Source organism: Burkholderia semiarida (genome assembly GCF_029268935.1).
Taxonomy (GTDB): domain Bacteria; phylum Pseudomonadota; class Gammaproteobacteria; order Burkholderiales; family Burkholderiaceae; genus Burkholderia; species Burkholderia semiarida.
In genome coordinates this window covers 203501-310841 of sequence record NZ_JAHLCL010000010.1, presented here as the reverse complement: position 1 = coordinate 310841, position 107341 = coordinate 203501, and the positions used below count along the sequence as shown (strand labels likewise).

Genomic DNA, 107341 nt, shown 5'->3' with positions numbered 1-107341 from the left:
AGACTCTTGATACTTTCGCTATCTGATCCGAGGATCAGCTCGCTTTCATCAAGCGCCCACACTTATCGGCTGTTAATTTTTAAAGAGCATGCCTGCGAGAAACTTCATGTTTCCCAGCAGCGCTGCGTTTTCAGCAGCAGAGAAGCGAGATTATCAACCGTTTTTTGAGACTCGTCAACAACTTTTTTAACTACTTCGTTGCGACGACTGCGGTTTAATTTCGCGTGCACTGGAATCGATAAAACCGACTTCGACAGCACCGCTTCCCTCTTCTTCCCCGCGCCGTGTTTCCGTTAGCGCGAAAGAGGCGTGATTCTATGCATCTGCCCCAGTCTCCGCAACCCCTTTTGTGAAATATTTTTGACGTGCTATGGCGGGGGCCGCCGAGCACTTCCCAGTGCTCATATATAAGACGACACGGCAGGCGCGGCCTCGGTCGCCCCTGAACAGCCCCCGCCGTATCGAACGCAACCTTCCGTCGATTACCGCCCCACCATCGCCCTCACCACGCCGTCCCGCCGAATCAGCCCGTGATACAGCGCCGCGGCAAAGTGAGCGAGGAACGTCAGGAAGAAGAGATACGCCAGCACGCGATGCGCAACCCGGAGCCACGCGAACGTCACCGGATCAGCCGACACCAGCGCCGGCAACTGCACGCCGCCGCCCAGCGTCACCGGATACCCGCCTGCCGACAGCATCGCCCAGCCGATCAGCGGCATCGCCACCATCAGCGCATACAGCACGAGATGCGACCCGTGCGCGGCCACCTTCTGCCACCACGGCAGATCGTCGGGCAACGCCGGCGGCTTCGACAGCATCCGCACCACGATCCGCACGCACACCAGCACCAGCACGGCCACACCCAGCGGCTTGTGAATCGCCACCAGTATCTCGTGCCGCTCGGAAACCGACGCCACCATCCCCACTCCGATGAACAACATCGCGAGAATCATCGCGGCCATCACCCAGTGCAGCACCCGCGCCGGCAAACTAAACGTCGTCGAAGCCTTCATCACCGTCCCTCCCCACTCACTCGCGCCACGCCTGCCACGCCGGCCTCTTCACTCGTGCGCCGCAGATACGAATCCGCATACGCGGCCGAGCGCGCCGCCAGCAACGGATCGCCCGACACCTGGATCCCTTGCGGCAGCACCGTCGGGTCGTAATTCACGTCGCGGCACGGGCCGCTGTCCTGCGCCTCCACGCGGTCGAGCACGAGCGTGCCCGCATCGATCGTCGGGCGCTGCGCGGGCCAGACCTTCGTCGCGTCGTCCACCGGGTCGCCGGGCTCCGCCAGCGTGACCAGCAGCTTCCACTTCTGCGGGCCGGCCGCGATGCGCTGCGTCACGTCCTGTTGCAGCACGTTCGGATCCGCGGCCGTCGCGACGTCCCCGGCGCCGGCCGTCTGCTCTGGCACGACACGCCACCGCACGGCCTGGCGCTTGCCGGCCGCATCGACGAAGTAGAACGCGTTCAACCCGTAATAGCTTTCGGTGACGTAGCTCGCGCTCGGCTTCGCACCCTTCACCCATTGCAGGAACGCGGCCGCCTCCGGATGCGCGCCGAAGAACGCCTTCACCTTCGCCGGATCGGGCTTGCCCGTCTTCGGATCGGGCCGGGTCGCGAGTGTCTGCTCGTAGAACGCCTGCGGCGTCGCGACCGGAAACACCGGCATCGCGTTCATCCCGGTCCGCCATTGCTGGCCGTCCGGCGCGGTGAGCTTCAGTGCGAGGCTGCGGATCGGCACGCTGCTGTCGGGCGCGTACGGGTTCCCGCCCGGCAACGCGAAGCGCCCGACCACCGGCGTGCGCACCGGCTTGAAGAACGGCGCGATCGAATACGCGCTCGCGGCCCCGTTGCCTTCGAAATAGCCGGTCACGCACACGCCCTTCGCGTGATTGCGCCGGTAGCCGGGATGGATGCCGCTGTTGGTCTGCAGCGCGTCGACGAGCCGGTGCGGGGTCAGACGCGCCGGCGCGAGCCATCCGCCGGCATACCCGAACGCCGCCGCCACGCCGGCCACCGCGCCGCCGATCACGGCCCAGCGCCACCACCCGCGCCCGGGCTCGCGCTGCGGCGAAGAAGAAGATTGCTTCATGAATGCACTCCCGATCGTCAGATCATTGTCGAACGCGCGTAGGACGCCGCCCGCGCCGCTTTATTCCACGAAAAGTTTTTTCGTATGCTGGAGGGAATAACCGATGCCGGCCGGCGTCTTACGCGGCATCCACGACCCTTTCGGCAACCGGCCCCGCCATGCCCTCCACCGCCCTCGACGACGAAGCATTGCGCGAACTCATCCCCAGGCTGCGACGTTTCGCGCTCTGGCTGGCGCGCGACGTCCATGCGGCCGACGATCTCGTCCAGTCGACGCTCGAGCGCGCGCTGTCGCGCTGGACGAGCCGTCGCGACGACGCGTCGCTGCGCAGTTGGCTCTTCACGATCCTGTACCGACAATTTCTCGACGGCAAACGCAGCGCGAAGCGCTACGCGTGGCTGCTCGGCCGCATCCACGACGACGACGAAGCGCACTGGCCGTCCGCCGAACGCGAATTCGCGGCGCGCGCGACGCTCGAAGCATTCGGCCGGCTCTCGGACGAACAGCGCAGCCTGCTGCTGCTCGTCGCGGTCGAAGGCTTCACCTATCAGGAAGTGGCCGACCTGCTCGAGGTGCCGATCGGCACCGTGATGTCGCGGCTGTCCCGCGCGCGCCAGGCGCTGCGCCAACTGAGCGACGGCGAACTTCCTGCTCCTTCCTTGCGGTTGATGAAAAAATGAACACGCCTCCGAACGAACATGACCTTCAGGCCTATGTCGACGGCCAGCTCGATGACGATGCGCGCGCCGCGGTCGAGCGCTATCTCGCGCTGCATCCGGCCCGTGCGGAACAGGTGAAGCAATGGCAGCAGGACGCGCAGCGGCTGCGGGCCGCGCTGGAAAGCGTGCGGATGCCGGCGGACAACCCCGCGCTGGACCCGGCCGCGATTCGTGGCCGGCGGGCCGAGCGCGCGCGCATGCGGTTCGCGATGGCGGCTTCGTTCGTGTTCTGCGTCGGGCTCGGAACGTTCGGCGGATGGCAGGCGCGTGGGTGGAACGCGCCGCCGCCGATCGCGCCGATGAGCGATGCGGTCAAGGCTTATCAGATGATGGTGGTCGATCGAACGGCCAAGGTCGATTACCGGCCGACCGGTGCGGGCGATTTGCAGGGATGGCTCACCAAAGGCGTGGGCGCATCGGCGAAGCTGCCGGATTTGAGCGCGGCGGGGTTCAGGCCGGTCGGTGGGCGGTTGTTCACGACGGATAGCGGTGCCACGGCCGCGATGGTGCTCTATCAGGATGATGCGGGGCGGACGCTGAGCTTCTATCTCCGGCCGGCGGAATCGGGACATCGGCTGTTGCCGAACGGGCAACGCGCGGATGGCGCGCTGCTCGCGCGGTATGGGTCGGTGAACGGACTCAATTATGCGGTGGTCGGGCCGGCCGGGAGCGTCGGGGAGAAGGCGATCGCGCAGGCGCTTGATCAGCAGACTTGAAGTGGTACGATGCGCGCCCGGTTGGCGGTTGATGGTGGCCGCCAGCGGTTTTCGTGGCGCGGCTCGGCCAGCTTGAACGGGCACACGCTCACTATTCGAATGCACAGCGTTTCGACTGACTTTCCTTGGCTGTTATTCACATCGAGACCGCGCCGGCACCTTTAAAATCACAGTGTTTCGGCTTGTTTTGGGCGTCGATATCCACAACCCAGGTGATTGACCGGCCGCCTTCGCCGGATTCGACTGCGCTCACCCGTTGAATGCACAGGGTTTCGAGTGGCTTCGAGTCGACGATATCCACAAGGCATTCGACTTCCGGACATCGCTGGCGATTCGTTCGCTGCCCTCTTTCATTGTCGGCAAGTCTTGTTGGGCAACGCATTCAGACCGACGAGCCCATCGAAACCGGGACGCTCACTCACCGGTAGGGTGCACAGGGTTTGAACTGGATCGTGCGCAGGTTATCCACATGCGCTTATTTCTTGCGCTCCACGAACGCACGACCATCGTAGCGATACTCACGCGTTGCCGGACCGGCATCGTCGATGTTGGTCCACGAGACCTTGAAGCCCACGGGATCGTTGATCCATTCGATCGCGAGGTAAGGCGATCGATTATCCCCGCCGGTGTCGAGCGACACGCTATCCAGACAGCTCTGCACCGACATTGCATAGCTCGACGCCGCAGCGTTACCGCTGATCTGCAGCACGTAGAGCGTACTTTCCTCCCCCGCGCCGCAATACCCCATCGGATTACGACCCGACGACTGGTTCACGACGATCAGCACGAACTCCTTGCCGTCGATGGTTCTCGAACTCGCCGACGGGAAGCCGATGCTCGACGCAGACGCGACGGCCCGACGCAGTGCGGCCGGCAACCGTACCGTGCTCGTATGGTGATGCGCGATGTCGACCTCGACCAAGCGCTTTTCGTCATGCTGCATTTCACGTCCGTTCGAGAGCCGCACCGAGGCGGGTGCGTCGACTGCCGCGAATGCCGTTGCGGCGGTCGCAACGGCCGCGAGGCAGAGGGTCCACCTGATGATCGAAGACATGATCGACATGGAAAATCCGTGCGAAGTGCGGCGTTCTAGCATGGGGAAAGAAGACGTATCTTGCATGATTCGCATCACCGCGCACCGATCGAACGCACAGTGTTACGAGCTGTTTCGTGTGCCGGTTATCCACACACCGTCGCTGCGCTTCGGGTCACTTCGTCCCGAATATCCCACGAATCTCGCCGGTTTCCGGCGCGATGACGTAGTGGATCGACTTCCCGAGCCGGTTTGCGTTGCCCAGCCCGCGCATGCCCGGAATCAGCTTCGCTACGAGCGTGGTGGTTATGACGTCGTCGTCTGACCTGGGGTCCACCGTGGATGCCCTTTTATCCGTGATGTAGATCTCGAAGTTACGCAGGTCCTACCCGGTCTTCGCAAATTCCTCGTAGGCAGCCTTCGGGCCGAACAGCGTCGCGGTATTGAGCCGGACGGAGCATCGATCGACCGCGCCGAAATTCAGCTTGCTCATGGTGTTCTCCGGGTATCACGGGTTCGGGTTCGTCTGCGGCGTTGAAGCAGCCAGAAAGTCTTGCGCCGGGTGGCATCGTCCGTCATGCCGTACTGCCTGATCGTGGCCGTCACGATTGCTCCGTTGCACTCATGTCCGCGTGTCGTCGTGGCCCAGGCCGCTGCGTTTCAACACCTCCTGCAGACACACCGGACACACGAGCTCGCCGGCGTCCCACAGCTTCACGAACGTCGCCCGATCGTCGACGCGGAACGTCGATTCAACGATGTCGATATCTGGCCCGAGCACCTTGCGCAGAAACGCTTCGTCGAACCAGTGCTTCGGTTTGCGCGTCATGCTGCCATCCGTCACCTGAACGACATGGCAATCGTCGCGGATCACGTCGATCGACAGGATCGCCGTTTCGATATCCGGCGAGGTCCGCGTCGGCAGGATCAGTCCGTGAAGCTCGCATCGCGCATGATTCGAAGGCCATTTCGCATTCGCCGCGACGACGGACGTATCGAACGCCTGCTCCTTCGTCGTCGGTTTATGCGGCGTCTCGCCGGAGCGCACAAGCAGTTCATCCAGGCACGCCAAACACACATACGCGCGCAGGCGCTCCAGCGCCGCGATCTTCGGAAATGCCTTCACGTGTGCGACCCGATCGACCAAGGTCGCATCGACCTCGTGCTCGTCAAGCTCGGCGCGCAGCATCCACATTTCCCGGGTGTATCTCGGCCGGTCGAGCGAGACCTTCACGAGTTCGCCGGGCACGCACTGCCCGCGCAGCCTGATGTGTGCGGCAACGCCCGTCGACGTTGTCGCCGTGGAATCGTATCCGTGCCGATGACAAACGCTCGGTCCCATTACCTGCTCCCGTTGCAAGCGCCGCTCGCGTCGCCCTGCTCTTTCTTCGGTTTCATTGCATCGTGAAAACGTCGATGAGTCACACACCGCATTCGTGCCGTTCGATGACGTACTGCCCCGGCCCGCGCCATGCAATCGAACGGTACGCGCCGCGAACGGCCCCGATCTCCAAGTAATACCCGACGAGCGCCTGCGGGCTCCAGTCGCGGCCCGCGGAGAACAACGCATCGAGATCGACAAGCGCGGCAACGAGTGCCTGGCGCTCGGTATCGTCTGCGATCGCGCGTTCCCAGCGATCGGATTGTCGCGTGAAGCCCAACTGCGTCAGCACATCGGCGGCAGCCATCAGGTCGGTCACGACGACCGCAACGTGGCCGGCGATATCCATCACCAGCATCTCATTAACCGGTGCCTTCATCGATCGCTTCGTTCTTCGCCGGTCATCGCGCTCCAGTTGATCCACTCGACCGCGAGCGCCAGCAACTCGGGCAAATTGGCCGTGCCGCCGTAGCCGGCAAATTCGGCGCCAGTCGCACGAACGGACATCCAGTTCGACTCGTCGCGCTCGATCGCCAGGTCGATCACCTTGCCGAACGATCCGCCGTCGAGCTTCACCTTCCATCCCGGATTGTCGAGCGTGGCGATCTCGATGCCGTGCACGTGTTCCCACACGCCATCGCAACGCGATTCGTACCAGCGCTGCAACGCAGTCAATGAATCAATCAAGTGCCTGTGCCTCTCAGTTCGGTCGATTTACGTTGTCGTGAGCCATCTGACGATCGCTTCGATGTCTTGGGGAGACAGTACCCCGACGCGATCAACAGATACCCCGTAATCGAGATCGAACTTCACGTTGAATCGCTCGCCCTTGTAGCGGCAACACAGGACCTCCGCTTCCGGTATGGACACGCGTTGCTCGAACACGATGTCGCCTGGATGGTGCTGCATCCGGCGTACGGCGGTATCGATATCGAGTGCCTGGAGACGCGTCGATGAAGCATCGGTCATTTGCCGTGAGCCCGTTCGCCGGGCCTTTGCATTCTGGATGCCGGCGATTCTACAGACATGAAGGCCCGTGCATCGCGCGAGCGCTTCACAGCGTTCCGCTTCTTTCATCCAGCCGCTGCACGCAGTGCATATCCTGAGCGGATCACAGTCGAAGGACTGTGCTTATCCAAAGGTGTTAACAGGGTTCGTATATATACGTAGTGATAGTTAACAAACCCTGTGCCCCACAGTGGATAACGTCGGTAACGCACTGAATTTTCAACGCGAAGCGAAATGCATAACCCTGGGTGCGCGACGTGAACAGCGTCCGGCAGCACAGAACAACTTTTCGTCGATTCACAGCCGCGCCGACATATCCTCAATCGTTCCACTGTGAATCCAGAGGCTTGCCGGACGGTTATCCAGAGGGCGATGTGGATAACACCACAGCACATCGACGCGTTTTGCTGTGCTGCGAAGATGTGAAGCCGACGTTCCACGCATCGCTGCACGACATCGATCGTCAGCACGCGGCGCGGCGCGTTTCAAGAAATTTTCACGAAAGGGCTTGTGCTCCCCCAAAACCCTCTCTATAATTCGCGGCTTCTTAGGCTCGTAGCTCAGTTGGTTAGAGCACCACCTTGACATGGTGGGGGTCGTTGGTTCGAATCCAATCGAGCCTACCAACGAACAAAATGAAGGGGTCCGGCAGCACAACTTGCCTACAGGCAACGCGGCTCGCCAAACATACAAACGCCACGCGGCAACCTCGCGTGGCGTTTTTCTTTGCGCCGACGGGTAGCATCCGGCCGCGCGCCAGCCTTCACGTTTCTCTCCGTATCCCGCGCTACACGTATTGACTGTCGAAACGGTTCGACACAATTGCGGCCGTATGCACGGGGCGCGGCACAGCACCAGCCGACGTGCGTTTCGTCCGCGCGCCCGCATCCACGCTACTCCGGCTTCTCTTACTCCATCGCCGTACGCCGCATAGACTCAGCCGACCGTCGACGCGTCCCGATACCCGAAAAGACCCGCCGCGGCATTCCCGGGAAAGCGCACACATCTTGCCGACGCAGTGAGCGGACCCGATACCAATAACGCGCACGCTGCGCCACGAGGGCCAACACACACATGTCCGAGACCACGACACCCGTCAGCACTGACGAAATCGCCGCTTACGTTGGGAAAAAAGCCCGCTGGTATGAAACGAAATGGGCAATCGCCGCGACACGCAGGAGCAAGCATTCCTGGAACTGGGCAGCCTTTCTGGTGGGGCCGTTCTGGATGGCGTACCGCGGCATGTACTGGCATGCGCTGGCGCTATTCGGCATCGTATTCGGGCTCTCGCTGATCGAAATGCTGTTCTTCCCGAATTTCTTCGACTCGAGTCAGAGCAACGCAATCGGGATCGGGGTTTCGGTGATGCTTGGCTTGCATGGCAACAGTTTCTACCAGGCGCATGTCCGCCGGGCGATCACGAGGCTGCGTCCCCATTCCGCACCCGGCGACTCCTTTCTTGCACTCCTGAGCGTGCAAGGCGGCACGAACTGGCTCGCGGTAATCGGCTTTGCCGTCGCGTTCGTATTTTTCTGTTACGCGACGTCGCTCATTCACGCCTTGGTGGCCGCATTCCGATGACGTCATCGGCTCGCGCCGGATCGAACGAGAAAGCGGGCAGGGTGGCCGCTTGAACCCGCACGCCACCCGCGCACGCTCAATGCAGATGCCTCAATTTATCAGGATTCCGCACGACATAGATCGCGACGATCTTGCCGTCGTCGATCTCGAGCGCGGTCGTCTGCAGCTCGCCGTCGGCTTCCAGCGTGACGAACCCCGGCAGTCCATTGATGAACCCGGCCCGCACGAGCTTCGACGCATGCGTCTCGAACAACTCGGCCAGGTGCGCGTGCACCCGCATCACGAGCTCGAAGCCGAACACCGGCTTGCCGGCGGCCGCGCGCTTGCCGCCGCCGTCTGAATGCAGGCTCACGTCCTCCGCAAGCATCGCGCCGAGCGCGCGCATGTCGCCGCTGCGCGACGCCGCGAAGAACGCTTCGGCCAGTTCGATCCCGCGCTGCTTCTCGACATGAAAACGCGGCCGCGCGTCGCGCACGTGCGTGCGGGCCCGTGCGGCGAGCTGCCGGCATGCGGCCGGATCGCGCCGGATCGTCGTGGCCACTTCATCGAATTCGACGCCGAACACGTCGTGCAGCAGGAACGCCGCGCGTTCGAGCGGCGACAGCCGTTCGAGTGCAAGCAGCAGCGGCAGCGTGACGTCGTCCTGCCCGTCTTCCTCGGCGACCGGCTCCGGCAGCCACGGGCCGATATAGGTCTCGCGCTGATACCGCGCGGACTTCAACTGGTCGAGGCACATGCGCATCACCATGCGGCGCAGGAACGCCTCCGGCACGCGCACCTCGGTGCGGTCGACGTCCATCCAGCGGATGAACGCGTCCTGCACCATGTCCTCGGCATCCGCGACGGAACCGAGCATCCGGTACGCGACGCGGATCAGCGTGCGACGCAGCGGATCGAAGCTCGCCGCCGCGTCGGCCCGTTCGTCGGCGCCGCCGCTGGCCGGGTCGAGGTTCGGCATCAGGCCACCATCTTCGCGGCGGCGGCCTTCGCGTCGGCCGGGTCGACCCACAGCCCGAAGCCGACTGCGAGCCGGTTCCAGCCGTTGATCACGTTGATCATCACCGTCAGTTTCACCTGTTCCTCCTCGCTGAAATGGTCGTTCAGCGCCGCATGGGCCGCTTCGTGCGCGGCGTGGCCCTCCGACAGCCGCGTGAGCGCGTCGGTCCAGCCGAGCGCCGCGCGTTCGCGGTCGGTGTAGCAGGGCGCTTCGCGCCACGCGGACAGCAGGTAGATGCGCTGCTCGGTCTCGCCTTGTTCGCGCGCCTCGACGGTGTGCATGTTAAGGCAGTTCGCGCATGCATTGATCTGCGACGCGCGGATCTTGACCAGCTCGATCAGCGTCGGCTCGAGGCTCCCGGCAGCGGCGACCGACACGGTCATCCATTGCTTCATCAACGCGGGGGCGGCGGCAAACGGATTGAGTTTCGCAGTCATGGTTCCTTCTCCTTTCGTGTGGGTTCCGCCGATATGACGAGCGAGCCCCCCGCGTGTGTGACATCGGCGTAAAAAATTTTTTGCGGCCGGAGAAGAAAGCGGCGGCCAGCGAAGGGCAGAGGCGTTGAGCGGGGCACGGAGAACAACGCGATATCGACTGACGAATCGTCCGCGGGACGCCGCGCCTCCGACCCACGCGCGCCATCGACCTTTCACGCACGCCGTGCGGGTGTCACCGGGCGTCAGCAGCATGCAGCGGCGGGCACGCGTATTGCCCCCGTCGCCGAACCCCACCACGACGGGGCATCGACGGTCCGCTGCACGGGCGATGCCGACATCACGCATGCTTTCATTTTTCTTTCGCCTTTGTTTCATCCGAAATCCGATTCGCGACGTTCACATTTCTGGACCATACTGTTCTGCACGGGCAGATGAAGTGACGCCGCATCCGCGGCCCGGCGCGCGCGCCGGCTGCCCGACGACGCAGCAGCAAATCGCACGTCAGCCGCGCGCATCCGCGCAAGGCTTTCCCTTTTCCGGCAACGCAACGCAGCGAATCGCGACGTGAACGGTAAACCGATGAGCCTTCTTGCATCCCAGCTTCAGCGCCGTTACCAGGACGTGCGCGCCCATAGCGTCGCGTTGACCGCGACGCTGTCCGCCGAAGACCAGGCCGTGCAGTCGATGCCCGACGCGAGTCCGACGAAATGGCATCTCGCGCATACGACCTGGTTCTTCGAAACCGTCGTGCTGATGCGCCGCGTGCCCGGCTACGCGCCGTTCGACGCCGCCTTCCAGTTCCTGTTCAATTCCTATTACGAAGCGCTCGGCCCGCGCCATCCGCGGCCGCAGCGCGGGCTGCTCACGCGTCCGTCGCTCGACGAGGTGCACGCGTACCGGCAATACGTCGACGACGCGATGCTGCGCGCGCTGGCCGGCGCCGATGCGGGGTTGCTCGACGCGATGGAACCCGAGCTCGTGCTCGGCCTGCATCACGAGCAGCAACATCAGGAATTGATCGTCACCGACATGCTGCACGCGTTCTCGTGCAATCCACTGAAGCCGGCGTTCCGGCCGCGCAACGCGACGGACGGCGACGCGATGGCCGCGGGCGACGCCGGCGTGCTGCGCTGGCTGCCCCAGCCAGGCGGGCTCGTCGAGATCGGCCACGACGGCGACACGTTCTCGTTCGACAACGAACGGCCGCGTCACACGGCACTCGTACGGCCGTACGAGATCGCGAACCGCCTCGTGACGAACGCGGAATTCGCGGCGTTCGTCGCCGACGGCGGTTATACGCGCCCCGAGTTCTGGCTGTCCGACGGCTGGGCGACGGTGCAGCGGGAAGGGTGGCAGGGGCCCGCGTACTGGATGCCGGACGACGACGATGCGGCCGCCACGCGCGTGCGGCGCACGTTCGGCCTGCACGGCGTCGAGCCGCTCGCGCCCGACGCGCCGGTATGCCACGTGAGCTTCTACGAAGCGGCCGCGTACGCGGAATGGGCCGGCGCACGGCTGCCGACCGAATTCGAGTGGGAAACCGCGTTCGCGGCCGACGGCATCCGGCAGATGCTCGGGCACGTCTGGCAGTGGACGCGTTCGTCGTACGAGCCGTATCCGGGCTTTCGGCCGCTCGCCGGGGTAGCTGCCGAATACAACGGCAAGTTCATGGTCGGCCAGCAGGTCCTGCGCGGCAGCAGCATCGCGACGCCGCCCGGGCATGAACGGCCGACGTACCGCAATTTCTTTCCGCCGGCGGCACGCTGGCAATTCACGGGGGTGCGACTTGCGCGAGACGTCTGATCTGACGGCCACGAGCGGTGGCCTGCAACCCGCCCGCGATTCGCGGCCGAGCGCGTTCGAGCGCGACCTGATCGACGGACTGTCGCGCACGCCGCGCAGCATTCCGCCGAAATACTTCTACGATGCGGCCGGCTCCGCGCTGTTCGACCGCATCTGCGAGTTGCCCGAGTACTACCCGACGCGCACGGAGCTCGGCATCCTGCGCGATCGCGCGGCCGAGATCGTGCGGCGCGTCGGCCCGCATGCGGACATCGTCGAATTCGGCGCGGGTTCGCTCGAGAAGATCCGCGTGCTGCTCGACGCGTTCGCGGGCAACTACGCGAACGCGCCGGCGCGCTACGTGCCGGTCGACATCTCGGCCGACTACCTGCACGGCGCGGCCGCGCGGCTGCGGGCGGCGTATCCGTGGCTCGACGTCGCGCCGCTCGCGGCCGACTACACGAAGGCCGAGCAACTGGCCGCGCTGACGGACACGCCGCGGCGGCGCATCGGCTTCTTTCCCGGTTCGACGATCGGCAACTTCTCGCCGGAAGAGGCCGACACGTTCCTGCGCGACGCGGCGCGGCTGCTGCGGGGCGGCGGCCTGCTGGTCGGCGTCGATCTCGTGAAGGACGAGCGCACGCTGCACCGCGCGTACAACGACGCGCAGGGCGTGACCGCGCAGTTCAACCTGAACCTGCTCGCGCGTGCGAATGCCGAGCTCGGCGCGGATTTCGACGTCGATGCGTTCTCGCATTGCGCGTTCTACGACCGCGAGCGGCAGCGCATCGAGATGCATCTCGTCAGCGACGTCGCGCAGACCGTGCACGTGCGCGGCCACGCGTTCCGCTTCGAGGCCGGCGAGCGCATCCACACGGAAAACTCGCACAAGTTCACGATCGACGGCTTTCGTGCGATCGCGCGCCGCGCCGGGTTCGAACCCGATACCGTGTGGACCGACGCGGACAATCTGTTCAGCGTGCACTGGCTGCGCAGCGTCGACGATATCCGCGCGTAACGCGCGCCGCCACGAACCGCTCGCGCCGCAGGGCGAGGGCGGTTCGCTCCCCGTGCACGCCGGTGTGTGCGGTCCGATCGCCGGTTTCGTGCCGAAAATCCCCTTTTTACCGACCCGATGCATCGCTGCAACGGTGTCTGAATTGCCGCCTCTTCCTTGCTCCATAAGGGTTTCGGGACGCCCGTAAACGTCCGTTACCTGTCTCGCATACCCGTTTCACCTGTGTCAGCGTCCGGTGCCTAGACTCCGAACCGTAGTCACATGACGCACGACACGTGCAGGGAGTCGCGAAATGAGCAAGAAACTTATTCTCGGTGCAGTTCTCGGTGTAGCGGCGCTGGCAGCCTCGGGCGTCGCGTCGGCCCACGTCGACCTGTCGGTCGGCATCGGCGTGCCGGGCGTCTACACGGCGCCGGCGCCCGTCTATGTGGCGCCGCCTCCGCCGGTGATGTATGCGCCGGTCGGCTATCGCGACGACGGGTGGCGCGGCGACGGCTGGCGTCAGCGCGAATGGCGCCGTCATGAATGGCGCGAGCACGAGTGGCGCGATCGCGGCGGCTGGCGTGGCGGCCGCTGGGATTAAGCGGCCCGACTGATCGTCCAAGAGGAGAGTGAAAACATGATGCCCGTGCGATTCATCAGGCTGGGTGCCGCCGCCACTGTCGTTGCGCTCGCAACGATCGGCAGCGCGCACGCGGCGGGCTGCATGAAGGGTGCGGTGGTCGGCGGTGTGGCCGGCCACTATGCGGGGCACCACGCGGTGGTCGGCGCGGTCGGCGGCTGTATCGTCGGTCGTCACATGGCGAAGAAGCAGGCGCAAGAGCAGGCCGCGCAGCACAAGGCCGCCGCGCAGGGCGCGCAGCCGGCGCAGTAACCGACCTCGTCACCGGGGCGATGCCATGGCGTCGCTCCGGTGCTTCGTTTCCCGCATGCGTGCACACCCCGGATTGATCCGACGAATGCGTGCCGCACGCGTCGTTACGATCATTTACAACGTCGTGCGGCACGCATTTCGCGCGTTCATAAAATGCATTCACGCAAACGCGCTCCAGGGAGCACAAGATGAAACAGCAACGATATTTGTCCGTCCTGACGGCCGCGCTGCTCGCGCTCGGCTCGGTGTCCGCCTATGCTGCGGCCGGCGGCAATGGCGGGGGCAACGGTGGCGGTCATGGCGCAGGCGGCTCGGGCGGCAATGCAGGCGGCATGTCTGGCGGCCACATGAGCGGCCAGGCGCTGAGCAACTCGAACGGCATGCACGCGGGCGACCGCGACAAGGGCCTCGCGCGCGCGGCCGATCGCTCCGACACGATCGCCGACCGCGCCGGTGCGCAGCCGGGCCGTGGTCACGCGCACGCGCATGGCCATACCGCGCATGCGTCGACATCCACGCACCATTCGCATCGCAACGCATTCGGCCGTACGCTGTAAGCACCGCCTGCGAATGCAGGAGAAGGGCGCTGCGGCGCCCTTTTTTATGGCGAAAACGCAACGTGACGGGTAGGCGAAAACATCGTGCCGACCCGATTTGCAACCAGCCGTAACTGCGTCGCCCGCACGCGAGAGTCCGGATTCCTGCTTGCACCCGGATGACGGAACGGAAACCGGTGTGAGAAACGGTGACGCGCGGGTACCCGGCACGATCGATAAAGGCCGAGCCACGCCGAAAAAAGGGCGACTCGTCGCCGCCCTTTGTCTCACCGCCTCGCGCCTGCCAGCGGCGCCGCAGGTTCGAACAGCGCGTCGACGTGCCTGACGCGCACGAAGCGCGCCGCGCCGTCGCCATCGACCAGCGCACGGAAATGCGCTTCGCCGCACGCGAGCTTCGCGCGCTCGTGCTCGCTCGGCACGTGGCCGTCCGTATTCGGCGTATCGACGACGAAGTACAGCCGCTCGCCGCCATCCTGCTCCGCAAGTACGGCCCAGTCCGGGTGATAGCTGCCGAGCGGCGTCTGCACGCGGAACCACGCCGGCAGCTTCGCGTACAGCTTTACGCCGTCGTGCGCTTCGAGCGCATCGGCGAACGCGCGTTCGGCGTCCGTCTCGCACACAACCGCTTCGTGAATCGACTTGCGCGCGTCGAGCCGCAGATTGCGCAGATAGCCGGTCAGCGCCTCGCTCTCGAACGATTCGAGCGCATGCACGTGGCGCTCGCCGAGCTTGCGGTACGCGATGCCCGCGACGAGCGCGAGCCGCTTGCAGCGGTTGATCGCATCGGCCGCCACCGCGATGAACTGCTGCGGATTCACGCGGAAATCGTCGAGCCGGCCGCTGTCGGCGAGGATCGTCGCGAGCGAACGGCGCGTGAGCTGCGTACGGTCCTGCAACTCGGTGAGCAGGTCAGGCAGCGGCAATTCGCCTTCGTCGAGCAGCACCGTGCCGGCGCCGGCCACCTCGATCGCCTCGATGCCGGCCTTGCCGATGTCGATCTCGGCCTTGCGCCACTGCAGCCGCGCTCGCGCGATGTCCGGCGCGTCGCGCAACGCGGCCGTGCAATCACGCACCAGCTTCGCGTTGTCGAACTCGACGCGGTACACGGTGCGATGGCGGATGCGGTCCCACAGCGCGCGGAAATCCTCGCCGAACACGACGGCCTTGCCTGACGCGTCGCGCCGCAACGCGATCGCGCGGCGCTCGTCGGCGTTGCGCACCGCGAAGCGGCCCGACAGCTTGCGCAGCGTCGCGACGATCGGTGCGCGCAGCCGCTCGAACGCGTCCGGCAGCACGAGCGCGCTCTGGCGCAGCGCATCCTTCAGCCGATCGAGCACCTTGCCCTGCGCGTCGATGTAGCCCTGCTCGTGCAGATGGTTCCACAGCACGCGCGACAGCTCGATGCCGAGCGCATGCGCGGGGCCGTCGTCTTCCTGCACCGGCAGCGCCGCGAACTGGTGTTCCTCGACGATCCCGAAGCGGATGCCCGTATCGGCCTCGATTTCCTTCTGCAGGTTCTCGGCGAACGACTCGTAGCGCTCGGTCGCGATCACGGTGAGCGTGTTCACGCCCGGATCGCGCACGCGCTCGCCGTCCTGGTCGACGGCGAGACGCAGCCCGCGGCCGAGCGTCTGGCGGCGCTCGCGTTCGGTCTGGATGTCGCGCAGCGTGCAGATCTGGAACACGTTCGGGTTGTCCCAGCCTTCCTTCAGCGCCGAGTGCGAGAAGATGAACTTCAGCGGCGTGTCGAACGACAGCAGCGCCTCCTTCTCGCGCATGATCAGGCCGTACGCGCGCTCCGCGTTCTCGCGGGCCGCCGCGCTGCTTTCGCTCGTGTCGGTCCAGCCGCCCTTGCGGTCGATCGAGAAGTAGCCGTTGTGCGCACGCTCGACCTCGAGCGCGACGTCGACACCGTCGAACAGCGCACGGTAGGCCGGCACGCGCGCCGCGCGCGCATATTCCTCTTCGAAGATCAGCGCGTAGTCGCCCTTCACGGGCATCCCGTTCTCGTCGTAGCGGCGATAGCGCTCGACCGAATCGACGAAGAACAGCGACAGCACCTTCACGCCGCGTTCGGCCAGGCGCAGCTCCTTGTCGAGATGCTCGCGGATCGTGCGGCGGATCATCTCGCGCTGCACGGCGAGCGTGTCGATGTCGCCGAACGCCTCGCCGAGCGACAGGAATGCCTCGCCCTCCGGATGGCGCAGCTCGACGTACTCGGCGCCTTTCACCGCGTGCACTTCGCCGATCCTCAAGCCCGCGTACAGCGCGCGCCTGGTCAGGCGTTCGAGATCGTCGCCGTCGGTGGCCGACACGATCTGGCGCTTCACGCCGGCCGCCGTCGCAACGTCGAGCTCGACGCGCGCGCTGATCGCGCCGCGCCGGTTCGACACGCCGACGAGCCGCACGTACGGCTTGTTGTGCGCGTCCTCGACGATCGCCGACGCGATCTCGATCTGCTTGACGAGCTTGCGCTCGTACGCGTCGACGGCATCGAGCCGGTACACCATGTGATGCCGGTCGACGTGCGTGGCCGAATAGCGCAGCGTGCAGAGCGGCGCCATCGCGGCGAGCGCTTCGCGGCCGCGCCCCTCGAGGCCGCCGTCGACGCTCTGCGGCTCGTCGACGATCACGATCGGCCGCGTCGCGCGGATCAGGTCGATCGGCTTCTCGCCGCCGGTCTTCTCGCTGTCCTTGTAGAGATTGTTGATCTCCTTCTTGTTGATCGCGGCGACCGTCATCACCATGATCTGGATCGCCGCGCTCGCCGCGAAGTGGCGCACCTGGCCGAGCTTCGCGGAGTCGTACAGGAAGTAGTCGTACGGCACGCCCGCGTACAGCGCGCGGAAGTGATCCTCGGTGATCGACAGCGTCTTGTGCACGCCTTCCTTGATCGCGATCGACGGCACGACGATCACGAACTTCGTGAAGCCGTAGCGGCGGTTCAGCTCGAAGATCGTGCGCAGGTACACGTAGGTCTTGCCGGTACCCGTCTCCATCTCGACGGTGAAGTCGCGCGAGCCGGGCAGGCCGGACGGCGGCAGCCCGCCGCGCAACTGCACGTCGGCGAGATTGCGCGCGAGCGCGTCGTCGGTCAGCGACAGCCGGTTGCCGACGCCTTGCTCCGACACCGCGAAGCCGAGCGAGCCTTGCGCGGCGGCCGTCGTGCCGGGCGCGGCGTTCGCGAGCACGCTGAAATCGCCGCGATACGACTCCTGGCCGCGAAACAGGTCGCAGACGGCGTCGATCGCCTCGCGCTGGTAGTCGAGATCCGCTTCGAAATGCAGCCGCATCACAGGCTCCGCACGCGCTTCACGCCGTGCTGTTCGAGCAGCGCGGCGAGATTGAGCTTCGCGACGTCGTCGACGAAACCGTTGTCGCGGAACAGGCACGTGACGTCGCGCGACGCGCCGCTCGCATCGAGCAGGTCGACGATGCCGTCGGCGAGCGGGCCCGCATCGTCGCGCGACAGGCGCGCATCGAAGCACGCGACGATCTCGCGGCCGATCAGGTGCACCGTCTTGCCGGCCACCTGGTGGTGCTCGACCGGCGTGCACAGGTCGAGCCCAAGCTTGAGCGTCAGCTCGGCGAGCAGGTCGTCCTCGGTGCGGCCGGTCTTCACGTGTTCGACGGATGCGAACAACGCATGGTCGAAGTCGTCGCGGCGCGGGTCCCACTCGATCACGTTGGTCGTGTCGAGCCGGTACACGCGAAAGCCGAGGTCGCCATAGCTTTCCGGATAGTCGCGCGCGACCTGCTGCGCGGCGCGGCGCAGGCGCTCCTTCGTCACTTCGGCGAGCGTCAGCGGCTTCTTCAGCTTCGCGCAGAAATCGGCGGCCGCGGTTTGCGTCTTGTCGCGGCGGTCGAGCGCCTCGGGCAGCTGCACGAGGACGTAGCGGCGCGCGCCGCCGTCGGTCGCGTTCACCTGCATCACCGCGTGGCCCGTCGAGCCGGAGCCGGCGAAGCAGTCGAGCACGATGTCGTCGCCGCGCGTGCACCAGCCGATCACGGCGGCCGCGAAGTCGACCGGCTTCGGCAGGTCGAACGGGATGCCGAGCGCCTTCAGCAGCGCGTCGTCGGAGCCGGCGAACGGCAGTACCGACGGCACGTTCTCGTACATGTTCTCGTCGAGGTAGTAGATCCGCTGCGGCTGCGTGGTTTCATCCGGGCCGAATTCGATCTGGCCGCGCTCGATCAGCGCCTGCATCGTCGCGGGCGGGTTGCGCCAGCCGCGCGCCGGCATCGCGCACGGCTTGCCGGTGACCGGGTGGATCAGCGGCGTGAAGTATTCTTCCGGCGCCTTCTTCTTGTTCGGCCACGCCATCGACACGAGACGGTACACGCGGCCTTCCGCCGACAGCCGGTCGTACATCGCCTCGCCGCCGGACAGGTTGGTCTGCGCCTTCATCCACGCGCGGTACGCCTTCTGCGCGTCCTTCGGGTTGCCGCTGCGGTACACGGCGTCGTGCGCGGCGTCGAGCATGCGCTGCGCGTTGCGCTTCGGGCGCTTGAGCGGCGCGCGTTCGAGCAGCGTCTCGGCGTTGCGCGCGAACAGCACCAGCGATTCGTGCTGGTACGCGATGCCGCGCGCGTCGCCCTTCGGGTTGCGCTTGTCCCACACGGCCACGCCGAGCTCGTTTTCCTCGCCGAAGATCTCGCGCAGCATCAGCACCAGCGCATGCACTTCGTGCTCGTCGATGTGCACGGCGATCAGCCCTTCGTCGGACAGCAGCGCGTGCGCGAGCTTCAGGCGCGGATACATCATGTTCAGCCAGTCGGTGTGGAACCGGCCGTTCGCCTCGGTGTTGGTGCTGCGCTTCACGCCGGCTTCGGTCTGGCCGGTCATCGCCAGGTAGTGGCGGATGCTGTCGCTGAAGTCGTCCGGATAGACGAAATCGTTGCCGGTGTTGTACGGCGGATCGATGTAGACGAGCTTCACCTTGCCCGCGTAGCTCTTGTGCAGCAGCTTCATCACGTCGAGGTTGTCGCCCTCGATCACGAGGTGGCGCGTGTCGTCCCACGCGACGCTGTCGTCGGGGCACGGCCGCAGCGTGCCCGTCGACGGCGTGAGCGCGGCCTGGCGCGCGGCGCGCTTGCCGTGCCAGTGAAAACCGTAGCGCTCGTCGGCGTCGCCGACCGTGCGTTCGCCGACCAGCGCCTTCAGCACGTCGACGTCGACCGACGCGCCGTGCGGGCCTTCGGTCACGAGTTCGGGGAACAGCGCCTTCAGGCGCGCGACGTTGTCGGCGGTGAAATCCGTCGACATCGCCTGCGGGCTGGCCGCATCGAGTTTGTGCATCGTCTTTTCCATCGGAGCCCGGCCGTGCGCGCCAGGACGTCGGGCGCGCTCACGGCACCGGCGGCAAGGGCCGCCCGGGGCAAACCCGAAACGCTAGCGAGTCGGTCGGCCGAGGTCAAGCGCCGATGTGAGCCGAACGTGCGGGCATCGGCCGCGATTGCCCGCCGGACGGGGCGCAAGCGAGTTCGGACCGGTTGCGGCACGGGGCGCTCGGGCGGCGGGCATTCGACGGCGCCGCGGAAAGGACGAAAAAGGGGCACGGTCGACACCGAACGCGGGCGTGCCGCAGGGAGAGTCGCGGCGGGAGGGGACGAGTCCCGCCCGAGTGACGCGAACGAGCATCGACGTGGGTCGACAGGGCGCCTACCGCCACCCGATCAGCACCCGCCCCATCGCATCGACCCCCATGTCGAACAGGTGCGACACGAACGGCACGAGGTTCGGCACCATCAGTTGCACGAGCAGCAACCCGACGATCAGCGTGACGGGAAAGCCGATCTGGTACATGCCGATCTGCGGCGCCGCGCGGTTCAGGATGCCGAGCGCGAGGTTCGCGATCAGCAGCGCCACGACCACCGGCAGCGACAGCAGCAGCCCCATCTCGAACACGGTCGCGCCGAACGCGGCAAGCGTGCGCCAGCCCGGCGCGTGGAGCAGGTCGGCCGACACCGGCAGCGACTGGAACGACGCGGCGAGCGCGGCGAATACCTGCAGGTGGCCGTCCACGGCGAGGAACGCGAGCATCGCGACCGCGTTCAGGAACCGGCCCATCGCGGGCGTCGCGCCGTTCGAGTGCGGATCGAAGAAGGTCGCGAAGCCGAGCCCCATCGACAGCCCGATGAAGTCGCCGGCCGCTTCGACGGCCGCGAACACGAGCTGCATCGTGAAACCCATCGCGACGCCGATCAGGAACTGCGTGACGACGATCCAGATGCCCTGCGCGGAGAACACGGTGACGTCCGGCATCGCGCCGAGCGTCGGCGCGACGACGAGCGCCATGAACGCGGCGACGCCGATCTTCGCGCGCACCGGCACGGCCGCGTGGCCGACCATCGGCGCCGTCGCGACGAGCGCGAGCATCCGCACGAACGGCCACAGGAAAGCCGTCAGCCAGCCGTTGAGCTGCGCGTAGGTGACCGAGAACATCGCGGGAAAAGGAGGGCGGACGCGCGGCTCAGCCGGCGCCGAGCGTCGCGACGTGCAGCAGCGTCTGCCGCAGGTAGTCGAGCATCGTCGTCAGCATCCACGGGCCGGCGATCACGAGCGTCGCGGCCACCGCGAGCAGCTTCGGGATGAACGACAGCGTCGCCTCGTTGATCTGCGTCGCGGCCTGGAACAGGCTCACGACGAGGCCGACCGCGAGCGCGACCAGCAGCAGCGGGGCCGCGAGCAGCAGGCCGACCATCATCGCCTGGTGCGCCAGCGTCATCACTTGTTCGGGCGTCATCGCGCGTGTTCCTCCGCTTACGTGAAGCTCTGCGCGAGCGAGCCGATCAGCAACTGCCAGCCGTCGACCAGCACGAACAGCATCAGCTTGAACGGCAGCGATACGGTGGACGGCGACACCATCATCATCCCCATCGACATCAGCACGCTCGCGACGACCATGTCGATGATCAGGAACGGGATGAACACCGTGAAGCCGATCTGGAAGCCGGTTTTCAGCTCGCTCGTGACGAACGCGGGCACCAGCAGCGACAGCGGCACGTCCTCGGGGCCCTGCATCGGCGCGGCCTTCGAGATCTTCGCGAACAGCGCGAGATCGGTCTCGCGGGTCTGCTTCAGCATGAAGGTCTTGAACGGCGCGACGCCGCGCTGCACGGCCTGCTCCATCGGCATCGAGCCGTCGGAGAACGGCTTGTAGCCGTCGTTGTACGCGCGGTCGAGCACCGGCGACATCACGAAGAAGGTGAGGAACATCGCGAGGCCGACGAGCACCTGGTTCGGCGGCGTCGTCGCGGTGCCGAGCGCCTGGCGCAGCAGCGACAGCACGATGATGATCCGCGTGAAGCTCGTCATCATCAGCAGCATCGCCGGCAGGAACGACAGCATCGTGAGCAGCAGCATCGTCTGCACGCTCAGCGAATAGGTGGTGCCGCCGTGCGGGCCCGGGCTCGCGTTGAACGCGGGCAGGCCGTTCGCCTGCGCATACGCGAGCGCAGGGGCGAGACAGAGGATCAGCACGGGCGCGACGCGCGCGGCGCGCCGCAGGAAGGCGTGTTTCATCGGAATGCGAAGTCGGAAAGAGGGCGCGGCGCCATGTCAGCGGTCCTTGCCGCGCCCGAGGCGTTTCGCGGCTTCGCCCGCGAGCGCGTCGCGAAACCGTGAGCCGAACGTGCCGGGCAGGCCGGCGCTGGGCGAAGCGCCGCCGGCGGACGCGTCGGACGCGGCCGGGCCCGCGACTGCGGCCACCGAACCGGCCGGCAGCGTATGCAGCAGGCGCACGTTGCCCGGCGCGACGCCGAGCACGAGCCAGGTGTCGCCGATCTCGACGATCGTCGCGCTTTCCTTCGCGCCGAGCCCGACGCTCGATACGACCTTCAGCGGGCCGCCGCGCCGCGCGGGCTGGAAGCCGAAGCGGCGCGCGAGCCATGCGCACGCGAACACGAGGCCGATCACGACCGCGAGCCCGACGAGCGTCTGCAGCACCGCGCCGATGCCGAGCGACGGCACGGCCGAACCGACCGTCACGCTCGACGCGATCGAACCGGCGTGGTTCACCGCGTTCATGTCGGCGGCGCCGGCCGGCGCGCACGCGAGCGACGCGGCGACGGCAAGCACCGCCGCCATCGCGCGGCACCCGCGCCGGCCTGGCTTCACGACGTTCATCGATTCAGCTTCCGGATGCGTTCGGCCGGCGTGATGATGTCGGTCAGGCGAATACCGAACTTGTCGTTGACGACCACGACTTCGCCCTGCGCGATCAGGCAGCCGTTCACGAGCACGTCCATCGGCTCGCCGGCCATGCCGTCGAGCTCGACGACCGACCCCTGCGCAAGCTGCAGCAAGTTGCGGATCGCGATCTTCGTGCGGCCGAGTTCCACGGTCATCTTGACCGGGATGTCGAGGATCATCTCGATGTCGTTGTGCGTCGAGCTCGCCGCGGCCTTCGACAGCGGCTGGAACACGCCGGCGCCCGTCGCCCCGGCCGGCACCGGCTGCTGGTTCTGCTCGGCGAGCGCGGCCGCCCAGTCGTCGAGGCCCTGCTCTTCGTCGGCCGCGGCCGGCGCCTTCGCGTCGGCGGCCGATGCCGCGAGGGCCGCATCGGCCATCGCCTGCATGTCGTCGTCGGGCGTCTGGTTCAGCTCACTCATATCCACCTTCCTTCATCGAATCGCTCGCGCCGATCATCTTCTGCACGCGCAACGCATATTGACCATTGAAAATTCCGTAGCCGCATTCCATCACCGGCACGCCGTCGACCTTCGCGGTGATCGTGTCCTCGATCTCGAGCGGCAGCACGTCGCCCGCGCGCAGGTTCAGGATCTTCTCGAACGTCGCCGAGATCTCGGCGAGATTCGCGGTCAGCTCGACCTCGGCGGCCTGCACCTGCTGCGACAGCACGCGCACCCAGCGGCGGTCGACTTCGAGCGCCTCGCCCTGGATCGGCGAGCTGAGCACGTCGCGGATCGGCTCGACCATCGAGTACGGCATGCAGATGTGCAGCGTGCCGCCCGTCGGCCCGAACTCGATCGAGAACTGCGTGACGATCACGATCTCGTTCGGCGTCGCGACGTTCGCGAACTGCGTGTGCATCTCCGAGCGCACGAATTCGAACTGCAGCGGCCGCACGCTCTTCCACGCGGTCGTGTAGTGCTCGAACACGAGGTTCAGCAGCTTGCCGATGATCCGCTGCTCGGTGGCCGTGAAATCGCGGCCCTCGACACGCGTGTGAAAGCGCCCGTCGCCGCCGAACAGGTTGTCGACGACGAAGAACACGAGGTTCGGGTCGAACACGAACAGCGACGTGCCGCGCAGCGGCTTCACGTGCACCAGGTTCAGGTTCGTCGGGATCGGCAGGTTGCGGGTGAATTCGCTGTACTTCTGCACCTTCACCTGGCTGACGGAGATTTCCGCCGTGCGTCGCATGAAGTTGAAGATGCCGATCCGCAACAGGCGCGCGAAGCGGTCGTTGATGATCTCGAGGCCGGGCATCCGGCCGCGGACGATTCGCTCCTGCGTCGCGATGTTGTAGGGACGGACGCCCGACGTGTCGCGCTGCTCGTCGACCGCATCGGTTTCGCCCGTGACGCCCTTGAGGAGGGCATCGACCTCCTCCTGGGACATGAACTCCTGGTGACCCATACGCGCTCCTTTCGCGGCCGCGTTACTGGACGACGAATTCGGTGAACAGCACCTCGTCGACCTTCGCGCGCTGGTTGCCCGGCTGCGTCGGCTGCGCGATCAGCTCCCGCAGCTCGTTCGCGAGCGAACGTTTGCCGTCCGGCGTCGCGAGCTCCTCGGGATGCTTGTTCGACAGCGCGAGCAGGATCCGGCTGCGGATTTCCGGCATCCGCGCGGTCAGTTGCTCCTGCGCCTTCGGGTCGGTGAGCTTCAGCGACAGGCCCACGCGCAGGTAGTGCTGCACGCCGTCGTCGGACTGCAGGTTCACCGTCATCGGGTCGAGCGGGAAAAACACCGGCGCGGCAAGCGGCGCCGGCTCGGCGGGCGCGCTCGCATGGCCGACGCCTGCCTTGCCCAGGAACACGTACATGCCGCCGGCGGCGGCGGCGGCCGCGCCCAGCGCGATGACGGCGATGAGCGCGATGCGCTTGAACTTGCCGGAGGAAGCCGGCTTGTCGGCGGTCGGGGTTGCGGTCGTGGCCATGTGAATGCGTGCGTGATGTCTCGTAGCATGCATTGTTCGGCATCCGGGCCGAGGCCGATGGGCGGAAAAGAGGGGGGAATTGCGGCTATCTCAGCCGATTGTCGGCTCGGCGCCGGCTCGATGCAGGGGGGAACGGCGGCGCAGGCGGCCCAGCGGGGCGGAACCGGCCGCGCGGAGAAAAGGGCAGGCGGCGGCGCCTGCCCGTCGGGCGTCAGATCGGCAGCAGCGTGAGCAGCGGCGCGATCAGCACCATCGCGACGCCTGCGATCATCATCGTCAGGCTCGACACGACGCCTTCCTCGCTGCCGATCTCGCGTGCCTTCGCGGTGCCCACGCCATGGGCGGCCGCGCCGAACAGCGCACCGCGCGCGAGCCGCGTGCGCATCGGCACGAGCGCGAGCACGAGCTCGCCGAGCAGCATTCCGCAGATGCCGGTCGCGATCACGAAGAGGGCGGTGAGGTCCTTCGGCGCGTGAATCTTGTCCGACACGGCGAGCGCGAACGGCGTCGACACCGAGCGCGTCATCAGCGAGCGCTGCAGCTCGGGCGACAGATGCAGCAGCTTCGCGAGCAGCAGCGACCCGCACACGCCCGCGGCGATCCCGACCGCGACGCCGACCGACAACGACAGCCAGTGCCGGCGAATCAGGTCGCGGTATTCGTAGATCGGCACCGCGAACGCGATCGTCGCCGGGCCGAGCAGCCACATCAGCCAGCGCGTGTCGCGGAAGTAGACCGAATACGGGATGCCGGTCAGCAGCACGAGCAGCACCAGCACGCCCGGCACGAACACGAGCGGCGAGAACAGCAGCGTCTTTTTGTACGCGTAGAGCCGCTTCGACGCGAAATACAGCACGACCGTCAGCACGAAGCAGCCGACGGAGATCGCGGTATTCACGCGGTCGGCGGGCAGGTTCGATAGCGCGGCGAGCATGGAAGGCTCCGGCTCAGTGTGCGACGGCGCTCAGGCGCGCGCGGCGGCGCTCGGCGAACACGCGTTGTGCGGCGAGCCGGCGTTCGAGCTTCGCGGCGAGATCGACCGCGACGGCCACCGCGACCATCACGAACGCGGTGCCGGCGAGCATCACCAGCGCGATGCGCCAGCCGTCCTCGCGGAACAGCCCGCCGTACTGCACGGCCGCGACGGCGGCCGGCACGAAGAACAGCAGCATGTCGGACAGCAGCCAGTTCGCGCCGTCCTTTACCCACGCCGGTGCGACGCGGCCCGAGAACAGCAGCACGAGGAGCACCGCGAGGCCGATCACGCCGGACGGAATCGGCAGCCCGACCTTGCGCACGGCCCAGTCGACCGCCATCCACAGCACGCCGAGCGCGGCGGCCTGCAGCACGATCCGGCCCGTGTGCGCGAGGCTGCCCGAAGCGGCGGAGCGGGCGGCGGCAGTGGCGGTCGGCTGGTTCATGGCGGGCTCCATACGGATGTTTCTGTCGATGGCGTCAGTATAGGGTTTCCCCTAACCATAAATAAAATGACTTGTCTCTATCCTTATCATTCCAATCCGGAATTCGTTTTGACGTGGTTGCACCAATCTGGGGAGTGATCGATGGAATTGCGCGCGCTGCGGTACTTCGTCGAGGTGGTTCGCCAGCAGAGCTTCACCGCGGCGGCCGACAGGCTGTTCGTCACGCAGCCGACCATCAGCAAGATGGTGAAGGCGCTGGAGGACGAGATCGGTTCGCCGCTGCTGCTGCGCGACGGCCGGCAGATGGTGCTGACCGACGCCGGGCGGATCGTGTTCCAGCGCGGCCAGGACGTGCTCGCCGCGCAGGCGCAGTTGCAGTCGGAGCTGAACGATCTCGGCACGCTCGGGCGCGGCGAGCTGACGATCGGCATTCCGCCGCTCGGCGGCTCGCTGTTCACGCCGATCATCGCCGCGTACAAGCAGCGCTACCCGAACATCGAGCTGAAGCTGTTCGAGCAGGGCGCGCGGATGATCGAGGCCGCGCTGACGTCGGGCGAGCTGGAGCTCGGCGGGCTGCTGGAGCCGGTCGATCCCGGCACGTTCGAGCGGCTGCCGATGGTGCGCGCGCCGCTGTGGCTCGTCGCGCCGCGCGAGTCGCGCTGGGAGGATCACACGGCCGTGCCGCTCGCGGATCTCGCGCGCGAATCGTTCGTGTTCTATGCGGAAAGCCTCGCGCTGCACGACGCGGTGCTCGATGCGTGCCGGCAGGCCGGCTTCACGCCGTCGATCGTGAGCCGCAGCGGCCACTGGGATTTCATGGCCGCGCTCGTGCATGCGGGTGTCGGCATCGCGCTGCTGCCCGAGCCGTATTGCCGGCGGCTCGACGCGGGCCAGTTCACGTGCCGGCCGATCGTCGAGCCGGAAATCACGTGGGCGATCGCGCTCGGCTGGCTGAAGAAGGGCTACCTGTCGCACGCGGCGCGCGCGTGGCTCGACGTCGCGCGGGCGACGCTGCCGCTCGCGCCGGCCGACGATCTGGCGTTCGGGGGATTACGGGCGCGGGAGTGAGGGGGGGGCCGCCGGGCGATGAAGCGGACAGTGAAACAAAAAGGGCGGCCGTGACGGCCGCCCGTCGGGCCCTCAATGCCCCATCGCCGGCCCCGCGCCCTTCTTCGGCTTCGTGATCCACACGAGCGCCGCGAGCGCGATGAACACGCCCGCCGACAGGTGGAAGAAGTCGTTGGTCGCCATCATGAAGCCCTGCTGCGTGACGAGCTGGTTGAGCTGCGCGTTGGCCGTCTGCCCGACGATGCCGAGCTGCGCGAGCGCGCCCTGGTAATCGGTCGTGTTCTGCGCATAGACGCTCACCGATTCCGACAGCCGCGCATGGTGGTAGATCGCGTCGTTCTCCCAGAACGTCGAGCTGGCGGCCGTGCCGATCGCGCCGGACAGCGTACGCAGGAAGTTCGACAGCCCCGACGCGCTCGCGAGCCGCTCGTCGGAGATGCTCGACAGCGTGATCGTCGTCATCGGCACGAAGAAGCACGCGACGCCGATGCCCTGCACGAGTCGCGGCAGGATCACGTGGTTGAACGGCACGTCGAGCGTGAACGTCGCGTTCCACAGCGACACGCCCGCGAACACGATGAACGCGAAGCTCGCGACCATCCGCAGGTCGAGCCGGTGCATGTTGCGGCCGATCAGCGGCGACAGCACGAGCGCGAGCAGCCCGACCGGCGCGGTCGCGAGGCCCGCCTTGCCGGCCGTGTAGCCCATCACCGTCTGCAGCCACAGCGGGAAGATCACGACCGAGCCGAAGAACGCCATGAAGCCGAACGAGATGATCAGCGCGCCGAGCGCGAAGTTGCGGTCCTTGAAGAGCGTGAGGTCGACCACCGGCTCCTTCTCCGTCGCCTCCCACACGAGCATGAACGCGAGCGACACGACCGCGATCAGCGCGAGCGCGACGATGAACGACGAGTTGAACCAGTCGCGGTCCTTGCCGAGGTCGAGCATCATCTGCAGGCACGACACGCCGATCACGAGCAGCGCGAGGCCGATCGCGTCGATCCGCTGCTTCGTCGTCTTCGTCTCGCGGCCGCGCAGCAGAAAGTACGCGCAGGTCGCCGAGAACACGCCGATCGGCAGGTTGATGTAGAAGATCCACGGCCACGTGTAGTTGTCGCTGATCCAGCCGCCCAGGAGCGGGCCGAAGATCGGCGCGACGATCACCGTCATCGCCCATAGCCCGAGCGCGAGCCCCCGTTTCGCGGGCGGGTAGCTGCGCATCAGGATCGTCTGCGACAGCGGCACCATGGGCCCCGACACGAGGCCCTGCAGCAATCGGAACGCGATCAGCGTCTCGAAGTTCGACGCGAGGCCGCACAGCGCCGACGCGATCGTGAACGCGAGCACCGACAGCGTGAAGAGGCGCACTTCGCCGACCCGCCTTGCGAGCCAGCCGGTGAGCGGCACCGCGATCGCGGACGCGACCGAGTACGACGAGATCACCCACGTGCCTTCGCTCGTCGCGACGCCGAGGCTGCCCGAGATGGTCGGCACCGCGACGTTCGCGATCGACGTGTCGAGCACTTCCATGAAGGTGCCGAGCGCGAGCCCGACGGTGAGCAGCGCGAGCGCGCCGCCGGTCAGCGGCGCCGGTTCGGCGGCGGGGGAGGGGGCGGATGCCGTGGTGGCGGACATCGGAATCTCCTAGACGCGGCGCGCGCGACGCGCCGGCACAACGCACGGACGCGCGACGCAGCGCGGCCCGGCCGGGTGGAAGGAAAAAGGGGAAAAGCGGAGCGGGTGCCTTGTCATCTTCTGCCCAGACAGAGAAATAAGCGAATGTTTAACTGCGACATGGGGGCTCCGCGTGCATCAGCAGTCGGGTTCGTCGGGCTTCGGGCAGCCGGTCGAGCCGGGCCCGTTGGCGATGAAGCGTTGCAGCAGGCCGGTGAGCGTCGCGAGTTCGTCGGCCGAGAAGCCTTCGAGCTGCGCGTTGAGCACGGTCGCGACCAGCGACGGCAGCGCGCGGGCGGCTTCGATGCCGCGGTCGGTCAGCGTCAGCTCGATCATCCGGCGGTCCTGCTCGCTGCGCGCGCGAGCGATCAGCCCCTTGCGTTCGAGCCGGTCGAGCATGCGCGTCATCGAGCCGCTGTCGTACGACATCTTGCGCGACAGTTCGAACGGCGTGCGCGCGTAACCGCGCGACAGCAGCAGGATCACGCCGATCTGCTGCGCGGTGAGGTCGAGCGGCTCGAGCGCGCGATCCATCCGCTCGACGAGCGCCTGCTTCGCCTTCGACAGGTAATAGCCGAGGCTCGTTTCCAGCGCGATGTTCTCGGGATCGTAGAGGCCGCCGGTCATACGATTGCGCGCGCAGCAATAGTGCGTTTCGGGTTAAAACGCGCCCAGTATCTTGAAAAATGATTGCTTAGTCAATATTATTTAAGTCAACCAGTTACGACGTGCATGTTGCACCGCCGGAGACTATGTTCTGACCGATTGGCCCGCACTGCCGGGCACCCGAGGATGTTCGCGATGCTGTTCCTGAAAAATGCCGCCGGCGCGCTGCGCCGCAACCTGACCGATACCGCTCATCATGTGTTCTCCGGGCCGCACCGCGGCTGGAAGATCGCGCTGTACGTGACGATGCTGGTCGTGCCTGGCGGCTCGCTCGCGGCGCTCGGGTTCGCGTGGTTCGATCATCGCCGGCAGCGCAACGCGAAGGGCGGCGCCCGCCGCACGAGCCAGCCGGCCGCGACGGAGCCGTCGACATGGCCGGCCGCCGCCAAACCCGTCGCGGTGCCCGTGCGCTGCCACTGACACACTGACGCCGCCGCGCGCCCGCTTTCCACACTGTCCCGCCCGATCGCCGGCCGCGTCGCGCGCTACCGCTGCCGTCCGTCCGTCGGATGCCCATTGGCACGCCCGTTTTCCCGCAAGCCGGCCGTAATGGCCGGTAAACCGGCCGCCCGCGCCGGTAACACATCCGGGCCGCCGCCCACCGTACCCTTAGGGCTGCGCGGCTTTCCCGCCGTCAGTTACCATTTGTCCGCCAGCGGCCAACGACCGCACCGCATGACCGCATCGCGCGGCGCCGCTCGCCGGCCGTCGCGCCCAGACAGGAAAACCACCATGCCGTACGCTTCCCTCCCGCGCGCCGTTCGCCCGCTGAGCGCCGCCGTCGCCATTGCGACGGCCGTGCTGCTCGCCGGCTGCGCCGTCGGGCCCGACTATCACCGGCCCGACACGTCGATTCCCGCCGCCTTCAAGGAAGCGCCGGCCGGCTGGAAAGTCGCGCAGCCCGCCGATCGGGCCGATCGCGGCGCGTGGTGGACGGTCTACAACGATCCGCAGCTCGATGCGCTGATCGGCAAGCTCAACGCGTCGAACCAGACCATCGCGCAATCGGCCGCCGCCTACCGGCAGGCGCGCGCGCTCGTCACCGAGGCGCGCGCCGCGTATTTCCCGACTGTCGGGCTGAGCGCATCGGGCTCGCGCGCGCGGACGCCGCGCACGTCGCTGTCGTCGGGCTCGTCGTCGAATTTCGGCAGCGGGTCGACCGGATCGATCAACAACAGCTACAGCGTTGGCCTCGACGCCAGCTGGGAGCCCGATCTATGGGGCAAGGTGAGCCGCACCGTCAGCGCGCAGCGCGCCGGCGAAGCGGCCGCCGCGGCCGATCTCGCGAACGCGCGGCTGTCGCAGCAGGCGCTGCTCGCGCAGACCTATTTCCAGTTGCGCACGTCCGATGCGCTGCAAAAGCTGCTCGACGACACCGTGAAATCGTACGAACGGTCGCTGCAGCTCACGCAGAACCAGTACGCGCAGGGCGTCGCCGCGCGCGCGGACGTGATTCAGGCGCAGACGCAGCTGCAGAGCGCGCAGGCCGCGCAGATCGACAACGGCGTCGCCCGCGCGCAGTACGAGCATGCGATCGCGACGCTGATCGGCGAGCCCGCGTCGACCTTCTCGCTGCCGCCGAACCCGCTCGCGGCCGAGCCGCCGGTCACGCCGGTCGACGTGCCGTCCACGATCCTCGAGCGCCGGCCCGACGTCGCGGCGGCAGAGCGCCGCGCGGCGGCCGCGAACGAGCAGATCGGCGTCGCGATCTCGGCGTTCTTCCCCACGCTCACGCTGTCGGCCAGCGGCGGCTTCCAGAGTTCGGTGTGGTCGCAGCTGTTCACGCTGCCGGCACGCTTCTGGACGGTCGGCCCGCAGCTCGCGGCCACGCTGTTCGACGCGGGCTTGCGCGCCGCGCAGACCGACGCCGCGCGCGCGACCTACGACCAGGACGTCGCCGCCTATCGTCTCGCGGTGCTCACCGCGTTCCAGGACGTGGAGGACAACCTGGCGTCGCAGCGCATCCTCGCGCAGGAAATCGACGTGCAGCGGCAAGCCGTCGCCAGCGCCGAGCACGCGCTCGCGATCGTCACGAACCAGTACAAGGCCGGCACGGTCGCGTACCTGAACGTGCTGACCGCGCAGACCACCGCGTTCACCGCGCAGCAGAAGCTCGCGACGATCGCCGGCCAGCGGATGGTGTCGTCGGTCGGGCTCGTGAAGGCGCTCGGCGGCGGCTGGAACGTATCGGAAATGGCGCGCGAGAACGGCGACATGGCGGCGCCGGTGAGCGGCGCTCCGGTCGCCCAGAAATGAATATCACGCGCGGTTGAACGACAGCATGTCATATCGCTTGGGCGTGAATGGCGAAAATGACATCTTTCGTTCAAGTCCTAAAAATTGATAATCGAATTCGACAAATACTATATAAAGTTTGATTTTTGTCGATTTCCAATTATCTCAAAATAAAATCGTTGAACTTATTAATGGAAAGGCTTACGAATTCACTGCATCAACACCGTGATGCGAATTCACCGTTAACAAGGAAACGACGAAAATGATTGCACATATCGGAGCAAAATGTCCGCAGGGTGGAACGTGGCATCCCGTGGGAAATCCCAATGACACACGGTCCATCGGCATTGGCAACATCATGCCGCCCACACCGAACGGCGAAGCATACTGGGTTCTGAAAACGCCGACCGGCGACAAGTAAGTTGCATGGGCCGGCTTTGCCGGCCCTTCGTTTTATTGTCCGGCCTCTTGATATCGGAACCGACCGAACGGCCAGCGTATTGCAAACCTGCCGGCGGCGATTTCAGTAAAAATCATTCCGGGCGATCGCACATTGACGCGTGCTTGAGGCCAGCGCGCGTTCAGCGCTGCGCGTCGCCGAAGATCAGCGAAACCTGGTTGTTGCCGATCGGGTGGCCCAGCAGGTTCAGCAGCCCGGCGAGGTTCGCCTGCTGCTCGGGCGCCGCGTGCGCGGTCCCGCGGAACGATCCCTGGCCGGGGCCGAAGCTGCCGTGCCCGTCGAGGAACAGCGGGCCCTGCGTCGTCGACAGGTCGAGATCGGCGCCCGCGCCCTTCGCCTGCAATACCGCGCGGTACGAACCGAGCGGCTTCACGCGCGACACGCGCGAACTCATCGAATCGATCGTCACCGTCAGCTGGCCGAACGCGTTGCTGCCGATGAGCCGCCAGTCGCTCCAGGCGAGCCGCACGTCGCCCTGCAGATCGAGCGTATTGAACGGCGTGCCGAGCCCCGTGAGCAGCGACGCCGGCACCGCCATCGCGCCCGCCGACAGCACCGCGCCGCGCCACGTCGCATCGAGCGTGACCGCATCGGGCATCGCTTCGGTCTGCCGCATGCGCATCTGCACGCGCCCGGTCAGCAACGGCCAGAAGCGCGTGGTCCATTCGACCCGGCCCGGCAGCAGCGTCGCCGCGCTCTGGTCGGCGCCCGGCGCGAGCATCAGCGTGCCCGAGCCGTGCCACAGCGAGCCTTCCGGATCGACGAGATTCACGTGGCCGCCGGTCGCACGCGCGAACTGCGGCGCGATCCATGCGGCCGGCGCGAGCGCGACGAGCGTCACCGCCGTCGCCAGACCACCTGCCAGCACCCACGGCAATACGGTGACGAGCCGTCTCGCCCACGGCCGCATCGGCCGGCCTTCGTATGCGTCATCCACTGCCGTCATCTATTTCTGGACGGAAGGTTGCATCACGGCCGTCAGGTCGACCTGGCCGTCCTCCTTCAGCGCCGTCGCATGCGCCTCGCCGACCTGCACCTTGAATTGCCGGCGCGCATCGTCGAGCCACTGGGTCCACGCCGGGAACGACACGTTCTTCATCTGGATCTGCACGCCATTGCCGACGATCTGCACCTGCGCGCCCTGCAGCCCGTGGTCGGACAGCGACGCGGTCAGCGCATCCTTCAGCGCGAGGCCGGTCGGCGCGACACCCTGCGCGGCGGCGGCCAGCGACTTCGCCTCGTTCGCCTGCGCGGTCATCTGCGCGAGTTCGTGACGCATCGCCGGCAGCTCGCGCTGGATCCGCGCGCGGCCTTCCTGCGCGGGCGACCACAGCACCGAATACGCGATCGCGACCGCCAGCACGGCGCCGCCCCAGCCGAGCAGCGTCTTCTCGCGCGGCGTGCGTTCGCCCCAGAACTGGGCGAGCGTCTGGTTCAGTTGTTCGGTTTTCATGAGCGGCTCCGGATCGTCCATTTGCCCGTGTTGCTGTCGACTTCGCCGGACAGTCCGTTGCGCGCGAGGCGCTGCGTGAAATCGGGATCGACCTTGACCTCCGGCTTGAAGCCGACGTCGAGCCGCCGGTCGTGATAGTCGAGCGACGCGATGCCGTTCAGCGGCAACGCGCCCATCGAGCGCGACAAGCCGCTCGACAGCGCGAGGAAATCGTTCGGCGACAGCTCGCCGGCAGCGAGCCGAAGCTGGTCGAGCTGGCGCTGCATCTGCGCGGGCGGATCGAGCACGGTGGTCGTCTTCGGGAACGCGGACAACAGCGTCTCGGTGATCTGCGCGGACAGCGCATCGCGCTCGCGCGACAGCTTCCACCAGTGCAGGTTCATCCCGATCACCGCGACGCCGAGCGTCGCCGCGGCCAGCGCGATCGGCACGCGCAGGCGCTTGAGCGTCGCGCGATCGAAGCGCCACGGCTGCGATTCGAATTCGAACTGGCACAGATCGAATGGCTCGGCGAGCGCCCGGCGCGCGAACGTGTCGAACGACAGCGGCGCGGCGCCCGGCAGCAGCGGCGCGTCGGCGCGGCCGACCGACGCGAGCCGCGGCTCCGCGCCCGGTTCGCCGAGTTCGTACAGTTCGATGGCGCCGCCGCCCGCGAGCGCGGCCAGCGTGCCGGCCGCGCGCGACGCGGGCGCCGCGAAGCCTTCGCCGAGCGCGCCGCGCGCGACCGCCAGCTCGAGGCGCGGCGCACCGGCCGCCGCCGGCAGCGCGCCGGCTTCGACGAGCACCGGCTCGACCGCCGTCGCGAGCCCGAGCACCGCGGCGACCGTGGCCGGACGGGCGAGCGGCGCGGCGGCGTCCGCGGCGAGCGCGGCGGCGTCGATCGCCTCACCGTCGGCCAGCGCCGAGGCGGATGCCGCTTCGGCCGACGCGCGCGGCGCCGGCAGGCAGCGGGTCGCGGGCACCGCGCTCAGGTGCCGGTGGCCGGCCGCGGTGAACGCGTCGCAGATCGTGCGGAACCACGCGCGATCGACGACGGCCAGCACGCGGCGCCCGTCGGGCAGGGCGGCCGGATCGAGCGCGATGTGGCAGCCGAGCGGATCCTGGATCAACTGATCCTCGACGATGTTCGGCAGCGCCTGACGCAGCTTCGGCCCCTTCAGCGGCGGCACGGTCGCGGCCAGCAGCAGCACGTCGCGCGCGGCGACGATCAGCACCGTTGCGTTCGCGCGCGGCAACAGCGCGAGCGCGGCGCGGCCCGCGCGCTGCACCTGGCCGGCCTTGTCGACGAGCATGAACGGCAGCTCGGGCCACTGCCATTCCTGCAGCGGCACGGCCGGCTCGCGCGGCGGCAAAGAAACAATCAACGTGCTCACAAGCGCTCCTCTCCCGATTGGCGTCGTTATAGCTGATCGCGGATGCGCACGATCCGCGTCGAGTGCGTGGTCGGATCACGATACACGAGCGAGGTACGGTCGACCTCCGCGCGTTCGTGCTGGATCCGGCCATGCACGATGAAATAGCTCGAATTGACGTCGACGAGGCTCGAGTCGATCGTCACGTTCGGCGGCGCGCCGGCTCCGCGCAGCGCGAGCTGCACGTCCCCGACGTTTCGGAAAAACACGGTCTCGCGGCGCGCGACGAGCGCCTGCGCGGACGACACGCTCATCCCCGGTATCAGCGCGGCGATCACTTCGGCCGGCGCGGTGTTCATGTTCACGGGCGTCGTGGTCGGCAGCACGGTGACGAACGGGCGCAGCCGCGCGACCATTTCGGGTGTCACGCCGTCGACGTCGAGCAGGCTGTCGACGCGCGTCATCATCAGCGGCGCGGGCCCGCGCTCGCCGCCGGCCATCCCGGGATCGTCGGTGAAGCCGCTGCCCTGCATGTCGCCGCTCGTCACCGGTGCGGTCGCGGCATTCGCCGCGGTGCCGCCGCCGCCGGGCAGGTTCGGCATCTGGAATCGCGTGGCCGAATGCAGCAGCCCCGCGCGCACCTGCAGCGCGATGCGCTTCGCGAAGGCACTGTCGTAGCCGAGCGTCGTCAGCAGGCGCTGGAACGCCTGCATCTGCGTGACGTTCAACTGCAGCACGCCGGGCGCCGGCGACGACACGAGGTTGCGCAGGTTGAACTTCGCCTGCGCGTCCTCGATCGAGCCGGACAGGTAGGTGTCGTCGCCGCCCGTCTCGTTGGGCGCGCCGATCCGGCCGAGGAAATCCGACAGCTTCGTCTTCGCGATCGGTACGCCCCAGATCCCGCCGAGATACGTGATGCCGGGCGCCGTGTCGCCTTCGGAGCGCAGGATCATTCGCGTCCAGTCGAGCGCGCCGCGCGCGACCCACTGTGCCTGCGCGATCACGCGCTGGTTCTCGATGCGGCGGATCTGCACCTGCTGGCGCCACAGCATCCCCGACACGAGGATCGCCGACAGCGCGACCACGAGCAGCGCGGTGATGATCGCCGCGCCGCGCTGGCGGCGGGCAGGCATTCGACGGAAAGGGCGCGCACGCATCGTCATTCCCCGACGAGGAAGATGCGCGTGACCGGCACGCGCAGCGACGTCGCGCCGATGCTGACCTGCAGCCCGGTCACCGCGCGCGCGGGCGGCGCGTTGCCGAGCTGCGGCACCTTGAGCGCGTCGTTGTTCTGCGCGAGCGCTTCGTCGGCCGTCTGCAGGTTGGTGGTCCAGCCCACGCGCGGCACGTACAGCTTCGCGTCGATCGCGCCGACGCCGCCCATCAGCGCGACCCAGCTCCAGCCTTCGACGCTGCTGTCCTTCAGCATCGTGCGCAGCCGGTTCGTGTCGTCGACCGGCGGCGACGCATAGCGCACGACGCGCCCGCCGGCGATCCGGTAGCGGACCACCTGCAGCCGCGGCGCGACGCCCGGCACGTCGAGCTCGCGCACGATCTGCAGCGTATTGCCGGCGACGCCGATCGCCGGCTGGCCGGCCTCGTCGTCGGTCGCGGCGAGCCGCGCGTCGATGCGCATCTGGTCGAACATCTGCGCGAACACGCGCTCGTCCTCCATCGCGGCGGCCACCTTGTCGCGGCCGCGCATGATCTGGTCGAGCCCGCGCCAGGCGAGGATCGCCACCACCGCGAGGATCGCGATCGCGATCATCAGCTCGATCAGCGTGAAGCCGCGGGCGCGGCGGGCGGCACGGGCGGACGGGCGTCGCATCGGCGCGTCAGAGCGGACGGCTGGTTTCATTCGCGACCACCGTCACCATCTGCGCGAGCACGCCGGAACGGCCGGGCATGCTCACCGAAATCCGCACGCGCCGGAACACCGGGTTCGGCGTGGTGCTCACGCGCTGCGTGCAGACGAGCTGCACGTTGCCTTGCGAGCAGTCGAAACTCTGCTCGCCGACCTCCGGCCACGCATGCGTGAGCCGCAGTTGCGCGAGCGCGTTGTCGGCGCTCCAGCCGGCGAGCAGGCGGCGATGCAGGTCGGACGCATTGGTCGCCATCGTGCCGACCGCGCGGATCGACGCGGCGAGCGCGACCGCGATGATCGCGAGCGCGACCAGCACCTCGATCATCGTGAAGCCGCGGGCGGAAGAAGCGGGGAAGGGCAGGCGACGACGCATCGTCATTGCACCTCGTAGCGGCCGTTGCCGGTGCCGACGATCGTCGCGCTGCCGGCGGCCGAATGCAGCGTCACGCGCACCGGCGTGTCGATGCTCTCGGTGCCGAACACGACGCGGTTCGCGCGCGTGTCCGATCCCGGGTAATCGATGTCCGCGCCCGTGACGCCGCCGTCCCAGTCACGCGGGCGCAGCAAGTCGTCGCGCAGCGTGCGCCAGCCGTCGGGCGAGCTCACGTCGAACTGGAAACCGTGCGCGGTCGGCTGCCATGCGATCGGCCGCGCGCGCACCTGCGCTTCGTCGCCGGCCGTCTCGAACAGCAGCGCGATGCGCTGCGCTTCCTCGCGCAGGTCGGTGCGCGGATTGCGCGTCAGCGACAGCGACGCGAGCGACACGAGCAGCCCCGCGATCACGAGCACGACCAGCATTTCGAGCAGCGTGAAACCGCGCGCGCGACGCCGCGCCGCGCGGGGCGTCGTCAAGCCGCCATCGGCGCCCGCCGGGACGGACGGCACCGCACCGCGACGCACACGGCAATCGCGGCCGCAGCGGGAGGTCGTGCGAATGGCGAGCATGAAGAACGGGAAGGAAACGTCGGGGCGATCAGCGCCGGCTCATTGCCACGAGCCGATGTCGGAGTCGTTGCTTTCGCCGCCTTCCTTGCCGTCGGCGCCGTAGCTGAACACGTCGATCTCGCCGTGCACGCCCGGGTTCAGGTACTTGTACCCGTTGCCCCACGGATCGTTCGGCAGGCGCTCGAGATAGCCGCCGTCCTTCCAGTTGTTGGGGATCGGATCGGTGGTCGGCTTCTGGATCAGCGCGTTCAGGCCCTGTTCCTGCGTCGGATAGCGGCCGTTGTCCAGACGGTACAGCTTGAGCGCCTGCATGATCGTGCCGATGTCCTGCTTCGCGGCGATGCGGCGCGCCTCGTCCGGGCGGCTCATGATCTTCGGCACGATCAGCGCCGCCAGGATCCCGAGGATCGCGACCACCACCATGATCTCGATCAGCGTGAAACCGCGCTGACGACGCACGGCCGCGTTGCGGCGAGTGATCCACGTTTGCATGACTGACTACCTCTTTCCAAAAAATGTCGTCGATTGAGTGACGCACCCGACGGGCATTCCGGAATGCCGGCCTGACGACAGGCTTCCGATACCCCGGGCGCGGAGCCCGCATTGTAAGGCGCGCATCGCCGAGGGCTTTCACCCAACGCAAATTTCACATACATCCGTACAATAGCGCGCATGAACGCGCTCTCGATCCGGATCCTTTCCCTCGCCCTCTTCGCGGGTTTGTGCGCGACGGCCACCTACTGGGTCGTCACGCTGTCGGCCCGCGAAGCGCCGCTGCCCGCCGCCGCCGCGCGGCTGCCGATCCGCACCGAGGACGCCGCCGCGCTCTTCGGCGGCCAGCTCGACAAGAATCCCGTCCAGGACATTCACCTGTTCGGCATTCTCGCGCTCGATCATGGCGGCGCCGCGATCGTCGGCATCGGCGGCGAACCGCCGCGCGCCGTGTCGCTCGGCGCGGAGCTCACCCCCGGCGCGAAGCTCGCCGAAGTGCGCAGCCGCTCGATCATCGTCGACCGCAACGGCGCGCGCGCCGAAGTCCAGCTCCCGGCGAACACGCCGTCCCCCGCGATCTACATGCGCTGACGGCCGCGGCCCGGCACGCGCGATCGGGCCGCCACGTCACTGCACCATGTTGTTCAGCTCGATGATCGGCAGCATCACGGCCAGCACGATCACGAGCACGATGCCGCCCATCGCGAGGATCAGCAGCGGCTCCAGCAGGCTCGTCAGGAACATCGTGCGGCGCTCCAGCTCGCGCGCCTCGCCTTCGGCCGCGCGATCCAGCATCGTCGTCACGTCGCCCGTCGCTTCACCCGAACGAATCAGGTGCACGAGCACCGGCGGAAACGTCTTCACGTTGTTCAGCGCGCGCGACAGCGCGGAGCCTTCGCGCACGCGCACGATCGCGTCGTCGATGTTCGCGCGCATCGCGCGGTTCGACAGCGTCTCGCCGGCCGCCTGCAACGCACGCAGGATCGGCACGCCGGCCGCGGTCAGAATGCCGAGCGTGCTCGCGAAGCGCACCGTGTTGTAGCCGCGCACGAGCTTGCCCGCGAGCGGCGCGGTCAGCACCCAGCGATCGAACGCGAGCCTGGGCCCGGCGCGCGACAGCGTCGCCTTCACGAACCACACGACGAGCGCGACCGCGATCAGGATCGCCCACCACCAGTGCCGCACGAATTCCGACAGCGCCATCATCACGACCGTGAGGATCGGCAACTGCTGCTTCGTGCTCGCGAACACGTTGACGACCTGCGGCACGACGTAGCTCAGCAGGAACGTGACGATGCCGAACGCGATCAGCGTGACGATGCCCGGATACGTGAACGCCAGCAGGATCTTCTGCTTGAGCGCATTGCTCTGCTCGATGTAATCGGCGAGGCGCGACAGCACGATGCCGAGCTTGCCCGTATGCTCGCCGGCCGCGACCAGCGCGCGGTAGATTTCCGGAAAATCGCGCGGGTGCTGGCCCAGCGCATTCGCGAGCGAATGGCCGCCGAGCACTTCGGCGCGGATCGCGGCCATCAGTTCGCGGATGTAGTCGCGTTCGGCCTGCTCGGTCAGCACGCCGAGCGCCTCGTCGAGCGGCAGCCCCGCGATCAGCAGGCTCGCGAGCTGGCGCGTGAGGATCGCCTGTTCGCGCTGCGACAGCTTGCGGCCGAACGCGAGCCGCTGCGAACGCGCGCCGCGCGTGGCGCTCGCGGCCGGCTCGACGACGAGCGGCGTGAGCCCCTGCGTGCGCAACTGGCCGCGCGCGGCGCGCGCGCTGTCGGCATCGATCACGCCTTTCTGCGCGCGTCCCGCCGCATCGATTGCTTCGAAACGGAATGCCGGCATCGCGCTATGCGCCTCCCGTCACGCGCAGCACTTCCTCGAGCGACGTCGCGCCGGCCGCGAGCCAGCGCTCCGCGTCGTCGCGCAGCGTGCGCATGCCTTCCGCGCGGCCGGCGGCCAGGATCTCGGCATCGGCCGCGTTGCGGTGGATCAGCGCGCGGATCGACTCGTCGACCAGCAGCAGTTCGTAGACGCCGCGCCGGCCCGAATACCCCGAATGCCCGCACTTGTCGCAGCCGACCGGATGCCACACGGTACGGCCTTCCTCGTGCCGCTCTTCCTTGCAGACCGGGCAGAGCTGGCGCACGAGGCGCTGCGCGAGCACGCCGAGCAGCGACGACGCGAGCAGGTACGGCTCGACGCCCATGTCGGTCAGACGCGTGACGGCGGACGCCGCGTCGTTCGTGTGCAGCGTCGCGAGCACGAGGTGGCCCGTCAGCGACGCCTGCACCGCGATCTGCGCGGTTTCGAGGTCGCGGATTTCGCCGATCATGATCACGTCCGGGTCCTGTCGCAGGATCGAGCGCAGCGCACGGGCAAAAGTCATCCCGATCCGCTCGTTCACCTGCGTCTGGCCGATGCCGGCGAGATCGTATTCGATCGGGTCCTCGACGGTCATGATGTTGGTCGTCGCGGTTTCGAGCCGCGACATCGACGCGTACAGCGTGGTCGTCTTGCCCGATCCGGTCGGGCCGGTGACGAGCACGATGCCGTGCGGGCGGCCGATCAGCTTGTCGAACTGGACGAGCGTATCGCGGCCCATCCCGAGCGCTTCGAGGTTCAGGCGCTGCGCGTCCTTTTCCAGCAGACGCAGCACCGCGCGCTCGCCGTGCCCGGTCGGCAGCGTCGACACCCGCACGTCGACCGGCCGGCCGCCGACGCGCAGCGTGATGCGGCCGTCCTGCGGCAGGCGCTTCTCCGCGATGTCGAGCTGCGCCATGATCTTGATCCGCGAGATCAGCGCGCCGTGCAGCGCCTTCTTCGGGCGCACGACGTCGCGCAGCGTGCCGTCGACGCGAAAGCGCACGACCGACGCATTCTCGAACGGCTCGATGTGAATGTCGGATGCCTGTTCGCGGGCCGCTTGCGTGAGCAGCGCGTTGATCATCCGGATGATCGGCGCGTCGTCTTCCGATTCGAGCAGATCCTCGACTTCGGGGATGTCCTGCATCAGCCGCGACAGGTCGACTTCGCCTTCGACCTCGCCGACCACCTGCGCGGCGCTGCCGTCCTGGCGCGCGTAGGCCTGGTTGATCGCCTGCGCGAGCTCGTCGGCCGGCACGCGGTGCACGGCGATCGAGCCGAAGTTGCGCGCGATCTCCGCGAGCGCGGCGTCGCTCGTGCGTTCGCTGATCCACACCTCGAGCGTGTCGTCGAGCTGATGCGCGATCAGCACCTGGCCGCTCTTCGCGAAGCCGTACGGCAGCAGGCGCGCGGCCAGCGGCGACGGCGGCTGGCGCTCGCCCGGCGCGCCGTCGTGGGCGGAGGACGCGAGCACGTCGCTCACTGCGAGGCTCCCGGCGCGGTGGTCAGCGGCTGTTGCGGCACCGCCTGCTGCGGCACGCCCTGCGGCTGCGCGGGCGTCGCTTCGGGCAACGGCTGCGCCGGCACGGGCGCGACCTGGCGCTGCAACTGCTGGCGGCGCATCTTGTCGAGATCGAACAGGTTGCCGGCCGGCGTGCCGCCCTGGCTCGGGCCCAGCGGCATCGGCGGAACGACCGGGTCGTCCTTGTCGCGGATCACGTTGTTGTCCGACTTGTACGCGCCCGTCACGCCCTGGATGTAGTCGTAGCGGTTCGCGGTGACTTCCTGCGCGGTGCTGCGATCGGAGATGATCACAGGGCGCAGGAACACCATCAGGTTGGTTTTCGCGCGCTGCTTCGATTCCGAGCGGAACAACTGGCCGATCCACGGGATGTCGCCGAGCAGCGGCACCTTGCTGTTCGACACCTGGTAGTTGTCCTGCATCAGGCCGCCGAGCACGATGATCTCGCCGTTGTCGGCGAGGATCGTCGACTGGATCGAGCGTTTCGTGAAGGTCGGGCCGGTCTGTGCGTTGGTGGTGCCGCTGACGACCGCCGAATCCTCCGTGTAGAGCTGCAGCTTGAGAATCCCGCCGTCGGTGATCTGCGGCTTCACGTGCAGCGTCAGGCCGACGTCGCGACGGTCGTAGGTATTGAATGCGTTGCTCGTCGTGCCGCTCGTCAGGTTCGAATACGAGCCGGTCGCGATCGGCACGTTCTGGCCGACGACGATCTTCGCTTCCTCGTTGTCGAGCGTGATCAGGTTCGGCGTCGACAGCACGTTCGCGTCGCTCACGCCCGCGAAATACTGCAGCAGCGCGCCGAGCCCCTGCACGCCGAACATGTTGTGCAGCCAGCCGATGTTGAGCCCCTGGCTCAGCGAGCCGAGGTTGGAGGCCAGCCCGCCGCCGGTGATCCCGCCGGCGGCGTTCGTCACGCCGCCCGCCGTCAGGTTGATGATGCTGTTGCCCAGCCCGAGCCCGGGGTTCAGGTTCGTGCCGCCGAGAAACTGGCCGCTCGCGACCTGCCACTGGATGCCGAGGTTGCCCTGCGTCGTCGAGTTCAGCTCGACGATCAGCGCTTCGATATAGACCTGCGCGCGCCGCGCGTCGAGCTGGTCGATCACCGAGCGCAGATTCCGGTAAACCGGATCGGACGCGGTGATGATCAGCGAATTGGTGGCCGAGTCGGCCTGGATCATCCCGCCCGGCTGGTTGTCGTCGCCGCTCTTGTCCTTGTCGCCGCCGAGGAGGCCGCCGGTGCCAAGGCCGCCTCCGGACGAGCCGCCGCCATACGCGGACGAGGACGACGAACCGCCGAGGCCGCCGGACGGCAGCGGCGGCGTGCCCGACGTGCCGGTCGAGAAGTTGCCGCTCGACGACGAGCCGCCGTTCTGGTTGAAGCTGTTCGCATCGTTGGACGACGCCGACGAGCCGCTGTCGTTGCCGCCCTTGCCGAGCATCCCGCGCAGCGTCTTCGCGAGCTTCACCGCATCGGCGTTGCGCAGCGGCACGACGTGCATGTTGCCGGGCACCGCGCTCGGCGCATCGAGCTGCTGCACGAGGCGCTTCGCGGCTGCGAGGCGCGACGCGCTCGACGCACGCAGCAGCAGCGCGTTGGTGCGCGGGTCGGCCGTGACCGATACCTTCAGCGTCGCGTCGCTGTTGCCGATCGCGCCCGGGTCGAGCATTTTCTGCAGCTGCGCGGCGAGGTCGATCGCGTTTGCATTGCGCAGCGGCACGACCTGCACCTGCGCGCCCGCGGCGCTGTCGACGCCCGCGATGATCTGCGCGATGCGGCGCACGTTGTCCGCATAGTCGGTCACGACGATCGTGTTGTTCGCCGGGTAGGCCGTCACCGTGTTGTTCGGCGAGATCAGCGGCCGCAGCACGGGCAGCAGGTTGTTCGCCGATTCGTTGCGAAGCTCGAACACCTGCGTGATCACCTGGTCGCCGCGCGCCTGCGGCGCGTTGCCGATGTAGGTCGGCACGCCCTGCAGCTTCGCGTCGGCTTCCGGCACGACCTTCAGCACGCCGTGATCCTGCACGAGCGCGAAGCCCTGCATGCGCAGCGCGGACTGCAGCGTCTTCAGCGCCTGGTCTTCCGGCACCGGCCGTTCGGCCACGAGGTTGAGCTGACCCTTCACACGCGGGTCGACGATGATGGTCTTGCCGGTCGCGGCGCCGATCGCTTTCGCGACCTGGTCGATGTCCGCATTCACGAAGTTGAGCGTGACCTGAGCGTAGGCGGCCTGCGAGACGATGATGCCGGCCACGAGCAGGGTCGTGGCAACACGCCGCATAACGAAGCGATTTCTTGTCATGGATAAATGGGTCGATGCCGGCTCAGGCCACTTCCGGCGGTAGTGCTGAGATCCAAGTCCGAAAAGGGCGACATTAGCAGTTTTTCATGTCCGAAATATCACATTGATCCGAAGACTGTCTCACATACGACATGCGTGCGGTAAATCGTATGCAATATGTAAGGATCGGCGCAACCCTTCGCGCGGCGGCCCTCACGCTTTTTTGCGATGAGCCGACACGAAAATGCGGTATAACCGGGCTGCCGTATTCCTGCCTGTCGCAATTCGACGGTCTGCCGGTATGATACGGGCGGCACGTTTCTCGTCGCACTAATAACACGCACGGGTTTTCCCGAGCTTCGCGCCATTCCTTTTCGTTTTTCGCACGATGAACAGACGGTTCGCTTCGATCGCGTTGATCGCCGCTGGCACATGGTTCGCCAGCGGCAACGCGCGCGCGGATTGTTTCGACGAAGCGGCCAGGTATCAGCAGGTCAATCCGCTGATCCTGCGCGCGATCGCCTGGCAGGAGTCGCGCAACCGGCCCGATGCGCTGAACAAGAACACGAACGGCTCGGTCGACTATGGCCTGATGCAGATCAATTCGATCCACCTGCCGACGCTGTCGCGCTACGGAATCGGCCGCGACACGCTGATGGAGCCGTGCAAGAACGTGTACATCGCCGCGTGGCATCTCAAACAGAAGATGAACCGCTACGGCAACACGTGGCAGGCGGTCGGCGCCTATCATTCGGAAACGCCGTCGCTGCGTGACAAGTACGCGCGGCAGATCGCCGGCATCCTGGCGCAATGGAAGCTGCTGCCGCCCGTGCAGACGACTCAGACCACTCAGGCCGCTCAGTGATTCCGCGCCGCGTCGCCGGCTGATGCCGGCCGGCCGGCGCCGGGCCGGCCGCGCGCGTTTGATGCACAATGCGGGCTGACGCCGCCGTTTCGCCCGTGCGCGGGCCGATCGCGCCCCGCCAGGGCGCCGCGGCCGCTTTTTCATCTTTTCCGTTGGTGCAAATCATCATGAATCCGGCAATGAAACAGCCGTTGCCCGTCACCGTGCTGTCCGGCTTCCTCGGCGCCGGCAAGACCACGCTGCTCAACCACGTGCTCGCGAACCGCGCGGGCCTGAAAGTCGCGGTGATCGTCAACGATCTCGCGGCGGTCAACATCGACGCGTCGCTCGTACGCGATGCGCAGGCGCTGTCGCACGTCGAGGAGCGCCTCGTCGAAATGTCGAACGGCTGCATCTGCTGCACGCTGCGCGACGATCTGCTCGTCGAGATCCGCAACCTCGCATCCGAAGGCCGCTTCGACGCGATCATGATCGAATCGACCGGCATCGCGGAGCCGATGCCGATCGCCGAAACGTTCACGTTCGTCGACGACGACGGCGCGTCGCTGTCGGCCATCGCGCGGCTCGACACGCTCGTCACCGTGGTCGACGCGTACAACTTCCTGCGCGACTACGGCTCCGACGACGCGCTCGCGACGCGCGGCATCGCCGCGTCGGAAGACGACGACCGCACGCTCGTCGAACTGCTGATCGAGCAGATCGAATTCTGCGACGTCCTGGTGATCAACAAGGCCGACCTCGTCGGCGCGGACGATCTCGCGCGCCTGCAGCACATCCTCGCGCGCCTGAATCCGCGCGCGCATCAGGTCGTATCGACGTTCGGCAACGTGCCGCTCGACGAAGTGCTGAACACCGGCCGCTTCGATTTCGACGAAGCCGCGAATGCGCCGGGCTGGCTCGCGTCGCTCGATCACGATCACACGCATTGCGACGATCCCGACTGCCATGACGACCATCATGCGCACGTGCACGGCGAAGCCGACGAATTCGGGATCGGCAATTTTGTTTACCGCGCGCGCCGTCCGTTTCACCCGGCACGGCTGTGGGCGCTGCTGCACCAGGAGTGGCCGGGCGTGCTGCGCAGCAAGGGTTTCTTTTGGCTCGCGACGCGCAACGACATCGCCGGTTCGCTGTCGCAGGCGGGCGGCGTATGCCGGCATGGCCCGGCGGGTTTGTGGTGGGCGGCGCAGGATCGCGCGGAATGGCCGGACGACGACGAGCTGCTCGCCGAAATCCGCACCGAATGGCTCGGCGATCTCGACGATCGCACGGTCGGCGATCGCCGGCAGGAACTCGTGCTGATCGGCATCGCGCTCGACGCCGATGCATGGCGTGCGAAACTCGACGCGTGCCTGCTCACCGATGCGGAGTTCGCGCTCGGCGCGGCGGGATGGGCCGCGTTCGACGATCCGTTCCCGGCGTGGGACGTCGATTCCCACGACGACGACGATCACGGCGACACGCAGATCGTGCATGCGTGATCGCGTGGTAACGGCTTGTAAAAGTAACCGTTAACTTTTGCAAGAGCGGCGCGAACTGTGGCGAAAATGCCGCGCGCGCCCAACAAAAAACCCGCCGAGAGGCGGGTTTTTCCGGAACAGGCGCGGGTTTAACGCTTGTTGACGGCGTCCTTGAACGCCTTGCCGGCCGTGAACTTGACCGTCTTGGCTGCCGGGATCTTGATGGTTTCGCCCGTCTTCGGGTTGCGGCCCGTACGTGCTGCGCGCTTGCCCGAACCGAAGCTGCCGAAGCCGATCAGCTGAACCGCATCACCCTTCGACACGGCCTTCTTGATGACTTCGAGCAGCGTGTCCAGCGTTTCGCCGGTTTGAGCCTTGCTGGCGCCCGTTTGGGCGGCGACGGCGTCGATCAGTTCCTGTTTGTTCATTAAGGTTCCTTTATCAGGTTAGGTTGACACGAACAGCGCGAACGCGCCGATTATACGTGCGCGAACCGTGCCGTCGAGAGTCAGACTCCGACGACACAGCGCCGAATCCTGGCCCGCGCGACGCGCCCTCCGGCTTGCCGGCGGCCACCCCGCGGTACGGCGTTGCTATGATAGCGCAGCGCAAACCCAATAACGACAAGGGTTTCAAAGATTTTCATCGGTATTTCGCCGAATGAATCGTCGATTGACCGTTTTTTGACCTGCGCCAACCGGACGGGATGCGCAGCGCGGTCCGCCCGAGCGTCGCGCCGTTGCCCCTTTCCAACGGCCGCTCGGACGGCCGCCCGCAATCCCTTGCCAGGCTTGGCTGCCACGTTTTTTGTTTCGCATGCCCGACCGACTTGTTCCCGCCACGTTCGCCGTTCGCGACGACGGCACGCTCGTCTCGCCCGAGTTCGGCGACATCTATCACAACGTCGCGGGCGCGCTCGCGCAGGCGCGCTACGTGTTCATCGCCGGCAACGGGCTGCCGGCGCGCTGGCAAGGCCGCCGCACCTTCACGATCGTCGAGACGGGGTTCGGCGCGGGCGCCAACTTCCTCGCGACCTGGGCCGCGTGGCGCGACGATCCCGCGCGCTGCGAGCGGCTGCACTTCGTCTCGTTCGAGAAGCACCCGTTTTCGCGCGACGACCTGCGCCGCGCGCTTTCCCATATCGTTGCGAACACAACCATCTCGGCGGAAGCCGCGCTGCTGGCCGACGCGTGGCCGATGCTCGTGCCGGGTCTGCACCGGCTCGAGTTCGACGCGGGACGGGTCGTATTGACGCTCGGTTTCGGCGACGCGTGCGCGTTGCTGCCAAAACTCGTCGCGCGCGCCGATGCGTTCTATCTGGACGGCTTCGCGCCGGCGAAAAATGCGGATCTCTGGTCGGTCGACGTGTTCCGCGCACTCGCGCGCGTCGCCGCGGAAGAGGCCACCTTCGCGACCTACTCGAGCGCGGGCATGGTGAAAAAAGCGCTCGTCGAAACGGGATTCACGTATCGCAAGATGCCCGGGCTCGCCGGCAAGTACGCGATGCTCGTCGGCGACTATGCGCCGCGCTGGCGCTCGCGCCGGCATGAGCCGCCACGCGCGCTGCCCGTCGCGACGCGCCGCGCGATCGTGATCGGCGCGGGCCTCGCCGGCTGCGCGGTGGTCGAACGCCTGGCCGCGCGCGGCTGGGACGTGACGCTGATCGAACGGCACGAACGAATCGCCAGCGAAGCATCGGGTAATCCGGCCGGCGTATTCCATCCGCTGATGACGCGCGACGACAACGTCGCGAGCCGGCTCACGCGCAGCGGCTTCCTGCACGCGATCGCACGCTGGCGCGCGCTCGAACACGCGGGCCATGCGTTCGCACGCAGCACGCACGGGATGATCCATCTCGCCGAATCGGCCGACGACTTCGCGCGGATGCGCGACGCGTTCGAGGCGTTTGGCGCGCCGTCCGACTACGTGACGCTGCTCGACGCCGACGCCGCGCGCGCACATCTGAACCTGCCGGTCGCGCACGGCGGCCTGCTGTTTCCGCACGGCGGCGCCGTCTGGCCGGCTGGGCTGTGCGCCGCGCAATATGCGGCGGCCGGCGAGCGCGTGCGCCTGCTCGCGTCCACCCGCGTCGCAGGGCTCGAACGGCGGGGCGACACCTGGCATGCGCTCGATGAGACAGGGGCCACGCTGGCCGACGCGCCCGTCGTCGTGCTCGCGAACGCGGGCGACGCCGCGCGCCTTGCCGGGCTCCAGCATGTCGCGCTGCAACCGGTGCGCGGCCAGCTCACGCTGCTGCCGCCGGGCACGACGGCGCCGCTGCCGTGCCCGGCGATCGGCGACGGCTACGCGGTCCCGCTCGACGACGGCACGCTGCTGATCGGCGCGACGTTCGAACCCGACGATACCGATCCCGCGATGCGCGCGGCCGGCCATGCCGAAAACCTCGAGCGCGTGCGGCGCCTGCTGCCGGGCCTGATCGGCGAGGTGCCGGATCCCGCCACGCTGCGCGGCCGCGTGGCGTTCCGCTGGGTCGTCGGCGACCGCCTGCCGCTCGTCGGCCCGCTCGCCGACGAAGCGCAGGCTACCGCGAACGCACGCGCGCTGGCCGGTGCGCAGGCGCGCGACCTGCCGCGCCTGCCCGGGCTCTACGGCGCATTCGGCTTCGGCTCGCGCGGCCTCGTGTGGGCGGCGCTCGGCGCCGAGCTGATCGCCTCGCAACTCGAGGGCGAGCCCTGGCCGCTCGAGCGCGAACTCGCCGACGCGGTCGATCCCGCCCGCTTCCTGATCCGCGCACTGCGCGCCCGCCGCGTGGGCTCGGCCGGCTGACCGATCGCGCACCTTCTTCACAGTTTCCCGATTTTTCCGTGCAAGGTTATCCACGCGACGTTGTGGATAACCGCGTGGAATCCGTACGCACTTCGTGTGCAATCACAGTGGACGTAAACTGGGCAACTCGGCACAGCTGCGCGGCGGCCCGAAAGTTGCTCAATTCAAATGCCTGTGCACGAACAGCCTGTGCAACCGGTTATGGTTTCGCCAACCCATTGATCCGCCGATGTAAACCGGAGTTATCCACAGAACTGTGCGTCCTTTGTTAACTTCTACTACGTATATATACAGGTAAACCTTTGAAACCAAAGACCTGCGGTGCCGCACAGCGCCGCGAGTCGATTCAATCGGTTCCGGAGCGAAAAAGCTGTGGCACAATCGGTTTCCTTCGCGTTCGTTCGGCCAGGCGCCGGACATGCTTCAATGGAACGGTCGGCACGGTTTCGAATCTGAATCTTCGGGACTGCGCAGTCCGTTCACACACCAGGCCGACAATCCAGATCGGCAACCTGAACGACGTTCCGCCCTGTGGTGGAACAGGCGGATCCCATGTACCGCCGTCGTCGAGCACAACAATCACATTCGGGGCGATACCCAGCCGGCGCGCATCCATTCCTGTCGCTTGACCCGCGTCGCTGGCGGTTGCTTCCAAAGGAGAAGTCACCACGATGAAGTCGGCGTTCTCATTCCTGCCCAACTGGCCGCTCGCGCCGGATGCCGTGTTCTGGGCCGGGCTCGCGCTGTTCGCAGCCGGCCTGTGCGGCGAGCTGTGCTATCGCGCGTGGCGCCTGCCGCGCATCACCGGCTATGCCGTGATCGGCCTGATCGCCGGTTCGTTCGGATTCGGCGTGATCGACACCAGCACCGACGAAACGTCGCGGCTGCTGATGGATGTCGCGCTCGGCCTGCTGCTGTTCGAGCTCGGCAGCCGCCTCGACCTGCGCTGGATCCGGCGCAATCCGTGGCTCGTCGCGTCGAGCCTCGCGGAAGCCACGCTCACGTTCGTGCTCGTGCTGTTCGTGATGCTCGCGCTCGGCGTATCGGGAATGGTCGCGCTCGTGCTGTCGGCGATCGCGATTGCCACATCGCCGTCGATGGTGATCCAGCTCAAGACGGAACTGCGCGCGGAAGGGCAGGTGTCGCAACGCCTGATCACGCTCACCGCGCTCAACAGCGTGTACGCGATCGTGCTGACCAAGCTCGTGACGAGCTGGCTGCACCAGGAAGCGTACGGCAACGTTTTCGCGACGATCCTGCAGCCCGTCTACCTGATCGCCGGTTCGTTCATCGTCGCGTATCTGGTCGCGCGTTCGTGCAATTACCTGTTCCGCCACATGACCGCGACGATGCGCGACGAGCATTCGTTCGTCGCGCTGTTCGGGCTCGTGATGCTCGCGATCGCCGTCGCGCAGGCGCTGAAGCTGTCGACGCTGCTCACGCTGCTGCTCGCCGGCATCATCGTGAAGAACCTCGAGGCGCGCCCGCAGCTGTGGCCCGAGCACTTCGGCACGGCCGGCTGGCTGCTGACGGTGGTGCTGTTCGTGCTGACGCTCACGTCGTTTACGTGGGGCGACATCGCGCTCGGCGGCCTGCTCGCGATCGTGCTGATCGTCACGCGGCTCGCCGCGAAGCTGGCCGGCGTCGTCGCGTTCGCGAAGCCGAGCGGCCTCGGGATGAAGCAGGGCGTCGCGCTCGGCATCGCGCTCACGCCGATGTCCGCGCTGTCGTACCTGCTCGTCGACGATACCTACCAGCTCTATCCGAATTTCGACCCGCACCTGCGCGCGATCGTGATGTGCTCGATCGTGATCCTGCAGCTCGTCAGCCCGTTCGTCGTCTACCGCTGCCTGTCGGCCGTCGGCGAACGCAGCGACAGCAACTGATTCCGGAACCTGCCATGGCACTCGAAACCTTCGTCAATTCCGAGCCGTTCACGTTCGGCGTCGAACTGGAGATCCAGGTCGTCAACACGCACAACTACGACCTGACCAAAGCGGCCTCCGACCTGATGCGCCTGATCCAGGCCGAGACTTTCCCGGGCAACATCACGCCGGAAATCACCGAAAGCATGATCGAGCTGTCGACCGGCATCTGCCATTCGCACGAGCAGGCCGTCAGCGAGCTGCATGCGATCCGCGACGTGCTCGTGAAGGCGGCCGACCAGCTCAACGTCGGGCTGGCCGGCGGCGGCACGCATGCGTTCCAGCAATGGAGCGACCGGCAGATCTACGATGCGCCGCGCTTTCAGTACATCTCCGAACTGTACGGCTATCTCGCGAAGCAGTTCACCGTGTTCGGCCAGCACGTGCACATCGGCTGCCCCGATCCCGACAGCGCGCTGTTCCTGCTGCACTCGATGTCGCGCTTCATTCCGCACTTCATCGCGCTGTCCGCGTCGTCGCCGTTCGTGCAGAACGTCGACACGGGCTTCCATTCGGCGCGCCTGAATTCGGTGTTCGCGTTCCCGCTGTCGGGCCGCGCGCCGTTCGTGCTGACCTGGGACAGCTTCGAGGAGTACTTCACGAAGATGGTGAACACGGGCGTCGTCAACTCGATGAAGGACTTCTACTGGGACATCCGGCCGAAGCCCGGCTACGGCACGATCGAGGTGCGCGTGATGGACACGCCGCTGTCGGTCGATCGCGCGGCGGCGATCGCCTGCTACATCCAGACGCTCGCACGCTACCTGCTGACCGACCGGCCGCTGAAGCTGTCGGAGGACGATTACCTCGTCTACACGTTCAACCGTTTCGAAGCGTGCCGCTTCGGGCTCGAGGGCACCTGCGTGAATCCTCAGACGGGCGAGCGCCGCACGATCGCGGAAGACATCCTCGACACGCTCGACCGGATCGCGCCGCATGCGGCGGCCCTCGGTTCGCGCGCGGCGCTCGACGAGATCGGCGCGCTCGCGAAGGCACGCGTGAACGACGCATCGTGGTTGAGAACCGTTTTCAAACAGGAAAAATCGCTGAACGAGACGGTCCGGCAGCAGTGCTTACGTTGGCGCGAGTGAAAATATGTTTTGCAGATTGCAGGATCGACCGCGCCGCGATTCGCTGAACGGCAGTCCGCGCCGGGTCGGCCCGCAATCGTCGGCAGGCCTCCTGAAAATCTGTGGATAACCGGATATTCCGCTGCAAAGTCAACGCTCTGCGCGCGGGATAACCCGGTGGATCATCACCGTGCGGCCGATGGCCGATCCGGACAGGACAATGTCGGCGCGCCCCGTCTCGCGGGCGCGCGACATTGCGCGCACAACGAAAAATTACGGTTATTCAGCGATTTTCCACAGCGCGCAGGGGATAACTTAGCTGTGCGATTTTCCGCTCTCGCTTAGAATGTCGGCTTTGCGGACGCCGGAACGATGCGTGTCTCTCCGGTCGCCGCGAACGCGACCGCCGCGTGTGCCTCGCGACGGCCGTGTCGACGCACTCGACAGAGCGCGTCTGTTTTGAGATAGATTCGATCTCCACACTACGGCCGCTCGGCCAACCGGGCGGCGGCAAAGCGAAAAGACTATGAGCGAAGGCGTTTACGGGAACCAGGCTGCGGGACGTGTGACCCATAGCCTGCTGCGGTTGAGCACGGCCATGCGGAGCGAGGCATGGGATTGGGCGGAAGGCGCCGGCCTCACGCCGACGCAGGGCGAGATTCTCGTGCTGCTGCTGCAGCGCAAGGGCCCGATGCGGCTCGGCGAGATCGCGCGCGAGACGCAGCTCACCGCGGCCACCACGAGCGATGCGGTCAGCACGCTCGAGACGAAGGGGCTCGTCGAAAAGCGCCGTGCGCTGGACGACGGCCGGGCACTGGCCGTGCGCCTGTCGGCGCGTGGCCGTACGGCCGCGAAGAAGGCGCTGCAATGGCCTGAATTCCTGACGAAGGCGGTCGGCAAGCTCGGCGCGGACGAGCAGGGCACGCTGTATCGCGCGCTGCTGAAGACGCTGCGCGAACTGCAGGTGGCCGGCGCGACGCCGCCGCAGCGCATGTGCCTGACGTGCAGCCACTTTCAGCCGGGCAAGCCGTCGAAGAAGACGGTGCATCACTGCGCGGTGCTCGACATCGCGATGTCCGACAGCGATCTGCGTCTCGACTGCTCGGTGCAGGAAGAAGCCGACGCGGCGACGCAGAAGAAGACCTGGAAGATTTTCGCCGGCTGACGTCCGTCGATCGACCGGGAGGCCGATGATGAACGCTGAAGTCGTGGCGATCCGCCACGTGCATTTCGAGGATCTCGGGAGCTTCGAGCAGGTGCTCGGCGAACGCGGTCGACGGGTGCGCTATGTCGATGTCGGATCGTCGCGGGTCGAGGTGCTCGACGTGCTCGAGCCGTCGCTGCTCGTCGTGCTCGGCGGGCCGCTCAGCGTGTACGACGATGCGCAGTACCCGTCGATCGCGCCGCTCCTGGCGCTCGTGCGCCAGCGCATCGACGCGGGGCTGCCGATCCTCGGTATCTGCCTCGGCGCGCAGTTCATCGCACGGGCGCTCGGCGCGCGCGTCTATCCGGCCGCGCAGCACGAACTCGGCTGGGCGCCGCTGACGCTCACCGACGCCGGCCGTGCGTCGCCGCTGCGCCATCTCGACGGCGTGGCGACGTCGATGCTGCACTGGCATGGCGATACGTTCGACCTGCCGGGCGGTGCGATCCACCTCGCGTCCACGCCGGCCTGTCGCCACCAGGCGTTCGCCTGGGGGCAGCACGTGCTGGCGCTGCAATGTCATCCCGAGATCCGTACCGATCGCTTCGAACCGTGGCTGATCGCGAACGCCGGCGAAATCGCCGCGACGCCCGGCGTCGACGCGCGCCGGTTGCGCGCCGATACCGCGCAGCACGGCCCCGCGCTCGAGACGGCCGCGCGCCGCATGTTCGCCGAGTGGCTCGACAGCGTCGGGCTCTGACGCCGCGGGCGGCGCCGCTCGCGGCAAAGCGCTGGCCCGGCCTGCACCCGTTGCGGGCCGGCGCGTCGCCGTACACCACGCATTCTCCGCACCGTCGGCATCCGGCCGGCCGTACCTGACCATCCGCTTACTGCCGAGCACGCCGTCTGCACGCTTCGAGCCTGCGTGCTACGCTCGTCCGCTCTTCCCTTTCCTGGCGAGCGGCTTCCATGACTGCGCTGTTTTCTCCGTTCACGCTGCGCGGCGTGACCCTTCCGAACCGGATCGTGATTTCGCCGATGTGCCAGTACTCGGCCGAACGCGGCGAAGCGACCGACTGGCACATGATTCATCTCGGCCATCTCGCGCTGTCGGGTGCGGGGCTGCTGTGCATCGAAGCGACCGCGGTGGAACCCGACGGACGCATCACGCATGGCGACCTCGGCCTGTGGGACGACGTGACCGAAGCCGCGCTGAAGCCGGTGCTGGCCGCGATCCGCAAGCATTCGCCGATCCGCGTCGCGATGCAGTTGTCGCACGCGGGGCGCAAGGCGTCGAGCGCGGTGCCGTGGGAGGGCGGTCAGCTCGTGCCGGTCGCCGACGGTGGCTGGCTGCCGCATGGCCCGTCGGCCGTGCCGCACAAGGACGGCGAGACGCCGCCGCTCGCGCTCGATGCGGCGGGCCTGAACCGCATCCGCGACGCGTTCGCGGCGTCGGCCAGACGGGCCGCGCGGCTCGGCATCGACGCGATCGAAGTGCACGCGGCGCACGGCTACCTGCTGCATCAGTTCCTGTCGCCGCTCGCGAACCGGCGCACCGACGAATACGGCGGCTCGCGCGAAAACCGGATGCGGTTTCCGCTGGAGATCTTCGAGATCGTGCGCGCCGCGTTTCCGGAAGACCGGCCGGTCGGCGTGCGCGTGTCCGCGACCGACTGGGTCGAAGGCGGCTGGGAGCTCGACGATACGATCGCGTTCGCGCACGAACTGAAGCGCCGCGGCTGCGACTGGATCGACGTGTCGTCCGGCGGCGTGTCGCCGCTGCAGAAGATTCCGCTGTCGCCCGGCTACCAGGTGCCGTTCGCGCAGGCGGTGAAGCGGGCGGTCGGCATGCCGACGATCGCGGTCGGCCTGATCAACGAACCCGCGCATGCGAACCGGCTGATCGAGGCCGGCGATGCCGATTTCGTCGCGATGGCGCGCGCGATGCTGTACGACCCGCGCTGGCCGTGGCACGCGGCGGCCGAGCTCGGCGCGCAGGTGACGGCGCCGCCGCAGTACTGGCGCTCGCAGCCGCGCGAGCACAAGGCGCTGTTCGGCGACGTCTCGTTCGGCCAGCGCTGAGTACATCGCGCAATATTGCGCGCGATGTTGAACGAAGCAATCGTGAACGTGTAGGATGCGGGTGATTCGCCGCCTCCCCCGACGCGGCACCGACCGGTGCCGCGTTTTCGTTTGGCGCGGCGCCCGGCCGCGATCGCGGCCGCTTCCATTCAAGTCGTCTTCACAAGGATTGGTTCGATGAGTTCACGCAGGATCGCGGTGCGCCGCTCGGGAGTACACGGCAAGGGCGTGTTTGCCGTGGCGCCGATCAAGGCCGGCGAGCGCGTAGTGGAATACAAGGGCGAGCGAATCTCGTGGAAGGAAGCGCTGCGCCGTCATCCGCACGACCCGAGCGAGCCGAATCATACGTTCTACTTCGCACTCGATGAAGGCGGCGTGATCGATGGCAAGGTCGACGGCAACAGCGCGCGCTGGATCAATCATTCGTGCGCGCCGAACTGCGAGGCCGAGGAAGTCAAGGGCCGCGTATACATCCACGCGCTGCGCGACATCGGGCCGGAAGAGGAGCTGTTCTACGACTATGGCCTCGTGATCGACGCGAAGCTGACGAAGAAGCTCAAGCGCGAATACGCGTGCCACTGCGGCGCCGAGTCGTGCCGCGGCACGTTGCTCGCGACGTCCGACGAAGGCGGGAAGAAGAAAAAGAAGAAGGACAAGAAGGACGGCAAGTCCGCCTCCGGGTCGAAGGACAAGAAGAACAGGAAGTGATGCAGGCGGCAGCGCATCGCGCGCTGCCGCCGTCGTTTCAGCCGTCGGTTGCCGCGTCATGGCGGCCCGTCGTCCGCTTTCCGCCTTTCCGTTCCTTTCCGGCGCGCGGCCCGAGCAACGGGCCAGCGGTTGCCCGCCGTGAATCGACCGGTGATCGTTCAGTGCGTCGGCGCCGCGGCCGGCGTTTCGCTGGCCGGTTTTTCCGTGCGCGCGGCGAGCGGCACCCTCACCACGAAGCGCGAGCCGCCTTCCGATGCATCCTCGTACGACACGGTGCCGCCGTGCATCGCGATGATGTCGTGCACGATCGCGAGCCCGAGCCCGGCACCCGTTTCAACGCCGTTGCCGCTTTGCGCGTCGCCGCGGAAAAAGCGCTTGAACAGGTCGGCCTGCTGATTCGCGGGCACGCCCGGGCCGTTGTCCTCGACCACGATCTCCGCGGCCGGCTGGCCGTCGTCGAGCGTACCGCGCGCGACGTTGACGGTGATCCGCGCGCCGTCCGGCCGCGCGAGCGGCACGTACTTCAGTGCGTTGTCGAGCAGGTTCGCGATCACCTCGCGCAACAGTACCGGGTTGCCGCGCACGTTCAGCTTCTCGTCGTCGCCGGGGTCGTCGCTGCGCTGGAAGCCGAGGTCGACATGCGATGCGAGCGCGCGCGGCACCCATTCGGCACCCGTCTCGAACGCCATCGCCGCGAGATCGACATCGACGAAGCGGGCGGCCTGTTCGCCCGGCTCGGCACGCGCGAGCGACAGCAGCTGGTTGGACAGCCGCACCGCGCGGTCGGCGGCCGCGCGCAGCTCGCGCACCGCGGCGAAGGTCTGCTGCGGGTCGCGCGCGACGGCCGCCTGCTCGGCATGCAGCTTCACCGCGGTGAGCGGCGTGCGCAGCTGGTGCGCGGCGTCGGCGATGAACTTGCGCTGCGCGTCGAGCGCGGTCTTCAGCCGGCCGAGCAGCGCGTTCATCGCGCTCGTCAGCGGCCGGATCTCCAGCGGCACGTCGGTTTCGTCGACCGGCTCCAGCGACGTGTGGGTCTGCCGGTTCAGCGAATCGGCGAGATGCGTGAGCGGGCCCAGCTGCTGGTTCACGACGCGCCATACGATGCCCCAGCCCGCGAGCAGCAGCAGCAGCAACGGCATCATGATCGCGACGAGGAATTCGGCCGCGATCCGGTAGCGGTGCCGCACCGGCTGAGCGACTTCGACGACCATCGGCTTGCCGCCCTCGACGTCGTCGACGCGCACCTGCGCGACCCGCACCGCACGGTTGTCGTACTCGGCCTCGAACACGTACGCGTGATGCATGCGGCGCACGTTGATGCCCTGCAGCGGCAGCTTCGGGTCGCCGGCGAGTTCCTGCTCGCCGTCGCTGATCCGGTAGATCAACGCTTCGGCGGGATCGGAGAACATCGCCTGCGCGAGCGGCGGCACCGTGAACGGCGCGTCCGGGCCGGCGATCTGGATCTGTTTGGAGATGGCGGTCGCGAGATCGGCGAGCGAGCGGTCGATCACGTGCTGCGTGTATTGCCACGCGAGCCAGTAGGCGATCAGGCCGCTCATCAGCGCGAGCATCGACAGCGGGGCGGCGAGGCGCCGGAGCAGCGAGCGGCGCAGGCTGGTGGTCACAGCCGGATCAGAAGACATTTCGACGGGCAAATGGATAAGCGCCGCTCACGGAGAGCGGCGCGGTCGTGCGCCGGGCGGCGATGCGGAGCCGTCCGCACGCGGTCGGCCGGCGCGCGGCGTCGCTCAGACGCTCGCGGTCTGGCGGATTTCCTGCAGCAGGTAGCCGAAGCCGCGCACCGTGACGATTTCGACCCGGCACTGCTCGAGTTTCTTGCGGACGCGGTGCACGTAGACTTCGATCGCGGTGTCGCCGAGATCGCCGCCGAAGTGCGTGAGGTGATCGTGCAACTGGGCCTTGCTGACGACGCGGCCGTGACGCAGCAGCAGCATTTCCAGCACCGCGAATTCGCGCGGCGACAGTTCGAGCGGCTTGTCGTCGTTGAAGATGCGGCGGTCGACGCCCGACAGGCGGACGCCGCCGAGCGACACTTCCGGACGCGGCATGTCGCTGTGCGGGCCGCTGCGGCGCATCACCGCGCGGATGCGCGCTTCGAGCTCGGCCGGCTCGAACGGCTTGAGCATGTAGTCGTCGGCGCCCGAGTTCAGGCCCTGGATCCGGTCGTTCAGCTCGTCGCGTGCGGTCAGCACGATCACGGGCGTGTGGCGGTTGGTCTGGCGAAAGCGCGTGAGCAGCGTCATCCCGTCGATGCCCGGCAGGCCGAGGTCGAGGATCACGAGTTCGTGGCGATTCTGTGCCAGCGCCTGCTCGGCAAAAATGCCGTCATGCACCATGTCGACGGTGAAGCCAGCCTGCTCGAGGCTGCTCTGGATACCGCGTGCGATGGGGCGGTCGTCTTCGATCAGAAGGAGTCGCATGAAGTTCGCTCAAGTACAATGGGTTGGCGGTTCAGGCACGCGGACAGCACGAAGCCGTTTCCACAGGGGCGCCGCATCGCCTGACATCAAGCATGGCGGCCAGCGAACGATTAAATCCAATCATGTCCGATATTTCGATCCACGACCTCGAAGCCGCGATCAATTTCTGGCGCGCCCGCTCGCCGTCGAGCGGCGACGAACTCAAACTCTGCGAAGAGGCTAGCGCGCTTTCCAAGCCGTATGCGCTGCTGATTGTACAGCGCGAAAGCGCGCTGCAACTGGAAGGTTTAGACCCCAAGGCGCGGAAAGCGTACGAGACTTACGTGCGCCTTAAGGATGGCTTGGAAAGCTGAAGGCTTTCGCTGAGTACATCCTAGAAAACGTTCAGCGAAATGAAAAGTTGACGCGCCGCGCAACGAACGATGCGCGGCGGTGCAGGCTGGACTCAGGCGCCCGGTTGCGCGTGCGCGGCGGCGCCGTCGATGAACCGCGCGAGTTCGATGTCGCGTTCGGTCAGGCCGTCGGCGTCGTGGGTCGACAGCGTGACGTCGACGCGGTTGTACACGTTGAACCATTCCGGATGGTGGTTCATTTCCTGCGCCTTGATCGCGACACGCGTCATGAAGCCGAATGCCTCGTTGAAATCGGCGAAGCGCAGGCGGCGCTGGATTGCGTCGCGGCCCGTCACGGCCGTCCAGAGCGGCAGGCCTTCGAGCCGCGTCTTGCGTTCTTCGGATGTGAGCTTGTGGATCATCTTGCACCTCTCGTTCGGTAACGGCGCCCGCGCGCGGCTGCGCCGCGCGGCGCAGCCGGCATCGTTCATTGTTTCATAGTTGCGCGAAGGACGACGGGCGGGCGGCGGTTCGCGCGGGCGCCCGACGCGTCACGCGTCGGCGTCGTCGGGCCAGCCTTCGCCCGTGCCGCGATGCAGCACGCGGTCGGTTTCGAGCACCGCGCCGGCCGCGAATTCGGGCAGCGCCGCGAGCCGGTCGGCCAGCGCGCGGCCGTCGACGTCGGCGAGCGCGAACAACTGCGCGAAATCGTCGATCACGAAGTAGGTCTTCTGGAACGTGTCGATGCGGTACTTCGTGCGCATCACGCGCTCGAGGTCGAACCCGAGCCGGTTCGGCGCCGCGCTTTCGAGGCTGTACAGGCTTTCGCCCTTGCTCGACACGATGCCGGCGCCGTAGATCGACAGGCCGTTCGTCCCGCGCGGGTCGCGAATCAGCCCGAATTCCACCGTATACCAGTAGAGCCGCGCGAGCCGCGCGAGCGCTGCTTCGTCGTCGGCGACCGCGAGCGCGACGCGGCCATACGCCTGCATGTAGTCGGCGAACACCGGCTCGATCAGCAGCGGCACGTGGCCGAACAGGTCGTGGAAGCAGTCGGGTTCCTGCAGGTAGTCGAGCTGGTCGGGACGGCGCATCCACCAGGTGACCGGGAAGCGCCGGTTCGCGAGGTGCGCGAAGAACACGCGGTCGGGCACGAGGCCCGGCACCGCGACGATTTCCCAGCCGGTCGCGGGCTTCAGCTGGCGGTTCACGTCGGCAAACGACGGCACGCGATCGGCCGGCAGCGCGATCTTGCCGAGCCCGCCGACGAACGCGTCGCACGCACGGCCGCGCAGCAGCGCCGACTGGCGCGCATAGAGCTGCTTCCACACCGCGTGGTCGACCTGGCCGTAGCGCTGCAGTGGCTGGTCGATGGTGAAATCAGCACGGGTTTCGAGGCCCGCGTCGAACTGCTCTTGCAGTTTCGCGGTGACGACGGTGGACATGATCAGGCTCTGCACGCTGTGGTTGGGAATCATGCAAGTGTAGAGCGGGACGCGCGCGGATTGGGCGCATAGTTGGCGAAGATTGGCATGATGATGCGATAATCGCGCATCAAATCACGAATCAATGCGGAGAACACTCATGGTGGAACTCGATCACTTCGATCTCGCGCTGCTGGACGTGCTGCAGCGCTTCGGTCGCGCGACGCATCAGCAGCTGGGCGAGGAGGTGCCGCTGTCGCCGTCGCAGATCGGGCGACGGCTGCAGCGGCTCGAGGCGGCCGGCGTGATCGAAGGCTACCGCGTGATGCTGCGCCCCGAAAAGCTCGGGCTCGGTGTGACCGCGTTCACGAGCCTGAAGCTCAAGCATCACGGCGATTCGATCATCGAGCAGTTCCAGCAGCAGATCGACGTGCTGCCCGAAGTGCTCGAATGCCACGCGGTGGTGGGCGATGCCGACTACCTGCTGCGGATCGTCGCGCCCGATCTCAACGCGCTGTCGCAGTTCGTGATGAAGAAGCTGATGCGGGTGCCGGGCGTCGACAGCGTGCGCTCGAACATCGTGCTGACGACCTTCAAGCGCAACGGTGCGCTGCCGCTGGCGCACCTGGCGACGGGGGCCGCGTGACGGCGCGCCGACGCTGACGGCAGGGCGCGCGGCCCCGCCGCTCGTGGGGCCGGATCAGGCCGCTTCGGATTGCGCGTCGGCGTTCAGCAGGTCGACATAAGCGACCGCGACGAGGTCCTCCTGCGCGACGCCGAGCTTCGCGAACACGTCATGCGCCTCGGCCTCGCCGCCGGCTTCGTCGTCGTCCGGGCCGAGCACGACCTCCAGCTCGATGAAATCGCCGAGGCCGTCGACGCGGTCGAGGTGAATGCGCGTACGGCCCGCGAGGTACACGTGCCGCTCCTTCGTCACGATCCCGCGCGTGGTCAGCGCGGTGGCGAGCAGCGCATGCATCGCGTCGGGGTTTGTCACCGGGCTGCGCGTGTAGTACGACGCTTTCGGGCCGTCGCGGTCGTCGCGCTGATAGAAGATCAGCTCGGCCGGCGTGCCGTCCTCGAAGCGGCGCAGCTTCAGCCGGCCGCGCGGTACGTCGTAGAAGAAATCCTGCTGACGGTAGAAGAGCGGCGCTTCGGTCGCGAGCTTCGCCGCCTGTTCGCGCAGCCGGTCGAATTCGCGGGCGTGGGCTTTGATCTCGATGTTGCGGGCCATGCGGGTCTCCTTCAATCGGGGTCTCGCGGTGTGCGAACGCACAATCTAGCAAAAAGCCTGGGTAGGTGGCGTGACGAGCGGGCGGCGAGCCGACTGCTGCGGAGGGTAGGGGCGCAATGCGGGGCTCGCAGGGATCAGCGCGCGCGCCGAAGCGATGCCAGTTTCGCCGACAGGCGGAACAGCAGGAAGGTGCGGCGGAGCGCTTGAACTTTCTCGTATTCCTGATTGATGAAGCGTCGGCCGGTTTGGCGTTCGTACCGGTATAACTCGTACAGGTAGGCCACTCTCGGCCCGATGGAGACGGCAGTGACGTAAGAAAATGTCAGCGTGTACAGCGATGTCACGATCAGAATCGCGCCGCTGCTTTCGCCGATGTAGGTATTCAGCGCAATCGGCAGGTTGACGGTCAAGGCGATGGTCGCCGGTGCGAGCCTGTTGGTGGGAACGGTCTTGCCGCAATTGGGATCGATCGTGAACGAACGGATATCAGCGAGGTATTCGTTATTTCTGAAACGGCGACCGGGATGGCGCTTGAGTTCGCGGAGCTTGAGGGCAAACGGAAACGCGAGCGAGGCCAGCACGGCCGCGTGATAGAGGAAGACGAAAAGTAGGTACGGCTTGGTGGATGCTGGTTTTTCGATGAATGACCACACGCTCAACATAGCGGTACCCATCAGAAGACCGAATACGGCAACGATATAGACTGTGAACGCCGCCAGAAAACGTACGGACAGCGTGGAGCGATACTTGATCTGGTATCCGGCAGCCATCCCTGCGACAAGAATCGCAAGCATGGGCCAGCTCATGATCTGGAACGCGATGCCGTTTGCCTTCGCGATGGCGTACAGGCAGAAGCCGACGATCATGACGCTGCAAGGGCCGAGGCAAAGCGGGGCATGGCAGAGAAGCGGCCGCGCGCGCTCGAGGTCGGGAAACATCATCAGTGCGCGCGCCGAAACGATGCCAATTTCGCCAACAAGCGGCACAGGAGGAAGGTGCGGCGGAGCGCCTGTACTTTCTCGTATTCCTGGTTGATGAAGCGTCGGCCGGTTTGGCGCTCATATCGGTACAACTCATACAGGTAGGCCAGTTTCGGCCCGATGAAGACGGCGGCGACGTAAGAAAATAACAGCGCGTACAGCGATGTCGCGATCAGAAGCGCGCTGCTGTTTTTGCCGATGTAGGTATTCAACGCAATCGGCAGGGTGACGGTCAGGGCGATGGTCGCTGGCGCGAGCCTGTTAGTGGGAACGGTCTTTCCGCAGTTGGGATCGATCGTGAACGTGCGGGTATCGGCGAGGTATTGGTTATTCCTGAAACGGCGATCGGGATGGCGCTTCAGTTCGCGGAGTTTGAGGGCAAACGGCAACGCGAGTGCGGTCAATATGGTTGCGTGATAAAGAAACACGAAAAGCAGGTACGGCATGCTGGACGCCGGTTTTTCGATGAGCGACCACGCACTCAACAAAGCGGTACCCATCAGGAGACCGAATCCGCCAACGATATAAATCATGATCGCCGCCAGCGAGCGTACGGACAGCGTGGAACGGTATTTGATGTGGTATCCGGCAGCCGGTCCCGCGACAAGGATCGCCAGCATAGGCCCACTTATAAGCTTGAACGCGATGCCGTTAGCTTTCGCGATGACGCTCAGGCAGAGGCCGACGAGTATGAAGTTGACGAGGCCGAGGTAAATCGGCGCATGGCGAAGAAGCGGGCGGGCGCGCTCGAGATCGGGAAACATCATGTCAGTTATCCAGCAGGCGTCGGGCTTGCGATTCTGCAAGGTCGGGGCCGATGGAGGCGTTCCAGAGCACTTGTATGCCGAATCCGACTCCGAACGAGAACAGAATGACCGGGAGCGCACTGGCGCCGGCCCAGAGGAGAATAGCGGACGTTGCCGTCGAAAAACCAAACCCGAGTAGATTCCCGCTTTGACTCCGCGCAGACGCGAGCATGAACGCACGACTGTCGAATCTCAACGCGCCCTGCGTATCCCGGCTGATACTCGCCGCCATGTCGAGTGCCAGACTCGGCGCAAACGTCAGAACACCGCTGCCGATCAGGCTGCCGGCGTACAGGTGCCTGAGTGGCGAAATCCTGGGCGTGAGCTGTTTGAGATCCGCCGCCTTGAGCGCGGCAGTCGTGGTTTGCGTGCGCGGATTGTGCTTCGCATGCGGCCCGAGCGCCGGCTGGACGCTCTGGATCGGCAGGTTGCGTATCCGCAGCTTCGGACGGGGTTTTCCCTTTCCCGTGGTGTTGGCGTCATAGAGCGTGACGGAATGGTTGATCTTCACGCTTGGTGCAGCGCGGCGGAGCAACGTCTGCGCGCCCGCGTCGATGTTGCGTTTCAGGGACAGCGCATGCGCAGCATGGGCCGCACCGAGCCCGGTGTTGAGGTTTCCGACGATGCTTCCCGGCCCCACCAGGTTGTTGCGGCCTTCTTCGTAAAGCCGGGCGAGCGTTCCTGGATCGCCGGTATGCCCGCTGTCCGCGACGTCATGCACCCAGTCGGACGCGGAACACTGGCCCGATGTGACGAGCGCGTGCAGAAGCTCGCTCGCAAGATGCGGATCGAGATCGAAATCGCCACTGAAGGAATCGTCGCCGATCAACCAGCCGTTGCGTTGATGCGTGCGAATGCTGGTATGGGGAGGCAGGTTTTCAGCGAGCGTGCGGCGATGGCGTCGCAACGCATCGCATACCGCGAAGCTTTGCGATCGCGCGTGATCGGCGAGCGGACCGGTCATGTCTGGATTTCCCGTGTTCGATAGACGAATCAACGAGATTACAAACGTCTTTCACTCGCTTCAATTGGACCGGAACGAAAGTTGAACCGCCGGTCGATCTATCCGCGCGATCTTTTCACCCGCCAGCCCGATCACGCACGATGAGCGTCGCTCATATCGCCCACTGCGCTTCGATCAACCGCAGCGCGGCCGCGATCGCCGGTTCGTCGCGCCGCTCGGCGAGCGTCACGAACGTCAGTTCGGTCGGCACCGTCACGCGTTCGACGATCGTCAGCGCATGCGCGTGCGCCTCGGCCAGCGCGGTCGAATCGCGTGCGAGCGTCAACCCGATCCCCGATTTCACGAGGTCGAGCATCGACTGCTCCTGGTCGACCTCGGCCACCTTGACCGGCTGCGCGCCGGCCGCCGCGAACAGCCGCGACAGCAGCCGGTGGTGCGCGGACGCGGGCGGCGTCCAGATCCACGGCAGCGCGGCGAGCGCGCGCCAGTCGTGCGCGCGCTGCACGCGCTCCTTCCAGCCAGCCGGCGCGAGCACGCGGTACTGGAAATGCGTGAGCGTGACGGTGTGGAACAGCGCGTTGTCGCGCGGCGCGTCCTCGTCGGGCCGGCCGATGTAGTAGCCGACGTCGAGCGCCTGCGCGCGCACCTGTTCGAGCACCCAGCCCGACATCCCGTGCCGCAGCGCGGTCTCGATCTGCGGATGGGTCTCGACCAGCGCGCGCAGGAAGCCGCCGAGCCGCAGGAACGCCGGATCGAGGATCGTGCCGATCCGCAGCCGGCCGCGCACCTCGTGACGCAGCGCGGCAGCGGCGCGCTGCACGTCGGCGGCCGCGGCTAGCGCGCGTTCCGCATGCGGCAGCAGCGTCTGGCCGTCGCGGGTGAGCGCGAGCCCGCGCGACGTACGCGTGAACAGCACGACGCCCAGCGTTTCCTGCAGATGCTTGATTTGCAGGCTGACGGCCGGCTGTGTCAGATGCAGCTGTGCGGCGGCGCGCGTCAGGTTGCCTTCGCGCGCGACCGTCGCGAACGCGCGGAGCAGGGTGAGATCCATCGTCGTGATATGAGCGCGGCTTATAACGCAGTTCAGCATAACTCATTGGATCGGCGGACGGCGGCGGGAGTACGCTTCATCGGTCGCGTCGGCCCCGGCGCACTATGCCGAAAATGACGCGCGGGAACACAAGCGCGGCACACAAGAACGAAGGAGACAACACCGTGAGTACACCACGCACGCTCGAGGGCGAATTCGACTACGTGATCGTCGGCGCGGGCACCGCGGGCTGCGTGCTCGCGAACCGCCTGACCGAGGATCCCGACATCCGCGTGCTGCTGCTCGAAGCGGGCGGCAAGGATGACTATCACTGGATTCATATCCCGGTCGGCTATCTGTATTGCATCGGCAACCCGCGCACCGACTGGCTGTACAAGACCCAGCCCGAAGCGGCGCTCAACGGCCGTGCGCTGTCGTATCCGCGCGGCCGCGTGCTCGGCGGCTGCTCGTCGATCAACGGGATGATCTACATGCGCGGCCAGCGCGAGGACTACGACAACTGGGCTCAGGAAACCGGCGACGCCGGCTGGTCGTGGGACAGCGTGCTGCCGATCTTCAAGCGCAGCGAGGATCACCATGCGGGCGCGAGCGACGCGCACGGCGCGGGCGGCTACTGGCGCGTCGAGAAGCAGCGGCTGCGCTGGGAAATCCTCGAATCGTTCGCGCAGGCCGCGCAGCAGACGGGCATTCCCGCCACCGACGATTTCAACCGCGGCGACAATGCCGGGGTCGGCTATTTCGAGGTGAACCAGAAGCGCGGCGTGCGCTGGAATACGTCGAAGGCGTTCCTGCGGCCCGCGATGGCGCGCCCGAACCTGACCGTGATCACCGGCGCGCACGCGCAGCGCGTGATTTTCGACGGGCGGCGCGCGGTCGGCGTCGAATACCACGGCGGCGGCACCGATTACGTCGCGCGGGCGAGCGCGGAAGTGCTGCTGACGTCGGGCGCGGTGAATTCGCCGCAACTGCTCGAACTGTCGGGTATCGGCGACGGCCGGCGGCTGCAGGCGCTCGGCATCGACGTCGTGCACGATCTGCCGGGCGTCGGCGAAAACCTGCAGGATCACCTGCAATTGCGGATGGCGTTTCGTGTCGACGGCGTGCGTACGCTCAATACACTCTCCGCGCGCTGGTGGGGCAAGCTGATGATCGGCGCCGAATATGCGCTGCTGCAGCGCGGGCCGATGTCGATGGCGCCGTCGCAACTGGGCGCGTTCGCGAAATCGGATCCGGACGATCCCGCGCTCACGCGCCCCGATCTCCAGTACCACGTGCAGCCGCTGTCGCTCGAGCGCTTCGGCGAGCCGCTGCACGGGTTCAACGCCTTCACGGCGTCGGTGTGCCACTTGCGGCCGAGCTCGCGCGGCAGCGTGCACGTGACGAGCGCCGATCCGCGCAGCGCACCGGCGATCGCGCCGAACTATCTGTCGACCGATCACGATCGGCACGTCGCCGCGAACGCGTTGCGCCTCACGCGCCGCATCGCGTCCGCGCCGGCGCTCGCGCGCTATCGCCCCGAGGAAATCCTGCCGGGCACGCAGTACCGGACCGAGGCCGAACTGGTCGATGCGGCCGGCGTCGTCGGCACGACGATCTTCCACCCGGTCGGCACGTGCCGGATGGGGCGCGCCGACGACGAGCGGGCGGTGGTCGACAGCCGGCTGCGCGTGCGCGGCATCGCCGGGCTGCGGATCGTCGATGCATCGGTGATGCCGCTCATCACGTCGGGCAACACCAATTCGCCGACGCTGATGATCGCCGAGCGCGCGAGCGACATGATTCGCGCCGACCGCCGTGCGGCGCGCGAAACGACGTCGGTGCGAACCGACGCCGCGGTGACGGCGGCATGAAGGCCCGCTGACATGCGCACGAGCGGGCGGTTGCGCGAACGCCGCTGATTCGCGATGCGAAACAAGCTGCCGGTGCGCAAGATCCGTGCGAGCCGCGCGTCGTCGCGCGGCTTTTTTTTACGGCGCGTGCGTACCATGTCCTATGGCAGCTCAACCGGTGATGATGCACGTGTCAAAAAAGCACGGTGAAATTCGCGCGCGGTCGCATCCGACAGGGTGGCCATCCCTATAAGTGCAAATCCCGATGATTGCACTGCACCAACGGCGCGACAATGTTGCGCAATGTGCATACGCGTCGGCGCGGGAGACCACCCTCGAGGCGTACCACGGCGCCCGGGGGCAGCCGGCTGATCCGCTGACCTGTTCGCGGCCGCTTGCGCCAGGCTTCCCGGTGCTTCGCCTGACTTCGTACGGAAGGGAACATGATTCTCGGCGACACGATTCTGGAAACACGCGGACTGACGAAGGAATTCAGGGGCTTCACCGCCGTGAACGGCGTCAACCTGCGTGTGCGGCGCGGTGCGATCCATGCACTGATCGGGCCGAACGGCGCGGGCAAGACCACCTGTTTCAACCTCCTCACCAAATTCCTGACGCCGACGGCCGGCCAGATCGTCTTCAACGGCATCGACATCACCGACGAGCGGCCCGCGCAGGTCGCGCGGCGCGGCATCATCCGCTCGTTCCAGATCTCGGCCGTGTTCCCGCACCTGACCGCGTTGCAGAACGTGCGCATCGGCCTGCAGCGCGCGCTCGGCACCGAATTCCATTTCTGGCGCAGCGAACGCACGCTGAAGCGGCTCGACGATCGCGCGATGGATCTGCTCACGCAGGTCGGCCTCACCGATTTCGCGCACGTGCCGACCGTCGAACTCGCGTACGGCCGCAAGCGCGCGCTCGAGATCGCGACGACGCTCGCGATGGAGCCCGAGCTGATGCTGCTCGACGAGCCCACGCAGGGCATGGGCCACGAGGACGTCGACCGCGTGACCGCGCTGATCAAGAAGGTCGCGAGCGGCCGCACGATCCTGATGGTCGAGCACAACATGAACGTGATCGCGGGGATCTCCGACACGATCACCGTCCTGCAACGCGGCGAGGTGCTGGCCGAAGGCTCGTATGCGGAAGTGTCGAAGAACCCGCTCGTCATCGAAGCCTACATGGGCAGCGCCGACGCGGCGCTCGCGGGGGCGCACGCATGAAGCACAGCGAACGGGAGGAACGCGAATTGAGCGGCGTCGAGAGCGGTACGCCTGCGCTGGAGATCACGGGCCTGGAGGCCTGGTACGGGGAATCCCACATCCTGCATGGCGTCGACCTGACCGTGCATCGCGGCGAGGTCGTCACGCTGCTCGGCCGCAACGGCGCGGGCCGTACGACGACGCTGCGCGCGATCATGGGCCTCACGGGCCGCCGCAGCGGGTCGATCAAGGTCGCCGGCCACGAGACGATCGGCCTCGCGACGCATCGCATCGCGCATTACGGCATCGGCTACTGCCCTGAGGAGCGCGGGATCTTCTCGAGCCTGTCGTGCGAGGAGAACCTGATGCTGCCGCCGCTGATCGGGCCGCGCGAGCATGCGATGTCGCTCGACGAGATCTACGCGATGTTCCCGAACCTCGCGTCGCGCCGGCAGAGCCAGGGCACGCGGCTGTCGGGCGGCGAGCAGCAGATGCTGGCGGTCGCGCGGATCCTGCGCACCGGCGCGAACCTGCTGCTGCTCGACGAGATTTCCGAAGGCCTCGCGCCGGTGATCGTGCAGGCGCTCGCGCGAATGATCGTTGCGCTGAAGGCGCGCGGCTACACGATCGTGATGGTCGAACAGAATTTCCGCTTCGCCGCGCCGCTCGCCGACCGCTTCTACGTGATGGAGCACGGCAGCATCGTCGAGCATTTCCGCGCAGCCGAACTGGAAAGCAAGATGCCGACCCTGCACGACCTGCTCGGTGTGTGACGCCCCCGTTTCCCTTGCCGCTGGCCGTGGCGGCCCTCGAACAACCACAACGCATCAGAACAACAGGAGACGTCAATGAAAATGAAGACCCTCGCACAGGCCTGTCTCGCGCTCGCGAGCGCCGCGTTCACCGCCGGCGCCGCCCACGCGGCGGATACCGTGAAGATCGGCTTCATCACCGACATGTCGGGGCTTTACGCGGATATCGACGGGCAGGGCGGTCTCGAGGCGATCCGCATGGCGGTCGCGGACTTCGGCGGCAAGGTGCTCGGCAAGCCGATCGAGGTCGTCTATGCCGATCACCAGAACAAGGCCGACATCGCCGCGTCGAAGGCGCGCGAATGGATGGACCGCGGCGGGCTCGACCTGCTGGTCGGCGGCACGAACTCGGCCACCGCGCTGTCGATGAACCAGGTCGCGGCCGAGAAGAAGAAGGTCTACATCAACATCGGCGCGGGCGCCGACACGCTGACCAACGAGCAGTGCACGCCGTACACGGTCCACTACGCGTACGACACGATGGCGCTCGCGAAAGGCACCGGCTCGGCGGTGGTGAAGCAGGGCGGCAAGACGTGGTTCTTCCTGACGGCCGACTACGCGTTCGGCAAGGCGCTCGAGAAGAACACGTCGGACGTCGTGAAGGCGAACGGCGGCCAGGTGCTCGGCGCGGTGCGCCACCCGCTGTCCGCGTCGGATTTCTCGTCGTTCCTGCTGCAGGCGCAATCGTCGAAGGCGCAGATCCTCGGCCTCGCGAACGCGGGCGGCGACACGATCAACTCGATCAAGGCCGCGAAGGAATTCGGCATCATGAAGACGATGAAGCTCGCCGCGCTGCTGATGTTCATCGACGACGTGCACAGCCTCGGCCTCGAAACGACGCAGGGCCTCGTGCTGACCGACAGCTGGTACTGGAACCGCGACGCGGCATCGCGCCAGTGGGCGCAGCGCTACTTCGGCAAGATGAAGAAGATGCCGTCGAGCCTGCAGGCGGCCGACTATTCGTCGGTGACGACCTACCTGAAGGCCGTGCAGGCCGCCGGCACGACCGATTCCGACAAGGTGATGGCCGAGCTGAAGAAGATCAAGATCAGCGACTTCTACGCGAAGGGCTACATCCGCCAGGACGGCAGCATGATCCACGACATGTACCTGATGGAAGTGAAGAAGCCGTCGGAATCGAAGGAGCCGTGGGACTACTACAAGGTGCTCGCGACGATTCCGGGCGAACAGGCGTTCGGCACCAAGCAGGAGACGCGCTGCGCGTTGTGGAAGTAGGCATCGCGTAGCGGCGCGCACGGGCGCGTCGCACGGTGGCGGCTGCGGCGACGTGCCCGCTGCGCCGCCCGCATGCGCGCTGCATGAAAGTTGCGTACGCAACGAAACTCATTCTGACGGCTAAGTCGATGGAAATCTTTGGCATTCCGTTGCCGGCGATGCTGAGCCAGTTGCTGCTCGGGCTCGTCAACGGCTCGTTCTACGCGATCCTGAGCCTCGGGCTCGCGGTGATCTTCGGGCTGCTCAACGTGATCAACTTCGCGCACGGCGCGCTGTTCATGCTGGGCGCGATGCTCGCGTGGATGGGCCTGTCGTATCTCGCGCTGCCGTACTGGGCGATGCTCGTGCTGGCGCCGCTGATCGTCGGCGTGTTCGGGATCGCGATCGAGCGCTCGATGCTGCGCTGGCTGTACAAGCTCGATCACCTGTACGGACTGCTGCTCACGTTCGGGCTCACGCTGGTCGTCGAAGGCGTGTTCCGGTCGATCTACGGATCGTCGGGTCAGCCGTACGACGTGCCGTCGCAGCTGTCCGGCGCGACCAATCTCGGCTTCATGTTCCTGCCGAACTATCGCGCGTGGGTGGTCGTCGCGTCGCTCGCGGTGTGCCTCGCGACGTGGTTCGTGATCGAGAAGACGCGGCTCGGCGCGTACTTGCGCGCGGGCACCGAGAACCCGAAGCTCGTCGAGGCGTTCGGCGTGAACGTGCCGATGATGATCACGCTCACCTACGGCTTCGGCGTCGCGCTCGCGGCGTTCGCGGGCGTGCTGGCCGCGCCGGTGATCCAGGTGTCGCCGCTGATGGGCCAGCCGATGATCATCACCGTGTTCGCGGTGGTCGTGATCGGCGGGATGGGCTCGATCCTCGGCTCGATCGTCACGGGCCTGCTGCTCGGCGTGATCGAGGGCTTCACGCGCGTGTTCTATCCCGAAGCATCGGCCACCGTCGTGTTCGTGATCATGGCGATCGTGCTGCTGTTCCGCCCGGCGGGCCTCTTCGGCAAGGAAAAATGATGCAGAGAAAAGTGCTCTACGGCGTGCTGCTCGCCGCGCTGCTCGCCGCGCCGTTCATCGGCGCGTATCCCGTGTTCGTGATGAAGGTGCTCGCGTTCGCGCTGTTCGCGGCCGCGTTCAACCTGCTGATCGGCTATACGGGGCTGCTGTCGTTCGGCCATGCGATGTTTCTCGCGACAGCCGGCTATGCGACCGGCTATTCGATGCAGACGCTCGGTTTCACGCCGGAGCTCGGCGTGCTGGTCGGCACCGTCGCCGCGACGCTGCTCGGGCTCGTCGTCGGGCTGTTCGCGATCCGCCGGCAGGGCATCTACTTCGCGATGATCACGCTCGCGTTCGCGCAGATGGTCTACTTCATCTATCTGCAGGCGCCGTTCACGCACGGCGAGGACGGCCTGCAGGGCGTGCCGCGCGGCCGCCTGTTCGGGCTGCTCGACCTGTCGAACGACGTCGCGCTGTACTACGTCGTGCTGGCGGTGGTCGTGGCCGCATGCGCGTTCATCGTGCGGGTCGTCCATTCGCCGTTCGGCCAGGTGCTCGTCGCCATCAAGGAGAACGAAGCGCGTGCGATCTCGCTCGGCTACGACACCGACCGCTTCAAGCTGCTCGCGTTCATCCTGTCGGCCGCGCTCGCGGGGCTGGCCGGTTCGCTGAAGGTGCTGGTGCTCGGCTTCGAGACGCTGTCGGACGCGTACTGGACGATGTCGGGCCTCGTCGTGCTGATGACGCTCGTCGGCGGGATGGGCACGCTGTTCGGGCCGCTGCTCGGCGCCGCGCTGATCGTCGCGCTGGAAGACCGGCTCGGCGACATCGGCGAATGGCTCGCGTCGACGACGGGCGTCGCGTGGTTCCATTCGCTCGGCGAATCGGCGACGATCGTCACCGGACTGATCTTCATCGCATGCGTGCTCGCGTTCCGGCGCGGCATCGTCGGCGAGATGGTCGCGCGGATCAAGCCGCTCAGGGCGACGTCGTGAGCATGCCGTGCGCGTCGCCGCGCGTTGATGCGCAGCACCATCCGGCCCGCCCGGGAAGGGCGGCGCGGCGGCTGGGGCCTGCACCGCGCGGCCCGCTGGTGCCCCATTTTCGTGCGGCGATGCACCATAGGGGTAAATGCTAAGTTGTCGTGGTGCTTAAGCCTCTTTAAGATTCAACCTAGTTCTGATGCACCGCGAAACGAATTTGCAGGTGGAGAACGAGGAGACAATCGAGGCACAAAGTGCCCGGACCCTAAAGCGCTGTTGGACGGAATCCAACAGCGCTTTTTCATTTGCGTGCACGGATTCCATCGATGGTGCATCGGCCGGCGTGACGGCCGCTTCCCGCGTTTGCGTTCGCACCGCGTCTTTTCCGCGCTTCGCCGCATTCCCCGTTTTTTCCGTTTCCCGCGATCCGTTCGCCGACGATGCGCAATCCTGCACAGGCGCTTCGGGCTTACCCGGTTGGCGTGCGCGAAAGGCGTCCGTTACACTCGGCTTTCGCCGACCGTGCGGTCGGGAAAATCGGTCGGCAGTTCTCCTACAAGCACAATGCAGAACAGGGAGTACGGTTGGATGAGCAGCGCAGCACGGTGGATCGGGGCAGCAGAGGCGGCGGGCGCCGTTCGTTCATCATCGGGTGCGCGACGGGGCATCGCGGCATTTCCGAGCCGCTCCGCGGCCTGTATGCGCGTCCCGGCGCCCGTGCGGGTCGTTGCACTCGCATCCGTCTCTGCATTCGCATTCGCATGAGCGGCCGGCTTCCCGATGTTGTATCGCTCGCCGCGCGTGCCGACCATCGATGCGCGCGCAACCAGCTTCCGCACGCTTTCTCATTTCTTCGCCTTCTTCATCCTGACGACACCGCTGCTGCGCATCGTGACGGTCGAACGGCCGTTTCGATCGGCATGCGGCGCATGGGTGCGGCGTTTCGCGGGAAAACGAGCATGGGCGCGGATGGGCGAGATAATTAAGATATTAACTTGTTTGGGGACCGGGAGCCGCCCGAGCAACCGTGGTTTTTTCGAGCAGCGTTTGGAGACAACGTAAATGAAGATGAATCGATGGATGGAGGCCCTGCTTGCCGCGGGCCTCGTGTGTGCGGCGGCCACGGCGTCGGCGCAGGTGAAGATCGGCGTGACGCTGTCGGCCACCGGCCCGGCCGCCTCGCTCGGGATTCCGGAAAAGAACACGATCGCGCTGCTGCCGAAGGAAATCGCGGGCAAGAGCGTGCAGTACATCGTGCTCGACGACGCGTCCGACACGAGCCGCGCGGTGCAGAACGTGCGCAAGCTGATCGACGAGGATCACGTCGACGCGATCATCGGTTCGTCGGTCACGCCGAACTCGCTCGCGATGCTCGACCCCGTGTCGCAGGGCAAGACGCCGACGATCTCGCTCGCGGCGAGCGCGCAGATCATCGCGCCGATGGACGCGAAGCGCGCGTGGATGTTCAAGGTGCCGCAGAACGACCAGCTGATGGCCGACGCGATCGCCGGCTACATGGCGAAGCACGGCGTGAAGACGGTCGGCTTCATCGGTTTCGCCGATGCGTACGGCGACAGCTGGTACAAGACGTTCGACGCGGCAGCCGCGAAGAACGGGCTGAAGCTCGTGTCGAACGAGCGCTACAACCGGACCGACGCGTCGGTGATGGGGCAGGTGCTGAAGCTGCTGGGCGCGAACCCGGATGCGGTGCTGATTGCCGGCTCCGGCACGCCGGCGGCGCTGCCGGCCAAGACGCTGAAGGAGCGCGGCTACAAGGGCAAGGTGTACCAGACGCACGGCGTCGCGAACAACGATTTCCTGCGCGTGTGCGGCAAGGATTGCGAAGGCGAGATCCTGCCGGCCGGCCCCGTGCTCGTAACCGACCAGCTGCCCGATTCGAATCCGGTGAAGAAGCCGGCGCTCGGCTACAAGGCCGCGTACGAGAAGGCGTACGGCGCGGGTTCGCTGTCGACGTTCGGCGGCCATGCATGGGACGCGGGCCTGCTGCTGCAGCGGGCGATTCCGGAAGCGCTGAAGAAGGGCCAGCCGGGCACCGAGGCGTTCCGCGAAGCGCTGCGCGCATCGATCGAAAGCGTGAAGGATCTGCCCGTCTCGCACGGCGTGATCAACATGACGGCGACCGATCACAATGGCTTCGACACGCGTGCGCGCGTGATGGTGCAGATCGTCGACGGCAAGTGGAAGCTGCAGGCCGAGTAAGCATCACGTGAAACCGGCATGCGCGGCGCGAACGGCGCCGCGCATGCCGTCGGCAGGGTGACGCGCATGACGGCTCGCACCCGTGCCGCCTGGAACCCCGGGGCCCGCCGCGTGGCGCGCGACGTGCCGATCGTGTCGCGCGCGCCCCGGCCGTTTCCGCCTTTCGTTTCTCCGCAGCATTCTCTCGATACACGAAACGTATGGATCTCTCGATTGCGGCGATCCTCGCGCAAGACGGCATCACGACCGGCGCCATTTATGCATTGTTGTCGCTGGCGCTCGTGCTGGTATTTTCCGTCACGCGGGTGATCTTCATTCCCCAGGGCGAATTCGTCGCCTACGGTGCGCTGACGCTGGCCGCGTTGCAGGCGCAGAAATTCCCCGCCACCTGCTGGCTGCTGCTCGTGATGGGCATCGCATGCTTCCTGCTCGAGGCCGGCGGCCTGATCCGGCATCGCGAACGCCGCCATCAGCTCGGCCGCACGCTCGCGACGCTCGGCAGCCGCTACGTGCTGCTGCCGCTGGCGGTGTTCGCGATCACGCGCAGCTTTGCCGCGCAGCCGATGCCGATGCTCGCGCAGATCGCGCTGACGCTCGCGATCGTCGTGCCGATGGGGCCGTTCGTCTACCGGCTCGTGTACCAGCCGATCGCCGAAGGCACGACGCTGCTGCTGCTGATCGTGTCGGTGGCCGTCCATTTCGCGATGGTCGGCCTCGGCCTCGTGATGTTCGGCGCGGAAGGCTCGCGCACCAACGGGTTCTCGGACGCGTCGCTCGCGATCGGCAGCCTGACGGTGTCGGTGCAGAGCATCCTGGTCGTCGTCACGGCGCTCGTGCTGATCGGCGCGCTCTACGTGTACTTCGGCCGCACGATCGCCGGCAAGGCGCTGCGCGCGACGTCGGTGAACCGGCTCGGTGCGCGGCTCGTCGGCATCGGCACCACCGAAGCCGGGCGGCTCGCATTCACGTTCGCGGCGGGGCTCGGCGTGCTGTCCGGGATCCTCGTCGGCCCACTGACGACGATCTACTACGACTCGGGCTTCCTGATCGGCCTGAAGGGCTTCGTCGGCGCGATCATCGGCGGGCTCGTCAGCTATCCGCTCGCGGCCGCCGGCTCGCTGCTCGTCGGCGTGCTCGAATCGTATTCGTCGTTCTGGGCGAGCGCGTACAAGGAGGTGATCGTGTTCACGCTGATCATTCCGGTGCTGCTGTGGCGCAGCTTCGTGACGCCGCATGCGGAAGAGGAAGAGGAGTGACGCGATGAAGACGATGGTACGCAACAAGGCCTTCTGGCTGTTTCTCGTGGTGCTGTTCGCGCTGCCGGTGCTGCCCGGCGCGCTGCAGGTGCCCGAGTACTGGATCACGCTGCTGAACTACATCGGCCTCTATGCGATCGTCGCGATCGGGCTCGTGCTGCTGACGGGCGTCGGCGGGATGACGAGCTTCGGGCAGGCCGCGTTCGTCGGGATCGGCGCGTATGCGACCGCGTTCCTGACGACGCGGTACGGCGTGTCGCCGTGGCTCGCGCTGATCGTCGGCGTGGTGCTGACGGCGCTCGTGGCGCTCGTGCTCGGTGCCGTGACGATGCGGCTGTCCGGGCACTTCCTGCCGCTCGGCACGATCGCGTGGGGGCTCGCGCTGTTCTACCTGTTCGGCAACCTCGAAGTGCTCGGCAAATACGACGGGATCAACGGGATTCCAGCGCTGAACCTGTTCGGCATCGTGCTCGAAAGCGGGCGCAGCCTGTATTTCCTGATCTGGGCCGTGGTGCTGGCCGCGATCGTGTCGGTGCAGAACCTGCTCAACAGCCGGCCCGGCCGCGCGATCCGCGCGCTGCGCGGCGGCGGCGTGATGGCCGAGGCGATGGGCGTGAATACCGCGTGGATGCGTGTCGTGATTTTCGTCTACGCGGCCGTGCTCGCGGCCGTGTCCGGTTTCCTGTATGCGCACCTGCAGCGCGCGGTGAACCCGACGCCGTTCGGCCTGAACCACGGGATCGAATTCCTGTTCATGGCCGTGGTCGGCGGTGTGTCGCACGTGTGGGGCGCGGTGCTCGGCGCGGCGATCCTGACCGTGCTGCAGGATTATTTGCAGACGCTGCTGCCGAAGCTGCTCGGCTCGGAAGGCAACTTCGAGATCATCGTGTTCGGCGTGCTGATGGTGCTGCTGCTGCAGTACGCGCGCCAGGGCGTATGGCCGTTCGTCGCGAGACTGTTCCCACGCGGGCCGCGCGCGCACGTGCCGGCGCAGGCCGACCCGCTGCCGCAGCGCGCCAAGCCGGTGGCCGGCGAGCCGCTGCTCGTGGTCGACAACGCACGCAAGCAGTTCGGCGGGCTCGTGGCCGTCAACGACGTCAGTTTCGACGTGAAAGCGGGGCAGATCATCGGGCTGATCGGCCCGAACGGCGCGGGCAAGTCGACCACGTTCAACCTCGTGACCGGCGTGCTGAAGCCGACCGGCGGCGCGATCACGTTCCGCGGCGAGCGTATCGACGGGCTGACGTCGCGTCAGATCGTCCGCCGCGGCATCGGTCGCACGTTCCAGCATGTGAAGCTGCTGCCGGCGATGACGGTGCTCGAGAACGTCGCGATCGGTGCCCATCTGCGGGGTCATACGGGCGTGTGGCGCAGCATTGCTCGGCTCAATGCGCATGAGGAAGCGCAGTTGCTGGCCGAAGCCGCGCGCCAGATCCGCCGCGTCGGGCTCGAGAAGCACATGTACGACGAAGCGGGCAGCCTCGCGCTCGGCCAGCAGCGGATTCTCGAAATCGCGCGTGCGCTGTGCTGCGATCCGACGCTGCTGCTACTCGACGAGCCGGCCGCGGGCCTGCGTTACCAGGAGAAGCAGCAACTCGCCGACCTGCTGCGGCGGCTGAAGGCCGAGGGCATGAGCGTGTTGCTCGTGGAACATGACATGGATTTCGTGATGAACCTCACCGACCGGCTGGTGGTGATGGAATTCGGCACGCGGATCGCGGAAGGGCTGCCGCAGGATGTGCAGCAGGACCCGGCCGTGCTCGAAGCGTATCTGGGCGGGGTGGAGTGATGACGGACACGACGATGCCGATTCTCGAAGTACGCGGGCTGGCGGTGCGGTACGGGAAGGTGGAAGCGCTGCACGGTGCGGCAATCAAGGTCGGGGCGGGGCAGATCGTCAGCGTGATCGGCCCGAACGGTGCCGGCAAATCGACGCTGCTGAACGCGATCATGGGGGCACTGCCGGTCACGGGGCACGCGTCGGGCGCGGTCGTATATCGCGGCAACGATGTTGGCGCCTTGCCGGTCGAGCAGCGCGTCGCGCGCGGGATGTGCCTCGTACCGGAAAAGCGTGAGCTGTTCAGCACGATGACGGTCGAGGACAACCTCGTGCTCGGCGCGTACCGGCGCAAGCAGGCGGGGGAAGCGAACTTCCTCGATCAGCTCGACCACGTGTTCGCGCTATTCCCGCGGCTGAAGGAGCGCCGCAGGCAGGCGGCCGGCACGCTGTCCGGCGGCGAGCGGCAGATGCTGGCGGTCGGTCGTGCGCTGATGGGCAAGCCCGACCTGCTGATGCTCGACGAACCGAGCCTCGGGTTGGCGCCGCTGATCGTGAAGGAGATCTTTCATATCATCAGCGCGTTGCGCGGCACCGGCGTGGCGACGCTACTGATCGAGCAGAACGCACGGGCGGCGTTGCAGATCTCCGACTACGGCTATGTGCTGGAGACGGGCGAGTTCGCGTTGGAAGGGGCGGCTGCCGAGCTTGCGCAGAATCCGCGGGTGATCGAGACTTATCTCGGGTTGACGAAGAAGACGGCTTGATTGCTGATGCGGTGGGGGAAACGGGCGGCGTGTTTCACGTGAAACACGCCGTTTTTGTTTGTGAGGTCGGCCTGGGTGTCGATGCATCGGTCGTTCGGGGGTGTGAGGGATAAGTCCCGAGGTAACCGAGAGAAATACTGTGTGCTCGCCACGGACGCGGATCAGACGAACCGGCGGACTTCTGCACATGCACGACAACGTGTGTCGAACCACGCGTCACACCGCCGAAGCAGGCCCGCCACGACAAATTCGCCCGCCCCCAGCGAAAAAATCGCCGAAATGCACAGACCCTACCATTCGGACGGCCTTCGGGGGAAAAGCGAACCCGCTATAATTCGGCCCATACATTTCTCTGATAGGTTCGTGCGCAGCTCTGCGTACGGAATCCACCATGCTTTTTCCCACAGAATTTGACGTCATCGTCGTCGGTGGCGGTCATGCCGGCACGGAAGCCGCGCTGGCGTCCGCCCGCATGGGCGCGAAGACCTTGCTGCTGACCCACAACATCGAAACGCTCGGGCAGATGAGCTGCAATCCGTCGATCGGCGGCATTGGCAAGGGCCATCTGGTCAAGGAAGTCGACGCGCTGGGCGGCGCGATGGCCGCCGCGACGGACGAAAGCGGTATTCAGTTCCGGATCCTCAATTCATCGAAGGGCCCGGCCGTGCGCGCGACGCGTGCGCAGGCCGACCGCATCCTGTACAAGGCCGCGATCCGCCACCGGCTCGAAAATCAACCGAACCTGTGGCTGTTCCAGCAGGCCGTCGACGACCTGATGGTCGAAGGCGACCGCGTGGTCGGCGCCGTCACGCAGATCGGCATCCGTTTCCGCGCGCGCGCGGTCGTGCTGACGGCTGGCACGTTCCTCGACGGCAAGATCCACGTCGGGCTGAACAACTACACGGGCGGTCGCGCGGGCGATCCGGCGGCCGTGTCGCTGTCGTCGCGCCTGAAGGAACTGAAGCTGCCGCAGGGCCGCTTGAAGACCGGTACGCCGCCGCGTATCGACGGCCGCACGATCGACTTCTCGAAGCTCGACGAGCAGCCGGGCGACCTCGATCCGATCCCCGTGTTCTCATTCCTGGGCCGCGCGGAGCAGCATCCGCGGCAGTTGCCGTGCTGGGTCACGCATACGAACGAGCGCACGCACGACATCATTCGCGGCGGTCTCGACCGGTCGCCCATGTATACAGGCGTGATCGAAGGCGTGGGCCCGCGCTATTGCCCGTCGATCGAAGACAAGATCCACCGGTTCGCGTCGAAGGAATCTCACCAGATCTTCCTGGAGCCGGAAGGGCTGACGACCAACGAGTTCTATCCGAACGGAATCTCGACGAGCCTACCGTTCGACGTCCAGCTCGAGCTCGTGCATTCGATGCGCGGCCTGGAGAACGCGCATATCCTGCGCCCCGGTTACGCGATCGAATACGACTACTTCGACCCGCGTGCGCTGAAGGCGTCGCTCGAAACGAAGGCGATCAACGGGCTGTTCTTTGCGGGCCAGATCAACGGTACGACGGGCTACGAAGAAGCGGCTGCGCAGGGCTTGCTGGCCGGCCTCAATGCGGGCCGCTATGTGCAGGAGAAGGACGCGTGGTGCCCGCGTCGCGACCAGGCCTATCTGGGCGTGCTGGTCGACGATCTCGTCACGCGCGGCGTGGCCGAGCCGTACCGGATGTTCACGAGCCGGGCCGAATATCGCCTGAGCCTGCGTGAAGACAATGCCGACATGCGCTTGACCGAGATTGGCCGCGAGCTTGGGCTGGTCGACGACGTCCGCTGGGACGCTTTCAGCCGGAAACGCGACGCTGTTTCACGTGAAACCGAACGCCTGAAGTCGACGTGGGTCACGCCGAAGACGCTGCCGGCGGAAGAAGCGACGGCGTTGCTCGGCAAGGCAATCGACCACGAATACAGCCTCGCGGAGCTGCTGCGTCGCCCGGGTGTCAGCTACGACGGTGTGTGCGGGCTGAAGGGCGGAGAGTGTGGCCCCGCGGAGCCGCTGACGGACGACCCGGTGCTGCTCGAACAGATCAAGGAGCAGGTCGAGATCGGCATCAAGTATCAGGGCTATATCGAGCGCCAGGCATCCGAGATCGAACGCAACGACGCGAACGAGAACACACGCCTGCCGGACGGTATCGATTATCGCAAGGTCCGTGGTTTGTCGTTCGAGGTCAGCCAGAAGCTCAACGAGTTCCGGCCGGAAACGATCGGGCAGGCGTCGCGTATCTCGGGCGTCACGCCGGCAGCGATCTCGCTGCTGATGGTGCACCTGAAGCGTCGCGGCCTGGGCCGCCGTAACGGCATGGCCGCAGAGGCCGCGGAGCAGGGGGACGGCACCGTCCCGACACAACGATGACGGCGCGTCGCGCGCCGGCGGTTAATCGGGACGTACTGGAACAGATGCTCGTCGACGGTACGGCGGCACTGGACCTCACGCTGACGGATACGCAGCGCGACCAACTACTCGACTATGTCGCGCTGCTCGGCAAGTGGAACGCGGTCTACAACCTGACCGCGATCCGCGACCCGAAGCAGATGCTGATCCAGCATATCCTCGATTCGCTTTCCATCATCCCGCATCTGCGTGGTCGTGCGTCGGCGCGTGTGCTCGACGTCGGCTCGGGCGGGGGGCTGCCCGGTATCGTGCTGGCGATCGTCGAGCCGGGCTGGCAGGTCACGCTGAACGATATCGTGCAGAAGAAGTCGGCCTTCCAGACGCAGATGCGCGCGGAGCTGAAGCTCGCGAACCTGTCGGTCGTGACCGGCCGTGTCGAATCGCTGCGGCCGGGGGGCGAAGTGCCGGAAAAATTCGACATCATCGTATCCCGCGCTTTCGCGGATCTGTCCGACTTCGTTAAACTTGCTCGTCATCTGGTCGCGCCGGGCGGATCGATCTGGGCGATGAAGGGCGTTCACCCGGACGACGAGATTGCGCGGTTGCCGGAAGGCAGCCGCGTCAAGCAGACGATCCGGCTGGCGGTACCGATGCTCGATGCGGAGCGGCATTTGTTCGAAGTGGCCGTCGACGACGCGAATTGAAGGCGCGCGGTAGCGCGCCGTTTGTTTGAAGGTAAAGGGAACACACCAACGATGGCAAAGATCTTCTGCGTTGCGAACCAGAAGGGGGGCGTCGGCAAGACGACGACATCGGTCAATCTCGCCGCAAGCCTTGCAGCGCAGGAGCAACGCGTCCTGTTGATCGATCTCGACCCGCAGGGCAACGCGACGATGGGCAGCGGGATCGACAAGGCCGCCTGCGAAGCGACCGTGTACGAAGTGCTGGTCGACGGCGTGTCGGTGACCGACGCGCGCGTGCGTCCGGAAGGCGTCACCTATGACGTGCTCCCCGCGAACCGCGAGCTGTCCGGCGCCGAGATCGAACTGATCAGCATCGACAATCGCGAGCGCCGCCTGAAGGCCGCGCTTGAGCGCGTCGCCGACGACTACGATTTCGTCCTGATCGATTGCCCGCCGACGCTGTCGCTGTTGACGCTGAACGGCCTGTGCGCGGCGCATGGCGTCGTGATCCCGATGCAATGCGAGTACTTCGCACTGGAAGGGTTGTCGGACCTCGTCAACACGATCAAGCAGGTTCACGCGAACATGAACCGCGACCTGAAGATCATCGGCTTGCTGCGCGTGATGTTCGATCCGCGCATCACGCTGCAGCAGCAAGTCTCCGATCAACTGAAAGCGCACTTCGGCGACAAGGTGTTCGACGTGGTGATTCCGCGCAATGTGCGCCTGGCGGAAGCGCCGAGTTACGGGTTGCCGGGCGTCGTGTTCGACCGCAGCTCGCGCGGTGCGCAGGCGTATCTCCAATTCGGTGCCGAGATGATCGAGCGCGTGCGCGCGTTCGAGGTGTCGTGATCCGGACATGAGCGAAGCGAGGAAGAAAGACATGAACGCGGTACCAAAGAAGAAGGGCTTGGGACGTGGCCTCGAAGCGCTGCTCGGCGGCAGTGCCGATATCACCGAAGCGGTGAAGATCGAAGGGGCACCGAACACGCTCGCGCTCGGCAAGCTGCAAGCCGGCAAGTACCAGCCGCGCACGCGGATGGACGAGGGCAGCCTGCAGGAGCTGGCGGCAAGCATTCGCGCCCAGGGCGTCATGCAGCCGATCCTGGTACGGCCTATTTCATCAGACAAATACGAGATCATCGCGGGCGAGCGGCGTTTCCGCGCGGCGCGCCTGGCCGGCCTCGACGAAGTGCCGGTGCTCGTGAAGGACGTATCCGATCAGGCTGCCGCCGCGATGGCGCTGATCGAGAACATCCAGCGCGAGGACCTGAATCCGCTCGAAGAAGCGCACGGCATCCAGCGCCTGCTCGACGAGTTCGGTTTCACGCACGAACAGGCGGCCGAATCGGTCGGCCGTTCGCGCAGCGCGGTGTCGAACCTGCTGCGCCTGCTGAACCTCGCGTCGCCGGTGCAGACGATGCTGCTGGCCGGCGATCTCGACATGGGGCACGCGCGCGCGCTGCTGGCCGTCGACGCGGCCACGCAGATCACGCTCGCGCATCAGGTGGTCAACAAGCGCATGTCGGTGCGCGAGACCGAGAAGCTCGTCGCGCACACGACGAAGGAAGCACCGGCCGTGAAGGCGCGCGCGAAGGACGATGGCGGCCGCGATACGCGTCGCCTCGAAGAGGAGTTGTCCGACCTGCTCGCGTCGACGGTGAAGATCAAGCTCGGCCGCCGCGGGCGAGGGCAGGTGCTGATCGACTTCGGCAACCTGGACGCGCTCGAGGGCATTCTCGCGCGTCTGCGCGGCAACGTCGCGACCGAAGAGTAACGGGCAACCCATGACGCAAAAGGGTGCACCGGCGCCGCGCCGGTGGCTCGGCTGGCTTGCGCAGGAACCGGTACTGTCGGTGCTTGCGCTTGGCCTGATCGTGCTGCAATGGGTGCGTCCGCAACCATTTTCGGTGCTCGCGGATCGTGTCGACTGGCAGACGGTCGCGACACTCGCGGGCCTGCTGATGCTGACCAAGGCGCTCGAGCTGTCCGGCTGCCTGATGTGGCTCGCGCATCGCATCGTGCATCACGTGCATTCCGAACGCGGGCTCGCGATGCTGCTCGTCGGCTTCGCCGCGGTGCTGTCGATGTGGCTCACCAACGACGTCGCGCTGTTCGTCGTCGTGCCGTTGATGGTATCGCTGCGCGCGCTGACGCCGCTGCCGTTCCGGCGGCTCGTGATCGTCGTCGCGCTGGCTGTCAACGCGGGGTCCGTCGCGACACCGCTCGGCAATCCGCAGAATCTTTTCCTGTGGCAATTGAGCGGCGTGTCGTTCGGCCGTTTCGTGGTCACGCTCGGCCCGCTCGCCCTCGCGCTGATGGCGCTGCTGCTCGCGCTGACCGCATTGATGTTCCGCGCGAAGCCGCTCGACCTGTCCGGCGACGCCGTTGCGCTTCCCGTCCAGCGCATGCAGGCGCTGATCGCGGCCGTGCTGTTCGCCGCGTTCGTGCTGCTCGCCGATGCGCATCATCTGCTGCCGGGCCTCGTCGGCGTCGCCGTCGTGCTGCTTGCCGTCAAACGCGACGCAGTCCTGAAGATCGACTGGCTTCTGCTGCTGATCTTCGTGCTGATGTTCGTCGTGTTGCGCAGCGCGGCCGCGCTGCCCGTCGTGCACGACGCGATCGCGCACGCGCAACTCGATTCGCCGCTGCGCGTCTATGCGGCCGGCGCCGTGCTGTCACAGGTGATCAGCAACGTACCGGCCGCGATCCTGCTGTCGGAGTTCACGCACGACTGGCGCGCGCTTGCATTCGGCGTATCGGTCGGCGGCTTCGGGTTCGCGATCGGTTCGCTCGCGAACCTGATCGCGGTGCGTCTCGCGAAGGAGCCGCGCATGTGGCTGCCGTTCCACCTCGTGTCGATTCCGTTCGCGCTGGTGAGCGCGGCGCTCGGCGCGTGGCTGCTCGTGCACGGTTGAACGGGGCGGCGCAGGGAAGCCGTTCGAGCGACGGGTTGGGCGCACGGCATTCACGCTGATCAACGGTTGTTGATAAGTGCCGCCATCCACAGTCGAACATCTGTGGCGGCGCGACAACTGACCGGATGAATCGCTGCGTGAACATCCTGTCGAATTTCGCGCGCGGGCGCGATGGTTGGGCCGCGGCGTCTTGCTTGTTCCCGAGCATCGGGGCGAATCGTTTCCGCCGGCTGCGTTGCAGCGAATTCCCGACGGCAATCGCGCCGCTTCGTCCTGGCCCGTATCGGGTATCGTTTCCCGCCGTTTCCCCCGTCACCTGACTTTTTCGCGCAAGAAATACCGGTGCGGAAAACCGACCTTACAACTGTCATCGTACGTCGCCGAATCGCATGTTTTTTCACATCATGAGGCGTCGTTTTATGCAGGTTTTTGTCGCGTCTAAAGCCTTGAATCACTTGCAACTATCGCTTACAATCGCCCGGATTTGTTAGCTAGGCACCCCTGAAAGCTTTCAGAAAGCTTGGGGTCGGGTTCAGGGATTTCAGCGGAAGATTGCGATGGCGGGTCAGGCGCCGGACGACAGGCACGATGATCAGCGCACGCAACGCACCGCTTCGGCGGCCGGCGAGCGGCGTGAACCCGACGATGACTGGGATGTCGAGCAGCAAGATAACAACATCGTTCCGCTGACGCGGGCAGAGGCCGAAAGGCTGTTCGGCCCGAACGTGAGCAAGCCCTCGCGCGTGACCCCCTACAAGGTGGTATTCGCGCAAGTGGTCCTGTCCCTGGTTGCAACGCTGGCGTGGTGGCTGTTTTCGAAGTCGCCGGGCGCCGCTGCGCAATCCGCGTTTTTGGGCGGAGCGATCGGCTGGGTACCCAGTGCGGTATTCGTGGCACGACTGAAGGCAGGTGGCTCGGCCACCGTGATGAGCTGGGTGATGGGCGAAGCCCTGAAGCTCGCTCTGACGATCGGAATGTTCACCGCGGTGGCGTTCGGCTGGGCCGGCGTGCACTGGGTGCCGTTCCTCGTCACGTACCTCGTCGTGCTGAAGACGTACTGGATCGCGCTGGCCTGGCGGTAAGGAACAAGCAGCGTGCGGTTTCGACAACGAACCGCACCGGCCCGTTCCCGCAATAGCGTGTTGCGGAACGGGGCAAAACGATTTTCGACAATTTGGGTGGCATTAACGATATGGCAGCTAGCGAAGGCACGCGCGGTCCGGATCCGTCCGAGTACATTGCGCACCACTTGCAGAATTTCTCCACCTCGCATCAGACGTCGATTTTCGATATCCACGTCTGGAATCTCGACACGCTGTTCTGGTCGATCGTATGCGGCATCGTGACGATCGTCCTGCTGCGTCTTGCCGCCCGCAAGGCGACCTCGGGCGTGCCGGGCCGCTTCCAGTGCGCGATCGAGATGCTCGTCGAAATGGTCGAAGACCAGTCGAAGGCCATCGTCCACGGCAATCGCACCTTCATCGCGCCGCTCGCCCTCACGGTGTTCGTGTGGGTCGCGCTGATGAACTCCCTCGACTTCCTCCCGGTCGACCTGCCGGGCCGCGTGATCGGCCTGCTCGGTCTGTCGGACGTGATTTCCCACCATCGCATCGTCCCGACGGCCGACCTGAACGGCACGCTCGGCATCGCGCTCGGCGTGTTCGTCCTGATGATCTACTACAGCATCAAGATCAAGGGCGCGGGCGGCTTTGTGCATGAGCTGCTGTCGGCCCCGTTCGGCGCCCACCCGCTGCTGTGGATCCCTAACCTCGCGCTCAACATCGTCGAATATCTCGCAAAGACCGTCTCCCTCGGTATGCGGCTGTTCGGCAACATGTACGCGGGTGAGCTGTTGTTCCTGTTGATCGCCCTGCTCGGCAGCATGTGGAGCTTCGGTGGCGACGCAACGTTCCTCGGCTTCGTTGGTCACGTGATCGCGGGTAGCGTCTGGGCAATCTTCCACATCCTGATTGTTCTGTTGCAGGCATTCATTTTCATGATGCTGACGCTGGTGTATCTCGGCCAGGCGCACGACAAGCACTAAGCGCGGCGTGCAACAAAGAGTCTTCGTTTTAGTTTTTTAAATCTCAGTTCCAAGTCTTTTCACAAAGGAGTGATCATGCAAGCTTACATCGCCAACATCCAGGGTCTGACCGCCATCGGTATCGGCATCATCATCGGCCTGGGTGCAATCGGCGCCTGTATCGGTATCGCGCTGATGGGTGGCAAGTACATCGAAGCCTGCGCACGTCAGCCGGAACTCATCAACCCGCTGCAAACGAAGATGTTCCTGCTGGCTGGTCTGATCGACGCTGCATTCCTGATCGGCGTGGGTGTCGCAATGCTGTTCGCGTTCGCGAACCCGCTCCTGTCGAAGCTCGCAGGCTAAGGTTCCTCGGAAATATGCGTCCGGCGTGAGCCGGCGCAGGGCGGAACGGAGACTTGGGGCGCTGATCGAATGCAACTCGATGAGCGCCTTACCGTTTCATTTTTCCGGAATAGCAGATAAGGAAACACCGTGAATCTCAACGCAACTCTGTTTGCGCAAATGGTCGTGTTCCTGGTCCTCGCGTGGTTCACGATGAAATTCGTGTGGCCGCCGTTGATCAACGCCCTCGACGAACGTTCGAAGAAGATCGCCGACGGCCTCGCCGCCGCGGAGAAGGGCAAGGCGGAACTCGACGCAGCGCACAAGCGCGTGGACCAGGAACTCGCGCAGGCCCGCAACGACGGCCAGCAGCGCATCGCCGACGCTGAGAAGCGTGCGCAGGCGGTCGCCGAGGAAATCAAGGCCAACGCCCAGGCTGAAGCCGCCCGCATCGTCGCCCAGGCGAAGGCGGAAGCAGAACAGCAAATCGTGAAGGCGCGCGAAGCGCTGCGTGGCGAAGTCGCCGCGCTGGCCGTGAAGGGCGCCGAGCAGATCCTGAAGCGCGAAGTCGATCAAACGGCCCACGCCCAACTGCTGAATCAACTGAAAGCCGAGCTCTGATCATGGCCGAACTTGCAACCATCGCCCGCCCTTACGCAGAAGCGCTGTTCCGCGTGGCCGAGGGCGGTGACATCGCCGCCTGGTCCACGCTCGTGCAAGAGCTGGCCCAGGTTGCGCGTCTGCCGGAAGTGCTGTCGGTCGCGTCGAGCCCGAAGGTGACGCGCACGCAAGTAGCCGAGCTGCTGCTTGCTGCGGTGAAGTCGCCGCTCGCGGCCGGCGCCGAAGCGAAGAACTTCGTGCAGATGCTGGTCGACAATCATCGCATCGCGCTGCTGCCGGAAATTGCCGAGCAGTTCGAGGCGCTCAAGAACGAACGTGAAGGCGCAGCCGACGCCGAGATCGTGAGCGCGTTCCCGCTGAACGGCGCGGATCTCGACAGTCTCGTCTCGGGCCTCGAACGCAAGTTCAAGCGCAAGCTGAAACCGACGGTCGAAGTCGATTCGTCGCTGATCGGCGGCGTGCGCGTGACGGTCGGCGACGAAGTGCTCGACACCTCGGTTCGCGCGCGCCTCGCATCGATGCAGGCTGCCTTGACCGCCTGAGCGCCACGCCGGCACGCAACAGAATTGACTATCAGGAGCGAATAATGCAACTCAATCCCTCTGAGATCAGCGAGCTGATCAAGAGCCGGATCCAGGGCCTTGAAGCGAGCGCAGACGTTCGCAACCAGGGCACCGTGATCTCCGTGACCGACGGTATCGTGCGTATCCACGGCCTGTCGGACGTGATGCAGGGCGAAATGCTCGAGTTTCCGGGCAACACGTTCGGTCTCGCGCTGAACCTCGAGCGCGACTCGGTCGGCGCGGTGATTCTCGGCGAATACGAACACATCTCGGAAGGCGACATCGTCAAGACGACGGGCCGCATTCTCGAAGTCCCGGTCGGCCCGGAACTCGTCGGCCGCGTGGTCGACGCGCTCGGCAACCCGATCGACGGCAAGGGTCCGGTCAACGCGAAGCTGACCGACGCGATCGAAAAGATCGCCCCGGGCGTGATCTGGCGCAAGTCGGTGTCGCAGCCGGTGCAGACGGGCATCAAGTCGATCGACGCGATGGTGCCGATCGGCCGTGGCCAGCGTGAGCTGATCATCGGCGACCGTCAGTGCGGCAAGACCGCGGTGGCGCTCGACGCGATCATCAACCAGAAGGGCAAGGACCTGATCTGTATCTACGTCGCGATCGGCCAGAAGGCTTCGTCGATCATGAACGTGGTGCGCAAGCTCGAGGAAACGGGCGCGCTGGAATACACGATCGTCGTCGCCGCTTCGGCGTCGGATTCGGCCGCGATGCAGTACCTGGCACCGTACGCCGGCTGCACGATGGGCGAATACTTCCGCGACCGCGGCCAAGACGCGCTGATCATCTATGACGACTTGACCAAGCAGGCCTGGGCATACCGTCAGATCTCGCTGCTGCTGCGCCGCCCGCCGGGCCGTGAAGCGTACCCGGGCGACGTGTTCTATCTGCACTCGCGTCTGCTCGAGCGTGCGGCTCGCGTGTCGGAAGAGTACGTCGAGAAGTTCACGAACGGCGAAGTGAAGGGCAAGAGCGGCTCGCTGACGGCACTGCCGGTCATCGAAACGCAGGCAGGCGACGTGACCGCGTTCGTTCCGACGAACGTGATCTCGATTACCGACGGCCAGATCTTCCTGGAAACCGACCTGTTCAACGCAGGCATCCGCCCGGCAATCAACGCCGGCGTGTCGGTGTCGCGCGTCGGCGGCGCCGCTCAGACGAAGGTCGTGAAGAAGCTGTCGGGCGGTATCCGTACCGACCTCGCGCAGTACCGTGAACTGGCTGCATTCGCGCAGTTCGCATCGGACCTCGACGAAGCGACCCGCAAGCAGCTCGAGCGCGGCCGCCGCGTGACGGAACTGCTGAAGCAGCCGCAGTACCAGCCGCTGCAGGTCTGGGAACTGGCCGTGTCGCTGTACGCCGCGAACAACGGCTACCTCGACGATCTCGACGTCAAGCAAGTGCTGCCGTTCGAGAAGGGCCTGCGCGACAACCTGAAGACCAGCCACGCTGACCTCATCAAGCGTATCGAAGACACCAAGGATCTCTCGAAGGACGACGAAGGCGCGCTGCGCGCGGCGATCGAAGCCTTCAAGAAGTCCGGTGCCTATTGATCCGCGAGTGACACACGGAGGCCGCGTGGGTGCTGATGCGCCCGCGCCGCTTCGGTGAGCGATGCATGAGCCCCGAGTAAAGCGCTAAAGCGCTAATTCGGGGCGCAAAGGAGCAAGCTATGGCTGGAATGAAGGAAATTCGCGGCAAGATCAAGAGCGTGCAGAACACGCGCAAGATCACGAAGGCGATGGAGATGGTGGCTGCATCGAAGATGCGTCGCGCGCAGGAACGCATGCGCGCCGCTCGTCCGTATGCGGACAAGGTCCGTGCCATCGCCGCGCACATGAGCCGTGCGAACCCGGAGTACCGCCACCCGTTCATGGTGGCGAACGACGGCGCGCAGACGGCCGGCATCATCCTCGTCACGACGGACAAGGGTCTGTGCGGTGGTCTGAACACCAACGTGCTGCGTGCGACGGTGCAGAAGTTCAAGGAGCTGGAAGAGAAGGGCCAGAAGGTCGAAGCCACCGCGATCGGCGGCAAGGGCCTCGGGTTCCTGAACCGCTTCGGCGCGAAGGTGATGTCGCAGGTCGTGCACCTCGGCGACACCCCGCACCTGGACAAGCTGATCGGCGCCGTGAAGACGCAGCTCGATCTGTACTCGGAAGGCAAGCTGTCGGCGGTTTATATCGCTTACACGCGCTTCGTCAACACGATGAAGCAGGAAGCCGTGATCGAGCAGCTGCTGCCGCTGTCGTCGGAACACTTCGAAGCCGATGACGGTACGCCGGCGACGTCGTGGGATTACATCTACGAGCCGGACGCGCAGGCAGTCGTCGACGAACTGCTCGTGCGTTACGTCGAGGCGCTGGTGTACCAGGCCGTCGCGGAAAACATGGCGTCCGAGCAATCGGCGCGCATGGTCGCGATGAAGGCCGCGTCCGACAACGCGAAGACGGTGATCAGCGAACTGCAGCTCGTATACAACAAGAGCCGTCAGGCCGCGATCACGAAAGAACTGTCGGAGATCGTCGGCGGCGCAGCCGCTGTTTAAGCGCGCGCCCGGGACGACAACTGCGCCTTTGCGCGAGTAAAGAATCAGGTATTTAAAGGAAAAGCGATGAGTACTGCTGCTTTGGTAGAAGGCAAGATCGTACAGTGCATCGGCGCCGTTATCGACGTGGAATTCCCGCGCGACAGCATGCCGAAGATCTACGACGCGCTCATTCTCGATGGCTCGGAACTGACGCTCGAAGTCCAGCAGCAGCTGGGTGACGGCGTGGTCCGTACCATTTGTCTGGGTGCATCCGACGGCCTGCGCCGCGGCCTGACCGTGAAGAACACGGCGAAGCCGATCTCGGTGCCGGTCGGCAAGCCGACCCTCGGTCGTATCATGGACGTGCTCGGCCGTCCGATCGACGAAGCCGGCCCGATCGAAAGCGAAACGACGCGTTCGATCCACCAGAAGGCACCGGCGTTCGACGAACTGTCGCCGTCGACCGAACTGCTCGAAACGGGTATCAAGGTCATCGACCTGATCTGCCCGTTCGCGAAGGGCGGCAAGGTTGGCCTGTTCGGCGGTGCAGGCGTGGGCAAGACCGTCAACATGATGGAGCTCATCAACAACATCGCGAAGGAACACGGCGGTTACTCCGTGTTCGCGGGCGTGGGCGAGCGGACCCGTGAAGGGAACGACTTCTACCACGAAATGAAGGACTCGAACGTTCTCGACAAGGTCGCGCTGGTGTACGGCCAGATGAACGAGCCGCCGGGCAACCGTCTGCGCGTCGCGCTGACCGGCCTGACGATGGCCGAGCACTTCCGTGACGAAGGCCTCGACGTGCTGTTCTTCGTCGACAACATCTACCGTTTCACGCTGGCCGGTACCGAAGTGTCGGCACTGCTCGGCCGTATGCCGTCGGCAGTGGGCTATCAGCCGACGCTGGCTGAAGAAATGGGCAAGCTGCAAGAGCGCATCACGTCGACCAAGAAGGGCTCGATTACGTCGGTTCAGGCCGTGTACGTCCCTGCGGACGACTTGACCGACCCGTCGCCGGCGACCACCTTCGGCCACCTGGACGCAACCGTCGTTCTGTCGCGTGACATCGCTTCGCTGGGTATCTACCCGGCGGTCGACCCGCTCGACTCGACGTCGCGCCAGATCGACCCGAACGTGATCGGTGAAGAGCACTACTCGATCACCCGTCGCGTTCAGCAGACGCTGCAGCGCTACAAGGAACTGCGCGACATCATCGCGATTCTGGGCATGGACGAACTGTCGCCGGAAGACAAGCTGTCGGTCGCACGTGCGCGCAAGATCCAGCGTTTCCTGTCGCAGCCGTTCCACGTCGCTGAAGTGTTCACGGGCTCGCCGGGCAAGTACGTGCCGCTGAAGGAAACGATCCGTGGCTTCAAGATGATCGTCGACGGCGAGTGCGACCACCTGCCGGAACAGGCGTTCTACATGGTCGGCACGATCGACGAAGCCTTCGAAAAGGCCAAGAAGATCTCGTAAGGGTTCGAGTGAGTCGCACGGCGCGTGCTAGTCGGGATTAACAGTCGGACTGATAATCCCGGCGGGTCGCGCCGACCGCAATACGCTCAATCCGCCGTGCATGGGATCGGCGCAGGCGCGCAAGTGCCCGCTCCGATCGACAGGAGTCGATATGGCAACCATCAAAGTAGACGTCGTCAGCGCGGAAGAGCAGATCTTCTCGGGCGAGGCGAAATTCGTCGCGCTGCCGGGCGAAACGGGTGAGCTGGGTATTCTGCCGGGCCACACGCCGCTGATCACCCGGATTCGTCCGGGTGCGGTGCGCATCGAAGTCGAGGGCGGCAACGACGAATTCGTGTTCGTCGCGGGCGGCATTCTCGAAGTGCAGCCGGGCGCCGTGACGGTGCTCGCCGATACCGCGATCCGCGGCAAGGACCTCGACGCGGCGAAAGCCGAGGAAGCGCGCAAGCGTGCCGAGGAAACGCTGCAGAACGCGAAGTCGGATCTCGACCTCGCGAAAGCGCAATCCGAGCTCGCGACCGCGATGGCGCAGCTCGAGGCGATCCAGCGTCTGGCGAAGATTCGCAGCCGGCACTGAGCCGCGCCGCGTATCCCGCGAAAGAAAGCAGCCTTCGGGCTGCTTTTTTTTCGCCCGCGGTTTCGCCCGCGTTCCGTTCGCGCTTCGCCCGCATTTCGTCGGAGTTTTGCGGGTCCGGTCATTCCGTCCGGTCGTGCTATTTCAACCGCCCGTCGCGATTCGATGTCAAAGTATCGTCAGCGGAGCGCGGCATCATCCGCGGTGAGGCCCGCCGTCGCGATCGTTGCGGCGAAGGCGCGCGCAGCAGGCGCGCGCGGGCCGATCAGACAAGAACGGACGGAGACATCGATGGCAGCAGACCTTGGCAAGGGGGCGCTGATCGCGCCCGAGAACGGCTTGTCGTACGTGCGCGGCGCGACCGACGTGCCGCTATCCGACGCGACGATCGGCCGGTTTCTGCTCGACACGGCTGGCCGCTTTCCCGACCGTCCGGCCGTCGTGTTCCGCGAGCAGCAGGTGCGCTGGACCTGGCGCGCGTTCGCGAACGAGGTCGACGTGCTGGCAGCGGGCCTCGCCGCGCTCGGGATCGTGAAGGGTGACTGCGTCGGCATCTGGTCGCCGAACCGCAGCGAATGGCTGCTCACGCAGTTCGCGACCGCGCGGATCGGCGCGGTGCTCGTCAACATCAACCCGGCCTACCGGCTGTCGGAACTCGAATACGCGCTGAACAAGGTCGGCTGCAAGGCCGTGATCGCGGCCGAGCGCTTCAAGAGCTCCGCGTACGTCGAGATGCTGCAGACCCTCGCGCCGGAGCTCGCGACCGCGACGCCGGGCGACCTGCACGCGGCGCGCGTGCCGAGCCTGCGCACGATCGTGTCGATGGGCGACGTGGCGCCGGCCGGCATGTTCCGCTTCGCGGACGTGATGGCGCGCGGCCGCCAGGCCGTCGATCCCGCGCTGCTCGACGCGCTCGGCGCAACGCTCTCGGCCAGCGATCCGATCAACATCCAGTTCACGAGCGGCACGACCGGCAGCCCGAAGGGCGCGACGCTCACGCACCGCAACGTCGTCAACAATGCGCGCTCGATCGCGATGGCGATGCGCTTCACCGAACAGGATTCGCTCTGCATCCCCGTGCCGCTCTATCACTGCTTCGGGATGGTGCTGGCCGTGCTCGCCTGCGTGTCGACGGGCGCCGCGATGGTATTCCCCGGCGAGGCGTTCGACCCGGTCGCGACGCTCGCGGCGGTGGCCGAAGAGCGCTGCACCGCGCTGCACGGCGTGCCGACGATGTTCATCGCGGAGCTCGACCATCCGGAATTCGCCAAATTCGACCTGTCGACGCTGCGCACCGGGATCATGGCCGGCTCGCCGTGCCCGATCGAGACGATGAAGCGCGTCGTGTCGCAGATGCATCTGTCGGAGATCACGATCGCGTACGGAATGACGGAGACGAGCCCGGTGTCGTTCCAGAGCTCGACCGACGATCCGCTCGAAAAGCGCACGACGACGGTCGGCCGCATCCAGCCGCATCTCGAAGTGAAGATCGTCGATGCGGCCGGCGACATCGTGCCGGTCGGCGCGACGGGCGAGCTGTGCACGAAGGGCTATTCGGTGATGCTCGGCTATTGGGACGACGACGCGAAGACGCGCGAGGTGCTGGTCGACGGCTGGATGCACACGGGCGACCTCGCGACGCTCGATGCGGACGGCTACTGCAACATCGTCGGCCGTCTGAAGGACATGGTGATTCGCGGCGGCGAGAACGTCTATCCACGCGAGATCGAGGAATTCCTGTTTCGACATCCGAAGATCCAGAGCGCGCAGGTATTCGGCGTGCCCGACGCGAAGTACGGCGAGGAGCTGTGCGCGTGGATCGTGCTGCGCGCCGACGAGCAGATGACCGAGGACGACGTGCGTGCCTTCTGCCAAGGCCAGATCGCGCACTACAAGATTCCGCGCTATATCCGCTTCGTCGACGAACTGCCGATGACGGTGACGGGCAAGGTGCAGAAATTCGTGATGCGCGAGCGGATGATCGAGGAGCTGAAGCTCGACGTGCAGAAGACGGCTTGAAGCGGGGCGGTGCGGGAAAATGCGGGAAAAGCGGGGCGGCCTGCGGGTCGCCCGGTGCAGGTCGCTACGTTTTCGATGGACGAAAAAAAGCGGGCTTATTAGCCCGCTAAAAACCACACGCTACGGGGTTAGCGCGAGGAGACCAAAGATGAAACCGGATCCGGCGGGGGCCGGAAACGACTCCAACAGGGATGCCCCTCGGAAGGGCTTCGGTACGTGACCGACTGGCTCGCAGCGCTTCGCGTCCGCTCACACTTGGCACACGAGACCGCATCCGTGTTGAAACCGTTGAGGCCCATTGTGGGCGAATTAACGACCCCTCGCGGTAACAAAGTGTTTCAGGTTGTAACGCCCGCCAGATAAGGCTTTCCGGGATTTTTTGCTGTTTTCGGGCTCCTGAAAAAGGTCATTTTTACCCATATTTTCCGCCGCGTTTTCGAGGTATGCGCGCGATGCGTTTTTCACGCGTATCGGGCGCGATGAATTGCCGATTTTCACGCGAGAAAGTGCACGGCACGATCGATACCGCGCATGGCGATTCATTCGTCAGAAAGATTTTGAAACGTGATCGGGACGCGTGGAAGTCGGCCATTCGGCCAATTTGGCGGGTCGCGCGCCGTTCATGGGCGCCGCGGCGCGACGCGAAGGTGTAACGGCAACGCATGCCGGCGGCCGACGCAGGCGGGATTTTCGCACTTGGCGGCCGCAGCGGGCGGTGCCCGTCATCGGCCGCCGCTTGCACGCGCGCTTACTTCAGCCACTTGTCCGACAGCGCCTGATATTCACCGGTGGACAGCGCGAGATGCAGCCACTGGTCGACGTATTGCTGGAACACGACGTCGCCGCGCGGCACCATGTACGCCTTCTCGCCGAACTGGAACGGCTTGTCCGGATGCACCGAGCAGAGGCCCGGATTCAGCTTTTGCTGCAGCAGCGTCTCCGACGCATCCGTCACCATCACGTCGGCCTTGCCCGCGAGGATCTGCTTGAAGATCGTCACGTTGTCCGGATAGACGGTCAGGTTCGCGTGCGTGAAGAACTGCTTCGCGAAGCGCTCGTTGGTGCCGCCCGGATTCACGATTACGCGCGTCTCGGGCAGGTCGATCTGCGCGACGCTCTGGTACTTGTCGGCATCCGCGCAGCGCACGATCGGCGTCTTGCCGTCGACCACGTACGGCTGCGTGAAGAACACGCGCTTCTGGCGCTCGAGCGTGGTCGACACGCCGCCCACCGCGATGTCGCACTTCGCGACGAAGTCTTGGGTGAGATTCGGCCAGCTCGTCTTCACGTAATCGGCCTTCACGCCGAGCGATTTCGCGAGCGATTCGGCCATGTCGATGTCGATGCCCTCGAAGCGGCCGTCCGCGCGGTAGTACGAATACGGCTTGTAGTCGCCCGTTGTGCACACGCGCAGCGTGCCGCGCGCCAGCACCTCGTCGAGCCGCGAGCCGGTGCCCGGCGCGCTCGTGGCGGCGCCGGCGGCAGTTTGCGCGTGTGCGGCGGTGCAGCACAGCAACGCGGCCGCGGCCAGCGTGGCGAATGTCTTCATCGGTCTCCTCCTTCGTTCGGTTCGATATGAGCGTCCGATCATAACGGAGCCATCGCGCGCGTCATATGGCCGCCATTGCATCGGCCTGCGCGGTCCGACCGCGGCTGTCCGGTAAAATGCCGCTTTGCCTTCGCATCGTCGCTCCTACCGTGGCCCATAACCTGCTCAACGACACCTTCCTGCGTGCGCTTCTGCGCGAGCCGACCGACTACACGCCGATCTGGCTGATGCGCCAGGCCGGCCGCTACCTGCCTGAATACAACGCGACGCGCGCGCGTGCCGGCAGCTTTCTCGGGCTGGCCAAAAACCCCGACTACGCGACCGAGGTGACGCTGCAGCCGCTCGAGCGCTTCCCGCTCGACGCCGCGATCCTGTTCTCGGACATCCTGACGATTCCCGACGCGATGGGCCTCGGCCTCGACTTCCAGGCCGGCGAAGGACCGAAGTTCGCGCATCCGGTGCGCACCGAGGCCGACGTCGCGAAGCTCGCGGTGCCGGACATCGACGAGACGCTCGGCTACGTGACGGGCGCCGTGCGCGAGATCCGCCGCGCGCTCACCGACGGCCAGGGCCGCCAGCGCGTGCCGCTGATCGGCTTCTCGGGCAGCCCGTGGACGCTCGCGTGCTACATGGTCGAAGGCGGCGGCTCGGACGATTTCCGCACGGTGAAGTCGATGGCGTATTCGCGCCCCGACCTGATGCACCGAATCCTCGACGTGAACGCGCAGGCGGTGGCCGCGTACCTGAACGCACAGATCGAAGCGGGCGCGCAGGCCGTGATGATCTTCGATACGTGGGGCGGCGCGCTGGCCGACGGCGCGTACCAGCGCTTCTCGCTCGACTATATCCGCCGCGTGGTGTCGCAGCTCAAGCGCGAGCACGATGGCGAGCGCGTGCCGGTGATCACGTTCACGAAGGGCGGCGGGTTGTGGCTCGAGGAGATCGCGGCGACCGGCGTCGACGCGGTCGGGCTCGACTGGACGGTCAACCTCGGTGCCGCGCGCGAGCGCGTCGCGGGACGCGTGGCGCTGCAGGGCAACCTCGACCCGACGATCCTGTTTGCGCCGCCGGCCGCGGTGCGCGAACAGGCGCGCGCGGTGCTCGACAGCTACGGCAACCATCCGGGCCACGTGTTCAACCTGGGGCACGGCATCTCGCAATTCACGTCGCCCGATCACGTCGCCGAACTCGTCGACGAAGTGCATACCCACAGCCGCGCGATCCGTAGCCGAGCGGCGGGCTGAACGCAAGCGCCGTCATGCTGCATTGCGGGATGGCGGTGTTTCGTTTTTGAAACTAAACAGGACGCAACCCCGCTCCCGTTGCCGATTCGATGCTTGTCAAGACTTGACTTATACACATTTTCCACGTTGCAGCGCGGTAGAGCCCCGTATCGGTCAATTTGTCTCGCTATGGTTGGGTAATTTGAATAGCAGCCTTATGGAATAAGGCTTCGCGGGACACGGCCGGAAGCGGCGGAAAACAGCGAAAAGCACGGCCCTGCGCGCGTTGCGGCTGTTGAGCGGCGAGTTCTCAACAAAGTTATCCACAGGCTGGGCAGGGTATACGGCGATTCCTAATGCGAATCCAAAACTTAGCGCCGAATCTGAAGTTTTACTTTAAGTTCGCCGTCGCGATGCGGGCGCGGGTGCACGTCGTCCGTCCCCTGCGTGTCGCCGCTGCGGGAGCGTGTCGATGAGCGGCACCTACCTGCGCGTGGCGCTCGACCATCCGCTCGCCACCCTGTTCGACTACCGCTGCGACGTGCAGCCCGCGCCCGTGCCCGGCACGCTGGTGCAGGTGCCGTTCGGCAAGCGGCAGGCCGTCGGGCTCGTCTGCGAAGTCACCACTCACACCGATGTGCCGCCATCGCGGCTGCGCGCGGTCGATGCGATCTGTGCCGACCTGCCGCCGCTGTCGGCGGACTGGCTCGCGCTCGTGTCGTTCGCCGCCGATTACTATCAGCGCGGGCGTGGCGAGGTCGCGTTGCCGGCGCTGCCGCAGGCGCTGCGCGACGCCGGGCGCTGGGGGCGGCTGCTCGCGCCGGAAGTGCGCTACCGGCCGACCGAAGCCGGCCGCGCGGCGCTGCCCGACGCGTTGCCCGCGCGCGGCGCCGCGCTGCGCCGGCTCGCGCAGGCGCTCGTCGACGCCGGCTCGCTGACGCTGCCCGACGCGCGCGCGCTGCATCCGAAGGCGGCCGCGACGCTCGACGACTGGGCGGCGCGCGGCTGGGTCGACGTCGAGGAGATCGGCTGGGCCGATGCGCCTGTGGTCAACCCTGTGGATAACCTGTCGACAAGCAGTGGACGGGCTGTGCCGCCGGCGTTGACGGACCAGCAGGCCGAGACGCTCGACGCGATCCGCGCGGCGCAGGGCTTCGCGCCGTTCCTGCTGCACGGCGTGACGGGCAGCGGCAAGACCGAGGTCTACCTGCACGCGCTCGCGTCGCTGCTCGACGCGCGGCCGGATGCGCAGGCGCTCGTGCTCGTGCCCGAAATCAACCTGACGCCGCAATTCGAGGCCGCGTTTCGCGCGCGCTTCGCGGGCGCGCTCGCCGACGACGCAATCGTCACGCTGCACAGCGGGCTCGCCGAAGGCGAGCGGGCGCGCAACTGGCTCGCCGCGCACACGGGCCGCGCGCGGATCGTGCTCGGCACGCGCCTCGCGGTGCTCGCGTCGATGCCGACGCTCGCGCTGATCGTCGTCGACGAGGAACACGAGCCCGCGTACAAGCAGCAGGAAGGGCTGCGCTATTCGGCGCGCGACCTGGCCGTGTGGCGCGCGAAGCACCTCGGCATCACCGTCGTGCTCGGCTCGGCCACGCCGTCGCTCGAAAGCTGGTGGCAGGCCGAGCAGGGGCGCTACACGCGGCTCACGCTGTCGCGCCGCGCGGTGGCCGACGCGACGCTGCCGACCGTGCGGCTGATCGATCTCGAAGAGGAGCGGCGGCGCGGGCGTGCGTCGATGGGCGGGCTGTCGGGGCCGCTCGTCGCGGCGCTGAAGGCGCGGCTCGAACGCGGCGAACAGAGCCTCGTGTTCCTGAACCGGCGCGGTTACGCGCCGCAGCTCGCGTGCGACGCATGCGGCTGGGTGGCCGGCTGCCCGCGCTGCAGCGCGTACGTCGTGCTGCACAAGCCCGAGCACGCGCTGCGCTGCCATCACTGCGGCTGGGAAGCGCGCATTCCGCGGTCGTGCCCCGAGTGCGGGAACGTCGACATCGCGCCGCTCGGGCGCGGCACGCAGCGCATCGAGGAGACGCTCGCCGAAGCCGTGCCGGGCGCGCGGATCCTGCGGATCGACGCGGACAGCACGCGCCGCAAGGGCAGCGCGCAGGCGCTCTTTTCCGACGTGCACGCGGGCGAGGTCGACATCCTGGTCGGCACGCAGATGATCGCGAAGGGGCACGACTTCCAGCGCGTGTCGCTCGTCGGCGTGCTCAACGCCGATACCGCGCTGTTCTCGCACGACTTCCGCGCGAGCGAGCGGCTGTTCGCGCAACTGATGCAGGTGAGCGGCCGCGCGGGGCGCGCCGGGCTGCCGGGCGAAGTGATGGTGCAGACGCGCTACCCGCGTCACGCGCTGTACCACGCGCTCGGGCGGCAGGACTACGTGGGCTTCGCGAATTCGACGCTCGGCGAGCGCCGCGACGCGCACCTGCCGCCGTTCGTCTACCAGGCGCTGCTGCGCGCCGAAGGGCGCACGCTCGATGCGGCGCTCGCGTTCCTGCTGCAGGCCGCGGCTGCGTTGCCGGGGCTGCCGGGCGCGGATCGCGTGACCGTGTACGACGCGGTGCCGATGACGATCGTGAAGGTCGCGAACGTCCATCGCGCGCAGCTGCTGCTCGAAAGCGCGTCGCGGGCGGCGCTGCAGCATGCGCTGCGCGCCTGGCAGCCGGAACTGCGCGCGCTGAAGGGTGTGCTGCGGTGGAGCGTCGAGGTCGATCCGCTGGATATCTGAGCGACGCGCCGCGCGACCATCGCGCGACGCGGTGTCCGATACCCCAAGCGTGGGCCGCGCGGCGCCGCCCCGAACGTCTCCAGCGCGTGCCCAACGCGTGCCCAACGCGGGCGCCACGGCACGTCACCTCATCCAGTGCAACCTGCTTTCGGCCGCTTTCGCGCATGCCGAAGGTTGCACACGCGTGCCGAACCGGCCCGATCAGGGAAAATACCGATCCCCGGACCACGGGCAACCCCTAGGTTGCAACCGCATAAGTGGCTGATTATATTGACTAACTTATGGGTGCAACCCATCTCTTTATTTGGTTGCACCTTTTTATTGCGTGCCGTAGGATTTCGCGCATCCTCTTACACCACACTGCCGGGCTCGCACCGGCGCACGAACCCACCATGGCAAGCACGACTCTCGGCGTCAAGGTCGACGACCTTCTTCGCTCGCGCCTCAAGGACGCCGCCGCGCGTCTCGAGCGCACTCCCCACTGGCTGATCAAGCAGGCGATCTTCGCGTATCTGGAGCGGATCGAGCACGGCCAGTTGCCGCCCGAGCTGTCGGGCCACAGCGGCGTGACGGAGCTCGCCGACGGTCAGTCCGCGGACGGCGACGACGACAATTCGCCGCATCCGTTCCTCGAGTTCGCGCAGAACGTGCAGCCGCAATCGGTGCTGCGCGCGGCGATCACGGCCGCGTACCGCCGCCCGGAACCGGAGTGCGTGCCGTTCCTGCTCGGCCAGGCGCGCTTGCCCGCGAACCTGCAGGCGGACGTGCAGACGCTCGCGACGAAGCTGGTCGAGGCGCTGCGCGAGAAAAGCTCGGGCGGCGGCGTCGAAGGGCTGATCCACGAGTTCTCGCTGTCGAGCCAGGAAGGCGTCGCGCTGATGTGCCTCGCCGAAGCGCTGCTGCGCATTCCCGATCGCGCGACGCGCGACGCGCTGATCCGCGACAAGATCAGCAAGGGCGACTGGCGCTCGCACGTCGGCCACGCGCCGTCGCTGTTCGTGAACGCGGCCACCTGGGGGCTGATGATCACCGGCAAGCTCGTGACGACCAACAGCGAAGCGGGGCTGTCGTCGGCGCTCACGCGCCTGATCGGCCGCGGCGGCGAGCCGCTGATCCGCAAGGGCGTCGACATGGCGATGCGCCTGATGGGCGAGCAGTTCGTCACCGGCGAGACGATTTCCGAAGCGCTCGCGAACAGCCGCAAGTACGAAGCGCGCGGCTTCCGCTACTCGTACGACATGCTCGGCGAAGCGGCGACGACCGAAGAGGACGCGCAGCGCTACTACGCGTCGTACGAACAGGCGATCCACGCGATCGGCAAGGCGGCCGGCGGCCGCGGCATCTACGAAGGCCCGGGCATCTCGATCAAGCTGTCGGCGCTGCACGCGCGCTACTCGCGCTCGCAGCAGGACCGCACGATGAGCGAGCTGCTGCCGCGCGTGCGCGCGCTCGCGCTGCTCGCGCGCCGCTACGACATCGGCCTGAACATCGACGCGGAAGAAGCCGACCGGCTCGAACTGTCGCTCGACCTGCTCGAGGCGCTGTGCTTCGATCCGGAGCTCGCGGGCTGGAACGGCATCGGCTTCGTCGTGCAGGGCTACCAGAAGCGCTGCCCGTTCGTGATCGACTACCTGATCGATCTCGCGCGCCGCAGCCGCCACCGCCTGATGATCCGCCTCGTGAAGGGCGCGTACTGGGATACCGAAATCAAGCGCGCGCAGGTCGACGGCCTCGAAGGCTATCCGGTCTATACGCGCAAGATTTACACCGACGTGTCGTACCTCGCGTGCGCGAAGAAGCTGCTCGCGGCGCCCGACGCGGTCTACCCGCAGTTCGCGACGCACAACGCGTACACGCTGGCCGCGATCTATCACCTGGCCGGCCAGAACTACTACCCGGGCCAGTACGAATTCCAGTGCCTGCACGGGATGGGCGAGCCGCTGTACGAGGAAGTCACGGGCCGCGACAAGCTGAACCGCCCGTGCCGCGTGTACGCGCCGGTCGGCACGCACGAGACGCTGCTCGCGTACCTGGTGCGCCGCCTGCTGGAAAACGGCGCGAACACGTCGTTCGTGAACCGCATCGCCGATAAAACGGTGTCGGTGAAGGAACTGGTCGCCGACCCGGTCGATGAAGCGTCGAAGGTCGTGCCGCTCGGCGCGCCTCACGCGAAGATCCCGCTGCCGCGCAACCTGTACGGCGACGAGCGTCCCAATTCGATGGGCCTCGACCTGTCGAACGAACACCGTCTCGCGTCGCTGTCGTCCGCGCTGCTCGCGAGCGCGCATCACCCGTGGCGCGCGGCGCCGATGCTCGCCGACGACGCGCTCGCCGACGCACCGGCGCGCGACGTGCGCAACCCGGCCGACCAGCGCGACGTGGTCGGTACGGTCAGCGAAGCGACGGCCGAACACGTGAGCGCGGCGCTCGCGCACGCGGTGGCCGCCGCGCCGATCTGGCAGGCGACGCCGGTCGATGCGCGCGCCGATTGCCTGGTGCGCGCGGCCGACCTGCTCGAAGCGCAGATGCACACGCTGATGGGCCTGATCGTGCGCGAAGCCGGCAAGTCGTTGCCGAACGCGATCGCCGAGATCCGCGAAGCGGTCGACTTCCTGCGCTACTACGCGGCGCAGATCCGCGGCGAATTCTCGAACGACACGCACCGTCCGCTCGGCCCCGTGGTCTGCATCAGCCCGTGGAACTTCCCGCTCGCGATCTTCATGGGCCAGGTGGCCGCGGCGCTCGCCGCCGGCAACACGGTGCTCGCGAAGCCGGCCGAACAGACGCCGCTGATCGCCGCGCAGGCCGTGCGGCTGCTGCGCGAGGCCGGCGTGCCGGCCGGCGCGGTGCAACTGCTGCCGGGCACCGGCGAGACCGTCGGCGCGGCGCTGGTCGCCGATCCGCGCACGCGGGCGGTGATGTTCACGGGCTCGACCGAAGTCGCGCGCCTGATCAACAAGACGCTCGCCGCGCGCCTCGACCCGGACGGCAAGCCGATTCCGCTGATCGCGGAGACGGGCGGTCAGAACGCGATGATCGTCGACTCGTCGGCGCTCGCGGAGCAGGTCGTCGCGGACGTGATGCAGTCGTCGTTCGACTCGGCCGGTCAACGGTGTTCGGCGCTGCGCGTTCTGTGTCTGCAGGACGACGTCGCGGACCGCACGCTGACGATGCTCAAGGGCGCGATGCACGAGCTGTCGCTCGGCAACCCCGACCGCCTGTCGACCGACGTCGGCCCGGTGATCGACGCCGAAGCGAAGCAGACGATCGACGCGCACGTCGCGGCGATGAAGGACAAGGGCCACGCGGTCACGCAACTGCCGATGCCGGACGCGTGCGCGCACGGCACCTTCGTGCCGCCGACGCTGATCGAGATCGGCAGCATCGACGAGCTCAAGCGTGAAGTGTTCGGCCCCGTGCTGCACGTGGTGCGCTACCGCCGCAGCCAGCTCGACAAGTTGCTCGAGCAGATCCGCGCGACGGGCTACGGGCTGACGCTCGGCATCCACACGCGGATCGACGAGACGATCGCGCACGTGATCTCGAATGCGCACGTGGGCAACATCTACGTGAACCGCAACGTGATCGGCGCGGTGGTCGGCGTGCAGCCGTTCGGCGGCGAAGGGCTGTCGGGCACGGGCCCGAAGGCCGGCGGCGCGCTGTACCTGCAGCGCCTGCTCGCGACGCGTCCGTCGGGCCTGCCGCGCTCGCTCGCGCAGTCGCTGGTGGCGGACGGCGCGACCGAAAGCGATGCGCGCGGCAACCCGGCGGCGGCGCTCGCGACGCTGCGCGACTGGCTGATCGAGCAGCGCGAGCCGGCGCTGGCCGCACGCTGCGACGGCTACCTCGCGCAGGTTCCGGCCGGCGCGACCGCCGTGCTGAGCGGGCCGACGGGCGAGCGAAACACGTATACACTCGGCCCGCGCGGCACGGTGCTGTGTGTCGCGGCGACGCCGGGCGGCGCGCGTGCGCAGTTCGCGGCGGTGCTGGCGACGGGCAACCGCGCGCTGTTCGCCGGCGCGGCGGGCGAGGCGCTGGCGGCCGCGCTGCCGGCGTCGCTGAAGGCGCACGCGGCCGTGCGCAAGCAGGCCGACGCGCCGTTCGACGCGGTGCTGTTCGAGGGCGACAGCGACGAGCTGCAGACGCTCGTGAAGGACGTCGCGCAGCGGCCGGGCCCGATCGTGTCGGTGCAGGGCGTGTCGGCGGGCGCGTTCGAGAACGGCGATGCGGAAGACTACGCGCTCGAACGGCTCCTGACGGAGCGCTCGGTGAGCGTGAATACGGCCGCGGCGGGCGGCAATGCGAATTTGATGACGATCGGCTGATCATCCTTGCCGTTCGGATCAAACAAAGGAAGCGGCAAGGCGATCCCGAAGCTGCTTCATTTACCCTGGTACCAAGGAGATGCTATGCAACACACGATGAAAAAGGTGGCAGGCGCGACGTTCGTCGCGGTCATGTCGCTGGCGGGGACGGCCCATGCGGATGACGTGAAGATCGGTTACGCAGGGCCGATGACGGGCGCGCAGGCGCACTACGGCAAGGATATGCAGAACGGGATCGTGCTCGCGCTGGAAGACTTCAACGCGACGAACCCGAAGATCGGCGGCAAGCCGGTGAAGTTCGTGCTGAGCACGCAGGACGATCAGGCTGACCCGCGCACGGGCACGACGGTCGCGCAGAAGCTGGTCGACGACGGCATCAAGGGCATGCTCGGCCACTTCAACTCGGGCACGACGATTCCCGCCTCGCGCATCTACGCGAACGCGGGCATTCCGGAAATCGCGATGGCGACGGCGCCGGAATACACGCAGCAAGGCTACAAGACGACCTTCCGCATGATGACGTCCGACACGCAGCAGGGCTCGGTGGCCGGCGCGTTCGCATCGAAGGATCTCGGCATGAAGAAGATCGCGATCGTCGACGATCGCACGGCCTACGGCCAGGGTCTCGCCGACCAGTTCGAGAAGGCCGCGAAAGCCGGCGGCGCGACGATCGTCGACCGTGAATTCACGAACGACAAGGCCGTCGACTTCAAGGCGATTCTGACGAAGCTGAAGGCGGCGAAGCCGGACCTCGTCTACTACGGCGGCGCGGATTCGCAGGCAGCGCCGATGGTCAAGCAGATGAAGGCGCTCGGCATCACCGCTCCGCTGATGAGCGGCGAAATGGTGAAGACGCCGACGTTCCTGAAGATCGCGGGCAACGCGGCCGAAGGCACGATCGCGTCGCTGGCCGGCCTGCCGCTGGAAGAAATGCCGGGCGGCAAGGCTTACGCCGACAAGTACAAGAAGCGTTTCGGCGAAGACGTGCAGACGTACTCGCCGTACGCGTACGACGGCGCGATGGCGATGCTGAACGCGATGAAGAAGGCCGATTCGACCGATCCGGCGAAGTACCTGCCGGTGCTCGCGAAGACCGACATGGCCGGCGTCACGTCGACGCACGTCGCGTACGACGCGAAGGGCGACCTGAAGAACGGCGGCATCACGATGTACAAGGTCGAGAAGGGTGAGTGGAAGCCGCTGAAGAGCATCGGCGGGAAGTAAGCAGTTCGATGTGATGCGACGCGCGGGCGGCGTTGCAACGCGTCGTCCCGTGCCTCATGCGAAAAAGCCACCGGGCCGTTGGGTCCGGTGGCTTTTTCTTTGGTGGCCCACGGCCGGCAGGGCATAGGGATCTTGCAGGCCGCGGTGCAGCAGGATCGCCGCATGCGTACGTCCATACCGCGTCGCCGTGATCGGCGGCATTGTGACGCTACTTGCCGTCGCAGCACTTGTTAGGGCAATCGGGCAGGAAGGAAATTTCCACACGCCGCCCATTGTCCACGTCGCGCTGCGAATAGACGCTGGTACTCTTGTTGATGGTCCCGCGTAAAAAACCGAGTTGCTCCAACAGCGCATACGCGGTTTGCAATCTCGATTGCGCAAGGGCCAGTGCTGCCGGTTCACTTTCCTCGGCATGGCCGCTGATCAGTGTCGTTTCCTTGGTTAGGTGATTTGCATAATTGAGTTTTTGATCGGCTACCCATTTTGCAATGCGAACGATCTCCGAATTCGATATGTACGAGCTGTCTCTCGAAAAATAGATGTCGAAGTTCTCGCTGGCGATGCATGCGAATGCCGGATTGGAGGTGAGAAGGCTTAGACAGACAATAAACTTAAGCATTGTAAATGACGTACCCTGCAATGCTGTCGGCATTGTTGATTGCTTGATTCGGATTTTCGGCTCCAAACGTCAGACACTCCTCCATGAAATATCTGTGATCCTTGGTTCCCATTGTGTCGTTGAAATGACTAACCTCATGAATCAGAGTGGAAACTACGGAATCTTTTTCCCATGAGAAATCTCGCATTGTACAAAAGTCGGGATGTATTGCAATCGTATGAGTTGCGGTATCCGGCGAACACACTGAGGCCGCGACTCCTGATTTGTTCGGATTTGGAACGCACCCAATATGTTTGAATCGCTCGCTATCCCATCGCGTGAAATTGTATCCTGTGAGTGTCTTTAGTACGCGGACGATTGCGTTCAGGCCTATTAATAGGGTTGCGCGGGTACCTTCGTCAGTTCTACCGAACCACTGTAATACGCGTGCCTTGTCAGCGTTGGACCAACGTTGCAAATCCTTGATTCTTTTTTCGACGAGAGAAACGGCCCGATCGCGTTTACTCAATACCATTTCCCGAAATTCCTTGTTTGTCATGTTATGACATATTTTTTCGGTATTGATCGTTACTTCCACCATCGACCCAGGATTGGTATTGGTGACTGCACCTGAGTGCACGAGGAACCATTCTCCGCCGTCATTCATATCGAAATTCTTCATTGCCTCAATGTTCCGTTGTATAGATTTTCAGAGTTGCCGAGGCATCGGTGGCGATTCGATGCGTTTGCCCGGCCGCGTCCGTGGTGCCCGTGAAAATCTGCCCGGTGTCGGTAACGATTCGGTAGCGGATGCTCGCGAGCGGGCGGCGGTAGCCATCGAGCAAGGTGAATTGCTCGTCGTGTACGACAGCCGACCGAGCAAATGACCGCTTGGTTGCATCCGGTTGGCGCCCAGTCAGCGTCGCTGCCTCTCCCGCAGTAAAAGTCATCCGCATGCCGCGCTCAGCGTAGAAGACCGGCGGTGGGTTGCATCCGCAGACATTGATATCGCCGCTCAATGCCCACTGTTTGCCGTTTGGGCCGGTACCGGGCCGACGCGGCCCTTGCGGTGCGATGTACCCTTCACGCTTGCAGGCCGAACAGTAGGTCTTCATATCGAGCGTGGCGATATGAACCCTCGGCGGCGGATTGGAACAAGTCACGGTGTCGAGGCCTTCGACAATCACCGCCTCCCCGGCGCGGTCGCCTTTAGCAAGAAAGTAGCGGATCATCGGCGCTACCTCAGCGGGGCATAGATGAGCAGGTGACGACGCTGAATACAACGGACGACGCTACGCCTTGTCGCTCGGGACTATCGGTGATCGTGTCGCCGTTATCGAGTTCGCTGCCAACGAATGCGAGCGGCGCGAAGCCGGGCCCGTCGGCCAGACCCAGACCGGTCGTGACGCGCGCGGTTGAACCGTCCGGATAGTGGATCAGGTCGCCCACCGTGGCAGCTTTGCCCAAGTGCGGCGCTACTTCCCATGTGCTGGACGGCTCGCGCAATGCACCGCCGCGCGCTGTTGTCGCGCCACGTACCGCCAGTCTGTAGGTGGGCGGCGCGGGTGGAGGCACATAGGTCGGATCGAACAGGCCCGCAACGCT

At 66.3% G+C, this 107341-nt stretch carries 104 protein-coding genes, 1 tRNA gene and 1 other annotated feature (2 of these 106 cut by a window edge); of the genes, 56 read left to right on the top strand and 49 right to left on the bottom strand.

Annotated features, from left to right (window positions below; all coding sequences use genetic code 11):
• Positions 1 to 49, bottom strand: a sequence feature (most likely nonfunctional fraction of RNA operon) (it extends 2198 nt beyond the left edge of the window).
• Positions 50 to 482: 433 nt separating this feature from the next.
• On the bottom strand, positions 483 to 1013 hold the full coding sequence (locus KPB06_RS34360) for a cytochrome b (RefSeq protein WP_275906034.1): 531 nt from the start codon (positions 1011 to 1013) through the stop codon (positions 483 to 485).
• Positions 1013 to 2098, bottom strand: coding sequence for a catalase family peroxidase (locus KPB06_RS34355; RefSeq protein ID WP_275906035.1), 1086 nt, complete (start codon positions 2096 to 2098; stop codon positions 1013 to 1015). Before KPB06_RS34355 ends, KPB06_RS34360 begins: the two co-directional genes overlap by 1 nt.
• A gap of 158 nt (positions 2099 to 2256) precedes the next feature.
• Between KPB06_RS34355 and KPB06_RS34350 the strand changes: the two genes are divergently transcribed.
• Both KPB06_RS34350 and KPB06_RS34345 read left to right on the top strand, forming a co-directional pair.
• On the top strand, positions 2257 to 2778 hold the full coding sequence (locus KPB06_RS34350) for a sigma-70 family RNA polymerase sigma factor (protein WP_059580351.1): 522 nt from the start codon (positions 2257 to 2259) through the stop codon (positions 2776 to 2778).
• Entirely contained in the window at positions 2775 to 3533 is a 759-nt protein-coding gene (locus KPB06_RS34345; RefSeq protein WP_099315890.1) for an anti-sigma factor family protein, read from the top strand. Before KPB06_RS34350 ends, KPB06_RS34345 begins: the two co-directional genes overlap by 4 nt.
• A gap of 136 nt (positions 3534 to 3669) precedes the next feature.
• Here KPB06_RS34345 and KPB06_RS34340 read toward each other — a convergent pair whose 3' ends face one another.
• Entirely contained in the window at positions 3670 to 3834 is a 165-nt protein-coding gene (locus tag KPB06_RS34340; RefSeq protein WP_180278177.1) for a hypothetical protein, read from the bottom strand.
• Between the two features lie 174 nt (positions 3835 to 4008).
• Positions 4009 to 4653, bottom strand: a complete 645-nt coding sequence (locus tag KPB06_RS34335; protein ID WP_124659479.1) for a hypothetical protein — start codon at positions 4651 to 4653, stop codon at positions 4009 to 4011.
• Between KPB06_RS34335 and KPB06_RS34330 the strand changes: the two genes are divergently transcribed.
• A complete protein-coding gene (locus KPB06_RS34330) occupies positions 4652 to 4891 on the top strand; it encodes a hypothetical protein (RefSeq protein WP_275920601.1) in 240 nt (79 codons plus the stop codon). The two genes, KPB06_RS34335 and KPB06_RS34330, sit on opposite strands and share 2 nt — an antisense overlap.
• A 297-nt stretch (positions 4892 to 5188) precedes the next feature.
• Here the strand turns inward: KPB06_RS34330 and KPB06_RS34325 are convergent, their stop codons facing one another.
• From KPB06_RS34325 to KPB06_RS34310, 4 genes are all read right to left on the bottom strand, one after another.
• Entirely contained in the window at positions 5189 to 5800 is a 612-nt protein-coding gene (locus KPB06_RS34325) for a hypothetical protein (protein WP_144029707.1), read from the bottom strand.
• Positions 5801 to 5987: 187 nt separating this feature from the next.
• Complete coding sequence (locus KPB06_RS34320) at positions 5988 to 6371, bottom strand: hypothetical protein (protein ID WP_257219726.1); 384 nt, start codon at positions 6369 to 6371, stop codon at positions 5988 to 5990.
• Entirely contained in the window at positions 6323 to 6634 is a 312-nt protein-coding gene (locus KPB06_RS34315) for an Imm53 family immunity protein (RefSeq protein ID WP_185723080.1), read from the bottom strand. Before KPB06_RS34315 ends, KPB06_RS34320 begins: the two co-directional genes overlap by 49 nt.
• 27 nt (positions 6635 to 6661) lie before the next feature.
• A complete protein-coding gene (locus KPB06_RS34310; RefSeq protein WP_257219727.1) occupies positions 6662 to 7024 on the bottom strand; it encodes a hypothetical protein in 363 nt (120 codons plus the stop codon).
• 480 nt (positions 7025 to 7504) lie between these two features.
• Between KPB06_RS34310 and KPB06_RS34305 the strand changes: the two genes are divergently transcribed.
• Together KPB06_RS34305 and KPB06_RS34300 are read left to right on the top strand one after the other, a co-directional pair.
• Positions 7505 to 7581, top strand: a tRNA-Val gene (locus tag KPB06_RS34305).
• A gap of 448 nt (positions 7582 to 8029) precedes the next feature.
• A complete protein-coding gene (locus KPB06_RS34300; protein ID WP_275906036.1) occupies positions 8030 to 8536 on the top strand; it encodes a DUF2628 domain-containing protein in 507 nt (168 codons plus the stop codon).
• Between the two features lie 76 nt (positions 8537 to 8612).
• Here KPB06_RS34300 and KPB06_RS34295 read toward each other — a convergent pair whose 3' ends face one another.
• Both KPB06_RS34295 and KPB06_RS34290 read right to left on the bottom strand, forming a co-directional pair.
• A complete protein-coding gene (locus KPB06_RS34295; RefSeq protein ID WP_275906037.1) occupies positions 8613 to 9494 on the bottom strand; it encodes a sigma-70 family RNA polymerase sigma factor in 882 nt (293 codons plus the stop codon).
• Positions 9494 to 9970, bottom strand: coding sequence for a carboxymuconolactone decarboxylase family protein (locus KPB06_RS34290; protein WP_059580368.1), 477 nt, complete (start codon positions 9968 to 9970; stop codon positions 9494 to 9496). The genes KPB06_RS34295 and KPB06_RS34290 overlap by 1 nt, the downstream gene beginning before the upstream one ends.
• A gap of 343 nt (positions 9971 to 10313) precedes the next feature.
• Here KPB06_RS34290 and KPB06_RS34285 point away from each other — a divergent pair, with 343 nt between their 5' ends.
• From KPB06_RS34285 to KPB06_RS34260, 6 genes are all read left to right on the top strand, one after another.
• Entirely contained in the window at positions 10314 to 10538 is a 225-nt protein-coding gene (locus KPB06_RS34285; RefSeq protein WP_155644469.1) for a hypothetical protein, read from the top strand.
• An 11-nt stretch (positions 10539 to 10549) separates the two neighbouring features.
• On the top strand, positions 10550 to 11773 hold the full coding sequence (gene egtB, locus KPB06_RS34280; protein ID WP_275906038.1) for an ergothioneine biosynthesis protein EgtB: 1224 nt from the start codon (positions 10550 to 10552) through the stop codon (positions 11771 to 11773).
• Complete coding sequence (gene egtD / locus KPB06_RS34275) at positions 11757 to 12770, top strand: L-histidine N(alpha)-methyltransferase (protein WP_059637965.1); 1014 nt, start codon at positions 11757 to 11759, stop codon at positions 12768 to 12770. The genes egtB and egtD overlap by 17 nt, the downstream gene beginning before the upstream one ends.
• A 292-nt stretch (positions 12771 to 13062) precedes the next feature.
• Positions 13063 to 13353 carry a hypothetical protein gene (locus tag KPB06_RS34270; RefSeq protein WP_275906039.1) on the top strand — a complete coding sequence of 97 codons (291 nt, stop codon included), beginning with the start codon at positions 13063 to 13065 and terminating at the stop codon, positions 13351 to 13353.
• Positions 13354 to 13389: 36 nt separating this feature from the next.
• The gene (locus KPB06_RS34265) at positions 13390 to 13644 is read left to right on the top strand and encodes a hypothetical protein (RefSeq protein ID WP_124659474.1); all 255 of its coding nucleotides are present in this window, start codon (positions 13390 to 13392) and stop codon (positions 13642 to 13644) included.
• A 188-nt stretch (positions 13645 to 13832) separates the two neighbouring features.
• Positions 13833 to 14201: a hypothetical protein gene (locus tag KPB06_RS34260; protein WP_124659473.1), complete on the top strand. Its 369-nt coding sequence runs from the start codon at positions 13833 to 13835 to the stop codon at positions 14199 to 14201.
• 266 nt (positions 14202 to 14467) lie between these two features.
• Here KPB06_RS34260 and KPB06_RS34255 read toward each other — a convergent pair whose 3' ends face one another.
• The 11 genes from KPB06_RS34255 to KPB06_RS34205 form a co-directional block, all read right to left on the bottom strand.
• Positions 14468 to 17494, bottom strand: coding sequence for a type III restriction-modification system endonuclease (locus KPB06_RS34255; RefSeq protein ID WP_275906040.1), 3027 nt, complete (start codon positions 17492 to 17494; stop codon positions 14468 to 14470).
• Complete coding sequence (locus tag KPB06_RS34250) at positions 17494 to 19512, bottom strand: site-specific DNA-methyltransferase (RefSeq protein WP_059638570.1); 2019 nt, start codon at positions 19510 to 19512, stop codon at positions 17494 to 17496. The genes KPB06_RS34255 and KPB06_RS34250 overlap by 1 nt, the downstream gene beginning before the upstream one ends.
• Positions 19513 to 19863: 351 nt before the next feature.
• On the bottom strand, positions 19864 to 20646 hold the full coding sequence (fliR, locus tag KPB06_RS34245; protein ID WP_275906041.1) for a flagellar biosynthetic protein FliR: 783 nt from the start codon (positions 20644 to 20646) through the stop codon (positions 19864 to 19866).
• Positions 20647 to 20674: 28 nt separating this feature from the next.
• Positions 20675 to 20947: a flagellar biosynthesis protein FliQ gene (fliQ, locus tag KPB06_RS34240; protein WP_006401718.1), complete on the bottom strand. Its 273-nt coding sequence runs from the start codon at positions 20945 to 20947 to the stop codon at positions 20675 to 20677.
• Between the two features lie 17 nt (positions 20948 to 20964).
• The gene (gene fliP / locus KPB06_RS34235) at positions 20965 to 21726 is read right to left on the bottom strand and encodes a flagellar type III secretion system pore protein FliP (RefSeq protein WP_059580391.1); all 762 of its coding nucleotides are present in this window, start codon (positions 21724 to 21726) and stop codon (positions 20965 to 20967) included.
• 36 nt (positions 21727 to 21762) lie between these two features.
• Positions 21763 to 22329: a flagellar biosynthetic protein FliO gene (gene fliO, locus KPB06_RS34230; RefSeq protein ID WP_060008870.1), complete on the bottom strand. Its 567-nt coding sequence runs from the start codon at positions 22327 to 22329 to the stop codon at positions 21763 to 21765.
• A complete protein-coding gene (gene fliN, locus KPB06_RS34225; RefSeq protein ID WP_069618815.1) occupies positions 22326 to 22814 on the bottom strand; it encodes a flagellar motor switch protein FliN in 489 nt (162 codons plus the stop codon). The genes fliO and fliN overlap by 4 nt, the downstream gene beginning before the upstream one ends.
• Positions 22807 to 23805, bottom strand: coding sequence for a flagellar motor switch protein FliM (fliM, locus tag KPB06_RS34220; protein WP_059580399.1), 999 nt, complete (start codon positions 23803 to 23805; stop codon positions 22807 to 22809). The genes fliN and fliM overlap by 8 nt, the downstream gene beginning before the upstream one ends.
• A 22-nt stretch (positions 23806 to 23827) precedes the next feature.
• Positions 23828 to 24328 (bottom strand): flagellar basal body-associated protein FliL, encoded by a 501-nt coding sequence (fliL, locus tag KPB06_RS34215; protein ID WP_179231707.1) that lies wholly within the window; start codon positions 24326 to 24328, stop codon positions 23828 to 23830.
• Positions 24329 to 24539: 211 nt separating this feature from the next.
• Positions 24540 to 25262 carry an LrgB family protein gene (locus tag KPB06_RS34210; RefSeq protein WP_059580404.1) on the bottom strand — a complete coding sequence of 241 codons (723 nt, stop codon included), beginning with the start codon at positions 25260 to 25262 and terminating at the stop codon, positions 24540 to 24542.
• Between the two features lie 13 nt (positions 25263 to 25275).
• Positions 25276 to 25749 (bottom strand): CidA/LrgA family protein, encoded by a 474-nt coding sequence (locus KPB06_RS34205; RefSeq protein ID WP_060008905.1) that lies wholly within the window; start codon positions 25747 to 25749, stop codon positions 25276 to 25278.
• Between the two features lie 141 nt (positions 25750 to 25890).
• Between KPB06_RS34205 and KPB06_RS34200 the strand changes: the two genes are divergently transcribed.
• Positions 25891 to 26817: a LysR family transcriptional regulator gene (locus tag KPB06_RS34200; protein ID WP_059580406.1), complete on the top strand. Its 927-nt coding sequence runs from the start codon at positions 25891 to 25893 to the stop codon at positions 26815 to 26817.
• 72 nt (positions 26818 to 26889) lie between these two features.
• Here KPB06_RS34200 and KPB06_RS34195 read toward each other — a convergent pair whose 3' ends face one another.
• Both KPB06_RS34195 and KPB06_RS34190 read right to left on the bottom strand, forming a co-directional pair.
• Positions 26890 to 28452, bottom strand: coding sequence for a DHA2 family efflux MFS transporter permease subunit (locus KPB06_RS34195; RefSeq protein WP_059580409.1), 1563 nt, complete (start codon positions 28450 to 28452; stop codon positions 26890 to 26892).
• Positions 28453 to 28629: 177 nt separating this feature from the next.
• Positions 28630 to 29118: a MarR family winged helix-turn-helix transcriptional regulator gene (locus KPB06_RS34190; protein WP_059580411.1), complete on the bottom strand. Its 489-nt coding sequence runs from the start codon at positions 29116 to 29118 to the stop codon at positions 28630 to 28632.
• Positions 29119 to 29292: 174 nt separating this feature from the next.
• Here KPB06_RS34190 and KPB06_RS34185 point away from each other — a divergent pair, with 174 nt between their 5' ends.
• Both KPB06_RS34185 and KPB06_RS34180 read left to right on the top strand, forming a co-directional pair.
• Positions 29293 to 29577, top strand: a complete 285-nt coding sequence (locus KPB06_RS34185; RefSeq protein WP_059638559.1) for a hypothetical protein — start codon at positions 29293 to 29295, stop codon at positions 29575 to 29577.
• Positions 29578 to 29889: 312 nt separating this feature from the next.
• Positions 29890 to 31413, top strand: coding sequence for an efflux transporter outer membrane subunit (locus KPB06_RS34180; protein ID WP_275906042.1), 1524 nt, complete (start codon positions 29890 to 29892; stop codon positions 31411 to 31413).
• A 560-nt stretch (positions 31414 to 31973) separates the two neighbouring features.
• Here KPB06_RS34180 and KPB06_RS34175 read toward each other — a convergent pair.
• The 8 genes from KPB06_RS34175 to gspG are packed head-to-tail and all read right to left on the bottom strand — an operon-like array spanning position 31974 to position 37958.
• The gene (locus tag KPB06_RS34175) at positions 31974 to 32762 is read right to left on the bottom strand and encodes a type II secretion system protein N (protein WP_059638602.1); all 789 of its coding nucleotides are present in this window, start codon (positions 32760 to 32762) and stop codon (positions 31974 to 31976) included.
• Positions 32763 to 32798: 36 nt separating this feature from the next.
• Positions 32799 to 33305: a type II secretion system protein GspM gene (gene gspM, locus KPB06_RS34170; protein WP_054928223.1), complete on the bottom strand. Its 507-nt coding sequence runs from the start codon at positions 33303 to 33305 to the stop codon at positions 32799 to 32801.
• The gene (gene gspL, locus KPB06_RS34165; RefSeq protein WP_089464410.1) at positions 33302 to 34678 is read right to left on the bottom strand and encodes a type II secretion system protein GspL; all 1377 of its coding nucleotides are present in this window, start codon (positions 34676 to 34678) and stop codon (positions 33302 to 33304) included. Before gspL ends, gspM begins: the two co-directional genes overlap by 4 nt.
• 26 nt (positions 34679 to 34704) lie before the next feature.
• Positions 34705 to 35814 (bottom strand): type II secretion system minor pseudopilin GspK, encoded by a 1110-nt coding sequence (gene gspK, locus KPB06_RS34160; RefSeq protein WP_059580677.1) that lies wholly within the window; start codon positions 35812 to 35814, stop codon positions 34705 to 34707.
• A gap of 2 nt (positions 35815 to 35816) precedes the next feature.
• A complete protein-coding gene (locus tag KPB06_RS34155; RefSeq protein ID WP_124658490.1) occupies positions 35817 to 36515 on the bottom strand; it encodes a PulJ/GspJ family protein in 699 nt (232 codons plus the stop codon).
• Positions 36493 to 36900, bottom strand: coding sequence for a type II secretion system minor pseudopilin GspI (gene gspI / locus KPB06_RS34150; RefSeq protein WP_059580427.1), 408 nt, complete (start codon positions 36898 to 36900; stop codon positions 36493 to 36495). Before gspI ends, KPB06_RS34155 begins: the two co-directional genes overlap by 23 nt.
• Complete coding sequence (locus KPB06_RS34145; protein WP_059580429.1) at positions 36897 to 37466, bottom strand: GspH/FimT family pseudopilin; 570 nt, start codon at positions 37464 to 37466, stop codon at positions 36897 to 36899. Before KPB06_RS34145 ends, gspI begins: the two co-directional genes overlap by 4 nt.
• A gap of 39 nt (positions 37467 to 37505) precedes the next feature.
• Complete coding sequence (gene gspG, locus KPB06_RS34140) at positions 37506 to 37958, bottom strand: type II secretion system major pseudopilin GspG (protein ID WP_027783126.1); 453 nt, start codon at positions 37956 to 37958, stop codon at positions 37506 to 37508.
• A 180-nt stretch (positions 37959 to 38138) separates the two neighbouring features.
• Here gspG and KPB06_RS34135 point away from each other — a divergent pair, with 180 nt between their 5' ends.
• Complete coding sequence (locus KPB06_RS34135; protein WP_059638550.1) at positions 38139 to 38549, top strand: hypothetical protein; 411 nt, start codon at positions 38139 to 38141, stop codon at positions 38547 to 38549.
• 36 nt (positions 38550 to 38585) lie between these two features.
• Here KPB06_RS34135 and gspF read toward each other — a convergent pair whose 3' ends face one another.
• From gspF to gspD, 3 genes are read right to left on the bottom strand one after another with little or no spacing between them, the layout of a single operon-like run.
• Positions 38586 to 39803 (bottom strand): type II secretion system inner membrane protein GspF, encoded by a 1218-nt coding sequence (gene gspF, locus KPB06_RS34130; protein ID WP_059638548.1) that lies wholly within the window; start codon positions 39801 to 39803, stop codon positions 38586 to 38588.
• 4 nt (positions 39804 to 39807) lie between these two features.
• Positions 39808 to 41298: a type II secretion system ATPase GspE gene (gene gspE / locus KPB06_RS34125; RefSeq protein WP_316252109.1), complete on the bottom strand. Its 1491-nt coding sequence runs from the start codon at positions 41296 to 41298 to the stop codon at positions 39808 to 39810.
• A 5-nt stretch (positions 41299 to 41303) separates the two neighbouring features.
• Positions 41304 to 43646 carry a type II secretion system secretin GspD gene (gene gspD, locus KPB06_RS34120; protein ID WP_059580436.1) on the bottom strand — a complete coding sequence of 781 codons (2343 nt, stop codon included), beginning with the start codon at positions 43644 to 43646 and terminating at the stop codon, positions 41304 to 41306.
• A gap of 367 nt (positions 43647 to 44013) precedes the next feature.
• On the opposite strand from gspD, the gene KPB06_RS34115 reads away from it, so the two are divergent.
• Together KPB06_RS34115 and KPB06_RS34110 are read left to right on the top strand one after the other, a co-directional pair.
• The gene (locus tag KPB06_RS34115; RefSeq protein WP_059580438.1) at positions 44014 to 44490 is read left to right on the top strand and encodes a lytic transglycosylase domain-containing protein; all 477 of its coding nucleotides are present in this window, start codon (positions 44014 to 44016) and stop codon (positions 44488 to 44490) included.
• Positions 44491 to 44657: 167 nt separating this feature from the next.
• Positions 44658 to 45971, top strand: a complete 1314-nt coding sequence (locus KPB06_RS34110) for a GTP-binding protein (protein WP_011694012.1) — start codon at positions 44658 to 44660, stop codon at positions 45969 to 45971.
• Positions 45972 to 46099: 128 nt separating this feature from the next.
• Here KPB06_RS34110 and KPB06_RS34105 read toward each other — a convergent pair whose 3' ends face one another.
• Positions 46100 to 46378 (bottom strand): HU family DNA-binding protein, encoded by a 279-nt coding sequence (locus tag KPB06_RS34105; RefSeq protein ID WP_006401505.1) that lies wholly within the window; start codon positions 46376 to 46378, stop codon positions 46100 to 46102.
• A 388-nt stretch (positions 46379 to 46766) separates the two neighbouring features.
• On the opposite strand from KPB06_RS34105, the gene mnmC reads away from it, so the two are divergent.
• The 7 genes from mnmC (at position 46767) to KPB06_RS34070 (ending at position 55666) form a co-directional block, all read left to right on the top strand.
• Entirely contained in the window at positions 46767 to 48737 is a 1971-nt protein-coding gene (mnmC, locus tag KPB06_RS34100; RefSeq protein ID WP_059580441.1) for a bifunctional tRNA (5-methylaminomethyl-2-thiouridine)(34)-methyltransferase MnmC2/FAD-dependent 5-carboxymethylaminomethyl-2-thiouridine(34) oxidoreductase MnmC1, read from the top strand.
• A gap of 671 nt (positions 48738 to 49408) precedes the next feature.
• A complete protein-coding gene (locus KPB06_RS34095) occupies positions 49409 to 50623 on the top strand; it encodes a cation:proton antiporter (protein WP_060008864.1) in 1215 nt (404 codons plus the stop codon).
• Between the two features lie 14 nt (positions 50624 to 50637).
• Positions 50638 to 51753, top strand: a complete 1116-nt coding sequence (locus tag KPB06_RS34090; protein ID WP_059580447.1) for a YbdK family carboxylate-amine ligase — start codon at positions 50638 to 50640, stop codon at positions 51751 to 51753.
• A gap of 505 nt (positions 51754 to 52258) precedes the next feature.
• Positions 52259 to 52897: a MarR family winged helix-turn-helix transcriptional regulator gene (locus tag KPB06_RS34085; RefSeq protein WP_059580449.1), complete on the top strand. Its 639-nt coding sequence runs from the start codon at positions 52259 to 52261 to the stop codon at positions 52895 to 52897.
• Positions 52898 to 52925: 28 nt separating this feature from the next.
• Positions 52926 to 53636: a glutamine amidotransferase gene (locus KPB06_RS34080; protein WP_059580678.1), complete on the top strand. Its 711-nt coding sequence runs from the start codon at positions 52926 to 52928 to the stop codon at positions 53634 to 53636.
• A gap of 209 nt (positions 53637 to 53845) precedes the next feature.
• Positions 53846 to 54958 carry an NADH:flavin oxidoreductase/NADH oxidase gene (locus KPB06_RS34075; protein ID WP_059580452.1) on the top strand — a complete coding sequence of 371 codons (1113 nt, stop codon included), beginning with the start codon at positions 53846 to 53848 and terminating at the stop codon, positions 54956 to 54958.
• 177 nt (positions 54959 to 55135) lie between these two features.
• Positions 55136 to 55666 carry an SET domain-containing protein gene (locus tag KPB06_RS34070; RefSeq protein ID WP_059580454.1) on the top strand — a complete coding sequence of 177 codons (531 nt, stop codon included), beginning with the start codon at positions 55136 to 55138 and terminating at the stop codon, positions 55664 to 55666.
• Between the two features lie 158 nt (positions 55667 to 55824).
• On the opposite strand, the gene KPB06_RS34065 is transcribed toward KPB06_RS34070, so the two are convergent.
• Together KPB06_RS34065 and KPB06_RS34060 are read right to left on the bottom strand one after the other, a co-directional pair.
• The gene (locus KPB06_RS34065) at positions 55825 to 57309 is read right to left on the bottom strand and encodes a sensor histidine kinase (protein ID WP_059580457.1); all 1485 of its coding nucleotides are present in this window, start codon (positions 57307 to 57309) and stop codon (positions 55825 to 55827) included.
• Between the two features lie 105 nt (positions 57310 to 57414).
• Positions 57415 to 58107: a response regulator transcription factor gene (locus KPB06_RS34060; protein WP_275920600.1), complete on the bottom strand. Its 693-nt coding sequence runs from the start codon at positions 58105 to 58107 to the stop codon at positions 57415 to 57417.
• 122 nt (positions 58108 to 58229) lie between these two features.
• Between KPB06_RS34060 and KPB06_RS34055 the strand changes: the two genes are divergently transcribed.
• Positions 58230 to 58460, top strand: a complete 231-nt coding sequence (locus KPB06_RS34055) for a DUF3717 domain-containing protein (RefSeq protein WP_006401493.1) — start codon at positions 58230 to 58232, stop codon at positions 58458 to 58460.
• A gap of 92 nt (positions 58461 to 58552) precedes the next feature.
• On the opposite strand, the gene KPB06_RS34050 is transcribed toward KPB06_RS34055, so the two are convergent.
• Both KPB06_RS34050 and phhA read right to left on the bottom strand, forming a co-directional pair.
• Positions 58553 to 58930: a 4a-hydroxytetrahydrobiopterin dehydratase gene (locus KPB06_RS34050; protein ID WP_264160231.1), complete on the bottom strand. Its 378-nt coding sequence runs from the start codon at positions 58928 to 58930 to the stop codon at positions 58553 to 58555.
• 60 nt (positions 58931 to 58990) lie between these two features.
• Positions 58991 to 59917 (bottom strand): phenylalanine 4-monooxygenase, encoded by a 927-nt coding sequence (gene phhA / locus KPB06_RS34045; RefSeq protein WP_081066479.1) that lies wholly within the window; start codon positions 59915 to 59917, stop codon positions 58991 to 58993.
• 106 nt (positions 59918 to 60023) lie between these two features.
• On the opposite strand from phhA, the gene KPB06_RS34040 reads away from it, so the two are divergent.
• On the top strand, positions 60024 to 60509 hold the full coding sequence (locus KPB06_RS34040) for an Lrp/AsnC family transcriptional regulator (RefSeq protein WP_059580460.1): 486 nt from the start codon (positions 60024 to 60026) through the stop codon (positions 60507 to 60509).
• Positions 60510 to 60563: 54 nt separating this feature from the next.
• Here KPB06_RS34040 and KPB06_RS34035 read toward each other — a convergent pair whose 3' ends face one another.
• From KPB06_RS34035 to KPB06_RS34015, 5 genes are all read right to left on the bottom strand, one after another.
• Positions 60564 to 61097 carry a class IV adenylate cyclase gene (locus tag KPB06_RS34035; protein WP_059580462.1) on the bottom strand — a complete coding sequence of 178 codons (534 nt, stop codon included), beginning with the start codon at positions 61095 to 61097 and terminating at the stop codon, positions 60564 to 60566.
• Positions 61098 to 61231: 134 nt separating this feature from the next.
• Positions 61232 to 62038, bottom strand: coding sequence for a hypothetical protein (locus tag KPB06_RS34030; protein ID WP_059580465.1), 807 nt, complete (start codon positions 62036 to 62038; stop codon positions 61232 to 61234).
• Entirely contained in the window at positions 62038 to 62844 is an 807-nt protein-coding gene (locus tag KPB06_RS34025; protein ID WP_059580467.1) for a hypothetical protein, read from the bottom strand. The genes KPB06_RS34030 and KPB06_RS34025 overlap by 1 nt, the downstream gene beginning before the upstream one ends.
• 1 nt (position 62845) lies before the next feature.
• The gene (locus tag KPB06_RS34020) at positions 62846 to 63847 is read right to left on the bottom strand and encodes a hypothetical protein (RefSeq protein WP_059580468.1); all 1002 of its coding nucleotides are present in this window, start codon (positions 63845 to 63847) and stop codon (positions 62846 to 62848) included.
• A 151-nt stretch (positions 63848 to 63998) separates the two neighbouring features.
• Positions 63999 to 64898, bottom strand: coding sequence for a LysR family transcriptional regulator (locus KPB06_RS34015; RefSeq protein WP_059580472.1), 900 nt, complete (start codon positions 64896 to 64898; stop codon positions 63999 to 64001).
• Between the two features lie 164 nt (positions 64899 to 65062).
• Between KPB06_RS34015 and KPB06_RS34010 the strand changes: the two genes are divergently transcribed.
• The 26 genes from KPB06_RS34010 to KPB06_RS33885 all read left to right on the top strand — a co-directional run bounded on the left by KPB06_RS34010 (position 65063) and on the right by KPB06_RS33885 (position 94083).
• Entirely contained in the window at positions 65063 to 66748 is a 1686-nt protein-coding gene (locus KPB06_RS34010; protein WP_155634616.1) for a GMC family oxidoreductase, read from the top strand.
• A gap of 422 nt (positions 66749 to 67170) precedes the next feature.
• The gene (locus KPB06_RS34005) at positions 67171 to 67950 is read left to right on the top strand and encodes an ABC transporter ATP-binding protein (RefSeq protein WP_006477266.1); all 780 of its coding nucleotides are present in this window, start codon (positions 67171 to 67173) and stop codon (positions 67948 to 67950) included.
• Complete coding sequence (locus tag KPB06_RS34000; RefSeq protein ID WP_059580474.1) at positions 67947 to 68702, top strand: ABC transporter ATP-binding protein; 756 nt, start codon at positions 67947 to 67949, stop codon at positions 68700 to 68702. Before KPB06_RS34005 ends, KPB06_RS34000 begins: the two co-directional genes overlap by 4 nt.
• A 75-nt stretch (positions 68703 to 68777) precedes the next feature.
• The gene (locus KPB06_RS33995) at positions 68778 to 69977 is read left to right on the top strand and encodes an ABC transporter substrate-binding protein (protein WP_059580476.1); all 1200 of its coding nucleotides are present in this window, start codon (positions 68778 to 68780) and stop codon (positions 69975 to 69977) included.
• Between the two features lie 128 nt (positions 69978 to 70105).
• Entirely contained in the window at positions 70106 to 70990 is an 885-nt protein-coding gene (locus KPB06_RS33990; protein ID WP_059580692.1) for a branched-chain amino acid ABC transporter permease, read from the top strand.
• Positions 70990 to 71967, top strand: a complete 978-nt coding sequence (locus tag KPB06_RS33985; RefSeq protein ID WP_059580695.1) for a branched-chain amino acid ABC transporter permease — start codon at positions 70990 to 70992, stop codon at positions 71965 to 71967. Before KPB06_RS33990 ends, KPB06_RS33985 begins: the two co-directional genes overlap by 1 nt.
• A gap of 768 nt (positions 71968 to 72735) precedes the next feature.
• Positions 72736 to 73017 carry a hypothetical protein gene (locus KPB06_RS33980; protein WP_059580478.1) on the top strand — a complete coding sequence of 94 codons (282 nt, stop codon included), beginning with the start codon at positions 72736 to 72738 and terminating at the stop codon, positions 73015 to 73017.
• The gene (locus KPB06_RS33975; RefSeq protein ID WP_059580480.1) at positions 73018 to 74175 is read left to right on the top strand and encodes an ABC transporter substrate-binding protein; all 1158 of its coding nucleotides are present in this window, start codon (positions 73018 to 73020) and stop codon (positions 74173 to 74175) included.
• A 200-nt stretch (positions 74176 to 74375) separates the two neighbouring features.
• On the top strand, positions 74376 to 75431 hold the full coding sequence (locus KPB06_RS33970; RefSeq protein WP_059580483.1) for a branched-chain amino acid ABC transporter permease: 1056 nt from the start codon (positions 74376 to 74378) through the stop codon (positions 75429 to 75431).
• Positions 75432 to 75435: 4 nt separating this feature from the next.
• Positions 75436 to 77220, top strand: a complete 1785-nt coding sequence (locus KPB06_RS33965; RefSeq protein ID WP_059580486.1) for a branched-chain amino acid ABC transporter ATP-binding protein/permease — start codon at positions 75436 to 75438, stop codon at positions 77218 to 77220.
• Complete coding sequence (locus tag KPB06_RS33960; RefSeq protein ID WP_059580489.1) at positions 77220 to 77975, top strand: ABC transporter ATP-binding protein; 756 nt, start codon at positions 77220 to 77222, stop codon at positions 77973 to 77975. Before KPB06_RS33965 ends, KPB06_RS33960 begins: the two co-directional genes overlap by 1 nt.
• Before the next feature lie 391 nt (positions 77976 to 78366).
• Positions 78367 to 80337: a tRNA uridine-5-carboxymethylaminomethyl(34) synthesis enzyme MnmG gene (gene mnmG / locus KPB06_RS33955; RefSeq protein ID WP_059580493.1), complete on the top strand. Its 1971-nt coding sequence runs from the start codon at positions 78367 to 78369 to the stop codon at positions 80335 to 80337.
• The gene (gene rsmG / locus KPB06_RS33950) at positions 80334 to 81020 is read left to right on the top strand and encodes a 16S rRNA (guanine(527)-N(7))-methyltransferase RsmG (protein WP_059580496.1); all 687 of its coding nucleotides are present in this window, start codon (positions 80334 to 80336) and stop codon (positions 81018 to 81020) included. Before mnmG ends, rsmG begins: the two co-directional genes overlap by 4 nt.
• Positions 81021 to 81071: 51 nt before the next feature.
• Positions 81072 to 81851, top strand: coding sequence for a ParA family protein (locus KPB06_RS33945; protein WP_059580499.1), 780 nt, complete (start codon positions 81072 to 81074; stop codon positions 81849 to 81851).
• A 31-nt stretch (positions 81852 to 81882) separates the two neighbouring features.
• Positions 81883 to 82776: a ParB/RepB/Spo0J family partition protein gene (locus KPB06_RS33940; protein ID WP_006482728.1), complete on the top strand. Its 894-nt coding sequence runs from the start codon at positions 81883 to 81885 to the stop codon at positions 82774 to 82776.
• A gap of 10 nt (positions 82777 to 82786) precedes the next feature.
• Complete coding sequence (locus KPB06_RS33935) at positions 82787 to 83917, top strand: SLC13 family permease (RefSeq protein ID WP_059580501.1); 1131 nt, start codon at positions 82787 to 82789, stop codon at positions 83915 to 83917.
• 557 nt (positions 83918 to 84474) lie between these two features.
• Positions 84475 to 84999: an ATP synthase subunit I gene (locus KPB06_RS33930; RefSeq protein ID WP_059580504.1), complete on the top strand. Its 525-nt coding sequence runs from the start codon at positions 84475 to 84477 to the stop codon at positions 84997 to 84999.
• Between the two features lie 110 nt (positions 85000 to 85109).
• Entirely contained in the window at positions 85110 to 85961 is an 852-nt protein-coding gene (atpB, locus tag KPB06_RS33925) for a F0F1 ATP synthase subunit A (protein WP_012492242.1), read from the top strand.
• Positions 85962 to 86036: 75 nt separating this feature from the next.
• Positions 86037 to 86306 (top strand): F0F1 ATP synthase subunit C, encoded by a 270-nt coding sequence (gene atpE, locus KPB06_RS33920; RefSeq protein WP_006482730.1) that lies wholly within the window; start codon positions 86037 to 86039, stop codon positions 86304 to 86306.
• Between the two features lie 129 nt (positions 86307 to 86435).
• Complete coding sequence (locus KPB06_RS33915; protein WP_006477283.1) at positions 86436 to 86906, top strand: F0F1 ATP synthase subunit B; 471 nt, start codon at positions 86436 to 86438, stop codon at positions 86904 to 86906.
• A 2-nt stretch (positions 86907 to 86908) separates the two neighbouring features.
• Complete coding sequence (locus KPB06_RS33910; RefSeq protein WP_034188172.1) at positions 86909 to 87448, top strand: F0F1 ATP synthase subunit delta; 540 nt, start codon at positions 86909 to 86911, stop codon at positions 87446 to 87448.
• A 44-nt stretch (positions 87449 to 87492) separates the two neighbouring features.
• Positions 87493 to 89034: a F0F1 ATP synthase subunit alpha gene (gene atpA, locus KPB06_RS33905; protein ID WP_059580508.1), complete on the top strand. Its 1542-nt coding sequence runs from the start codon at positions 87493 to 87495 to the stop codon at positions 89032 to 89034.
• Positions 89035 to 89153: 119 nt separating this feature from the next.
• Positions 89154 to 90029, top strand: a complete 876-nt coding sequence (gene atpG / locus KPB06_RS33900) for a F0F1 ATP synthase subunit gamma (RefSeq protein WP_034209645.1) — start codon at positions 89154 to 89156, stop codon at positions 90027 to 90029.
• Positions 90030 to 90095: 66 nt separating this feature from the next.
• Positions 90096 to 91490 (top strand): F0F1 ATP synthase subunit beta, encoded by a 1395-nt coding sequence (gene atpD, locus KPB06_RS33895; RefSeq protein ID WP_011350527.1) that lies wholly within the window; start codon positions 90096 to 90098, stop codon positions 91488 to 91490.
• A 151-nt stretch (positions 91491 to 91641) separates the two neighbouring features.
• Positions 91642 to 92067 (top strand): F0F1 ATP synthase subunit epsilon, encoded by a 426-nt coding sequence (locus tag KPB06_RS33890; RefSeq protein ID WP_006477288.1) that lies wholly within the window; start codon positions 91642 to 91644, stop codon positions 92065 to 92067.
• Between the two features lie 288 nt (positions 92068 to 92355).
• Positions 92356 to 94083: an AMP-binding protein gene (locus KPB06_RS33885; RefSeq protein ID WP_059580697.1), complete on the top strand. Its 1728-nt coding sequence runs from the start codon at positions 92356 to 92358 to the stop codon at positions 94081 to 94083.
• A gap of 748 nt (positions 94084 to 94831) precedes the next feature.
• On the opposite strand, the gene KPB06_RS33880 is transcribed toward KPB06_RS33885, so the two are convergent.
• On the bottom strand, positions 94832 to 95632 hold the full coding sequence (locus KPB06_RS33880; RefSeq protein ID WP_275906043.1) for a transporter substrate-binding domain-containing protein: 801 nt from the start codon (positions 95630 to 95632) through the stop codon (positions 94832 to 94834).
• 149 nt (positions 95633 to 95781) lie between these two features.
• Between KPB06_RS33880 and hemE the strand changes: the two genes are divergently transcribed.
• The 4 genes from hemE (at position 95782) to KPB06_RS33860 (ending at position 105138) form a co-directional block, all read left to right on the top strand.
• Complete coding sequence (gene hemE, locus KPB06_RS33875) at positions 95782 to 96876, top strand: uroporphyrinogen decarboxylase (RefSeq protein WP_059580517.1); 1095 nt, start codon at positions 95782 to 95784, stop codon at positions 96874 to 96876.
• 451 nt (positions 96877 to 97327) lie between these two features.
• Positions 97328 to 99589: a primosomal protein N' gene (locus KPB06_RS33870; RefSeq protein ID WP_275906044.1), complete on the top strand. Its 2262-nt coding sequence runs from the start codon at positions 97328 to 97330 to the stop codon at positions 99587 to 99589.
• 392 nt (positions 99590 to 99981) lie between these two features.
• On the top strand, positions 99982 to 103914 hold the full coding sequence (gene putA, locus KPB06_RS33865; RefSeq protein WP_060310235.1) for a trifunctional transcriptional regulator/proline dehydrogenase/L-glutamate gamma-semialdehyde dehydrogenase: 3933 nt from the start codon (positions 99982 to 99984) through the stop codon (positions 103912 to 103914).
• An 84-nt stretch (positions 103915 to 103998) separates the two neighbouring features.
• Positions 103999 to 105138, top strand: a complete 1140-nt coding sequence (locus KPB06_RS33860) for a branched-chain amino acid ABC transporter substrate-binding protein (protein WP_059580526.1) — start codon at positions 103999 to 104001, stop codon at positions 105136 to 105138.
• A gap of 208 nt (positions 105139 to 105346) precedes the next feature.
• Here the strand turns inward: KPB06_RS33860 and KPB06_RS33855 are convergent, their stop codons facing one another.
• The 4 genes in view from KPB06_RS33855 to KPB06_RS33840 are tightly spaced (at most 10 nt apart) and all read right to left on the bottom strand, a layout consistent with a single transcriptional unit that may run on beyond the window.
• Positions 105347 to 105757 (bottom strand): OmpA family protein, encoded by a 411-nt coding sequence (locus tag KPB06_RS33855; protein ID WP_089464429.1) that lies wholly within the window; start codon positions 105755 to 105757, stop codon positions 105347 to 105349.
• Positions 105750 to 106418 carry a M35 family metalloendopeptidase gene (locus KPB06_RS33850; protein ID WP_089464430.1) on the bottom strand — a complete coding sequence of 223 codons (669 nt, stop codon included), beginning with the start codon at positions 106416 to 106418 and terminating at the stop codon, positions 105750 to 105752. Before KPB06_RS33850 ends, KPB06_RS33855 begins: the two co-directional genes overlap by 8 nt.
• Positions 106419 to 106422: 4 nt before the next feature.
• A complete protein-coding gene (locus KPB06_RS33845) occupies positions 106423 to 106968 on the bottom strand; it encodes a PAAR domain-containing protein (protein ID WP_089464431.1) in 546 nt (181 codons plus the stop codon).
• 10 nt (positions 106969 to 106978) lie between these two features.
• Positions 106979 to 107341: the 3' portion of a PAAR domain-containing protein gene (locus tag KPB06_RS33840; RefSeq protein ID WP_089464432.1), read on the bottom strand. Its footprint extends 297 nt past the window's final position; 363 of the gene's 660 nt are visible here — the last part of the coding sequence; the start codon falls outside the window, past its right edge; the stop codon is at positions 106979 to 106981.

Bases quoted from the DNA above. Each gene is read 5' to 3' on its own strand.
- fliQ (WP_006401718.1), bottom strand. From the start codon at position 20,947: ATGACGCCCGAACAAGTGATGACGCTGGCGCACCAGGCGATGATGGTC.
- KPB06_RS33960 (WP_059580489.1), top strand. From the start codon at position 77,220: ATGACGGACACGACGATGCCGATTCTCGAAGTACGCGGGCTGGCGGTG.
- gspF (WP_059638548.1), bottom strand. From the start codon at position 39,803: ATGCCGGCATTCCGTTTCGAAGCAATCGATGCGGCGGGACGCGCGCAG.
- KPB06_RS33910 (WP_034188172.1), top strand. From the start codon at position 86,909: ATGGCCGAACTTGCAACCATCGCCCGCCCTTACGCAGAAGCGCTGTTC.
- KPB06_RS34290 (WP_059580368.1), bottom strand. From the start codon at position 9,970: ATGACTGCGAAACTCAATCCGTTTGCCGCCGCCCCCGCGTTGATGAAG.
- KPB06_RS33945 (WP_059580499.1), top strand. From the start codon at position 81,072: ATGGCAAAGATCTTCTGCGTTGCGAACCAGAAGGGGGGCGTCGGCAAG.
- KPB06_RS34260 (WP_124659473.1), top strand. From the start codon at position 13,833: ATGAAACAGCAACGATATTTGTCCGTCCTGACGGCCGCGCTGCTCGCG.
- KPB06_RS34175 (WP_059638602.1), bottom strand. From the start codon at position 32,762: ATGCGGCCGTGGGCGAGACGGCTCGTCACCGTATTGCCGTGGGTGCTG.
- egtB (WP_275906038.1), top strand. From the start codon at position 10,550: ATGAGCCTTCTTGCATCCCAGCTTCAGCGCCGTTACCAGGACGTGCGC.
- atpE (WP_006482730.1), top strand. From the start codon at position 86,037: ATGCAAGCTTACATCGCCAACATCCAGGGTCTGACCGCCATCGGTATC.
- KPB06_RS34050 (WP_264160231.1), bottom strand. From the start codon at position 58,930: ATGAACGATGCCGGCTGCGCCGCGCGGCGCAGCCGCGCGCGGGCGCCG.
- phhA (WP_081066479.1), bottom strand. From the start codon at position 59,917: ATGATTCCCAACCACAGCGTGCAGAGCCTGATCATGTCCACCGTCGTC.
- KPB06_RS34355 (WP_275906035.1), bottom strand. From the start codon at position 2,098: ATGAAGCAATCTTCTTCTTCGCCGCAGCGCGAGCCCGGGCGCGGGTGG.
- KPB06_RS34255 (WP_275906040.1), bottom strand. From the start codon at position 17,494: ATGCGGCTGCATTTCGAAGCGGATCTCGACTACCAGCGCGAGGCGATC.
- KPB06_RS34000 (WP_059580474.1), top strand. From the start codon at position 67,947: ATGAAGCACAGCGAACGGGAGGAACGCGAATTGAGCGGCGTCGAGAGC.
- KPB06_RS34020 (WP_059580468.1), bottom strand. From the start codon at position 63,847: ATGACCGGTCCGCTCGCCGATCACGCGCGATCGCAAAGCTTCGCGGTA.
- atpA (WP_059580508.1), top strand. From the start codon at position 87,493: ATGCAACTCAATCCCTCTGAGATCAGCGAGCTGATCAAGAGCCGGATC.
- fliM (WP_059580399.1), bottom strand. From the start codon at position 23,805: ATGGGTCACCAGGAGTTCATGTCCCAGGAGGAGGTCGATGCCCTCCTC.
- KPB06_RS34180 (WP_275906042.1), top strand. From the start codon at position 29,890: ATGCCGTACGCTTCCCTCCCGCGCGCCGTTCGCCCGCTGAGCGCCGCC.
- KPB06_RS34055 (WP_006401493.1), top strand. From the start codon at position 58,230: ATGTCCGATATTTCGATCCACGACCTCGAAGCCGCGATCAATTTCTGG.
- KPB06_RS34135 (WP_059638550.1), top strand. From the start codon at position 38,139: ATGAACGCGCTCTCGATCCGGATCCTTTCCCTCGCCCTCTTCGCGGGT.
- atpG (WP_034209645.1), top strand. From the start codon at position 89,154: ATGGCTGGAATGAAGGAAATTCGCGGCAAGATCAAGAGCGTGCAGAAC.
- KPB06_RS34005 (WP_006477266.1), top strand. From the start codon at position 67,171: ATGATTCTCGGCGACACGATTCTGGAAACACGCGGACTGACGAAGGAA.
- KPB06_RS34360 (WP_275906034.1), bottom strand. From the start codon at position 1,013: ATGAAGGCTTCGACGACGTTTAGTTTGCCGGCGCGGGTGCTGCACTGG.
- KPB06_RS34060 (WP_275920600.1), bottom strand. From the start codon at position 58,107: ATGCGACTCCTTCTGATCGAAGACGACCGCCCCATCGCACGCGGTATC.
- KPB06_RS34270 (WP_275906039.1), top strand. From the start codon at position 13,063: ATGAGCAAGAAACTTATTCTCGGTGCAGTTCTCGGTGTAGCGGCGCTG.
- KPB06_RS34015 (WP_059580472.1), bottom strand. From the start codon at position 64,898: ATGGATCTCACCCTGCTCCGCGCGTTCGCGACGGTCGCGCGCGAAGGC.
- KPB06_RS33930 (WP_059580504.1), top strand. From the start codon at position 84,475: ATGGCGGGTCAGGCGCCGGACGACAGGCACGATGATCAGCGCACGCAA.
- KPB06_RS33890 (WP_006477288.1), top strand. From the start codon at position 91,642: ATGGCAACCATCAAAGTAGACGTCGTCAGCGCGGAAGAGCAGATCTTC.
- KPB06_RS34200 (WP_059580406.1), top strand. From the start codon at position 25,891: ATGGAATTGCGCGCGCTGCGGTACTTCGTCGAGGTGGTTCGCCAGCAG.
- KPB06_RS34295 (WP_275906037.1), bottom strand. From the start codon at position 9,494: ATGCCGAACCTCGACCCGGCCAGCGGCGGCGCCGACGAACGGGCCGAC.
- KPB06_RS33870 (WP_275906044.1), top strand. From the start codon at position 97,328: ATGAGCGGCACCTACCTGCGCGTGGCGCTCGACCATCCGCTCGCCACC.
- KPB06_RS33850 (WP_089464430.1), bottom strand. From the start codon at position 106,418: ATGAAGAATTTCGATATGAATGACGGCGGAGAATGGTTCCTCGTGCAC.
- KPB06_RS34205 (WP_060008905.1), bottom strand. From the start codon at position 25,749: ATGAACCAGCCGACCGCCACTGCCGCCGCCCGCTCCGCCGCTTCGGGC.
- KPB06_RS33885 (WP_059580697.1), top strand. From the start codon at position 92,356: ATGGCAGCAGACCTTGGCAAGGGGGCGCTGATCGCGCCCGAGAACGGC.
- KPB06_RS34040 (WP_059580460.1), top strand. From the start codon at position 60,024: ATGGTGGAACTCGATCACTTCGATCTCGCGCTGCTGGACGTGCTGCAG.
- KPB06_RS34285 (WP_155644469.1), top strand. From the start codon at position 10,314: ATGCTTTCATTTTTCTTTCGCCTTTGTTTCATCCGAAATCCGATTCGC.
- atpB (WP_012492242.1), top strand. From the start codon at position 85,110: ATGGCAGCTAGCGAAGGCACGCGCGGTCCGGATCCGTCCGAGTACATT.
- KPB06_RS34310 (WP_257219727.1), bottom strand. From the start codon at position 7,024: ATGAAAGAAGCGGAACGCTGTGAAGCGCTCGCGCGATGCACGGGCCTT.
- KPB06_RS34345 (WP_099315890.1), top strand. From the start codon at position 2,775: ATGAACACGCCTCCGAACGAACATGACCTTCAGGCCTATGTCGACGGC.
- KPB06_RS34065 (WP_059580457.1), bottom strand. From the start codon at position 57,309: ATGTCTTCTGATCCGGCTGTGACCACCAGCCTGCGCCGCTCGCTGCTC.
- gspK (WP_059580677.1), bottom strand. From the start codon at position 35,814: ATGCGTGCGCGCCCTTTCCGTCGAATGCCTGCCCGCCGCCAGCGCGGC.
- putA (WP_060310235.1), top strand. From the start codon at position 99,982: ATGGCAAGCACGACTCTCGGCGTCAAGGTCGACGACCTTCTTCGCTCG.
- KPB06_RS34210 (WP_059580404.1), bottom strand. From the start codon at position 25,262: ATGCTCGCCGCGCTATCGAACCTGCCCGCCGACCGCGTGAATACCGCG.
- KPB06_RS34185 (WP_059638559.1), top strand. From the start codon at position 29,293: ATGCTGTTCCTGAAAAATGCCGCCGGCGCGCTGCGCCGCAACCTGACC.
- gspG (WP_027783126.1), bottom strand. From the start codon at position 37,958: ATGCAAACGTGGATCACTCGCCGCAACGCGGCCGTGCGTCGTCAGCGC.
- KPB06_RS33970 (WP_059580483.1), top strand. From the start codon at position 74,376: ATGGATCTCTCGATTGCGGCGATCCTCGCGCAAGACGGCATCACGACC.
- KPB06_RS34350 (WP_059580351.1), top strand. From the start codon at position 2,257: ATGCCCTCCACCGCCCTCGACGACGAAGCATTGCGCGAACTCATCCCC.
- KPB06_RS34095 (WP_060008864.1), top strand. From the start codon at position 49,409: ATGAAGTCGGCGTTCTCATTCCTGCCCAACTGGCCGCTCGCGCCGGAT.
- KPB06_RS34195 (WP_059580409.1), bottom strand. From the start codon at position 28,452: ATGTCCGCCACCACGGCATCCGCCCCCTCCCCCGCCGCCGAACCGGCG.
- mnmC (WP_059580441.1), top strand. From the start codon at position 46,767: ATGCCCGACCGACTTGTTCCCGCCACGTTCGCCGTTCGCGACGACGGC.
- atpD (WP_011350527.1), top strand. From the start codon at position 90,096: ATGAGTACTGCTGCTTTGGTAGAAGGCAAGATCGTACAGTGCATCGGC.
- KPB06_RS34300 (WP_275906036.1), top strand. From the start codon at position 8,030: ATGTCCGAGACCACGACACCCGTCAGCACTGACGAAATCGCCGCTTAC.
- KPB06_RS34025 (WP_059580467.1), bottom strand. From the start codon at position 62,844: ATGATGTTTCCCGATCTCGAGCGCGCCCGCCCGCTTCTTCGCCATGCG.
- KPB06_RS34030 (WP_059580465.1), bottom strand. From the start codon at position 62,038: ATGATGTTTCCCGACCTCGAGCGCGCGCGGCCGCTTCTCTGCCATGCC.
- KPB06_RS33880 (WP_275906043.1), bottom strand. From the start codon at position 95,632: ATGAAGACATTCGCCACGCTGGCCGCGGCCGCGTTGCTGTGCTGCACC.
- KPB06_RS34250 (WP_059638570.1), bottom strand. From the start codon at position 19,512: ATGGAAAAGACGATGCACAAACTCGATGCGGCCAGCCCGCAGGCGATG.
- KPB06_RS33855 (WP_089464429.1), bottom strand. From the start codon at position 105,757: ATGCTTAAGTTTATTGTCTGTCTAAGCCTTCTCACCTCCAATCCGGCA.
- fliO (WP_060008870.1), bottom strand. From the start codon at position 22,329: ATGAACGTCGTGAAGCCAGGCCGGCGCGGGTGCCGCGCGATGGCGGCG.
- KPB06_RS34080 (WP_059580678.1), top strand. From the start codon at position 52,926: ATGAACGCTGAAGTCGTGGCGATCCGCCACGTGCATTTCGAGGATCTC.
- KPB06_RS33845 (WP_089464431.1), bottom strand. From the start codon at position 106,968: ATGATCCGCTACTTTCTTGCTAAAGGCGACCGCGCCGGGGAGGCGGTG.
- KPB06_RS33975 (WP_059580480.1), top strand. From the start codon at position 73,018: ATGAAGATGAATCGATGGATGGAGGCCCTGCTTGCCGCGGGCCTCGTG.
- rsmG (WP_059580496.1), top strand. From the start codon at position 80,334: ATGACGGCGCGTCGCGCGCCGGCGGTTAATCGGGACGTACTGGAACAG.
- KPB06_RS34155 (WP_124658490.1), bottom strand. From the start codon at position 36,515: ATGAAACCAGCCGTCCGCTCTGACGCGCCGATGCGACGCCCGTCCGCC.
- gspM (WP_054928223.1), bottom strand. From the start codon at position 33,305: ATGAAAACCGAACAACTGAACCAGACGCTCGCCCAGTTCTGGGGCGAA.
- KPB06_RS34145 (WP_059580429.1), bottom strand. From the start codon at position 37,466: ATGCTCGCCATTCGCACGACCTCCCGCTGCGGCCGCGATTGCCGTGTG.
- fliP (WP_059580391.1), bottom strand. From the start codon at position 21,726: ATGAAACACGCCTTCCTGCGGCGCGCCGCGCGCGTCGCGCCCGTGCTG.
- KPB06_RS34110 (WP_011694012.1), top strand. From the start codon at position 44,658: ATGAATCCGGCAATGAAACAGCCGTTGCCCGTCACCGTGCTGTCCGGC.
- KPB06_RS34190 (WP_059580411.1), bottom strand. From the start codon at position 29,118: ATGACCGGCGGCCTCTACGATCCCGAGAACATCGCGCTGGAAACGAGC.
- KPB06_RS33995 (WP_059580476.1), top strand. From the start codon at position 68,778: ATGAAAATGAAGACCCTCGCACAGGCCTGTCTCGCGCTCGCGAGCGCC.
- KPB06_RS34070 (WP_059580454.1), top strand. From the start codon at position 55,136: ATGAGTTCACGCAGGATCGCGGTGCGCCGCTCGGGAGTACACGGCAAG.
- KPB06_RS33860 (WP_059580526.1), top strand. From the start codon at position 103,999: ATGCAACACACGATGAAAAAGGTGGCAGGCGCGACGTTCGTCGCGGTC.
- KPB06_RS34115 (WP_059580438.1), top strand. From the start codon at position 44,014: ATGAACAGACGGTTCGCTTCGATCGCGTTGATCGCCGCTGGCACATGG.
- KPB06_RS34105 (WP_006401505.1), bottom strand. From the start codon at position 46,378: ATGAACAAACAGGAACTGATCGACGCCGTCGCCGCCCAAACGGGCGCC.
- KPB06_RS33990 (WP_059580692.1), top strand. From the start codon at position 70,106: ATGGAAATCTTTGGCATTCCGTTGCCGGCGATGCTGAGCCAGTTGCTG.
- gspI (WP_059580427.1), bottom strand. From the start codon at position 36,900: ATGACGATGCGTCGTCGCCTGCCCTTCCCCGCTTCTTCCGCCCGCGGC.
- KPB06_RS33940 (WP_006482728.1), top strand. From the start codon at position 81,883: ATGAACGCGGTACCAAAGAAGAAGGGCTTGGGACGTGGCCTCGAAGCG.
- KPB06_RS34085 (WP_059580449.1), top strand. From the start codon at position 52,259: ATGAGCGAAGGCGTTTACGGGAACCAGGCTGCGGGACGTGTGACCCAT.
- KPB06_RS34075 (WP_059580452.1), top strand. From the start codon at position 53,846: ATGACTGCGCTGTTTTCTCCGTTCACGCTGCGCGGCGTGACCCTTCCG.
- KPB06_RS34335 (WP_124659479.1), bottom strand. From the start codon at position 4,653: ATGCAAGATACGTCTTCTTTCCCCATGCTAGAACGCCGCACTTCGCAC.
- fliL (WP_179231707.1), bottom strand. From the start codon at position 24,328: ATGGCCACGACCGCAACCCCGACCGCCGACAAGCCGGCTTCCTCCGGC.
- fliN (WP_069618815.1), bottom strand. From the start codon at position 22,814: ATGAGTGAGCTGAACCAGACGCCCGACGACGACATGCAGGCGATGGCC.
- KPB06_RS34090 (WP_059580447.1), top strand. From the start codon at position 50,638: ATGGCACTCGAAACCTTCGTCAATTCCGAGCCGTTCACGTTCGGCGTC.
- mnmG (WP_059580493.1), top strand. From the start codon at position 78,367: ATGCTTTTTCCCACAGAATTTGACGTCATCGTCGTCGGTGGCGGTCAT.
- fliR (WP_275906041.1), bottom strand. From the start codon at position 20,646: ATGTTCTCGGTCACCTACGCGCAGCTCAACGGCTGGCTGACGGCTTTC.
- KPB06_RS33985 (WP_059580695.1), top strand. From the start codon at position 70,990: ATGCAGAGAAAAGTGCTCTACGGCGTGCTGCTCGCCGCGCTGCTCGCC.
- gspD (WP_059580436.1), bottom strand. From the start codon at position 43,646: ATGACAAGAAATCGCTTCGTTATGCGGCGTGTTGCCACGACCCTGCTC.
- KPB06_RS33980 (WP_059580478.1), top strand. From the start codon at position 72,736: ATGTTGTATCGCTCGCCGCGCGTGCCGACCATCGATGCGCGCGCAACC.
- KPB06_RS33965 (WP_059580486.1), top strand. From the start codon at position 75,436: ATGAAGACGATGGTACGCAACAAGGCCTTCTGGCTGTTTCTCGTGGTG.
- KPB06_RS34035 (WP_059580462.1), bottom strand. From the start codon at position 61,097: ATGGCCCGCAACATCGAGATCAAAGCCCACGCCCGCGAATTCGACCGG.
- KPB06_RS34330 (WP_275920601.1), top strand. From the start codon at position 4,652: ATGATTCGCATCACCGCGCACCGATCGAACGCACAGTGTTACGAGCTG.
- KPB06_RS34265 (WP_124659474.1), top strand. From the start codon at position 13,390: ATGATGCCCGTGCGATTCATCAGGCTGGGTGCCGCCGCCACTGTCGTT.
- KPB06_RS33935 (WP_059580501.1), top strand. From the start codon at position 82,787: ATGACGCAAAAGGGTGCACCGGCGCCGCGCCGGTGGCTCGGCTGGCTT.